Genomic DNA, 109,797 nt, shown 5'->3' with positions numbered 1-109,797 from the left:
TTGGCGCTCGGCGCGGTGTAGCCGCGCCATTGCTTGTGACAGTTGCGTAAGTCCTGTATATTTAACTTTCAAATATTGCTAAATTGTTACTTTTATTCGCTGAATACTAAAAAGTAGAGTAGTTGGGACAGATAACTGATATCCTAACTCCTAGAAAATTATTATTTCAATGCATTACACTATCGCTACTACACGCTATAATCTTTTTAAACTGAATAAAATTAGCTTAGTTAAGTAGTTAAATATTAAAAAAGATAAAATAGAGTCTTTGCGATTACTTCGCTTCACTGCGTTCCGCTCGTAATGACATTTCATGACATTTTACGTTTAATTAGGTTGAGATACTTATCAGAATTAATTCTAATAGCGAAATATATACATACTCGGAATTATTATCTTAAATTTGGAAAATTTTGATATTTGTCGATTGATGAATTCTTTTTTCTGCAAACCAAAAGCATTAGCTACTACCAAGTTAGGAAAACTTTTAATTTGTTAGTTATAAACTTATACTGCTTGGTTGTAGCGGCTGCTCTGTAGAGCTAGGAGATTTTCATTTCCAGTAAGCTCATACTGAAGATTTGCGGCTGCATTAGTGCGGAAGCGGTCAGTGTTTTATTAGTTGCAAGTACCTTGCAATCAAGTCTGGCTTAGTACTTTGCTGCGATCGCGTCTTTAAACCTGCCTCAAACTCAAGAGTCAACCATCTAAGCTTGGTTGACTCTTGACTATTGACTAATTAAACTTCCGCGGGATGTTGTTCTTGTTGCCTTTCCACAAACATTTGCACACGGGTGCGGTAGTTTCTTAAAGTTTCATCTACCCAATCGCGCTCATTGCTATTTGCGAACAGATGTACTACTGGCTCACTAGCATCAGGCAAAACTAACAGCCAGCTGTCATCGTGGGGCTGACCAATTTTTACCCCATCGATTAATTCCAGATTTTGGGCGGGGTGAGTTTCGACCAAATAACGCATTAGTGCGCCTTTAGCACTCCAAGGACAGCGTACTGAATGAGATCTGTGAATTACACGGGGTAATTCCGCGCGAACAGTAGCCAGCGATCGCTCTTGGATAGTTAGCATCTCAATCAGCTTGGCAATACAGAACATCGCATCAAATCCCGGATGCAGATGCGGGAAGATAAAACCAGTATCTCCACTACCAGCCAAAACCACATTGGGATATTTCTGTGAAGCCTCCATTAAAGCTGTCGGGTTGGCTTTGGTGCGGATGACTTTACCATCGTGGCGACGGGCGACTTGTTCGACAGCACTAGAAGCATGAACTGGTACAACTACCGTTCCTCTGGGGTTAGAGGTTAAAATCATGTCCACCATTAGAGAGGTTAACATTTCCCCACGAATTGGGATTCCAGATTCATCTACTAAAATTAGCTGTTCGCCATTCGCTGATACCTGGACACCAAAGTTAGCCTTCAACGCCTCAACCACATGGCCTAGCTGAGTTAACAGTCCTTCACGTTCTGCTGTTGATACAGCGTGTTTATTCAGACTAGCGTTCAAAACTACGGCATCTGCACCAAATTGATCTAACATTTGGGGTAGCACTGCCCCAGTCACAGAATAAACGTAGTCAATCACGACTTTTGCCCGACTATTGCGCAGAGTAGAAACGTGCAACAGTTTTTCAAAGGCAGTGCAGTAAAGGTCATTTACCTGGCTGGGATAGGCAACATCACCAATTTCGTGAACTTGTGCCCGCCGCATATCTTCCTTAAAGTAAGCCCCCTCAATTTTCTTTTCTTGGGCTTTGGTGATATTAATGCCCTTGTTATCCATAAATTCAATCAGGATATAGTCAGGGCGATCGGGGTGTACTCGCACATGAATACCGCCAGCTACGGACATTGTGGGTATAACTGTGCGAGCTATGGGCACGGCTGTGGCATCGAAGTTTTGAATATCAATGCCGACTGACATTAAACCAGCAATGAGCGATCGCGTGATCATTCGCGATACATTGCGCTGATCGCGAGAAACCGTTACCTTAGAACCAGGTTTTAGGGTAGAACCGTAAGCAGCTCCCAACTTCACCGCAAATTCAGGGGTAATATCAATATTGGCTAACCCTTGTACACCACGTTGCCCAAATAAATTTCTTTGAGCGGTATTCCCCCAAATCAAGTTGATGTTTAAAATCGCACCAGATTCAATCTTCTTACTAGGCCATACCCTGACTCCAGGGCTGATTTGAGCTTCTTCTCCCACAGTAGAAAGCGAACCTACTACAGAAGCCTCTAATACATGAGCGCGGCGATCTACACGAGTGCCGCGAGAGATTACACAAGCTGAAAGTTGTGCTTCTTCGCCCAAAATCGCCCCATTCCAGACAATCGGACGCTTGAGATTAGCATCAGCGCCAATGGTAACATTATCGCCAATTACAGTTCCGGCTTCAATTTGTACCCTTGCTCCAATTCGACAATTGTCACCAATAACAACTGGGGTTTCAATAATTGCTGTTTGGTCAATATAAGTATTTTGACCCTTCCAGATACCGGGAGAAGTCTCTGTGTAAGCAAAGTCGAGTTTTACTTTGCTATATAAGGCATCATACTGCGCCTCACGATACGCATCCAAATGACCAACATCGCACCAATAACCTTGAGCAATATAGCCAAACATTGGCTCATTTTTTGCCAGTAATAAAGGAAATAAGTCTTTGGAAAAGTCGCATTCTGTGTTGGCTGGCAGGTATTCTAAAACTTCAGGTTCGAGAATGTAAGTACCTGTATTGACTGTATCGGAGAAAATTTCACTAGTAGAGGGTTTTTCTAAAAATCGATTAATCCGGCCTTCTTCATTAGTAATTACTACCCCAAATTCAATTGGGTTGGGGACGCGGGTCAAAATTAAAGTAGCTTTTGACTGTTTTTGTTTGTGAAATTCAATTGCTGCTGTTAAATCGAAATCTGTTATGCTATCACCGCTAATTACTAAAAAGGTTTCATCTAAGAGTTCCGCAATATTTTTCACACAACCTGCCGTACCCAGAGGTTGGTCTTCCTCCACAGCATAGGTCATCTGCACACCAAAATCACTACCATCTAGAAAATAGTCTCGCAGGACATCAGGTAAATAATGCAGTGTCGCAATTACTTCTGTGATTTGATGGCGTTTGAGAAGATTGATGATATGTTCGGCAATCGGTCGATTTAAGATAGGCACCATCGGTTTGGGCAGATCGCAAGTTAACGGGCGAAGCCGCGTTCCCGAACCGCCTGCCATCAGCACTGCACGCATAAATCCTCCTTAGCTATTTGCAGCATTTGCTGCGTCAAGACCCGCAATATACGTTGTGTTCTTCATACTCTAGTCTCCTATGGATGTTGATATTTGAGGAACTCCCACAAGATGCATCTGAGTAAAATACAAAGCATATACATTTGTAGCTTTATGTACTACAGAGCAGCAAAAGTAGATTAGTCTCTAATTCCAATTCTCTAACAATTTCCACTTAATGAGTTTGTTTGTTCCTTGGTGTTATTGCCGCAGGCTATCGCTAAGGGAAACCTGTATACGCTAGCAAGGTAACTTCCCATAGGCTATTTTGAATTACCGCGATCGCTACTAGCTACGATATAGGAGACTACTTTAAACTGGATATAAGAGAATGTATCGTTAAGTAGCTCGCTTACCTAAAGACTGAATAGTTTAGTCATATTTTTTCGGTTTTAGCGATCGCGTGTCTAATTAGTGTAGAAATACTTAACTCAAATTTTGTCTGTTGCTCTGGGAGTTATAAAAATGACTAATTTAATTATTCTTGGGTTAATCGCAGGTTATTTATATGGGGCTTGGAAGTTTTGGACTGGCTTTGAGAGGACTAACTTTACCCCAAGTTTGCCTAATCGTGTTGGTTTAGCTCTGTTGTGGCCTGCTTTATTTGTTACTAATAAGTCCTATCGTCGCAACTTTAAAAAAGCGCTAAAAGGCCAGTAATACTAAGCAAAATTTTCATACTTTTTTCTCAGCTTTTGAGCTTTGTTATTAAAATTCCCTAGCTTTGCTAGGGAATTTACTTGACGAATTCATCATCCATAATTCGTATTAATCTGTCAGGTACAAATTATGGATCACAAATTATCTATTTCTATGTCCATTGTTAATGGCATTGATAGCTGCACCCGCAGCTGCACCATCAACAGCATGACCTAGGGCATCTCTGCCACCATTAAGGATTACGCCTGTAACCGTGCTGGCTGCTGCACCGACTGCGGCATCTTGAATTATGTTACCGTTTCTGCGATTTTTTGGCTGCTTTCTAGTACCGTGTACAGCATTAACAGCAGCACCAGCAGCGGCACCTTTAATAGCATTGTTCAATACGCGGCCACGTCCTCTAACAGCACCAGATACTACACCGGCACCTGCGCCAACACCGATATCTCGTAACATATCAGCAGAAGCCGGTTGAGCAGGAACTAAGGTACCGCCGGCTAAGCTTGCAGCCATCAAGCCGGGCAGAAGTGTGCGTTTTAAGTTGAGTTTCATAGTGGTACTTTCTCAAAACATCAAACGATGATAGCAAACCGAAACTGTTGTATTTACAGCTGACTTTATCTTTATTGTAGACAACAGCGACAGTTGGCTATGTGAGGAATACCGATCCTCGCATTTACAGCAACGCGATCGCATCTGCTGAAAGCGGGAAGTTACAGGGGAGATGAGGAGGACGCGGGGACACGGGGGATGAGAGAGAAATGCCCAATGCCCTATAACTAATGACAAAGGACAAATGACCAATGACAAATAACCTAAATAGCCTGAATCCACTCTTTAACAAAATATTCAGTCCAAATGGCATTTTGCCAGTAGGGATCGTTTTCAATTAACTCGCGCACAGTGGCTTCATCATCAGCTTCGTAAATTCCAAAAACTTTTGTAACATCTTTGGTGGGGCCAATAGTAATCAGCACGCCAGATTCTTTTTGTTTTGCTAATCCGTCTAAATGGGCTTGACGATAAGGGGTGCGCTTTTCTAGAACGTCTTCGCAGTAAGTTCCCCACATGATGTATTTGGGCATAACAACTTTTAGATCTAGTTACAGAATTGAGCTTGGTTAGAATCAACAAAAATTAAACGGCATTTTTCAAACCTGTAGTATTTTCCAGAATTTATGCCGCATGAATATACTAATATCAATTCGTAATTGATAATTGTTAATTCCTAATTAAACCTAGCCCATTTTGAAAACTGGAGTTTGAGGCTTCAGTTGTGTACATTACTCTAATTACAAAAAACTCCGGTTTTCAAGGTAGACGAGGTTTAAAAAAGTCAGATTTAATCTGTAACCTTTGCTTTTTCTGTATCGCTTCCCTAAAGCCTCATACCCTTACACCTTTGCGCGATCAACCAATGACTTCTGTAGAGAACATCTTCCACAACGCTTGAGAATACGGGATTAAGGTGTGATTTTGCTCAGGTGTTAGGTAAGTTTCTACTTCTTGCTTTAGCAAAAGCAGCATTTGGCGAACTATGTCCCACTGCACGTTTAATGTAGGATAAAGCATCACACACAGGGGAAACAATTCTTGTTGAACAGCAGTGATGTTTCCTTCTAAGGCACACACCCACAAGTATACCTGAAACATTTCTACATCCCGGATGCTAGAGATTTTTACCACTGGGTCACTCAAAACACCAGACATACAGCGGTAGTTTGGATAAAGTTCAATTACCTTTTGGCAAATATTCTTAGCAATTTGTGTACTAACAGGTAAAAGCTTTCGCACTGCGGATATTACTGGTGAATCATAATCATGCTCCGCGGCGGCTTCATAAGCACGTTGGAGTGGCATATATAAGTGATCGTCAATAACTTTAAAGTATGCACCAATTAGCGATCGCTCTATAGGATCAAGCTGTTGCAAAAGCATTTGGCTTGTGTAATGAAACTGCATTGTTACAAAGCCAATAACTCTAGGGTCTTTACTTGTATATTTTTTTCTGATTGCTCCTATATCTGCACCAACTACTGTAGCTAGCTGGTTAGGAGCAACCTGTTCAGTATAAACTTCCAATGCTTGTTCATAAAGCGGATTACCTTCTTGTGCTAGTTGCACTACCAACGCCAAAGGCCGTGGCGTTGCTTTTTGGGTGTAAACTTCCAAAGCTTTTTGATAAATGTTGAATGAATCTGCTGCAATCTCCCAGGGATTAATGGTAGTGGGGTCTATGGAATGTAACTTAACTTGTTCTGATAACAGCGCTTCTGTTTGATTCCAAGCCTTGGCACTAACACTGCGTAAAGATTCTATGATTTTTTGAGTAGTTTTCTCTCGACCAGCTGGTGACACTATTTGAGCTAAATTCAGTGTCTTGTCACTTTCTGTAATGCTTGTATCAGCTTGAAGGTTCTGCACATACTTTTTAGCCCACTGTTGGGCTAAAGACTCCACATTACTCTTATTTTCTATATGAAAAACTATTTCTAAATCAGTATTTGAATTAGTTTGCATAAAATTTTATTTTTATTTAAGTGTGAGGATTCTGTTTGTTAAAGTGGTTTAATTATTTCAGTTTAATATCTTGTAATACTTTATTGTAAGAGTTTCTGATTAACTTTAAGTAAAGTTTATTCAATGAGCTTTTTACTTAAGTAAAATCTACGTTATTTAATAGGATCGAAAAACTTACAAAGCTGGCAATAGCAGCAATGTTAGTGAATTTATTTACCTAAAAACACTAGGGTAATGCTATTTAATTCGTGAACTTACTGTGAAGGTAATCCCAATGAAAAAGGGACAGGGAATTGAGCATTGGGCATTTGTCCTTCTTATCCCTTGTTTCTTATTCGGGTGCATCCACTTTTGGCAAATAGCCCCTCAGACTAGAAGTCTGGGGCTAAACAAAGCCTGCCTCCGCAGGCTCAATCTAATCCACGCAGGTGCATTTGGTTTTTATAGCCGCGATTAGAAATCGCCTGGTATTTTTTCCAAAAGTGGATGCTCCCTTTTATTCCCTGTTCCTATTCCCGATTTTTAACTTCTCAAACTAACACCGAATTTTTCCACCAAAGCTTCGCGGACTTTGTTGTGTACTGGTTCGACTTCGGCATCGGTAAGGGTGCGATCGCTGGCGCGGTAAATTAAGCGAAATGCCAAACTGCGTTGTCCGGCTGGCACATTTTCACCACGATATTCATCAAACAATTCCACGGATTCTAGTAAGTCTTTGCCAGCTTTGTTAATTACTTTTTCGATTTCAACAACTGTAATTTTTACAGGTGCAAAGAATGCGATATCGCGATCGCTTGCTGGATAGGTGGAATAGGGGTGAAATACTGGTGCCAGAGTATCATCTTGATCCAGAGCATCCAACAGTGCATCAGCATCTAACTGGAATAGGTAGACGGAATCTGGTAGACCCTTTTCGCGCCGCAATTGAGGATGGAGTTGTCCAAAAATACCAAGTCTGTTACCTCTAATCCACAGAGAAGCAGTGCGCCCTGGATGCAAACGCTCATCACGGCGATCGGGTTGATATTCTACAGGCAAATCGAGCTGGCGAAATACGCTGTCTAAAATACCTTTGGCTTCATACCAGGTAAGAGGTTGTTCGCGACCACTTGTTGACCACTTGCTAACCGTGCGATCGCCACCCATAATCCCCGCGATCGCTTCGGCTTCTTGCAAACCGTCTTCTTCTCGCGAGAAAATCCGCCCAACTTCAAAACCGTTAAGCGCGCCATTTCCTTGCTCTAAATTGTATTGAAAAGCATCAATCAACCCAGATAATAAATCGGTTCGCAGTGCCGAATACTCTACAAACAAGGGGTTTGACAGTACTATTTGTTTGTCTTGCCCTGGTTTGACTAAAGAGTATTGAATTAATTCTGTCAGTCCTTCTGCCCGGAAGAAAGCTCGTACCTTGCGGATTAGTTCCTGATCTAAAGGCAAATAGCCTGCTTCTGCTTTTTGCGGTAATGTATCACAAAATTTGTCATAGCCATAGAGACGGGCAATTTCTTCAATCAGGTCAATTTCCCGTTCTAAGTCGCGGTAACGATAAGGTGGGACAGAAACTTTCCAGGAACGTTCTCCAGAGGCGGTAAGTTGACAACCCAATGCAGTCAAAATTCGTTCAACGTCCCGTCCTTCCAGTTCTCCTGTATCCTCGCCTAAATCAATTGGCCCCAGCACTTGATTAACTCGGTCTAAACGCAGAGCAATCGAACGCGTCCAAGTGGATGGGTCGGGGCGGGTGTCGGCAATTTCCTGCTGTAAAATTACCCCACTAGCCAATTCACTCAGCAGTGACAAAGCACGACGACAGGCTACTTCCAATTCAGCCCGGTTCACGCCCCGTTCGTATCTGCCAGAGGACTCACTTCTTAAACCGATACTCCGAGAAGAACGGCGAATGGCTACGGAATCAAATAACGCTGCTTCTAAAACTAAACTTTGAGTACCTTCATGAACTTCCGTTTCTTCCCCACCCATAACTCCCGCGATCGCCACAGGTTTATCGTTAGCGGTAATCAATAAATTTTGAGTTGAGAGGTTGCGAGTTTGTCCATCCAGGGTTTTGAGGGATTCTCCAGCATTGGCGAAGCGAACGCCGATAGTTAAATTTCCATTTCCCGCCACAGATTGTAGGCGATCGCGGTCAAAGGCGTGTAAGGGTTGTCCCCATTCCAACAACACATAATTAGTAATGTCTACGACATTATTGATGGGACGCACTCCAGCAGCTTGTAAGCGTTTTTGCAACCACCCCGGAGAAGGAGCAATTTTTACCTGTTCAATGACTGTGCCAATGTAAGCAGGACAAGCTTGGGTTTCTGAAATACTTAACGCTAAATTTCCCCCACTTTGACTAATCGACACCTCACCAGGTTCGGGAATGCTGAGTTTACCTCCTGTTAAAGCGGCTACTTCCCTTGCTATACCTACCATACTTAAGGCATCAGCGCGATTTGCAGTGGCAGTGACATCCAAAATCACATCATCTAGACCCAACAAAGGACGCACATCGCTACCTAATGGAAGATTTTCTTGGGGAAAAATATGAATTCCATCAACATCAGTGGTCAAACCCAGTTCTTTTAAAGAACAGATCATTCCTTGAGAAGGGACACCGCGCAGTTTTGCGGGTTTAATTTTTAAATCAATATTTGGTAAGTAAGTACCTGTAGTAGCTACTGGTACATAAATATCTGCCTGGACGTTAGCAGCACCACAGACAATATTTAAAGTCTCAGCAGCACCAACATCTACTTTACAAACACTCAACTTATCAGCGTTGGGGTGGGGTTGACGCTCAAGCACTCTCCCCACAACAACGCCATTTGCCCAAGTGCGGCGGTCTTCAATATCTTCTACTTCAAACCCAGCCATTGTCAGGGTTTCGGCTAATTCTTCTGGGCTAAGTTTGATTTCTACTAGTTCCCGCAGCCAGTTTAGAGAAATACGCATTGGAGTGTGCTTGTTTTAGGAATCGTCTTTTGCTCTCATTTTAGGGTGCTTGCTGGTGAGCGATCGCGGCTCATCTGGCAAAGTCTACCCATTCACTTGAACGATCCTACTACGTTGATTCGAGCAAATTGCGGAAATCCTCTTGGAGATGTTGGATCTATCAAAGCGATAGAGATTTCCACTTTAAAGAATGAAAGTTAATTACAAGCAACTCCAGAAACGGATTTTACACTCACTTTTGATGAGTTTAGTAGCAGCAGGAGCGATCGCCTGCATATCTGAAGTTAATTCTACATTGACAAAAAGTGCGATTGCCAAAGAAGTTGTTTCCTTAGATGTGCCAAAACCTGTACCTCCCGACCAAGTTGGTTATCGCAGTCGCTTAGGTTTTGGCTTTGGCTATTCCCTCAACTCTTTTGTAGTAGAGGAAAAGATAGTTTCTCGGACAAATAATGTTAATTCTCCATTAGGTACAGTTGATATCTGGACTAAAAAGCACGCCCAAAAGATTCGCGCTGGAGAATATGCAGGAGGTACAGAATACCCAGCCAATGTACGTGTATCTGTGTATCGTAATAGCCGTAAATTACCTTTGCAGAAATGGGTGAAGCAAAGTAATCAATTTGTTGCTACCAGTGAATTTAAAACTGCAAAAATTGCTGGGCAAACTGGAATTAAGTTTAAATCGAGTGGGTTATACGAAAATGAAAACATTGTTTTTGCCAGACCCAAAGATTTACGCATTATTGTTGTGACACTATCTAAAACTGGCTCTGGTAATGATGATGCTAATTACCAGAGAGCATACCAACAACTAGTAGAATCATTCAGGTTTATAAATAAATAGATAGCTTAGAGCTAAAACAATTTTCAGCAATCAAATAACACTAGAAGTAGTATAGCGATCGCCCAAACGCAACTTGAGCCAGATAACTCAGGTTTGCACGCTAAAATCTTCTAGATCTAAGTCCCAATTTATCCAGCAGATTGCCTCTCTTGCCGATAATATATTAGGCGGATATCTCAATACATCGATAAAACCTGTACTCAGGCAAGCCATTTTTAATAAAACAATTCGTTCAATATCAACATCATTAGTCTATAATTTGCGGGTAATTTTTTCATAAGTATTCAAAGCTTTACCAGCCTTAAACTTAATAAGTTTAATAACTGCGTATACAAGCTTTGATACAACAAGCATAATTAAACATAATAGATGGAATGAAATCTAATATTATACTTACTTCAAAACCTACTTACAATAAGATTTACAGGCTTTTAATTGACTTGTTATAACCATATAACACATACTTTCCATAAGAAAAGCTCCTTTGCGAGAGGAGCTTCCAGTTAAATAGTTAAAATTCGATTGACATGAGAAGCAATATTACACCTTTGTGATGTTGTTTCTCATTTTTTGTCTTTGTGGCTGTCATTGTCGTTTTCTTTGTGATTCAGTACTTGTATAATTCCGTTAGCTGAAACAAAGCAAACAGTTTCAAAGTACTGTTGCAACGGTGTTACACCAGCACTGAGAAAAGTAATTAATATGAAAAAACCAATACAAATATTACGCCTTAACATGTAAATTTCCAAGAAAGGATAATTTAAATTTAATACTTATATCTCAATATTTCTAGAGTATAAACTAAGCTTTTTTGAGATACGTTAATTACCTAAATACTGAGAAAATAAATAATAATTAAATGATTTTTGAAATATATATATTTCAAAATTGAACAGATCGATTTAATAGTTTTTCTGTTTGTAGAGTATAAATAAACTAGACTAATTTAAGCTCAATGATCTGCCTGCTCTTTTACCCTGAATCTCTCACAAACTCTGAAAAAAGGAGATTAAAGTAACTGCTCTAATGTATACATACCAAGCATTTTACCAGTATAGAAGAATGACCCAACCAGTAAAGAGATCGATACCAAAACAAGTCATGTAAATTGATTTTTCACAAGCAGTAAAAAATCCGAGTCAAACCACATAATTTTTTGTGGTGGCTTTATTCCGACACATTCATAAGCAAGGCAAATAGCTGCTTCTGCTTTTTGTTTATCTGTAGGTGAAGTATCTAAAGCAATCTTGAGCCACTCATCTCGAATAATGGGCATGAGTACTTCTTGTTCAGGGGTGAGTTTTTTAATGTGAGCCTGTGCCATACAGCTTTAAATTGACTATGAGAAAGTACGGTGACCTAGTGTTTGCTGTTAGGTAGTTTATATACGTGGGAATACTATACAGCAAGTGTTGAGGAACTCAATATGAAACGCCTCCAGTGGATGGCATGGTGCCTTGTAGCCTTTATGCTTGCTCTTTGGTTAGGAAGTTGCTCTCACCCATCAACACAGGTGGTGAGCTTAAATTTTGGCGCGGCGGGTATGGTGCGCGGTGCACTGCAAGAGATCGAAGAACTCTATCAGCAGGAACATCCCAATGTTGTACTTCACTCCATCTTTGCTGGTTCTAGCGTAATCAAAGAGGCAATTGAGCAGGGAGAACCCTTTGATGGGATTTTATTGGCAGATATTCCACCGCTTGATGAATTGCAAACAAAGGGGTTAATTCTGCCCGAAAGCCGCAAGGAACTGCTGAGTACCGACATTGTATTGATTACTGCTGCTAATTCTTCGGTGCAAGTTTCTGATTTTCGACAATTAGCAGACGATCGCATTAAAACTGTAGCCCTTGGCGACCAAAACCTCGCTATTGGCCGATATACCGACAGCCTGCTTACCCAGTTGGGCATTAAGCAGGCAGTGGAATCGAAGGCAGTTGTGTTCAAGGTGGATGTACGGGAAGTCTTACGAGCCGTTGAGCAAGGAGAGGCTGAGGTGGGCATCACTTTCCTCTCAGAAGCCAAAAGTTCTGCCAAGGTGCAGGTATTAACCACTGCATCAAAAGATTTTTACGAACCAATCCGCTCCGGTGCCGCTATTGTTAAAGGTTCTCCCCATTCTAAGGAAATGCAGGCTTATCTAGATTTTTTAAGCAGCGCTAAGGCAATGACAGTATTTCAGAAATTTGGACTACGTCCTCTACGTTCCTAGGCACAAAGAATCACTATGAAACAACAATCCAAATTTCTGAGAACTATTGCTGGGAGCTTAGCAACAACCACCTTCGTGGCATTAACAGTAAGTGGCATAGCATTTTGGAGTGCCAACCGGACATTAGAAATTAACCACCAGATTGCCGAAGATTTGGAAACTCTGAATGCTCTAGAATCTGTGAGCAGCGCCTTGAAGGATACCGAACTACTTCAGAAGCAATACCTGCTGACAGGGAATCAACAGACCTTCAGGGTATTTGGCATTCGGATGATCGATGTTGATCAACAAATGCGGCGATTGCAATCTTTGCTTGAAAAGCATGAACAAGCAGCTGGCGATCGCTTAGAAGCATTTACGATTCAACGCCTACGACAACTGCGTCAAGGCATTGAAATCAAGCAAACCAAAGGGCTAAATGCCGCAATTGACCAATCGCCAACGCAACTACTCGACGAAGCGACGTTGTTGATACAGCAGATACAAACCACAGAAACTGTAGAGTTACGACAAAAACAGCAAGCTGCTACCAACACCGCCATTCAGGCAATGGGGACGTTTTTAGTGGGCATTTTCTTTAATTTGGCAATCATTTTTTGGACTTACCATTTAATTCGCACAGAAACCTGGAAACGGAATCAGGTAGAAATCGACCTCAAGCAAAGCAACGAGAAATTCCAAGAACAAACCATCCTCCTGCAACAAATCCTTAACTGCATGAGCGATGGAGTGATTGTTGCCGATGAAAACGGTCAATTCCTGATTGTTAACCCCGCTGCTGAACAGATGTTTAACGCGAAAGTAACCGACATTCAAAAGGAAGAATTGTCCCAGCAATACGGGCTATTTCAAGCCGATCGGGTGACTTTGATGCCAGAAAAGCAACTTCCCTTAGTGCGAGCTGTTCAGGGAGAGGAGGTAGACAATGTAGAAATGTTTACCCGTCATAGTAAAATCCCTGATGGCATCTGGCTGACAGTTAGTGGCAGACCTCTCAAAGATGAAAATGGTGCATTGAAAGGAGGGGTAATCGTTTGCCGCGATATTAGCAGTCGCAAGTACACAGAATTCGAGCTATTGCGGGCTAAGGAAGCGGCGGAAGTTGCCAACCTTGCCAAGAGCGAATTTCTCGCTAACATGAACCACGAACTGCGAACCCCATTGAATGGTATTTTGGGCTATGCTCAAATCCTCCAGCGTGACCCCACCACCACCCCCAAGCAGCAGAAGGGATTAGGTGTGATTTACCAGTGTGGTTCCCACCTGCTGACCTTGATTAACGACATTCTGGATCTCTCGAAGCTAGAAGTGCAGAAGATGGATCTTTATCCCCAGGATTTCCACTTCGCCAACTTCCTCACTACCACAGTCGAAATCTGCCGCATCAAAGCCGAACAAAAGGGTATTGCTTTCCATTACCACCCCGCTAACCTACCCACCGCCGTTCATGCTGATGACAAACGTCTGCGGCAGGTGTTACTAAACTTACTTAGCAATGCAGTTAAGTTTACTGATTTTGGTAGTGTGAAATTTACAGTTGAAGCATTAGGCAATCAACAAACAGCCGACATTCCATCAACGAGAATTCGCTTCCGAATTGAAGATACGGGCATCGGCATCCCTGCAGAAAAGTTACAATCAATCTTTTTACCTTTTGAGCAGGCTGGAAAACGCGATCGCAATAGTGAAGGTACGGGATTGGGGTTAGCAATTAGTCAGCAAATTGTCCAGATGATGGGCAGTTCGATCCAGGTCAACAGCACTCTGGGTAAGGGCAGCACCTTCTGGTTTGAAGTGGACATACTTGCTGCTGCCGATTGGCTGAATCAGTGTGGATCTAGTAATCAAAAGGTAATTGGCTATCAGGGCGAACGGCGCAAAATCCTGGTGATTGATGATCGCCTAGAAAACCGCGCTGTGGTGATGGGTATGCTGGCACCCTTGGGCTTCAAACTGGCGGAAGCAGATGATGGGCAAGCAGGATTGGATCGCGCACTCCAGATGCGCCCAGATTTGATCATTACTGATGTGATGATGTCAAAGATGAATGGGCTGGAAATGACCCGGCGCTTGCGTCAACTGCCAGATTTTTTAGTCACACCCATTATTGCTTCCCCTGCCAGCTTGTCTCAAGTGGATATGCAGGAGGCAATAGATGCGGGTTGCAGTAGCTTTTTTCCCAAGCCGATAGAGTTTACAGCCTTGCTGGGGGAATTGCAACGTCACCTAGAGTTGCGATGGATTTACGAAACCACACCGGAAGCGGCTGAATCATCTGTTGTCGTTGCCAATCCGGTGGAACTGGTGGTGCCGTCACCAGAAGAACTGACCACCATCTACCAAGCAGCCCAGGATGGCTTTATGAGCGATATCCAGCAGGAAGCCAACCGCCTCAAGCAACTTAATCCCCAGTACGCACCTTTTGCTAATAAGCTGCTGGAACTGAGCCAGAAATTTGACGATGAAGCCATTCTCAATTTATTAGCAGCGCATATTTAAATTTTTTTAGGAGTTCAACCATGCCCGCTGACATTACAGCCCCAAAAGGAACCATTTTGGTAGTGGATGATAACCCTACCAACATTCAAGTGTTGTTCGATGTCTTGAGTGAGATCGGTTACCGGGTGGCGATCGCCAAAAGTGGAGAAGCCGCCCTACAACGCGTACAGTCTTACCATCCCGATATTATTCTGCTGGATGTGATGATGCCTGGAATCGATGGCTTTGAAACCTGTCATCGGCTCAAAGTCGATTCCGCTACCCGTGACATTCCTGTAATTTTTATGACCGCGCTCTCCGACTCAGTCGATAAAGTCAAAGGGCTGAGTCTGGGTGCAGTAGATTACATAACCAAGCCGATCCAACACGAAGAAGCCCTGGCACGTATCCGAGTACACCTGCAACTACGTGAGTCTCAAAAATCTTTACAACAACAGACCACCGAACTCTCTCAGGCACTAGACAACCTCAAGCAGGCACAGGTGCAGTTAGTGCAAAGCGAAAAAATGTCTTCACTTGGTCAAATGATGGCGGGTGTAGCCCATGAAATCAACAATCCTGTAACTTTTATCTACGCCAATCTTGCCCCCGCCAAAGAGTACATCAAAGATTTGCTGAATTTTATCGAGTTATATCGGGAATGCCATCCTCAAACCCATCCCAAAATTCAAGGCTGGATGGAAGAAGTGGATATCGACTATTTACAAGCAGATTTGCCCAAGCTTGTCGATTCTTTGAAACTGGGGAGCGATCGCATCCGGCAACTCGTTATCTCACTACGTAACTTTTCTCGCTTAGATGAATTAGGAACTCAGGTTGTCGATTTGCACGAAGGTATCGAAAGCACCCTGTTACTCTTGCAACATCGTCTTAAACCAAGACCAGAACATCCTGGCATTCAAGTTGTGCGAGACTATGGACAACTGCCCCATGTGGAATGCTATCCCAGTCAACTCAATCAGGTGTTCATGAATATTTTTGGTAATGCCATTGATTCCTTGGAACAGCGAGATCAACAACGCAGCCTTGACCAAATCCGAGCCAATCCCAGCAAAATTGCTATTCGTACTGAACACATACCAAACGAGGCGATCGCCATCTGCATTGCCGATAACGGTTGTGGCATTGAAGAAAATGTCTGTTCCCAAATGTTTGAGCCATTTTTTACTACCAAACCCATTGGCAAAGGTACCGGATTGGGGCTTTCCATCAGCTATCAGATTGTTACCCAAAAACATGGTGGTAAAATTTATTGCCAGTCCACACTGGGTATGGGATCTGAATTTACAATCGAAATTCCGGTTCGGCAAGCTGTTTGTTAGATTTGCCCCTTGTCATTGGTCAATAGTCATTGGTTATTTCTCCCTTGTCCCATTTCTCCCCACCCTCTCCCACACTCCCCACTCTCCCTTGTCTTCTAAGAATTACCCGACAACAGATTCCAGAGCACGTAGTAATTGTTGTTTGGTAAAAGGCTTAGTCAAATAAACATCTGCTCCTTGCTTCATTCCCCAAATCCGATCAATTTCTTTATTTTTAGAACTACAGATAATAATTGGTACTTTCTCTGTTACAGGATTTTTTTTCAGTTGACGACAAAATTCAAATCCACTTAGTCCTGGCATCACTACATCAGTAATAATTACATCAGGATGGTGATTGACTGCCTGATCTAAACCATCTTTAGCATCGTAAGCTTTAAGTACGATGTAGCCACTATCTTTGAGAAAACTATTAATTAATTCCAACTGAGAAGGAGTATCTTCAACCACTAAAACTGTAGCCATATTGATTCCAAATCGCAATTCAAAGTAGTATGATTTTGAGTTAGTCAAGCCAAATGCATGAAAACAAGCTTCAGTAATTCTGCACGACTAAAAGGTTTGGTGAGATAACCAGAAGCCCCTACCAAATTAGCCTTAACTTTATCTACAAGTCCTTTATTAGCTGTGACAAATATGATGGGAGTGTTTTTGAACATTGAATTATTACGTATAATTCGGCACAACTCATAACCATCAATCCCTGCCATATTTAGATCCAGTAAAATTAAGTCTGGTTTGTGCCTAATAATTGACATAACAGCTTTTAATGGATCGTCAATAGTTACTACAGAAAAATTTTCATCTTCTAAGAAACGACTAATTTCTTTGAGAATGGTAGGGCTATCATCTACAGAAATGATTTTGTAGACTTTTTTAGCGATAGCAGTAGCAGTAGTTACTCTTTCAGGAGCAGAATTTGTGTTATTTGGTATTGTTAATTCCTGAAAGTTGTCTTGAGAAGGAGAAGAAGTATATGGTAATTCTTCAATAGGCGCTATATCATCTAAAGGAATGTCTAGGGAGGCTTCAGCATCTGTACTACTTGGTTCTACTACTGTATCAACTAATTCTTGTTTCGCTGATTCTGTAATGTATTGAGGAGAAGTTGATACTTCGCCGCATGTCTTTGGTAATTTATCAAATGGTGGGTCTGCTTCATGTAATATAATCCCGCCATTAACGATGTAATGGTATAAGTTTTGAACCAATTGGATTTCATCTTGGTTCATCATTACCGCAAGATGACGTAGGCTAAAACCTTTCATCCAGTTAGTTAAGTTTGGTTGGAGATCTAAAAAAGTTGGATTCTGGATGTATTTATTAATAAACAGGTAAGGACGCTGATAAGGAGAAGAAATGTGGGGCGCAAAAGCTTGCCAACGTTGTAATCTTGCCTGAGAACGTTCTATAATTTTTTCTACGTCCAGCCTGCTAATTTTTGGCACATTCTCAGATAAATTGCTTAATTCAAAGTTGCCTACTTTGATTAACAACCATGATTCAATCACTTCTTTAACTAATTCTTGAATCAGTACTGCTGCTTGAGTGGAGTGCAAATGTCCTTGTTCAACCAGCCAAGTAATAGCTTGGTATTCAGGAGGCTCAGCAGCCAAATTACTATGCTGTTCTATGAATTGACTTGGGGAGTCAACTTCAAACATCAAACGCAATTGGACACGAATTTGACTGTTTAGCAGGGGAATTTGATGGCTAAGACGACGTAAATGGCGTTCTAATCGATCAAATGGTTCGACTGAGTGAGTAGCATAGGTTATTTTGCCCTGTTCTAGGTAAATAGACCAAGAAACTGAGTTACTAAATGCTCGCAAACAGGTACTGTCAGAACTTTTAGATAACTGACTTAATAAACTCTGGGGACTTAGTTTGGTGAATGTGCCTGAAAGATTCATATTCTCGAGTTTTCCGGAAAATCAACGTGAATCTAGGTAAAGTTGAAATAATGGTCATGAGGCATTTTTTTATTCTCAATTTTTCTCTAAAAACAAATTATTTTTAGGATATGTAGCACTCCAATTTGATTTGTGAACTTACAAAGTAGGGATAGGCAACTCTTAACAGGAAACATGAAAGCTAGAGGAATAAGTCAATTTTTCAAAAATCAAACCAGATTCCTATATGTGCATATCCGACAAACGATAAACACCACAGTATAGCTCGTTTGTTAAATTTTGTACTGCATACTGAAGCTTGGTATTTTTAGCGGGCTTTTGATTTGTAGTTGACATATTTACCTAAGGACAATTCTGATGACTATACTGTTGAGTCCGATCTATTTATTCTTTTCATATAAAATTGGGGGTTTCTACACAAAAGCTTTAAACTTTTTTGCAGGTAGAAGTAGGTATTTATTGTATTGTGGGTTTACGCTAACTATGAAGTTTGGTAGATGCTTTAATGAAGTTAATGTGAACACCAGGTAATTTCCTTTTTACTCAACTATGTCTTAGTTAAGATTCTCTTGAAGATGTAGAGAATTGAGTAAGAATATTATTATTAATAAAGGTTAAGGAATCTACCCAAAAATACATTAAATGTAGTTTTTGCAACCCTGGAAACTATATACTTAGAGTAAAAGGAAAGAAGAGTTTGGATTATAACATAACACGAAAAGTTATGCATGATACCTTAAGACTAGATGAAGTCGTAGAATTTGCTGAAAACCCAGAGCCACGTTGTCCTTGCGTATTATTACTAGATACATCTGGTTCTATGCAAGGAGATCCAATAGAGGCTTTAAATCAGGGCTTGCTGAGTTTAAAGGATGAATTAGTCAAGAATTCCTTAGCAGCTAGGCGAGTAGAGGTAGCGATAGTCACATTTGATAGTAATGTAAATATAGTCCAAGACTTTGTGACTGCCGATCAATTTAACCCACCAATCCTAACAGCGCAAGGATTGACCACAATGGGTTCCGGCATTCATAAGGCATTGGACATGATTCAAGAACGCAAATCTCAATATCGTGCCAATGGTATTGCTTATTATCGTCCTTGGGTATTTATGATTACCGATGGCGAGCCACAAGGCGAGCTAGACCATGTGGTAGAGCAAGCGACTAAACGTTTACAAGGTGATGAAGCTAGCAAACGTGTAGCATTTTTTACAGTAGGTGTGGAAAATGCCAACATGACGCGCCTAAATCAAATAGCTGTACGTACGCCGCTGAAACTGAAGGGACTCAATTTTATTGAAATGTTTGTTTGGTTGTCAGCTAGTATGTCAGCGGTTTCGCACTCTCAGGTAGATGAACAAGTAGCACTACCACCAATTGGCTGGGGTACTGTTTAATAAAAGTTGCAGCTTGATATAACACAGCTAGCTGTTGCAAGAAAATTTATGAATATGTCAAAACAGATACCTCAATGGCAGGTGGTGGCTGCATCTGTATGTGGTACAAGCCATTTAAAAAATAAACAGCTGTGTCAGGATGCTCACCACTGGCAATTATTGTCCGATAATGTGTTAGTGGCAGCAGCAGCAGACGGTGCCGGTTCAGCCAGCCAAGGGAAAGTCGGCGCGATGGTTGCTGTGGAAACAGCAATAGAAAACATATCTCTTAAAGAAGTTACTCGCGACGCTCTAGCTGATGATGAAATTGTGCGATCGCTATTGACAGACGCGATGTTAGCCGCAAAAAAAGCAGTGGAAGATGAAGCTGCTGCTAGTGATAAACAACCTCAGGATTTAGCAACTACCTTAATTGTTATGGTCGCCACACCAGAAGTGGTGGCCGTGTCTCAGATTGGTGATGGACTGGCAGTAGCGAAGGATAGCATGGGTAACCTCCTGGCATTAACCATGCCTGACAGTGGTGAATACATCAACGAAACCACTTTTTTGACTTCGCCTGGAGCTTTAGAAACAGCGCAAATGAGATTATGGCGTGAAACCATAGTCAATGTTGGCGTTCTCACCGATGGACTACAAATGCTGGCTTTAAATATGGTTGTTGGTGAACCGCATAAACCATTCTTTTTTCCTTTATTCGATTTTGTTGCGAATACCCAGGATAAGACAGTGGCCAAAGAACAGTTAGTGAAATTCTTAGGGTCAGAGCGGATCACACAGCGTACCGATGACGATCTAACACTGATCATCGCGGCACTCAGCAAACCATAAGCAACGATTCCGCCAGATTGAGCATTTTTCAGTAACCCCCGTTAACCGTGACTTTATCATGCAGGTACTACGTTGTCTTCCTAAACAAGAAATTCTCAACCTTAACGTCAGTTTAGGGCGTGGTGGTGAGGCTTGTATCTATGCGGTGCCATCTCATAGTAATTTAGTGGCCAAGGTTTATCACAAACCCACAGTCGCCCATGCTTACAAACTCCAAGCAATGCTGACTAATCCGCCGGAAAACCCCACGGCTAGTTTAGGGCATATTTCCATTGCTTGGCCTCAAGATCTATTACGAGCAGTAGATGGTAGCGATCGCATCATTGGCTTTTTAATGCCGCGCATTCGGGGGATGCGTCCAATCATTGACTTTTACAACCCAAGAACCCGTCGTCAACATTGTCCTTTATTTAACTATCAGTACCTGCTGCGCACGGCTCGAAATTTGGCGGCAGCTTTTGCTGCTTTGCATAGTAGCGGATATTGTATTGGCGATGTCAATGAGTCGAATATCCTGGTTAGCGACACAGCCCTGGTAACCTTAGTAGACACAGATTCCTTCCAAGTAATCGATCCAGATAGCAATGTTGTTTACCGTTGCCCTGTAGGAAAACCAGAGTTTACGCCACCAGAACTCCAGAATAAGATTTTTTCCCAGTACGATCGCGAAATTACTCATGACTTATTTGGGTTAGGGGTGCTGATATTTCAACTCTTAATGGAAGGCACCCACCCATTTTCGGGAATTTTTCAAGGTGCTGGTGAGCCACCAGCCTACGAATCACGCATTGCTGCTGGTCATTTCACTTACAGTAGAAGGCGGCAAGTACCCTACCTTGCTACTCCTGTTGCACCCGCTTGGGAAATTCTCCATCCCGCCTTGCAAGAACTATTCTTGCGTTGTTTTGAAGATGGACATCAAGATCCCCATTTGCGTCCTAGCGCCCAAACCTGGCTATCGGCAATAGCTGAAGCCGAAGAAAGCCTTGTTACCTGTAGTGTCAACCCTCAGCATAACTACAACAGCCACCTGAATGTATGTCCTTGGTGCGAACGTACCTCGCGCTTAGGTGGACGCGATCCATTTCCATCTCATCAAGCAATAGCAGCTAGAGAACATCTCAAACCTCGGATTCCAGCAAAAAGGCGCTACAACAATCAACCTACTTACAGACCACAGCAGCCAGTGGCTCCATTGCCAACTTATCATTGGCAGCCAGGAGTTCCTCAACAAAAGACTCCTTTTTATCAACAGCTCAAGCAGCGAAAGTTTTACCCTGTAGTCTTGTGCTTAATGGGTTTTGGGTTATTAGGCTATTTGGATGTCATGGTGAAATTTACTCGCCCCTTTGTTTCTCAAAATGCCTATAGCCAGCAAACTTTAATGTCTCGTCAGACAAACAATAACAAAAATCTCAACTTTGCTGATTACTACAAACAAGGTCATGCTGCTTACAAAGTGCGAGATTATGCGCGAGCGATTGAAAATTTTAACCAAGCTCTAGAAAAAGACCCCAATCACTCTAAAGCTCATGTTAACCGAGGTAATGCTCGTTACAACATGAAAGACTATGAAGGAGCGCTCACAGACTACACCGAAGCTCTGCAACTTAATCCGCGAGAAATCAAAGCTTTTGTAAATCGGGGTAATGTTCGCTACATGCTTGCTGAATACAGCAACGATCCAGATCGGGAGTATACCCTAGCGATCGCCGATTTTAATAATGCACTGCGCCTGAATAATAAAGAAGTTGAAGCTTACATCAGACGGGGTGTTGTCCGCTCCCAAGTTGCTAAATATAGCGGCGACTCTCAACAAGATTATCAGCTAGCACTCAATGATTTTACGCAAGCGATTAATCTCAATGCATCGAAAGCAGAAGCCTACTTCCAACGGGGTATTGTTCACTCTCAAATAGCCCAATATAGCAGTAATTACCTTCAAGAGTACAACAAAGCGATCGCTGACTTTGACCAAGCATTAAGCATCAATTCCAAAATGGGTAAAGGATACCTCAAACGAGGTATGATTCACTACGAACTTGCACAATATGGTGGTCGAGAATCAGAGGCAAATCGTCTGAAAGCAATTGATGATTTACAGACATCCGCCAAAGTCTCTCTGGAGCAAGAAGATATGGAAAATTATCAACAAGCACTCAGTAGCCTCTGTATTGTTGTGGAAAACAAATGTGATGCTTTATTCCAAAGTACAAATATCATGGATTCAGGAGAAACAAAGTAGCTAAAAAAGTAATTTTCATCACTAGTTAATTACTAATAACTTGTTAGTGACAATTGTAGAAAACCATGCATTATTTGGGTTAGCATGAGCTAACCCTATTTTTTTATAGGTATATTTTTATTTAATTAAGTATTAAACTTTCAACTTTCAACATATTCATAAACCTTTTACATATCACAGATTTTTATTTACATTGACTTTACAAATAATAGCGAAAATATCGTTAGATTGTTTACGGAGAAAAATAGATAGAAAATAAATTTTTCTCAATTCCAGGTGCAATCGCTTCATCTTGATAAGAATTCAGAATGGAGAATTTAGAGATTCAGACTTTAGCTAATTGTAAGCAAAGCCTTCCCGAAAGATAGACTACCAAATTAAAACTTTGGTTGGTTTGATAAGTTTGTAGTAAGCAGTTGAGTAGTTAAAAATCCCGGACTAAAGTCCTGGCTACGAACTCACTCTCCCCTCATAATCAATACGATGAACCACTAGTTTCTAATTTCTGAATTCTTTTCTGATAAATAACCAGAAAGCCAATTAACAAGGTGAATAAATATTAACCAACCTGCAAATCTTTGAGGTAATTGCATGAAAGCAGTGATTTTGGCTGGTGGTCTGGGTACACGCCTGAGTGAAGAAACCAGTATCAGACCTAAGCCGATGGTAGAAATTGGTGGTAAGCCAATTTTATGGCACATCATGAAGAGTTATTCTGCTCACGGTATTAACGATTTTATTATCTGTTGCGGTTATAAAGGTTACATCATTAAGGAGTATTTTGCTAACTACTTCTTGCATATGTCAGATGTTACCTTTGATATGCGTTTTAACCAGATGAATGTGCATTCTGGTTATGCCGAACCTTGGCGTGTCACCTTAGTTAATACAGGTGATAAAACTATGACAGGCGGACGCTTAAAACGTGTTAGAGAGCATCTTGGCAATGACACTTTTTGCTTCACCTATGGTGATGGTGTGAGTGATGTAAATATTACAGAACTAATTAAGTTGCATAAAGAACAAAACACCTTAGGCACACTCACCGCCGTGCAACCTGCGGGTCGTTTTGGTGCGATTTCTTTGGCGCAGGAACAAACTAAAATTACTAGTTTTCGAGAAAAGCCCGAAGGTGATGGTGCTTGGATTAATGGTGGTTATTTTGTTTTAGAACCAGAAGTGATCAACTTTATTGCTGATGACACCACTGTTTGGGAGAAAGAACCATTAGAAAAGCTAGCTGATATGGAACAGCTATCGGCTTACAAACATAGTGGCTTTTGGCAGCCAATGGATACATTACGCGATAAAAATTATCTGGAGGAGCTATGGAAAAACGGTCAAGCTCCTTGGAAAGTATGGTAATAAAACAGTTATGAGTTATAAATGTAATTTAGCTCTTAACTACTAACTTATTTCTGGTTGCAGGTGCAATAATAATAATGTACGATTTTGCAATTATCGGTGGGGGAATAGTTGGGCTTTCTACAGGGCTAGCTTTAGGTAAATGCTATCCAAATGCACGGGTTTTAGTATTAGAGAAAGAAAGCAACTGGGCATTTCACCAAACAGGTAATAATAGTGGTGTAATTCACTCAGGAATTTATTACAAACCAGGAAGTTTTAAAGCCAAATTCTGCCGTGATGGTGCTCGCTCAATGGTAGAATTTTGTCAGGAACATGGGATTGATTATGAAGTTTGTGGCAAGGTGATTGTGGCAACTTCAGAAGCAGAACTACCACGCCTCGAAAATCTCTACAAACGCGGCTTAGACAATGGCATAGCAGTCCAGAAAATTAGTCCTGAAGAAGTCAGAGAAATTGAACCCCATGTCAGTTGTGTAGGCGGAGTCAGAGTCTTTTCTACAGGGATCGTTAATTACAAGCAAGTTAGCAATAAATACGCTGAGTTAATTCAAAAGCAGGGTGGAGATTTACGCCTCAATACTAAAGTCGAGAAAATTCACCAAAGTGGTAAGAATCAGGTAATTGAAACAAACAACGGTAGCTTTGAAACTCGCATTGTAATTAATTGTGCTGGATTGCATAGCGATCGCATTGCTAAACTAGGTCAAGTTGAACCACAAGCGAAAATTGTGCCCTTTCGGGGAGAATACTACGAACTCACCCCAGAAAAACGCTATCTTGTCAAAACTCTCATCTATCCAGTTCCGAATCCCGATTTTCCCTTCCTTGGTGTTCACTTTACCCGCATGATTGATGGTAGCGTTCATGCAGGGCCAAATGCAGTTCTCAGTCTCAAGCGCGAAGGTTATCACAAAACCGACTTTGACTGGCGAGATTTTGCTGAGGTAATGACTTACCCCGGTTTCTGGAAATTAGCAGCCAAACATGCTGATGAAGGAATCAAGGAAATTATTCGTTCTTTTAGCAAAGCCGCCTTCGTTAACAGTTTACAAAAACTTATTCCGGAAGTGCAAGCACAAGATTTAGTACCTACCCATGCGGGAGTTCGCGCGCAAGCCTTGAAGAATGATGGTTCTCTTGTAGATGACTTTTTGATTGTCCAAGGTCAAAACTCTATTCATGTTTGCAATGCGCCTTCCCCAGCAGCCACTTCTTCTTTAGAAATTGGCAAAGCAATTGTGGCACAAATACCCGAACAATCACATCTAAACCTCGTCCAAGTTGAGAACTAGAGTTTTTCAAAAGGTAACAGGGAACAGGGAACGGGGAACAGAGAAGAGTATAGGATTTGGGAGCAAAACCCGATCTAGAAAAAACTATGGTTTTCAAAGTAGACGCGGTTTAGCAGTCCCGTCAATTAATTTAACTATGCTGCAAGGATTAAACTCAGCAAAAGTAGCATTGCATTTGCTGTAGTTTAATTACCTAAAAATTGCTGTAATTTGCCAGTCGCTATATTGAACTTGGAAGCACTGGTAATATTTCTCGCTTCACCTGGTAGCTGATAACATCCCAACCGCATAATCCCAACATCAGCCAACTAGTTATTAAGGTGAAAATTATGACAGTTATATCAGATTTACAGCCAATTGTTGTTGTTTGCGCTGCTGATAATAACTATGCAATGCCTCTTGCTGTCACAGTGCGATCGGCATTAGCCAATCTTAGCAGTAATTGCAAGATGTTCTTATTTATTCTTGACGGAGGAATTAGTCAAGCCAACAAACACAAGATTATTAAATCTCTTAAATCAGAACAAATTGAAATTTCTTGGGTGCAGCTAAATGATGCACTATTTGCAAATCTGGCATTAAATAGGCATGTAACAATTCCTACCTATTATCGACTACTCCTACCTCAGGTTTTACCAAAACATTTTGATAAAGCAATTTATCTAGATAGCGACATGGTAGTAACAGGAGATTTAGCAGAGTTATGGAACATCGATATAGGAAATAACTATGTATTAGCAGTTCAGGATGATGTCCAGTTAGATATATCAATGTGTGAAGCTTTACAAAATTATCAAGAATTGGGCATTGCTCCAGATGGTAAATACTTTAATGCTGGATTGTTAGTCATAAATATTGATAAGTGGCGAACTGAGAATATAGGTAGCAGAATCATTGAATACCTTCAACAAAACCAAAAATATCTACCTAACGATCAAGATGGATTAAATGCCATTTTGGCTGGTAAATGGGAAGAACTTCACCCAAAATGGAATCAGATGCCAAGGATATATGATGATTCATTTGGGAAAAATAGTCCGTTTCCAGAAGATATTTATCAAGATGTGCTGCATCATCCTTGCATAATTCACTTTACTAATACTCCCAAACCGTGGTATGCAGGCTTGCGAGTGGAATGTGAACATCCCAAAAAAGATTTATTTTTTCACTATCTTGACATGACAGATTGGTCAGGATGGCGAGATACTTTTTGGAGACGTCTGGGTCGAAAATTTATGAAAATGACCCTCATGAATACCTCAAAGCTCTAAAAATACCCTTGGCAAATCTCCTTTTACTTAGCGCTTCATCTCATAGAAATTAATCAAATAGAAAGGCTTGAACAACAATGAAAATATTGGTAACTGGAACAGAAGGTTATCTCGGTTCATTATTACCTTCTCTGTTAATTGAACGTGGACACGAAGTTCTTGGCGTAGATACTGGCTTCTATAAAGTTGGTTGGCTGTATAACGGTACTGAAGTGACAGCCAAAACTCTCAACAAAGATATCCGCAATCTCATCCTCAAAGATTTGCAAGGGATCGAAGCTATAGTTCACATGGCAGAACTCTCCAACGACCCCACCGGACAATTAGCACCTAATATTACCTACGAAATCAATCATCAAGGTTCAGTTCGCCTAGCTAAGCTAGCTAAAGAAGCAGGTGTACGTCGCTTTATCTATATGTCTTCTTGCAGTGTCTATGGTGTAGCTACCGAGGGTGATGTTACAGAAGAATCACCTGTAAATCCTCAAACAGCCTATGCAGAATGTAAAACCTTGGTAGAACGAGATGTAATGCCATTAGCTGATGATGATTTCTCTCCTACCTTTATGCGAAATGCGACAGCTTTTGGCGCTTCCCCGAGAATGCGATTTGATATTGTTTTAAACAACTTAGCTGGGTTGGCATGGACTAGCAAAGAAATCAAAATGACCAGTGATGGTACTCCTTGGCGTCCATTAGTTCACGCACTAGATATATGCAAGGCAATTGTCTGTGCCATTGAAGCTCCCCGTGACATTGTACACAAACAAATCTTTAACGTTGGGGATACTACAAATAACTATCGAGTCAAAGAAATCGCGGAAATTATTGCAGAGATTTTTACAGGTTGTCAATTGTCCTTTGGAGATAACGGTGCAGACAACCGTAGCTATCGGGTATCTTTCGATAAAATCAACACCATACTACCCGGATTTAAGTGTGATTGGAATGCCCAGCTTGGTGCGCAGCAGTTATTCAATTTGTTTAGTCAAATTGATATGACTGAAGATACTTTCTTGTTTAGAGGATTTACGCGGTTAAAACAGTTAGAGTATCTGATTCGCACACAGCAAATTGACAAAGACTTTTTTTGGAATAAAAGATAGTTACTATTGTGCGGAATGCAAAAGTTAAACGTTAATAGCGTAGCGTCTCCGCAGGAGAAGGGTAGGGCTTTGGGCACTGCCCATCAAAATCCTAAGATGGTGGGCAGTGCCCGCCCTACTTGTTCTCGAAAATTTTAACTAAAAAATCTGTATACCAGGTTTTTGAGTTCCTTGTGAATGTTAATTGTCTTATCGGTTGAAAACAACTGATTTGCTCTAAAAATAGATAAAACTCTCCGGATTAATCTTTTTCCCAGGGAATTATCTCTTACAACAATTTATTTTTTCAATTAATTAGATCGCGACCGATCAAATGAATAAATTGCTCACTATTGCTATCCCTACTTATAATCGGGCTGAGTTGCTTGATAAGCAGTTAGCCTGGTTGTCTCAAGCTATTACTGGTTTTGAGTCTGAATGTGAAATTCTAGTTTCTGATAATTGTTCCACAGATAACACTCAGGATGTTATTAAGAAGTGGCAAGGGATACTCAGTAAAATTACATTTAAATCTAATCGTAATTCTGAAAATTTAGGCGTGATGAAAAATATTCTTTATTGCCTAAATTCTGCTACAACAAAGTATGTTTGGACTATTGGTGACGATGATCCAATTCAACATAGAACCATTGCTTATGTCATCGATAAGCTTAAACAACATGAAGATTTATCATTAATATTTCTCAATTTTTCTGGTCGCAATAAAATTACTGGTGAACCAGTTCACCCACCAACTATTTTTGGTAATCGCTGGTTTGATGCTGATAGTGAAGATGCTTGTGGTGATGGTAAGGCGATATTTGAACATTGTTTTTCTAAAAGTGTTGGTGCAGTCATATTTCTTACGGCTACAGTCTACCGCACTGACCTAATAAAACAGGCTCTCCAATTTTGGACAGATGCTGCAAATAATTGGATATCCTTAGCATATTTCGCGGGATATTGTGCTGCTAATGGCAGTGTAATTGTCACTAAAGAGACTTTTTTAGAATGTATTGTTGGTGTGAGTTATTGGCAGAAAGAACCAAGATCTGCGCTATTAATGCAATACAAACATATACCCGAAGTGATTTTGAAACTGGAGCAGAGCGGATATTCTAAGCAATTTTGTAGAAGAATGCTTTTGCAGAATGGTAAAGACGTTAGCTTTAAAGTGTTTTTAGGTGCTTTAAGAAGATGGCCTGTGTCTGCCATTAAAACAGTAATTCCGTTTTTAGCTTTAATTGGTTTATCTGCTTTTGATGTAATGGCTTGTAAAGATTTTAGCCTTGCAGAAGCAACTGAAGTTACTACTCAACAACTGCAAAAAAAAAGAGAGATAAGCCATTAAATAGCCAGTAGTATTAGCTCAAAATTTAGAAGGTATTTAATTCATGCTCAATAGTATTAAACGCAAAGTATATGCGTTATATTCTGACCTAGCTTGTGTAGTAGAAAGATGGAAGCATAAAAAAAAATTACCCGTTCTAGAAGAGCGCGATCGCATAATTTTAAATGCTCTCAAACGTGATGGTGTTTGTGTTACAACACTTGCAGATTTGGGATTTAATTCTAACGCAGAAATGCTCAAAACTGCTTATCATCAATTATCCCAGATGGAAAAAGCCAACAACGACCATCTAGATGAGAAATGGCCGCAAATTTATACAGTTACAGATTTACCAGAAATTTCTGCATGGGCTACAGAAAAAAGGCTGCTCAACATCATTGAAAATTATATCGGTCTTCCTATTACTTTTCATGGTGTACACTTGCGCAAAGATTTCCCTAGCGAACATCAGTTTGGGACATTGCTATGGCATAGCGACGCTGAAGACCGCCGGATTATCAAAATTTTTCTTTCCTTAAATGATGTAGCAGAAAAAACTGGACCTTTTGAATATATTCCGCGCTCTTTAACTTCTTTATTTAGCTGGCAATATTATTGGCTTTACTACAAACTTTGGCAGTCCAAATATATGGGTATTGATGATGAAATAGTAAAAAAAGTAATCCCTAAATCAGCTTGGAAATCTTGTAAAGGTCCAGTAGGTACCGTAATTTTAGCGGATACAAAAAATGTTTTACATCACGGAACTGTACGCACAGAAGAACGGTCAACGCTATTTTTCTGTTACACAGCTAATCCCCCTGAACGCCCAGAACTTTGTACCCAATATTGGGATGATACTTATCCCAGGCTAGAGTTAAATCCTTCATTAGAACCCGTTCAAATATCCAGCTAATTTTCATTAATTAGTAAATTGCTGCCATCATAAAAATTACTTTTGAGGTTATCTATGAATTTCATCCAAACCGAACTGAAAGACGCATTCATCATTGAATTAGAAAAAAAGCAAGATAGTCGTGGTTTTTTTGCGCGGAGTTTCTGCGCTCAAGAATTTATGACACATGGTTTAAGGCCAAAAGTCGCTCAGTGTAACGTGTCTTTCAATTATAAAAAAGGTACACTGCGGGGGATGCATTATCAACTTTCTCCAGCAGCAGAAACAAAATTAATTCGCTGTACGAAAGGCGCTATCTACGACGTGATTATTGATATGCGTCCTGAGTCTCCCACTTTCTTATCACATATTGGTGTGGAACTAACCGCAGACAATCACCGCGCTTTGTATGTTCCAGAAATGTTTGCTCATGGCTATCAAGCGCTGACAGATGACGCTGAGGTTGTCTATCAAGTTGGTGAATTTTATACACCAGGTTATGAAAGAGGTTTACGCTATGATGACCCATTTTTCAACATTGAATGGCCTTTAGAAGTTACCGAAATTTCTGATAAAGATTTAAATTGGCCATTATTGAGCATGATACCTGTTGGTGGTGCGAGTCTATAGCAATCTGATTAGAGTTGTGAGATTTTTCGTCGAGTCTGTCATTAGTCATTTGCAAAAACAGTAATTTGTCAGTAGCGATCGCTCACAACAAAAAACATAAAATTAATAAAGGAATTAAACTCATGATTATTATTGATCGCGCCTTACAAGCCCGTGCTGCGTTAGGTAGACCTATCAAAGTAGGGATGATTGGTGCAGGCTTTATGGGTCGAGGAATTGCCAATCAAATTATTAACTCAGTCCCCGGAATGGAGTTAGTTGCTATCTCCAACCGCCAAATTGATGCTGCCAAGCAAGCTTATATAGAAGCAGGGATTGAAAATATTCAGATTGTTGCAAATATCACCGAAATAGAAGATGCGATCTCTCAAGGTAAATATGCAGTCACAGAAGATGCGGAATTACTCTGCCGTGCTGAGGGTATCGAGGCTTTGATAGAAGTCACAGGCGCGGTGGAATTTGGCGCGCATATCGTGATGAGTGCGATCGCCCATCACAAGCATGTGATTATGATGAATGCCGAACTCGACGGCACAATTGGCCCCATCCTCAAAGTCTATGCTGACAAAGCAGGCGTGATTCTTAGCGCTTGCGACGGCGATCAGCCTGGGGTAGAAATGAACCTCTACCGTTTTGTCAAAAGTATTGGTCTAACTCCGCTATTGTGCGGTAACATTAAAGGACTTCAAGACCCTTATCGCAATCCCACCACTCAAGAAGCATTTGCCAAGCGTTGGGGTCAAAAAGCCCACATGGTAACCAGCTTTGCCGATGGTAGTAAAATTTCCTTTGAGCAGGCGATCGTTGCTAACGCCACAGGCATGAAAGTAGCCCAGCGGGGAATGCTGGGATATGACTTCAGCGGTCATGTGGATGAGATGACCAATATGTATGACGTTGAACAGCTCAAGCAACTGGGCGGTATCGTTGATTATGTAGTAGGCGCAAAACCAGGGCCAGGGGTGTTTGTCTTGGCAACTCACGAAGACCCCAAACAACGCCACTATCTCAACTTGTACAAACTAGGTGAAGGCCCGCTTTACAGCTTTTATACCCCTTACCACCTCTGTCATTTTGAAGTTCCTCTTTCTGTAGCCCGTGCTGTCCTCTTCCAAGATGCAGTGATGTCTCCCTTAGCAGGCCCGGTAGTAGATGTAGTTACCACTGCCAAAATTGACTTGCAAGCCGGGGAAACATTGGATGGTATTGGCTACTACATGACCTACGGACAATGCGAAAATTCTGCGATCGCTCAACAGCAAAATCTCCTACCGATGGGATTAGCTGAAGGATGTCGCCTCAAACGCGATATTCCTAAAGATCAAGTCCTCACCTACGATGATGTCGAATTGCCGGCAGGTAGACTTTGTGACCAACTACGAGCCGAACAAAACGCTTATTTCGCCACAGAAAAAACCCTCGTTGCTGTGAGTTGAAGAAGGCAGAAGGCAGGTGGCAGAAGGTTATAGGCGTAGACTAGGCAGTGCCTAACACATCAGGGTTTTGGTTGGCGATACCCTGAACCGTATTGTCTTATATCAATTCTCTAAAAAAGTCGCAACAGATAATGACGCAAAGATGCTGAGATTTATGTGTAGCAAGATTTTAGAGAAAGGATATTAATATCTTCCCTTCTGCCATCTGCCCTCTGGCTTATCTTATTAACTGAAATTATGAAAATTGCTCTAGTCCATGATTACTTAACCCAGCGCGGTGGAGCAGAGCGCGTATTTGAGTTGCTTTGTAAGCGCTACCCCGAAGCCGATATTTATACTTCTTTGTACAATCACCAAAAAACAATTGATTTAGGTGAGCGGATAGTTAATACAACTTTCTTACAAAAGATTCCGGGGGCAGTCAGATATTTTCGATTGATAGCTCCCTTATATTTTCCCGCTTTTCGTGCTTTGAATTTACAAGGCTACGATCTCATCATTAGTAGTAGCACTAGTTTTGCTAAAGCAGTCAGAAAACATCCAGATGCACTTCATATTTGCTTTTGTCATAATGTCACCCGTTTCTTGTGGGATACAGAAACTTATTTACGTGAATATGGAGATTATCGATATTTTGCACCATTAATTGAGAAAGTATTCCAATTGATGAGAAAGGTAGACCTGCAATACGCGCAGGAACCAGACCTTTATATTGCTAATTCCAGCATTGTTGCTCGCCGCATTCAAGATATTTACCAAAAGAAAGCGATTGTTGTCAACTATCCTATTGATACCAGTAATTTTGTATTTTCTGATATCAAAGATGAATATTATCTGGCATCAGCTAGGATGATTAGTTATAAGCGTTTGGATATAATAATTGAAGCTTTTAATTGGCTAGGTTGGCGATTATTAATATCAGGCGATGGTCCAGAACAAGAACGCTTAAAATCCAAAGCATTAGATAATATTGAGTTCTTAGGTCATGTCAGCGATCGCCAACGTAAAGACTTGTTTTCTAAAGCTAAATCTGTGATCGTTGCAGCCCTAGAAGATTACGGCTTAGTTCCAGTAGAGGCTAATGCTAGCGGTACTCCAGTTATTGCTTATGGAGCAGGTGGTGTCTTAGATACTCAAGTACCTAGAGAAACAGGGGTATTTTTTAAAAGACAAACACCCGAATCCTTACAAGCTGCATTATTAGAAGCAGGGCAAATAACTTGGGATTATCAAAATATCCGTAATCATGCAATGACAAATTTTTCAGAAAACGCATTCTTTAGTAAAGTCGAACAAATTATTGACCAAGCTTGGAGAATGCATCAATCAATTCAGTAGTGCTGAGTAGAGAGTTATGAGTAACGAGTAAAACCCCATAACTTCGCAATGACATATTAACGGTAATTTACCGGACATCATATTACTCAGCACTCATTACTCGGCACTGTTTCGGTGATTTATTAGGAGAAGGATAATCAACGTGGTTCAAGCTAGTCTAAATCCCAGCCTCAATCCGGCTCCCGAAAATGAAGTGGGTTACGGACAGATGTTTGCCGTACTTGTACGCAGATTTCCTTGGTTTTTACTTATCTTTTTAACTTCCATTACTTTTGCGGGTTTGATCACTACTAGGACACAGCCTACTTACAAAAGCTCAATGCAGTTGTTAGTAGAACCCAACTATCAAGTTAAACCAGGAACAGGCGCAACAGAAAATCAATTTACCGAACCTAGCATTGAAATAGACACAGCGACTCAGCTTAATTTGATGCAGAGTTCTAGACTCCTGCAAAAAGCAGTTAATAAACTTCAACAAGACTATCCAGACATAACTGTAGCTGAGATTAAAAGTTCTTTAGTCTTAAATCAAATCAAGACAAAAGATGATAATGTCTTGACTAAAATTTTCCAAGTTGAATATACCAGTAAAGACCCAGACAAAACGCAAAAAGTTCTGGCTGCCATTCGCCAAGTGTATGTGGAATATAACAAGCAGCAGCAGGATTCACGTTTACAAAAAGGTCTGCAAGTTATTAGAGATCAGTTAAAGAAGGCAAGTGATGAAGTGAATGCTTCTGAAACTAATCTCCAAAGGTTTCGCAGAAATCAGAATTTAATCGATCCTGAGATCCAAGCAAAAGCACTAGAAGACAATTTAAACAAACTTCAGGAAGAACGACGCACCACTCGTTCTCAATACGAAGAAGCTTTAGCTCGTCAAAAATCTTTGCAAGAACAACTTAACCGTTCTCCACAGAATGCCCTTGTTTCTTCTCGCCTGAGCCAATCTACTCGCTATCAAGGTTTACTCAACGAAATTCAAAAAACCGAGCTAGCTCTATCACAGGAACGCTTGCGTTTCACAGATGAAACTCCTAACGTGCAAAAGTTGCAAGAACAACTTCAAGGACAGAAGGAATTATTACAACAAGAAGTCAGCAGAACTTTAGGTGGGCTACCTGCTGGTGCAGTTGCTGGAGAAAATCTCCTAGAACAAGGACAACTCGGCCAAATTGACCTCAACCTTGCTGGTCAGTTAGTAGAAACACAGACAAATATAGTTGCATTAGCTGCTCGCGATCAAACTTTGGCTCAAAAAGAGAACGATTTGCGGTTTGAACTCAAACGCTTCCCGCCATTGCTGGCTTATTACAATCGCATACTACCGCAGTTACAATTTAGCCGTGAAAGGTTGGAACAACTGTTGAGAGCAGAACAGCAGTTACGGCAGGAACTTTCTAAAGGCGGATTTAACTGGGAGGTTGTTGAAGAACCTCAAAAAGGTATGCAAATGGGCCCCAATCTCCAGCAGAACCTTTTGTTGGGTGCAGTGGTTGGGTTAATGTTGGGAGGCATTGCTGCCTTTATGCGGGAAGCATCTGATGATGCTGTTCATACTACTGCGGAATTGGAGAAGCATGTCGCTCTACCATTGTTGGGAATAACTCCCAAGTTACCGCCTGCTAAACCCAGAGAATCAATGATCAAGTTGCCCTTTGGTAAGCCAGAAGTTCTTGCACCTTGGACAGTTGAAGTACTGCAATCTCCTCCACGTTGGGAATCGCTAGATCTGATTTATAAAAATATTGAGCTGCTAAATTCTGTTACTAATTTGAAATCTTTGATGATCACCTCGGCTTTACCCGATGAGGGTAAGTCAGCTTTGGCATTAGGTTTAGCAATGAGTGCAGCCAGGTTACACAAAAAGGTACTACTGATTGATGCCAATTTACGCGATCCTAGTCTGCATAATCAGCTCAATCTGCCTAACGATCAGGGACTTTCAACTCTACTAACAAGTGAAGCCGCTCTCCCGAACCAAATTAGTATTCAATACTCAGGCTCTTCCTACATCGATATTTTGACCGCAGGGCCAATACCTACTGATGCGGCTAATCTCTTGAGTTCCCCCCGGATGATGCAATTGATGGCAACATTTGAGGAAAATTACGATCTGATACTCGTAGATGCTTCTCCAGTTCTTGGCTTAGTGGATGCCATGCTGACAGCCTCATCTTGCCGCAGTGTAGTTATGGTGGCCAGCATTGGTAGGGTAACTCGCAGCCAAATGGCCCAAGCTACAGCCATGCTGAGCAAGTTAAATCTAATTGGGGTTGTAGCAAATGGAGTATCAAACTCTCACAGCACATATGTACCCTATGCAAAGCCACAACGGTTTGCATTACAACAAGCTGTAGAAAAATAGCTGGTTTTTCTTAGCTGGAATGAATGCAAGTAGGTCGTAGGGGCACAACGGCAGTTGTGCCCTAATATCACGTGAAGACACGAAGACAATACCTCAGTTTGAATGGACATTAACGATCAAATTTGTGCTGATATCATGTCCAGTTAAACACTTGTCATTGCGACCGGAGGGAAGCAATCGCAAAGGTGTTGGGATTGCTACTCTGCGAGAACGCCTTCGGCGAACGTTTCACTTCGTTGCACTCGCGGCGGACATATCGCAACTAATTTAGCGGACATGGTATGATATTATGTCCGGTTGAACAATTGTCATTGCGTACCCCTACGAGGAAGCAAGCTACGTGTAGCGTTTCGCAGAGAAGCAATCTCCAAACCCTTGCGATTGCTGCGTTCCACTCGCAATGACATATCACAAGTAATTTGCCGGACATGAAATGAGGACTTGATTCCTCACTACAAAAGCTTTTTATTTAGCTTAATTAACCCTTGAATCATCTAGTTCACGATAACTTAATAATTGTCTAGGGAAACCAAGTACTCTTTAAAGAGTAAATAAAGATTTTCTCTGGTCAAGATTTATTCCTAAAGCGTCTTATATTCTAGATATCAAAGCCCTTCAAACAAGGCCAAAAGATAAGCGTAGACTGATTTTGACAGATTTATCAAAATGTGCATCTGGTGAGTGGAAATAAATATGGAGTGATAGGTATAGATATTTTCTACACCGCGCTAATTACCCTGATCTCCAACCTCCCAGTCAGATCTATTTCTGCGTAGCTACTGAGTATCAGATTTTTTTGTAAATCTAAGATGTGCGATCGCTTCAGTAAGTTTATCAATTCAGATTAGCGCTTTTGGCGGGGATAGCTTTTGATATCAGGTCAAGAATCTACTACTCTACAAATTCTCAAGACCTATGACTACGTCAATAATTCCAACTCTACACAATCACTACACGCTACCTGAGCAACACCAAGATCATCGCTCCCCATACTGCAAACTTTTGTGGCGACGAGATCAGCTGTTGGTGAAATCTCCCGGACAAGTAAAACAGCCATATTTGCCTTCTCTATATAACGAAGAATTGTTAGTAGAGTGCTTAAAACATTCCCCAGTCAAATTGGTGAGCATCGATCCCAAACTGGGTGAAGCTTGGCTGAGATTTTGGGCTGAAGCCTGCGAACAAGCTAATAAGCCAATATTCGTCCGCTTACCCTCTGGCAATCAGCGACTAAAACAAGGTAACTCTTTTAGCAAGCAGTTGCAGCGAGTAATTGATTGGATTGTGGCTTTAGTGTTGCTACTCTTAGTAAGTCCGGTTATGCTGGGACTGGTTTTGCTGATGCAGGTTTATTCGCCAGGGTCATTTATCTCCCATGAGTGGCAGGTTGGAGAACGCGGTAAACTGTTTCGAGCAATCAAGTTTCGCACAACTGAGGGGCACAACATTACACCTCTAGGACGTTGGATGGGTAAATATAATCTACACAATTTCCCACAGTTATTGAATGTAGTCCAAGGTGATAGAAGTTTGATGCGATCGCATTGTTGGGCTTTGGAAGATGTAGTGCGCTTAAGTTCAGAGAATGGCCTCTCAGTACCAGAAATTATCGGTTCATGGCAGGTAGAAGCTACGTTTAAGCCGGCTGAATCTTAGAAAAAAAGGCAGAGAACAGAAGGCTGAGGATAGAAGGAAGGAAAAAGTTTTCATACTTCGTTGCGCTTACCCTGCTCATAAAAGTCTCTTGCTTTTGTTTCGCGCAAAAGTGCAAAAAAGTAATTAATTTAACGATCGCTAGGACTATGAATACGGCTATCTGTACTGTTTTTGAAAAAGACTACCACTATGGTGTGGGAGTTTTGGCAAATTCTCTATATCATCACGGTTTTCGTGGTGTGTTTTGGGCAGGATATCGCGGTGACTTACCGCCTTGGGCTAACTCTCTCAAACAAGGCAAGGGTTATCAAGAGTTTTCTATCGCTGAGGATTGTGCAATTCGGTTTGTGAAACTCAATACCCGAAAGCATCTAGGTTTTTACAAGCCTGATTTTATGTCCTTATTATGGGATAGTTACTGCCCAGATGTGGATGCGCTATTTTACTTTGATCCAGACATCGTTAATAAATGTACCTGGGATTTTTATGAGAAGTGGGTGAGTCGGGGAATTGCGCTGTGTGGGGACTCGTGGTATCAGGTACCGGCTAATCATCCTCGACGCTTGGCTTGGAAAGAATTTGCCGAGAGTAATGGCTTAGTTTGCGATCGCCAATTAGATTATCACTTTAATAGTGGCTTTATTGGTGTGAATAAAAACTGCAAGTCTATTCTTTTACTTTGGCAAAAGCTTATAGAACTAGGTGAGATGGCAGGATACACAGATTTCGACGATCTGTATGCCCAGAACAGTTTTCATCATTACCCCTATCTCTATGGCGATCAGACTTACCTCAACCTAGCGCTTATGGTGTCTACTCATCCCCTGAGTACGGTGGGACCTGATGGTATGGATTTTGTCCCAGGCGGCACGATTATGTCTCATGCAACAGTACCAAGCGTTAAGCCTTGGCGCAAGAACCTAATTATGAGTGCTCTTGAAGGTTGCCGTCCTACCATTACAGATAAATTGTTTTGGCGGCACAGTCAAACACCAATTCAACTGTATTCTTCAGCCAAATTTTTCCAACAACAATTTGCCATCCTTTGTGGATCTGCTATTGGTCGCTTCATTTATCGCCATCCAATTTAAAACACTTTTTCAGTGTAATTTGATTGGACTTTGTTTTATTGAAAGACTCTTGTAACTCATTTTATGTATTTCAAGCTCACTCGAACAACTCGGAGATTTCTAGAAGCTAGTAGTTTTTGGCAAAATAACTACTTAATATTACGAGAGTTTAAAAAGTTTCCTCGGGTTGCAATTTTAGCAATAGTTTTATCACTCTGTGCTGTTACCTTTGAGGGATTTGGACTTGGTTTTTTATTGGCCTTTCTCCAAAGCCTGACTACACCTAATGCTGAACCAGTAAAAACAGGAATTGACTGGTTTGATATCATCATTTTAGGTATTAACCGTTCAGCTAATGAGAGATTATTTCGAGTATCTACATTAATTGTAATTATAACTTGTATACGTGCAGGATTTAACTACTTAGCACAAATCTGTATTCAGTTTAGCGAAATTAGCTTAGTAGATAATCTTCGTAAACAGATATTTGAACAACTCCAGGCTCAAAGTCTAAAATATTTTGCTAAGAAAAGCTCTGGGGAACTAATTAATAGTCTTACCAGTGAAATGGAGCGGATTAGACAGATTTTTGGAGGGATGGCTTTTGTCATCACCAGAACTTTAACGATCGCCGTCTACTCTCTATCCTTATTTGTCCTCTCTTGGCAGCTTTCAATAATTTCGATTTTACTGTTTAGTCTTTTAGCTGTAGGGCTTACAACTCTCAATAAACATATTCGTGAGCGCAGTTTTGCTGTCACCAAAGCGAACGACAATTTTACTTCTAGGTCACTAGAGTTTATTGATGGCATCCGCACAATTCATGCATTTTCTACTATAGATTTTGAACGGCAACGGTATTATCAAGCCAGTCATAATGTAGTTAATGCTTGGAAAAATGTTTATTGGTTGTCTTTAATAGTCAGGCCGATTGCTGAAAGTATCTCTACAGTAATTCTCGTAGCGATGATTATTGTGGCAATAACAACTGGCTTAATGAAGATTGCCTCATTGTTGACATTCTTCTTTGTACTGTTTCGCTTGGTGCCGATGATTCAAGATTTAAATGGAGTTATCGCCTTTTTAAGTACCCAAGCCGGAGCGGTAGAAAATATCAAACAGTTATTAAAAACTGAGGATAAAGATTACTTCCATAATGGCAAAATCCGGTTCCCTGGATTGCGACAAGGAATTGATATAGTATCTGTAGATTTTGGCTATGAAGCTGGCAGTCTAGTGCTACAGAATATTACCCTGAGTATGGAGCAGGGAAAAATGATCGCTCTAGTAGGAGAAACTGGTGGCGGTAAAAGTACACTTGCTGATTTGATTCCTAGATTTCACGATCCTATAGAAGGGCAAATTCTCTTAGATGGAGTTGATTTGTGTCATTTTGACATTGACTCGCTACGTCGCAAAATGGCTGTAGTTAGTCAGAAAACATTTATTTTCAACACCTCTATTCGCAATAATATTGCTTACGGTACTCCTGAAGCCACTGAAGCAGAAATTTACGAAGCAGCCCGCCAGGCGAATGCACTAGAATTTATCGAAAAATTGCCTGGGGGTTTTAACACAATTTTGGGTGCTGATGGAATTCAATTATCTGGTGGACAGCAACAAAGAATTGCGATCGCGCGTGCTTTGGTGCGCAAACCAGAAATTTTGATTTTAGATGAAGCCACTAGTGCTTTAGATGCAATTACACAGCAGTCAATTCAAGAGGTTTTAGAGAATTTTGCTGTAGGACGAACAGTGATTGTCATTGCTCACCGTCTTTCTACGATTGCTCAAGCAGATAAGGTTGTAGTAATTGAAAAGGGGCGGATAGTAGAACAAGGCAAATATCAAGAATTACTCGCTCGCCAAGGCAAGCTGTGGAGATATCACCAGACACAGTACCAAAGAGGTCAAGCAGAGTAGGGACAAGGGAGATATGGGGAGTGTGGGGAGTGTGGGGAGTGTGGGGAGAAATGGGACAAGGGAGAAATGACCAATAACTATTGACTATTGACCAATGACAAATGACAGATATCTTGACAACCCATTCTATTTATAGACATGAAAATTTAATGTCTTAAACTTATGTCTAGCACCTCTGAAGTAGTACAACCTCTGGTCAGTGTGATTATTCCTACCTATAATCGACCAGAGTATCTTAAACAAGCGATCGCCAGCGCAGTTAAACAGACTTATCAAAATATTGAAATTATTGTTTCTGATAATTGTAGTCCCGAAAATCCCCTACCGATTGTCGAATCTTTTGGAGATTCACGTATTCAATTTTGGCGACATCCACAAAATATAGGGATGATTGCTAATCAGATGCATGGCTTTAAGATGGCACGAGGTAAATATGTTGCCAGCTTGCATGATGATGATGTGTGGAACGAAGATTTTTTAGCTAAACTTGTACCTCCATTAGAAGTAAATTCCAAACTGATTATCGCTTTTTGTGACCAATATATAATAGACTTTCAAGGCAATATTAATTATTCTGGTACAGAAGAGAATACAAGAGGTTTCAAGCGTCACAAACTGGTACAAGGTGTTTATAAATCTTTCGCTAAGATTGGGTTAGTAGATAAAAGTATACCCACTGCCGCAGCTTGTGTAATTCGTAATAATCTTGTGGATTGGGATAATATTCCTTCAGAAGCTGGTGGAATGTGGGATTTATATTTAACCTATCTTTGCTGTATATCTGGTTATGCAGCTTACTATTCTCCAGAAAGATTGACGCGATATCGTGCCCATGAGCAAACTGATACCATGCTTAGTGGTTCTCAAGATATTCAAGCGAAAATTCGTAAAGCTAAAAGCGAATTATTTTGTTATCAAATCTTCATGGAAGATCCTAAACTTCAAGAATTTAAGCCATACTTTCAAAAGAAATGGTTAGAAGCTAATACAACTTTAGGGATTGGCTTAATCCGAAATCAACAGACAGATGCAGCACGTCCTTATCTTTGGCAAGCACTCAGCAAACAGAAGTTTAATTTGCGAACTCTAGCTGCGCTGACTCTCAGTTTTATCATTTAAGCCTTAGCCAAGCAATGATCGGGATGAGTAGTTTAGCCCACAAAAATACGGATATCGTGGGCATTGCCCACCCTACTTTTATTTCTCCTCACAGAAGCCAATTTTATGAAAAAAAAATCATAGCAACACAAAAATTCTTACCAATAAATTATCTGTGTTTATCTATGTTTATCTGTGGTGCCAAATATCTTTATCTTGGATATTTATTAGAAGTTTAATAATTAACTAATTATCAAGGAGTTGGTGTGTGAAAATTTGCATTGTTACCCATACAGTTAAAAAAGGTGATGGTCAAGGAAGAGTCAATTATGAGGTTGCCAAGGAAATAATTCGTCGTGGTCATCACCTCATATTATTGGCAAGTGAAGTAGCACCTAAATTAAAAGAGAATAGCCAAGTTAATTGGATTGAGATTCCAGTCCAACGCTTCCCTACAGAATTTATTCGTAATTTCGTATTTGCGAAAAAAAGTGCAGATTGGTTGCAAAAATATCGCGCTGATATTGATTTAGTAAAAGTCAATGGAGCGATTACCAAGAACTCAGCAGATGTGAATGCTGTACATTTTGTCCACAGTTCTTGGCTGCAATGTCTAGCGACAAGCCCTCCGGGTTCGGGGGTTCGCAATCGACGGGAATCGCCAAGACTGCGGCCCCCTCACCGCTTTGCGTCTACGCCTGTGCATATTTCCCGTACCCGTCGCGGTGCTTATGGTTTGTACCAGTGGCTTTACACTGCGTTGAATGCCCATTGGGAGAAGCAGGCTTTTCAACAAGCGAAAGTAGTCATCGCCGTATCTGAGAAAGTAGCGCAAGAATTAGTAAATATTGGCGTACCCCGTTCTCGAATTCAGGTAATTGTCAACGGCGTAGATTTAGAAGAGTTTACTCCTGGTGTAGGCGCTCGCCAAACATGGAATCTACCAGAAAACGTCCCTCTAGCCCTGTTTGCTGGCGATATTCGCACCTCCAGAAAGAACTTAGATACAGTTTTATATGCCTTAGCAAAAGTTCCCAATTTACATTTAGCGGTGGTTGGTAGCACTGAAGGTAGCCCCTTCCCTCAACTAGCAGCCTCTTTAGGGTTAAGTGAGCGAGTACATTTTTTAGGCTATCGACGTGATATCGCCGCAATTATGCGGGTTGCAGATTTATTTGTATTTCCTTCCCGTTATGAAGCTTGCACCCTCGTATTATTAGAAGCCCTCGCCTCTGGTTTACCTGTCATTACCGCCACTGCTACCGGGGGTGCAGAATTGGTGACACCAGAATGCGGGGTAGTTTTGTCCGATTCAGATGATATTGATGCTTTAGTAGCAGCGTTGTTGTCTGTAGTAAACGATGGCGCTTTGATGCAGCAAATGGGTAAAGCAGCTCGTTCTGTCGCTGAACAACATAGCTGGAATACGATGGCACAAACTTATGTGGATCTATTTGAGGAGTTAATCAAGAATGAAGAACACTGTTCTCATCCCCACCTATCGCCGTCCTCTAGATCTCTCACGCTGCCTTTTAGCACTACAGGCGCAAACTAAACCAGTCGATCGAGTAATAGTAGTTGTTCGCGATATAGATGCCCAAACTTGGGAATTTCTCGCCCAATTCTCACCGCACAACCTGCCACTGCATATCGTCAAAGTCACCGTACCTGGGGTAGTAGCAGCTCTTAACGCCGGACTAGCCGCAGTAGAAGGAGACATTGTTTCCATTACAGATGATGATGCAGTGCCTCACCCTGATTGGTTAGAGAAAATCAACGCTCATTTTATCTGCGATCGCCGCATTGGTGGTGTTGGTGGGCGTGATTGGGTACATCAAGGAAACAAGGTAATAGATGACTCCCGGCAGATAGTTGGTAAATTGCAATGGTTTGGACGGGTGATAGGTAACCATCATCTAGGAGTGGGAGAACCTCGTGAAGTCGATGTTCTCAAAGGCGTGAACATGAGTTTTCGCCAAGAAGCAATCGCACAATTGCGTTTTGATGAACGGATGCGCGGTACAGGGGCACAAGTACATTTTGAAATGGCATTTACCCTAGCGTTAAAGCAGGCTGGTTGGAAGCTAATTTACGATCCTCAAGTAGCAGTAGATCACTACCCAGCACAACGTTTTGATGAAGACCAGCGAAATAATTTTAATGAAATTGCCTTTATTAACTTAGTCCATAATGAAACTTTAGTTTTATTAGAATATTTGCCGCTTTTTCGCCGTGCGGTCTTTTTATTATGGGCAATATTAGTAGGCACAAGGGATAGCTTAGGCTTAGTGCAATGGCTGAGACTTTTGCCTAGTCAAGGTCAATTGGCAGGTAAAAAATGCTGGGCATCTTTGCGCGGTCGTTGGCACGGATGGCAAACACATCGGCAATTCAAAAGTCAAAATTAAAAATTCACTACAATTCATCTGTGTTCATCTGTGTACCCTGCGGGAAGCCACTTCGTGTCTACATCTGTGGTTCCATAATTCTTTCGTGTACTCAACAAGCTTAAAAGAATCTCACGCAGAGGCGCAAAGAATAATTTCTATAATCAAAAATCCAAAATCTAAAATTGAATGACTTCTAAGCAGATACTCTTCAATAGTGTTTTACAACAAAACTTTTCTCCCCAGGATCAAGCAGCACAGGCTTGGATGGTAATCTTGGGTTTCATACTACTAACAATAGTTTGCTATTTTGCTGGTGCAGCTGCGATGTTGCGTTTAGTTTTTCCCGCAACAGCTTTACTAGTAGGTTTATTTCTATATTTACGCCATCCGATTCTCTACATCGGCTTTACCTGGTGGATTTGGTTTCTCACACCCTTAGTTTCCCGCTTGATAGACTACCGGGTTGGTTGGGACGCTACTCGTCAGATACTGATCGCACCCTATTTAGTAGTTTTTGTGACTATAGGAACCTTCTTACGCTACCTCCCTAGTACCCTACGCCAAGGAGGTTTACCTTTTCTTTTAGCTTTTATTGGAGTGTTCTATGGTTTTCTAGTTGGTCTAATTTATAATGCACCTGTTCCTGTAGCACGTGGTCTTTTAGATTGGCTCAGTCCGATTATTTTTGCTTTTCATTTATTCACGAATTGGCGAGATTATCCTAGCTATCGCGATCATATTCAGCGCACATTTCTTTGGTGCGTGTTAATTCTTGGAGCTTATGGTGTATATCAATTTGTGGTTGCTCCAGAGTGGGATAGATACTGGCTTATAGAGTCAAAAATGTTTAGCAGTTCTGGAGATCCTGTACCTTTTGGGATGCGTGTATGGAGTACGCTGCACTCAGTTGGGCCTTTTGGCTCTGTGATGCAAGCTGGTTTATTGTTGTTATTTACGAGAACTGGATTTTTAATTTTTCCTGCTTCAGCTGTTGGTTATTTATCATTCTTATTAGCACAAGCCCGGACTAATTGGGGTGGTTGGCTGTTAGGAGTAATTATCATTTTAGGTTCAGTTAAAGCCAAAATTCAAATGCGCTTAATTACTATTATTTTGGTGATGGCGCTTTGTGTTGTACCACTAATTACTATTGAGCCAATTTCTAAAGTTGTGGCTACTCGTTTTGAAACTTTTTCTAATCTGGAAAAAGATAGCAGCTTTAAAGATAGATCGGGAAGCTATGATCGAAACCTGAGTATTGCGCTTTCCAATGGGCTAGGTAACGGTTTAGGAAATATTTGGAAGGTTAATGAAAAAACAGGGCAAATTGAAGTATTCGTCATTGATAGTGGCGTTTTAGATATGTTTTTCACCTTGGGCTGGTTTGGCGCTATCCCTTATTTAGGCGGTTTGATTTTATTGATTGTTAATGTTAGTAAGTATAGTGAAGGTCGTTTTGATAGTTTTGTCAGTGCTTCCCGTGCGATTGGGATAAGTGCTTGTTCTCAATTAATTATTGGTAGCGGGATGCTGAGTGTGGCGGGTATGATCCTTTGGGGATTTTTTGCTATGGCTATGGCAGCACATAAATATTATCAGCATCAAGGAATTAAATAGCCAAATAATTTTGGATTTTGGATTGGAGAATATAATCGAAAATCAAATATTCGCTGAGGTTTGATTTTTGATTAATTCTACAAATAAATTTGCTGCTTGTAGACCTCTTGTAATTTTGAAGGTTCAATCCGAAATTTAAAATCTAAAATCTAAAACTCGTTTATCGTGAGCTTTTTAGGAGCGAGTTTGCCTCGCCCTTTATGACAATCTATTTCATTTAAATTAAGGTCAACATTATGAAAGTTATTGCAATTATGCCGCTGGCTGAACAAAGAGGTGGCGGTGAAATGATGTTTTGGGATTTAATGCAACAAGGGCGACAAGCGGGTATTGAATGGTTGGCGATATTTTTAGAAGACGGCCCAATGGTAGAACAAGTAAGGTCGCTCGGTATTGATACAAGAGTGATTGCAAGTGGTCGCCTGCGCCAAGTTCACCGTTTGATTAGTACGGTTTTTCAGATAGCTTTGATCGCTAGGCGCGAACATGTAGATGCGATCGCCAACTGGATGTGGATTACTCATATCTATGGAGGAATGGCCGCGATCGCAGCTGGATTACCTGCTGTGTGGTATCAACTAGAAGTACCGGATGGTAAGTCTTGGTTGGTGAGGCTGGCGACGTTATTACCTGCTCGTGCGATCGTAACTCTCTCTCAAGATGGTCAGGAAGCGCAGGCAAAGATTTGGCCTCATAGACCAACGCCTCTGGTATATCCAGGTGTAGCTTTAGACCGCTTCGAGCCTAATGTTCTTCCTTCGCCAATGGAAGCGCGGATGAAGTTGGGCCTACCGATCCACGGGCCTTTGATTGGGATTGTGGGGCGATTGCAAACATGGAAGGGAATGCATGTTTTAGTAGATGCAATGCCGCAAATTTTGCAGAAATATCCTGATGCTCACTGTGTAGTCGTTGGCGGTAAGCACGATTTAGAACCTGATTATGAAGGCTTCTTAAAAACGCAAATAGCAGCTTTGGGCTTGAGCGATCGCGTTTTTATGGTTGGGTTACAGCGCAATGTTCCTGAGTGGACGCAGGCGATGGATATCTTTGTACACGCTTCCGACAAAGAGCCATTTGGTATTGTAATTATTGAGGCGATGGCACTTGGTAAACCTGTGATTGCTGGTAATGCTGGCGGTCCCACAGAAATTATTACAGATGGTGTCAATGGACTACTAACACCTTACGGTGATGCGGATGCATTAGCGATCGCCATTCTCCGCTATCTGGAAGATCCAGAATTAACCCATACTATCGGAGTAGCAGCACGACAACGCGCTCTCGATTTTTCAACGCAACGTTACGCCCAAAACTTTATTAATGTAGTTCGTTCTGCTGTGTCCGATGTGCCTAAAAGGTTAGCAGTTGATACTACCACTCAATCAACTTTTAATTGAGAAGTCGTAACGTATACTATTCCTTTAACTTGAGAAAAAAGCTAATTTTCGGATGATGCCACAGCTTTTTCTCTGATTCTTTAAATATGTTGTGTTTCCTAAATGGGATAACAACAAATAATTAAAGAGCGCAGACAAGGAAACTTGCATTCAGTAGTGTTGAGTACATAGTCTAGAGCCAGCGGACTCAGCAATAAGTGATATCGGCAGGTTTCGCCGATATTACATTCGCTTACTCAGCACTGCTTCATCAATATGAAGTTTTCAATAAGAACAGATTTTTCTCTTCCCAAAGTAATATAAAGAGCTAGTTACTCAACAAAATTAATTTTTCTCTTTATCCATACTGCATAAGCCTTAGAGGTGATTTCAATAGATAAATAATTTGGTATACATACTTGTGTTGCCAAAACTAACTACTTAACATTTTTTTTATATAACATCCTGTTAAACAGTCTCTTTAAAGATATTATCTAAATTTTTAGAATTACATTACATTGTGCTTTAATAACTAAAAAGAGTATTTTTTGTGTGCCTATTATGAATGCACCACTTCATATAAAGCCTTGTACATATCCAATTTTTTTAGTATTTTTATGTTAAAAAATACTAATTTTGTGTATTTTGTTTCCCAAGATTTCTAGGGAGATCTCACAAGACTTTTTAGAGGATGTCTGAGGAGTACGAGGATATTTATAAAATTTTGTTATTAACATCCAAGTAAGCGGATATTTGCAAACTAAGGAGTAAATATAATTTGCTCTCGATCAAACTCTTTTCGCTTACACGGACTAACAAAAAATTGAGGGTTTCAAATCCACGTACTGCAAAGCAAAACCTACCTCAAAGGTTAGGTAGGTTTTGCTTGGGTAACCGAGATTTCTAAGGATACTTTTAGTTAATTAGTGAAGGGTGAAGGGTATCACTCTTGACTTTTTCTTTTACCCATGCTTCATGCTGGGAAATATTGGCGCTGACTCACTCAATAGTTCTTATGACTAATCAAAGTTCTAAATTCTCTGATTCATCTCATCGTTCCCAAAAGTTTGATTTTTCATCAAAAGGTAGAGATAAAGGTAAGTGTAAACCTTTACTAGCTGATTTATCACTTAGCCAAAAGATATCTGATACTTCCTTATTAGTAGGCAATCAAGCTATTTTTACCCTGACATTGAAGAATAGCGGTTCAGCCAATGCAACAGGGGTGAAAATAAAAGATTTACTACCTTCTGGTTTTAGCTTTGTCAGTGCTCAACCTAATGTTGGAAGTTATGACAGCAAAACTGGTATATGGAATGTTGGTTGTCTCGCATCAGGATGTAATGCAACCTTGACTCTGACGGGTACAGTTCTGAAAGCAGCTAGCGCTTCTGCTTACACCAATGTTGCAGAAATTATTGCGGCTAATCAGAAAGACCCAGATTCAGTTGTCAATAATCACAAACCGACTGAAGATGACTATACAAGTGTGCTTGCACCTGTCGTCAAGCTGGCTTTAGACACAAAATTTACCCTTGTTAATCAACAATCATTTACCAATCTTAAACAAGCCATTGATAACAACGGAGATGGCATAGCAGATCAGTTTATTGCACTTCCTGGCGATAATGTTAGCTTTACGATTACTGTAAGTAATAATGGTTTTGCTAATGCCAAAGAAGTAAAAATTGTTGACGATCTCAGGCAAAAGCTGCCTATTGGACTAGATTTCGTCAGTTTTTCTAATCTTGATGGTGGCACAAGTATTGACACGGATAATAATGCGCAAACAGTCGAGGTTTTATTTAACAATATTGCCTCAGGTAAATCAAAAACCATTACCGTCAATGCTAAAGTCAGTAATGATTACATTACTCCTATTAATTTGTCAGGCAGATTAGGAACGATTAATCCTGACACAAGTGATATAAATACAGATCTGCCTGAATACTATGAAACCCCTTTTAATGGGACATTCTTTCTTAATTACAATGTTCAAAAAGACGTAAGTCAAGATAGAGTAAATTTCGGCTTTTTAAATGTTACTAATAATGCCGAAATTGTTGCCGTCAACGGAAAAAATCTGAATTCCGGCACAATTGCAGCAAATAGTAGGTTAGATGTCTCTACTTATAAACTTCAGGGGACATTAAATAACGGACAGCCATTTCAAGTTTATTCTGTTGAAAATCTCAATAATCCCAACAATTCTAATGGCTCTTTTTTCCTTAATCCCGACCCAGATTTTGGTTCTATAAGCCTCGGTTATCCTTACTATAATCAATCAGAATTTTTACCAAATGGTAATACAGGTATTGCAGGATTTACAGCAACGTGGGTTAAAAGTACCGATCCCAACTATTTAGCTGATTTAGCGGCTTGGAATAATTTAGGATCTGATGGAAATTTAGCCAACACTCAAGATGAACAAGCAGTCATCAACGCACTTGCTGCTTTTGTTCAAGATGGTGTTTATAGTCGTGACCATTATGCTAACGGTTTATTTACTTTCAATAATGGCATTCAAACAGAAGGCCTAACCTTTGATGCGGGTCAACTTACTCCAGGAATCAACAATTTTGTCAATCTCTTAGTGACGGATAAAGGTGTAGTTCTTACTGATAGTAACAGCAAGTCCAAGGGTTCATTCTTTACTGACTTACAAGCTGCCTTCAATTCTTTTAATTTTACCATTCCTACTGGAGTCAACATTAAAATATTAGATTCTAATGGAGATGGTAAAATTCACACCCGATTGCAAGAATTAGGCGGTTATAAAAATAACTGGTTAGTTTCCAGCATTACGATTGATAGTAATGTGAATCAAGTGACTTTCGCATCCAAAAAAAGTGGGGCGAACCTGGATTTTTCCTTCCAAAATCTGATTGTTTCCAATCCAATTCCGGTTTTTACTTTGCGAGGTAATGAAAATGCCAGCAATACGATTATTGGCACTCGTTTTGATGATGTAATTAAAGGCGGAAATTGTGGTGATACTTTATCTGGTTTCGATGGCAATGATACGATTTGTGGCGGTTGTGGCAATGATTTGATTACTGGTGGTAGAGGTGATGATTGGTTAACTGGTGATGGAGGAAAGGATCGGTTCATCTTTGGTGCTAAGTTTGGTAACGATACCATTAGCGACTTTTGTAAATATCAAGACAAAATTGACCTCAGCCAACTGATTCTAACTAAAGGCACTTTGGACAGTAATAGTGATGGTGTTATCAATGCCAAGGATAAACTCGCTTCGCTGAACAATTGTAATCTAAATTTAGATCTCACCTCTTTAAATGGTGGTAGCATCACTCTCACAGGAGTCACTGCGGTTAATATAGCTGATTTTATTTTTTAACTCGATTTTCCACAGTGAAGCAACTAACAGATGGTGCACTACAAGCTGATCGAAATTTTGGTAAGCAGTGGAGCGATCGCCTGTACGCTAGGCTTAACTACAGGTGTATTTGCACAGATTATCCCTGACAATAGTTTAGGAACTGAAAGCTCGATTGTTACCCCGAATATTCCAAAGCAAGGCGATCTGATAGACCGCATTGATGGTGGGGCAATTCGGGGTAGTAATCTGTTTCACAGTTTCCAAGATTTCAACATTGGTAATCTGCAACGAGTTTATTTTGCGAATCCTTCTGGAATTGAAAATATCCTGGGAAGAGTCACAGGAAATCAAGCCTCTAAGATTTTCGGTACGTTAGGGGTTTTAGGTAGTGCTAACCTATATTTGATTAATCCTAATGGCATTATTTTCGGACAAAATGCACGCCTAAATATCTCCGGTTCGTTTTTCGCTAGCACCAGCAACAGCCTGCGATTAGAGAACGGTGAAAAATTTAGTACCCAAAACCCACAAACGCCTTCCCTACTAACTATCAACCAGCCTTTGGGGTTAGATAGTTGGTTACCTCCTCAAAGTGCGTTCGCTGGAGGTGATGGCAAAGCCATCGCTAACTCTGGTAACTTATCTGTAGGGAAAGACTTGACTTTAGTTGGTCAAAATCTTGACTTACAAGGAAAGTTGCAAGCAGGTAATAATTTAACTCTGCAAGCTAGCGACACTGTAAAAGTGCGCGATAGCTTCAATAACCCGTTTATCGCCTCGGCTGGACAACAACTATTAGTCCAAGGCAATAAAATCGACATCTTTGCCTTAAATCATCCCGCTAGTGGCTTCTTTGCTGGTGAAAATATGCTGTTGCGTTCAGCTAATTCTATTGGTGGGAACGCGCAATTTTTTAGTAATGGTAATTTTCGCCTCGAACAAATGAATGGTAATGGCGGAGATTTAGCTAGCACCGATGACCCGATTATTCGGGCAAGTGGAGATGTGAGTTTTAATAGTTATACAGGGGCTTCTATCCATATTTTTGCAGGTGGCAGCGTTACAATTGACAGTTTAACTATTACCAGTCCCGACACCACAAACTTTATTAACGAAACAGTCACGCTTGCTGATGGCGTAACGGAAGTTCCTATTAATGGTAGTGTAAAACCTACTGTTGATATCAGAGCCGGAACAACCGTTTTCAACCCACCAGGAATTACAGGAAATTCATTTGTTTTTTCTTCTACTCCTAACATAAATGGCAATCCTAGCAGTGCTAATATCACCATCAATCAAATTATTAATCAGGGAGGGTTGGTTTTTTTAACCAATCAATATCAACCTAATCCTATTTTATCGGGTGATATTACTGTTAAATCTCTTTTGGGGACATTTGCTGGGGTTTCCGGCGGTGGTGACATTGTAATTGACTCAAGAGGAAAAATTATCACCCCCAACTTTATTGATGCTTCTGGTGTCGATTTTTCTACTTTCTCGTTTTCCAATCCCGGTGGAAATATCACACTGTTAGCTAAAGATGATATTTTCATGCCATCTGGATCTCAAATTTTCTCCTACGGTTCATCTGGGGGAAGCATTACCTTCAAGAGTCAAACAGCGATTATTCAAGAACCAGCGCCTCTAGGAGATTCATATATCGAAAGTGCCGCCTACGGTTCTAGTCAAGGTGGTGATGTGACACTTAATGCACCGTTGATTTCTCTAAGTAATTATGTACAAAGTAATTTGCGTCAAGGTGCAACAGGCCCAGGTGGGAAGTTAATCATTACCGCTAATACCTTAGAAGCAAACCAAGCAGAATTATCAAATATTACTCGTGGTGGTAATGCTGGTAATGTCATCGTTAATGCTGATGCAATTTATTTAAATAACTTTAGATTAGGAAGTCAAACCTTAAGCGCAGATGGTGGAAATGCTGGCGATGTCGAGATTAATACGAAGAACTTTTTAGCAACCAATGGTGGTCAGGTATTTTCGCAAACAGAAGGTTTAGGCAACGCTGGTAATATTACAGTTAATGCTGCGGATGCGATCGCCCTCACCGGAACCTCTGATATTGGGGCTTTTAGTGGTTTTAGTAGCATTGTCTTTCCTACCGCTCAAGGCAATGGTGGCATCATTAAAATTAAAACTGGCTCTCTATTGCTGCAACAGGGAGGGCAAATTCGAGCTACTACTGTAGGGCGTGGCAATGCAGGCAGAATTGAGGTAAATGCAGCAAAATCCATTGTGATGGATGGGGGAATTTTACTCTCAAACTCAAATCTTCCTCAACCAGTGGTGATTCCTAGCGGCATTATTAGTGAAGTTTTACCTGGTTCCCAGGGTCAAGGTAATGTAATTGACATCAAAACAAGGCAGCTTTCTGTCAAAAATGGTGCTGGTATCAGTGCTAGCACTATTGCTTCAGGTAATGCAGGTAATATTTTTATCAATGCTAGTGAATCAGTTGCCTTCGATGGTAATCCTGGTCAACCTTTTAAGCCTAGCGGTGCTTTTGTCAGCACTTTAGAGGGTGCAACAGGAAAAGGCGGAACGCTGCAAATTACGACACCCTTTTTATCTATTACCAATGGCGCAGAATTAGAAGCTTTGACTGAAGGTGGAGGAGATGCAGGCAATATAGTAGTCAAAGTGAAGGATAGAGTCTTCCTTTCAGGTACAAATACAGGTCTGTTGTCCAATACCACTCCAGGTTCTACTGGTAATGGTGGCAATATATTCATCGATCCTGAACTTGTTGAGATCAAGGATGGTGCAACCATTTCCGTTAATAGCCAAGGTGGTGGGATTGGTGGCAATATCGAGATTCAGGCAAACAAACTCACCCTAGACAACCAGTCTCTAATTTCTGCGGAAACAGCCAGCACTAATGGCGGTAATATTGCTCTAAATTTAAAAGATTTTTTATTGTTACGCCGTGGAAGTCGCATTTCTACAACGGCAGGGAATGCTGGCGCAGGTGGTGATGGCGGCAACATTAAAATAGACACAAATTTTATTGTTGCTGTGCCGACAGAAAATAGTGATATTACAGCCAACGCTTTCTTCGGTCGTGGTGGCAATGTCAATATTACAGCCATAGGTCTTTTTGGTACTCAGTTTCAACAGCAACTTACCTCTGGGAGCGATATTACAGCCAGTTCTCAGTTCGGCGTTTCGGGAACTGTATCGATTAATAATCCAGAAGTGAATCGCAGTGCGGGATTGCTAACATTACCAGAAAAACCGAACGATCCGCGCAATCGGGTAATTGCTAGTTGTGCCGCAACTGAAGGTAACTCGTTCACCATCACGGGAAGAGGTGGCTTACCAGCAGATCCGACCGCAACTATTCGCAGTCAAACTCTGTTGTCTGATATGCGAGATTTTACAACTACACAAAGTCGCAATCAAGCAAGTAATTTTTTGCCTCAACCAAGACAGTTAATTGTGGCAGCAACAGATTGGATAATTAATGCAAAAGGAGAAGTTGAATTAGTGGCATCTTTACCTCAAGAAAGCTCACCTCAGAAAAGTTTTAATTGTAAGCATTCATGAGCTTTTAATGTAGTTCATCTAGATTTTTTTGTTTCGCGCATACAGATAAAAGCTCACAGGAAAAGAAATATAAAGGCAATGCTTACCAAAACCCGGATATGGTGGGCAATGCCCACCCTACAGTACTAAATAATTTTCACAAATTATTTAGGATAGACATGGAAAAAAGAACTATGAATAACCATTATAAAATTATATATAAAGAAATATTGCTCCAACGTTTTGGTTTTCTCTTAAAAAGAAAATTACAGGTTTTATGGCTTTTTTTAATAAGCTTGATTTTGACTATACTATTAGTCAACAAAAGTATTCCTGCTGTTGCCAATCAATCCAGTTTACCAGAGTCGAATCGCATAGTTCAACAATTATCTGAGACTTCAGATTTATTACAACAAGGAAAAAATTACTATCAGAATGGGCAATATGCAGAAGCCGCTAAGGTATGGGAAAATACTTTAAATTATTATCAAGAGAAAAAAGAAGTTGTTAGCCAAGTTCAAGTGCTAAATTATTTAGCTACCGTATATAAAGATTTAGGTAAAACGCAACAATCTCAAACTACAATTGCAGAAAGTCTGAATTTATTAAAAACCTTTAAAAAACAGGATAATCAGAGTAACTTACTATTAGCTCAAGCATTAAATACCCAAGGAACAATCCAAATACTGCAAGGACAAACGGAAACTGCTATAGATACCTGGAAGCAAGCAGCAGCAATCTACGATCGCATTGGAGATAAAACAGGCAAACTCATCAGTCAAATTAATCAGGCACAAGGTTTGGAAACGTTAGGGCAATATCGCCGCGCCAAAACTCTGTTAGAAGAACTGGTTGCAGAACTGCAAAATCAACCTGATAGCTTACTGAAAGCTCAAGGATTAAGAAGTTTAGGGGTGGCGCTGCAAACTGTTGGTGATTTGCAGGAATCATATACAGCTCTAGAGAAAAGTTTGGTAATTAGTCAACAATTTAATTCTCGATCTGATGTGAGTGCAGTTTTGTTCAGTCTTGGTAATATCGCCAAGGATTTACAGAAATATGACGTTGCTTTGACAGATTACCAAAAAGCAGTTAGTTTATCTCCAGAACCACAAGCTAAATTAGAAGCCCAATTAAATCAGTTCAGCTTGTTAGTGAAACTGCAAAGATGGGAACCAGCACAGGCGCTAATTCCAGCAATTGAAACTAACTTCGCCCTACTTTCTCCCAGCCGTCCTGCTATTTATGCCAAGATAAATTTTGCAGAAAGTTTGATAGTAATAGAGCGTGCAAGAGATAACTTAAATGCTGCCAAAGCTGCCCAATTGTTAGCACAAGCCATCCAACAAGCTAGAGAAATCAAAGATCCCAGAGCCGAGGCTTACTCTCTCCAACAATTAGGTAAACTGTATCAACAAAATGGCCAGTTAACAGATGCCAAAAAACTGACACAGCAAGCACAAAAAATAGCTCAAGAAATGGATGCGGCTGATTTAGTGGCTCGGACTGCTGCACAGGCAGGCACAATTGCTCAAGAACAAGGAGATATTAAGAATGCGATCGCAGCTTATGAAATTGCCTTTAATTACTTACAATCCCTCCGCAGTGATTTAGTAGCCATTAATGCCGATGTTCAGTTTGATTTTAGAGAAAGTATCGAACCCATCTATCGAGATTATGTCAGCCTGTTGTTAGAAAAAGGTGACGATCAAAACAACCTCAAACAAGCACGTCAGGTAATAGAAGCTCTACAACTGGCTGAATTGGATAACTATTTTAAGGATGCTTGTGTAGATACCCATCCTGTAGCTATCGATCAAATCGACGTGCAAGCTGCTGTTATCTATCCGATTATTCTAAGCGATCGCCTGGAAGTCATCCTTTCAATTCCCAATCAACCCCTGCATCACTACAGTACCCAACTGTCAAAAAAGCAAGTTGAAGCTACCCTCAAACGCCTTTATTCTTATGTGTCCCGTGGTTATATCCGCGAAGAAAGTTTTCGACTGTCTCAAAAAGTTTATCAATGGCTGATTGCACCAGCGGAAGCGAAGCTCAACAGCAGTAAGGTGACAACTTTAGTATTTGTCTTAGATGGTTTCTTGCGCAACGTGCCAATGGCAGCACTTCACGATGGCGATCGCTACTTGCTAGAAAAATATAGTGTTGCTCTCAGTCCAGGTTTACGGCTATTTCCCCAAGGACTGGAACGCAAAAAACTAGGCGTGTTAGCGGCTGGATTAGCAGAAGCACGCCAAGGTTTCAGTTCCCTACCTGCGGTTACAGGAGAAATTAAAGAGGTAACGGCAAAAGTTGAAGCGAAAGTATTACTCAATCAAAAGTTTACTCGCGATAGCTTGAAAATAGCGCTTGATAATCAACCATTCCCCATAGTTCACCTTGCTACTCACGGTCAATTTAGTTCTAACCCTAAGGAAACTTTTTTGCTGACATGGAGCGATCGCATTTCCATTCTAGATTTTGATCGTTTATTCCAAAAAAGAAGGCTGGGAATTTTAGAACCAATTGAACTATTAGTAATGAGTGCCTGCCAAACAGCAGCAGGTGATAACCGCGCTACTTTAGGATTAGCTGGGTTTGCTTTGCGTTCTGGAGCCAAAAGTACTATTGCTAGCTTGTGGTCTGTGAACGACGAATCAACATCTAACTTAATGAAGGAATTTTATCAACAACTAAGTAACCCTAAACTCAGTAAAGCTGAGGCATTACGGCAGGCGCAACTAAAAATTAAGGCAAATCCTGCATACGAACATCCCTATTTTTGGGCTGCGTTCGTTCTGGTAGGCAATTGGTTATAGCAAAATTTGATGTTGCAGAGGCCTTATCGCCTACAGTCGTCATGAACTGCATACACTAGCACGCATGAAAATTTGCATTAGGCATTAGTAATTGCAATTCTTCCCTTATCCCCAGTTCCTAATTCTCTATTCCCTATTCCTTATTTTCCTAATCGCTTGCTATTTTTGTTATACCTCAGACTGCCGATGTAACCTTGGTAATTTTTTCTACGCTTTTGGGAAGATGAAGCTGTCTTTTAAGCTGAGTAGAAATTAATTAGAAACCTAAAAGAAGGAAAATTTATGGTTAGTACAGGAAACGGACAGTCTCAACAACCTATTAGCAACCTAGAGTACGATTTTGTCACTGTGTTGCATAATAAAGCAGAAGCAGTTAAAGCCTATGACATTTACATCCAAGATGCACAGGAAGCTAACTCCCAGCCCTGTGTAGAATTATTCCAAAAATTGCGGCAGTCTGATATTGAACAAGCACAAGAAATCCGTCACCATCTTCAACAAGTCTTGCAGCACGGTAAAATGTAACGCTATTGATTGAGACATAGCAAGCAGCAGGGAATCAGTTAGACTGATTCCCTGCTGCTTGCTGTAAGTAACCACGCAAAATTAATTACAGTCATTGCGAGCGAAGCGAAGCAATCCCAGCTCTTGCGATTGCTACCCTGCGGGAAGCCACTTCGTGTCTACATTTCGCTTCCCTTCGGGACGCTTCTCTACGAGAGGCTACGCCAACGCGAACGCTGCATACCCTTCGGGAACGTCTTCGACGAACGCAATGACTTTGTGTAATTAATTATGTTTAACTACTTACTTGTTCCACACTCAACCCCCAATCTAAAAACCGGGGTACAGCTTCTAAGTTAAATCGATGTTGACTTTCTTCCACGCCGTTGTGGTTGTTTTGGATCAAAAAATCTTTTAACTACTTTAAAAGTGGATAAAAATAGATTCCTCAGGGTCCCAATCAGCACCTTGACAAAACTCATCGACCCAAGAAGCTAGACTACGAGCATTAGTGTTAGGTGAGAGCTTAACCTTATGAGGAATATCAGGTAATTGTATTTTCAATGGTTTACTATTGCCGGGAACCTTGATAGCCACAGCAAGTGATTTTAAATTTGTTTCATATTGGGGAACCTCAGTAGCCATTGTAGTAGATGGCATAGTTGTGTTTTTACTAGGAATCTCAGGAGTAATTTCTGAAAGTGGTAAACTTGTGGGTTCGCTGGAAATTTCAGTAGTTATTGCTAGCGATCGCCCAGGTTGATGTTGAAGGATCATCTCGGAAGCAGGCTTTTCGACAAGTAGCGTTTTGGCTGAAGATTCGTAATTAACTTGGGTAGCTACTGCAACTGATGATACGGGTTGGCGATCGCGAACTACTCCATTAGTTACTGTAATCGATGGCACAGCTAGTTTTGAATATGCAAGCTCGGTAGCCGATTTTGCTGAATGCGGCGTCTCGAAAGCAATTTCGTTAGAATTAGTAGCTAATGACACAGCCTGAAATTGCTCATGAATTACTTCTGAAGATTGGCTATAAAAATCATTTGCAGCTATAACATGCTCTGTGGTAAATGAATCTAACTCTTCTTCAGGATTGAAGTTAAGACCCAAGGCGGCAACTATTTGGTCAGGATTATTATTTAGTTCGCTCAGAAAAGAAAGTATCTGATCAAACTGCGGTTCTAAAACAGACAGAGTAGCTAAGATAAAACCAGATGAAGGACGTCGCAGACCATCATAAGTACCCCAGACTCGTATTTTTACTAACCAGGGGCGATTTTGTTCGTAGTAACTCAGCCACTTCATTTTCACTGATTGACGTAGCTGCTGAATGTTCATTGGATGCCTCACTTCAGTCAACAAAGAGCGTAGACTTTATATATTTTGAAACAGCTTTATCCCTGGGGATGAAACCGATAATAAAGCATCTGCCTGACTCTTTGAGCACCTAATAAGTGTTGTTCTACCAGTAGAGGTACTTCGCTTGGTTGAACGCCGCTATACCAGACCATCTCTGGTAATACTAATACCATCGGTCCGTTGCCACATTGTCCCAAACAGCCACTAGCTGTAACCATCACACCAGGAACTGGTAAAGCAACAAAGGCTGCTAAAACACCTGCTGCACCTAGTTTTTTACAACTGCGGTTTTGACAGACTCGCACGCATCTAGGAGAAGTATTTGGGTCTGTGGTTGGTGAGTGTGATGGTTGAGTGGTGTTTGACATTTTTTTACGAACCGCAGAGGCGCTGAGGACACAAAGAAGAGGACAGGGAAGTAGGAGGAGCAGAGGAGATAACTATTGACTATTGACCCTTGCCTTTTAACAAATGACAAAGGACCAATGACTAATGACAATTGACTAATCTACTGAAAGTCCTTTGGAAGTTAACCATTCTTGGTTGAATATCCGCGACTGATACCGGGAACCACTATCACATAAAATGGTAGCGATAGTATGTCCTGGGCCTAACTGCTTCGCTAGGGCAACAGCTGCACCAACATTAATGCCTGTTGAACCGCCCATTAACAATCCGTCTTTTCTCAGCAGTTGATAAACTACTCGCAAAGCTTCTTTGTCATCTATTTGGATAGCATCATCAGCTGGTGCGCCTTCCATATTCGCTGTGATGCGACTATTACCAATACCTTCGGTGATGGAATTGCCTTCTATCTTGATTTCCCCAGTTTTGATGTAGCTGTAAAGTCCACTACCAAGGGGGTCCGCAACAACACATTTAATCGCTGGATTCTTTTCTTTTAAGTAGAGTGCTACACCAGCAAATGTACCACCAGTCCCAGTTGCAGCTACCCAACCATCGACTTTACCATTGGTTTGCGTCCAAATTTCTGGACCTGTAGTTTCGTAATGAGCGTGGCGGTTAGCTAAATTATCAAACTGATTCGCCCAAATAGCGTTATCTAATTCAGCAGCTATTCTGCCAGATAGCCTGACGTAGTTGTTGGGGTCTTTGTAGGGTACAGCGGGAACAGGACGAACTTCTGCGCCCAAAGTTGTTAGGGCGTCTATTTTTTCTTGGGACTGAGTATCAGGAATGATAATTAGGCATTTGTAGCCTTTGGCATTACAAATATGCGCCAAGCCAATGCCAGTATTACCAGCTGTGCCTTCAACTACTGTACCACCTGGTTTGAGTAAGCCCTTTTTCTCTGCATCTTCAATAATGTAAAGTGCAGCGCGGTCTTTGACGGAACCACCGGGATTGAGAAATTCTGCTTTACCTAAAATTTCGCACCCCGTTTCTTCACTAAAGCTGTTTAAGCGAATTAGAGGTGTATTGCCAACGGTGCCGAGGAAGCCATTTTTGATATCCATTTTACCTGTACCTAAGTTCTTCTCTATAAAAATTTTGGCTTATAGTGGTGGCAATATTGATGGATTTTGTTAAGTGCGATCGCATTAATATAGTGATGACTCCGATATTCTAGATCGCGCCCTGATTACCAAACTTTACTCATATTCAGAACGAATCCAGGCATAACTGGATCACCGCTGACAGTCGCGGGATTTTCCAAACATACTTCTGGCATACCAAGACGATAAATATAGACTTTTCGCTCTTTACGGTCAATCAGCCAACCTAACTGTACTCCTGATTCCCTCATGTATTCTGCCATTTTTTCTTGCAAAGGTTTGAGGTTCACAGAAGGCGACTATAGTTCCAACACAAAATCTGGATGGATACCCCCAGGCTTCTAACCTGAGGGGGTTTTTTAAAGACTACTTTCAATCAACTGGCGGTACTCACTCTTTTGCTTCACACCTTTGAGTTCCTTCAACAGTTCCTGATTTTTGAACAATTGAATTGTTGGTGTTCCTGTCACACCAGCATTTTCAGCTATCTCTCTGTCTTTGTCGATGTCAATTTCTACAAAGTGAATTTTGCCATCAAATTCATCGACTACTTTATTTAGTATTGGCTTGAGGGTATGACAAGGACCACAGCCAGGAGAAACGTATTTCACCAGAAGTACGCGATCGCTTTCGTGGAATAGTTTCCGCAAAGCATAACCACCTTCATGGCGCGTGGCATTCAAATTAAATTCGGCTTCTTGCTCAGCTTCGGTTTTCTTCGTTGCTGGCTGATGTTCTAATTCATTAACTGCTGTTTCTGGCTGTTGATGGAATTCCTGAATCAAACCATTAGACGACAACCAGCGTTCTGCCAACATCGCCGCCATACAACCAGTACCCGCAGCCGTAATTGCCTGCCGAAATTCATGATCTTGCACATCGCCTGCGGCAAAAACTCCTTCGACACTGGTTTCTACAGAACCATGCTTAGTAGCAACGTAACCCACCTCATCGAGTTCCAGTTGTCCTTTGAACAGAGAAGTATTAGGAGTGTGACCAACGGCGTAGAACAGTCCTCTAGCATGTAATTTGCTTTCTTCACCAGTTTTAGTATTACGGATTTTCACCCCATCCATGTGGCCGTTACCAAAGATATCTACGGCTTCTGTGTTCCAATGTACTTGGATTTTGGGGTTGCTCAAAACCCTGTCTTGCATGGCTTTAGAAGCCCGCATTTTATCAGAGCGTACCAGCAGATTCACTTTAGAACCGTATTTAGTTAGATATATTGACTCTTCTGCTGCTGAGTCACCAGCACCAATTACAGCCAGTTCCGCACCGTGGAAAATTGGTGTCGCACCATCGCAAATCGCACAAGCAGAAATTCCGCGACTCCAAAATTCATGCTCGCTGGGTAAACCCAAACGCTTTGCTGTTGCACCTGTGGCAATAATAATGCTGTTAGCTTTAACTTCTCTTTCTTCTGAGCGAACAGTAAAAGGACGTTGACTCAAATCAACTGATATCACATCCTCTGTATATAATTCAGCCCCCCAGCGCTCTGCCTGTGCCTTCATCCTATCCATCAGTTCCGGCCCAGTAATGCCTTGGGGAAACCCTGGAAAGTTTTCTACTTCCGTCGTTGTCATTAGTTGTCCGCCAGGTAATCCCCCAGCTTGGAAGCCTTCAAATACAACGGGCTTCAAGTTAGCTCGCCCTGCATATATGGCCGCTGTGTATCCTGCTGGCCCAGAACCGATGATTACCAAGTTTTCTACTGTCGGGTTGGTCATAACAGTTATACAAACTCATAACGACTACGTTTAATATAGTATAACAAACTGCGATTGGCTATGCCATGCCTTAGGCGATCGCAATTGGGGAAAAATGGGGACATTGTTGGCGATGTCTACGACAAGCCGCTCCGCGTCTACGCAGCTAGCCATCTGTTGTGCGAACAGTACCTATGATATATACAAGAGTATTTTCTGTAATCTTATGTCTTTCACCATTACAGATTTAGAGCAATTACAAACCGAGCATCCAGAATGGCAGATGGAGCTGGTAGAAGGAAATATTATACTTATGGGGCCATCAGATTACGAGTCAGAGGAAATCGCTACTCGCTTGAGTACCTTCTTAAATATCTGGGTGATGTCGCGCAAGTTAGGGCGTGTGACTGGTTCTAGCGCCGGGTTTATTTTGCCTCAGATAGAAGAAGACTCTGAAAAAAGAGACCTGCGTGCGCCTGACGTTTCTTTTGTCAGAGCTGACCGGCTCAAGAAGACCAAGCGCGACTTTGTAGAGTTAGTTCCAGACTTGATGGTTGAGGTCAAATCAAAAACAGACAAAATTCAACCACTGGAAGAGAAAATTCAGCTATTCCTTAAACTTGGGTCTACAGTCGGGATATTGATTGACCCTGACAAATTGACAGTAACAGTTTACCGACTTAACCAAGCTCCAGTGGTATTGCAGAATGGAGACACACTCACGTTACTAGATTTGCTGCCAGGCTGGGAGTTGGCTGTATCAGAACTTTGGCCACCTGAGTTTGATTGATACTCCCACATCGTAATTGAGAATTTAGCCCTTGGCCAACACCAGGGGTTTATTTATGTGCGTCTTGGATGCGAGCATTGTAGATTGTGCAAACCGATCGCTCTACTTTCCTATAACCGCCGTTTGAGGATGAAAACCTAGCGAAAAAAATTTTTGCCACTAGTGATATGAAACTGAACGGAGGTGGGTAAGTTCTTTTTAGAACAAACAACCCACCCCACCCCAGGGAAAACACTTATGAAAACCGAACTAAAAGCTAAGTTTATCCAACACATTCTCGGCAAAAAGCAAGAAAACGAAGGTTTCACACTGATTGAATTGTTGGTAGTAATTATCATCATCGGTATTTTGTCAGCTATTGCACTACCTTCTTTCTTGAACCAAGCAAACAAAGCGAAGCAGTCGGAAGCTAAAACCTACGTAGGTTCCATGAACCGCGCTCAGCAAGCTTATTACTTAGAACAGAACCAATTTGCAGCTCAAGCTGATTTTGGTAAATTAGGTCTTGGTATTGCCACACAAACCACAAATTACAAGTATGCAATTTCTGGTGGTGGTGCTAGTAACGCCAGCCAAGTGACCAACCAAGCAGCAACAGTACTTGCCAATGCTCCTCTCAAATCTTATATAGGTAATGTGGGTGTAACAACGCAAGCTTCTACCAGTGAAGCCACCACCATCGCTACTTTATGTGAAGCTACTCAAGCTAGAGTTAACGGCGGTTCAGATGTAGTTGCCTATAATGCTAGTGGCAATTTCGACAGCACCACTAATTCACCCTCTTGCGCTAGTAACTTCGTCTCTTTGAAATAAGTTAAGCAGTGACTTACTACGTGAAAATATTGTTTGTCTAAGCAACTTCATAGCCAAGTTAATTTCTCATGTAGTTTGTCTTGAACTAAATTAGGTATTTTTTAAAGTGGGTAGATGCTTCTATCCACTTTATTTCCATTATGTGAGTAGTTCACAATTATATTTCCCATACAATCTTCTTAGAGCATTACCATGATTACTGATATATATAATTGGCAAAATCAAGCTGAAAAATACTTCATTCAAGAAAAATATCTGCAAGCAGCACAGTTATATGAACAAGCAATAGCAATAGAACCAAATACTATTACTTACTATTGGCATTTAGGATTACTACTGCTATTACAAGGGCAAGAATCAGAAGCTCAAATGACGTGGATGCTGCCAATGACGGAGGCAGATGAAGAGCAGTTAGAAATTTGGACAAATGAACTATTTCAATTTTTGCAAATAGAAGCTGAAAGACGCGAAAAATTGGGAGAATATTCCATAGCTTGGTTAATTCGCCAGCATATGCGGGAAGTTAATCCTGTTGATCTCAATAATTTACTCCACATTTTGCAACTTTGCCTCAAACTCGAAAAATTTGAAGAGATTAAGGACTTGCATGAGTGGGGAATAATCGAAATTTTAAATGAGCCAGAAAGTGCAAATATTAATGCCGAATTATTAATCCAAGTTTTAAAAAAACTTTTAGATATTGCTCCTTTACATCCAATCAATTTGAATTTAGTAGAAGCTTGTTTACCTTACTTCTCTGATACTTATCAATGCTTTTGCTTAATCCTGACTACGGCCATGACAATCGGTCATACTTTGCGGCAGCCTCTACTAGCAGCAGAGCTTCTTAAATTGCATTTACAAATAGAACCAGAGAATGTAGAGATTTTACGACATTTAGCAGTTTTTTATCAAGACGCTCGTAATTATTCTCAGGGTATAGAAACAGCTAAGTTATGTTATTCATTATCAGAAGGTTTAGCCGATAAAATTTTTGCCCTACATTTGCTGTTAAGAGGGCTAATGTCAGCAGGTGGATATTGGCAAGAGATATGTGAAACTTGCCAAGAATTGGAAGCTGTATTTCAACAGTTTATCCAAGCCCAACCAATTCATTTAGAAGAGGGCAGAATACTACGGTTGCTGACGCCATCCTTCGCGATACCTCACATTAAAGATAATCCTGCTAGTTTCCGGAAAATTCAGAATCAAATTGCTAAAATTTTTAACAATGATGTTCAAGATTATGCTAAATCACAAGGGAAAAAATCTTATTGTAAAAATGTACATAGTCGAGATTTAAACCATTCCACTAAAAAATTAAAAATTGGTTATGTATCCTACGCTTTAAGAAATCATTCAGTTGGTTGGCTAGCCCGCTGGTTATTTCAGCATCATGATAGAGATAAATTTGATATTCATACTTATTTTGTTAACTATCAATTAGTCAATGATTTTCTTCAAGATTGGTATGTACAGCAGGGAGGAAATGCCCATAAATTAGGCATGAATGGCTTGGAAATTGCTGAACAAATATATCAAGATGAAATCGATATTTTAATTGATCTTGATAGCATTACTCTAGATATTACTAGTGAAGTGATGGCACTCAAGCCTGCACCTATCCAAGTGACTTGGTTAGGTTGGGATGCATCAGGCATACCTGCAATTGATTACTTTATTGCAGACCCCTATGTATTACCAGATGATGCACAAGATTACTACACAGAGAAAATCTGGCGCTTACCTGAAACTTACATAGCAGTAGATGGCTTTGAAGTGGGTGTACCAACTCTTCGTCGAGAAGACTTAAATATCCCTGGAGATGCTGTTGTGTATCTAAGCGCACAGAGAGGATATAAACGCCATCCAGAAACAACTAGATGGCAAATGCAAATTATCAAACAAGTACCTAATAGCTACTTTTTGATTAAGGGGCTTTCTGAAGAAGGAACAATTAAACGCTTCTTTTATCAAATCGCTGAAGAGGAAGGTGTGGATATCTCTCAGTTACGATTTTTACCGCAAGTCTCTCTAGAGTCAGTTCACCGTGCCAACTTGGGTATTGCTGATATTGTATTAGATACATTTCCTTACAACGGAGCAACAACAACGTTAGAAACATTGTGGATGGGTATCCCTTTAGTGACGAGAGTGGGTGAACAATTTGCCGCGCGTAATAGCTACACCATGATGATCAATGCTGGTATCACCGAAGGTATAGCTTGGACAGATGAAGAGTATATAGAATGGGGTGTACGCTTGGGTACAGACGCTTCTTTAAGACAGCAGATTTCTTGGCAATTACGTCAGTCTAGGCACACTGCACCGCTATGGAATGGTAAGCAGTTTACTCTTGAGATGGAGAAGGCTTACGAACAGATGTGGCAAAAGTATCTGGAAGAAAAATAAGTAAAAATATCCTTAGCCTTGGCGAATGGAGTTCGCAGCTATACAGACAAAATCCGCCTACGCGGGTTTAAAATTCCTCAAGTCCGCGCAGGCGGACTTCGTTTGTGTAGCCGCGATTTCTAATCGTCAGGTATATTTGCTAATCCTACACAGGTATAACCTCTGATTGGAAGATGCTCAAGCTATCTAATTCACAGACTGGTAGCTTTTCTGCTTTCACTTGTGCGATCGCCTGTTTATTATCTATTGCCAAAGCAATTCGAGTTTGAATTTTAGGCAAAAGAGTTTGCCATTGAATATCACTTATATGACCCAACAGAGAAATTTCTGGCCCCTCAGTTATATCTACATCCTCTTCCATGAGCAAATTCATGGTCAAAGACGATAAAAGCATATCCGCTTCCTCTTCAGAAATATTGTGAGTATCTATTAAGAGAGTTATCTGACTTTTATCTGGGTGCGTAGTGAGAGCAGAAATTACACTGGCTAAATCTTGATATAGTAGGTCTTCTGGTTGTGACCAGTCAGGAAAAATAATCAGGTTAGTCTCATTTAAGGGCAAATTTTGACTTAGATTATCTGCAAGATAATTGCTGAATAGCTCTTGGAATAGGCTTCCTATTTTAGCTGAGTAGGAGCGACTATCAAGAAAACTAGGATTACCCTGCATTTTTTCTTTGATTTGAGCGCTCTTTTGCTGGCATAATTCAGGGTTAGTGCCAAGTGTGATCGCTAACTTAATATAATCCATCTCGTTGTTTGTTATTAAGTCAAACATTTGGATTTCTCGTAAGTAAGCAGCCCCATGCCTTGCTCGAAGAGCATCACCTTCTAAAACTACCGTTGTTAATCCTACCTCTAAAGCATCTACAAGAGAATGACCACCTGAATGTCGGTAGGAATCTAAATACACATCAGCTAGCTTTAAAACTTCTTTAACATCAGCGCGACTAGGTAGTGCATCTAGAACAATGAGACGGCTTTTGTCAACATCGTACTTAGCCAAAATCGCATACATGTGGTTGAGGAAAGAGTTAGCCGGATACGAATTGCTCCAGCTAGGAGCAAATGGATATAAAACAAGAATTGAATCAGGTACAGCAGCAAGAATTTTTACCCAGGTTTCTCTCAGTTCTGGAATTATTTTGTAGAAATTAGCACCCGAAATGAATACAATAGTTTTTTCAGTTGCACCCCAACTTTCTCGATGGGGTTTAATTGTGGGAGTTTCTAGTTCAGAAGGGTAATCAAAACAGTAACCTACTCCATCAAGAGTTACTAACTTTTCTCTATAATGCTTTTGTCCACCTGATACAGGTTCTGACAAACTACCAGAGATAAAATAGTCAATGTTTCGTATGCCTGTTGTTGCGGGGCAAGAGCCAAAGGTCAACTGTAGCCTTGCTAGTCGATGCAAGGCAAGTAATGTAATCTGATTTGTGACTAATGTAACGTTTGTTGCAATTAAGAGAAGATCGAGATCTCCATTACGAATCGTTTGTACCTGACTTTGTAGGTCTGAAGGTAGGATAACTAAAGCATCTACATGGCCTGCACAATAGCGTTCTAAACGACTATTATTGGCACTTACGGTGTAGAGAATAATTTCAAACCTATTCCAATCTAGATGTTTGTACGCTGGCAGTGTGTGAAAGGTTTCTGTACCCAGTTGAAAATGAGCAGCAAGAACTCCTAGACGCATTTTTTTCCGTTCTGGCGATCTTTCTGGAAAGTCGTAGTCAATTTCATAGCCTTGAGTTTTCAAGGCATATTCCATAATCTCAGCGCGTTTGATATAAATCTCTTTTAAATTTTCTGTAGTGAAATATAGAGGGCTAAAGTTGGCAGCTTGAAGGAAAAATTTCGCTACATACTGCCATAATACTGATTCTGGATTACTAAATATATTTTCTTGTAAGTAATCTAGCCATTGTTGTAAATAGCGATAGTAATTATTTACTTCGCCCTTTTCTTGAAATAGGCGCGGAAATTCAAAGATAAATTTCAGATAATCAGCTAGCAACCATTGAGGAATATAAGTTAGGTCATATTGCAGTGGTAGTTGGTCAGCACGGCAGTACAACATTCCTACTAACAGGTATTGGATAGCTTTTGGTGAACCAAAACCGTTAGCAATATGAGCTGATAGTGTATTAACATAATTCTGCTCGTCCTCGGTCAGAGCCTCATGTTTAATACCGCTATTTACCAATGTTTGATGTGCATTACCTAAATATGAAGAGTAATCAACAATCAATTGTTCAGCAGGTATAGTGAGTAATTTTTCTGCAAGTCTCTGGCGAGCTTGGCAGAGGTTAGCTATTGCTGAGTGGCTGCTTAGTTTTTGCTGATACTGATTAACGCAGCTATTTATTTGAAATAAAAGCTCTTCTAATTCATTGCTGAATTCATTTGACTTTTTAATCAACCCAAATGAAAGCAACAGATTTTCTGATTCTTTAATTATTGTTGGGTTAAAAATCTCAGAATTGTAGGCAACGATTAAGGCAAACTTATTATGATGTTGGTTAAAAGCTCGATTTCCCGTCGAATCAATACTTCTGCGGTAATATATTACTATTTCTTTTGTAGCATAGAAGTTGATTTTATGTTTTAAGCAATTCAGCCAAAATTCCCAATCCTCATAACCAATTAAAGCAACATCCTCTTTGTAACCATTAACTAAATCCCACACTTTTTTTGAATAAAGTGAAGAGTTATGAAGCATATTAAATCGCTTCATATTTTCTTTAGAGAACAAGTCAGCGCTGATAATAAGTTTATTTTCTACACCAAACATTTGGTAGGAACCAAATGCCACACAAGGAGAATCTTGATTTAATGCCACACTTAGCAGATTCTCAATCCCTGTTGAGCTTAACTTATCATCAGCATCCAATGAAAGTATATATTCACCATTAGATACTCTGATACCAGCATTTCTAGCACTAGCAGGCCCACCGTTTGCTTTCTCTACAAGTCGTATCTTTTTATTAAAATAAGTTGATATCAACTGTCGCGCGACTTCGCTAGTATTATCTTTACTCCCATCATTGACAATAATTATTTCCCAGTTATCGTATGTCTGAGCAATGACACTTGCTACTGTTTCTGGTAAAAACTGAGCTAGGTTGTAACAGGCAATAATCACAGATACCAGTGGCATATTTGACAAAGCAGGTAGAACTTCATTTCTTAGCGGCAAGAGTGCGCGTTCTACTACTTCTACTGTGTTTGCCAGCATCAGTTCTTCTCTAAACATTGCTTCTGCACGTTGCTTGCCAGCTTGACCTCGTTTGTCACGATATTCTGGGTTGATAGTCCAAGCTTGAATTGTATTCACTAATTCTTGAACAGTAGCTTGGCGATCAATTTTAGGATCGGGTAACAATTTACCTGTATCACCCAACTCTTCGGGAATACCACTTACTGCGGTTGCAATGATCGGTAATCCTTTTGCCATTGCTTCCATAATGGATAATGGCATTCCTTCTAATTCTGAAGGCAAAACAAAAATATCAACAGCATCAAGCCAATCTGTAATATCAGAACGTTCTCCAATTAACTTGACTTGTTTAGTTACTCCAAGCTGCTCTAGTTCAACTTTTAATTGGGTTTCCAAAGTCCCAGTACCAGCCCAAATAAAGTAAAGTTGAGACCAAATTGCACTTTGCTTGAGTTGTTGAATTGCTTCTAGTTGATACTGAAAACCTTTGACAGGCTCCAAACGAGCAGCTGTAAAGCAAACTATAGCATCGGCAGGTATTTCTAAATCTTGACGCAGGCGATCGCGAACAGATGGTCTAGGAGGAATAAAGTAATGTTTTGGTCGCCCGTTATAAATCACTTGTCCTTTGTCTTTTGGAAGTCTGAAGAGCTGGTGTAATAAATTCAAATTCTCGGTTGACACAGCAATAACTGCTCCCGCTTGAGCATAAATTTGCTCTAATTCTTCCAAGTATGAGTCAAATCGCTCTGCTAAATAGGTGGCAACAAATCCCTCGACCATAATGTATGGTATCCCCATCTCATTAGCAACTTTTTTAGCAGCTAGATTTGAGAAGGGACAGCAATCACTAAAAATTACAAGGTCAGGCTTAACACTAGCTAAAATCTTTTGAGCATCCGATACACTCGTTAACGTTCGTGCAAATTCTTGAAGAGTATTGTAGTCAAGCCACAAATGTTGAATGCCCAATTGCTGCCGCTGTTTAATAAACTGATTAGATACTTGGCTCTGTACACAAGTTACCTTATAGCCTAATCTCGCTAATTCACAAAGAACTATGTGGTTGTATTGCCCAACCCCATAAATGCTTGGATCGTCTGTATATAGTAGGATATGTTGATTTTGATTCATTGAACCATCAGTATCTAATTGTTCTGATGGTAAATAATTAGATTTATGAGATTGATTTTCTGGCTGAACATCTTGATTCAACTCAGTATCTAACTGGTGAACAATTAATATTGGCAGTTCTACCCTGTGGATAGCTGGCTGCTTGAGAAGACTAAACATAGTTGCAGCAGCTTCACTCAAAGTAGATACAGACTTAACAGATTTCAAAAGCTGTAACAAGAAATCCTTGCGAATTAATCCAAAACAAAGCAGGTTTTGAGGGAATGTTAATAATGGTAAAATCTGAATAGCTTCTGAATAAGTTTTTGCGGGTACACGTTCAGTAAAAATTTGTTGAGTGATTCTCTTAGAAGATGCAATCCAAGCTCCACATATAACTCCAGAAATTTGTTGATTTTCCTCAGCCAACAGTATATCTAAAGCCGATGAGAGGAAAGACTCATCATACTGAATATAATCATTCGTAATTAGAACATATTCTTCTTCCACAAAGGAAATAACATTAATAATTGAGTCTATGATACTTTGGTAGTCATGCTCATCTAAATTATTACAATCATAAACAATCAGATTTTGATGCCGAGATTGATTTTTCCATGCTTGTAAAAGCTGGTTGTCAGTCTTTTGAATGTTTGTATAATTGAGATGAATGATAGCTACTGAGGGTTGGGCAGAGCAATCGTCACTTTCTAAAGTTTGAGACTTAATTTTTTGACGATATTCTTCTATCTCTTGCAACTCGCTGTTAAAGAAATTCAACTCCTCAAAATTTGAGTTATTTTTACGCTCAGCGGTTGGTAAATCGTAGATAGAACTGTTATGTATGATTCTATTGCAAATTCTATCTAAAGCTGGATCAATACCAGGCTTCAATTCATCTAACGTTTTAATCCTTATATCAGGATAATGATAGTCTTTTATACCAATTGAGTGAAACTTAGTAGAAAACTTAAAGAAATAAGCATTGGTGAAGCGATACAACCTGATCAAGTCCTTGACAGTTGGCTGAGAAGGTACAGAAAGTAGCCTATCAACTAATTCTTCCAAAGATTTTTTACTGGTGTCTTGAAAAGCATGTCGTACTGCTCCCCGATATGGAGATAGTTCAAATGTTGCTGTTGGTACACCTCTAGCTACTGCCTCAAGTGCTACAGTGCTAAAGAAAGCGATCGCTGCATCGGAATGCCATAAAATTGCATATGAAGTTAACTGTTCATAGGGCATGACAATCCGCACATTTTTAGGAGCAGAAAGTACTTGCTGATAAGCTCTTGACAAAAATTCATATGCTACAGCATGTGGGAATGTCTTACTTCCTATACCTGCAATAAAGGGATGATGACGAATTACTAAATATTCATCTCTATCTCTAAATATTTCCATCAAGCTTTCAATCATATCTAGTTGGCTTGTAATGGACTTATAATCATCAGACATTGCAAGCTCATCTTCGCTTGAGGTGAAAACAGTAATTATTTTTGCGTTTAATGGTATTCTTAATTGCTGACGAATTTTCGTATGATTTGAATTGAAATCATAAAAAGATGGCCAACTAAGATTCTGACCATTTTCCCGCTCAATGAAATAATTTTTTAATTGGAAAATTTCTTGCTTATTTAGAGTAATATCTTCCCAGCTTCTCACACAATCAAGTGGGGTCTTAGGGCTTAAACAATTAGAATTATCAAAGAAACAAAAACTATCAGCAATAAATCCCCTTTCATGGGTGATAACATCAATTTGTCGCCGCCTCGCTACCTCAAATGCTACGCTGTAAGGTGCAAAGCGAGCATTGAATAAAAATAAATTTGTTGGATTATAAGTATCTAGTAATCTGGAAATAGCCTTATAAGTTATTAATCCATCAATTAAATATTGTTTGTGAACTTTTCTAACCTCAGGTCTAGAAAGTTCTCTATCAGAAGATATTCTGAAATACGTATAAATAGATGAGGTCACCCATTTACCAATTGGTAAGTCAAAATAGACAGCATTTTTATAATCTTGTTGTTCAAGATTTTCTACCCATTGATTAGCAATCTTGTAGTCATTTTCAGTGATAGAATCACGCAACTGTAGATAAGGTAAATTAAAAGATGAACCCAAAAACTGTTTACTAGTTTGTGAACAAGCTTGACAAGCATCAGCGTATTGATAACCAACCTGAGTTGCGAGATGTGCAAGATTGCAATTTTTATACACTCCATCACAACCAACTACAAAAATCTCACAATTCCGCAACCTCAATGCTGAAGCAACCACTGCATCGACTTGACTATGAACTGACCACCATGCATAGGGCGCAAAAAACATAATTTTTTTGAGTTCAGTCATTGCTCTAATCCTTTGTTTACAATTTTCAATAATGGACGCTAAATATTGACTCTGTTAGCAGGGTAAGTAAAGGAATTATACTTAATAAATAGCTTATTCCTTGTGTTAATTTCTTGGTCTGATTTACTGATACGCTAAAAATAATTCTAAATAATTAAAATTATTAAACCTTACTTCTTCATTGAGAATTAATGGAATTACAGTCATAATGTCACCCGCTATAATTTACGTAGATTTTTTAAGTAAAAGCGCAAGGAATTTTTACTCAAGGAGAAGTTCCCACTCTAAAGGAGTGCCTTTTTTTAAGTTTTTGGTTACTTTTTTGCCTAATAAAACTTCATAATATTTAGGTGGTAAGCCAAATCCTGGACGTATCGCTCTCAAATTTTCCGGTGTCAAAACACCCCCAGCTTTTATATCTTGTGAAATGTAGAGCGATCGCTTAAATTTTAATGATGCTTTCTCAGCTTCTGTCGGGCCGTAATTTATATTACCCAGTGCTTGCCAAGCTCTTTCAGTTTCCACAACCAGCTGCTGCATTTCTTCTGGTTCCATTGAAAAAGCGGAATCAACGCCACCATCAGCCCGACGGAGGGTAAAGTGTTTCTCAATAAATGTCGCCCCTAAAGCAACACTCGCAACAGCAACACCAATCCCCATCGAGTGATCTGATAACCCCACCTGTACATTGAACAAATCGCGCAGATGAGGAATAGTCAACAAGTTGCTATCTTTTGGTGTCGCTGGATAAGTACTTGTGCATTTGAGTAGTATTAAATCCTGACAACCCCATTCGCGCGCCGTTCGCACTGTTTCGTCTAACTCTGAAATTGTCGCCATACCAGTAGAGATAATCATCGGTTTACCAGTACTGGCAACTTTCCGAATTAGAGGTAAATCAGTATTTTCAAAAGAAGCAATTTTATAACAAGGCACATTTAGGGATTCAAGAAAATCTACAGCGCTAGCATCAAAGGGAGTACTAAACCCGATGATTCCCCATTCCTTGCAGCGGTCAAAAATCGGTTTATGCCATTCCCAAGGAGTATAAGCCTGTTGGTAAAGCTGATACAGGGATTGACCATGCCAAAGACTATTGAGAGCATCAATATAAAAATCACCCTCATTGATATCCAAGGTCATAGTATCTGCTGTATAAGTCTGAAGTTTAAGGGCATGTGCCCCAGTTTTAGCAACTGCGTCAACTATTCGTAAAGCTACTTCTAATGATTGATTATGATTGCCAGACATTTCAGCAACCACAAATGGCAGATGGTTAGCACCTATTTTTTTACCTGCAATATTAATTTCTCTCATTTGATTTTTTCATAGGAGTTTTATTTATTTTTAATTAAATGAATAGCTTCATATTTTCCTAATTTAGTTTTTCCCATGTTTTGAAAGCTAGCTTGTTCAAAAGTTTTAATTGATATTTCATTGTAGGGTTTGACATAGGCATAAATTATCTTAACGTTAGATTCAGAAAATATTTTTTTGCATCCTAAATCAATTAGGTTACAGCCATAACCCTGATAACGAAAATTTCTATCAATGCTGATAGAAATAATGGCTTTATCGCCTTCTATTTCATAACGAATTTGGCCGATAGGTACATCATTTATATCAACGGCAATGTATAAAATAAAATTGGGAGAGTGCAGTCGAGATTGGAACCATTTAATATGCTCTTCCCAAAGTATATGTTTTGTGGAAAAGGAAACAGCCCTGACCTCTGGGTCATTTGACCATTCCCACAACAACCGACAATCTTCTTGGCAAGCACAGCGTAATTTCAACAACTTGGTTGCTAAATGTCTCAATACGCGCTTAGTTCCTTCACCATCTACTAACTTTTGGCTGCGTCTAGTCATTTCTATTCGTGTATGCGCAACTCTTAGTAAATCAGCAACCGCTGACCCTATTTCAACAGCAGGAACATCCTCATGCCAACCAAGATAGATAGATACTCCCATCTCATCTAATTTTTGTGCGATCGCTCGTTGATTGTCAGCTAAAACTAACACGATACTTGGTAAACTCATAAAAGCCAATTCCCAGCTAGTAAAGCCACCAGCTGCGATCGCCACATCAGCCCAAGCCATTAGTTCGGGCATATTAGTTACATTCTTCTTCAAGTGGATGGGAAATCTTGAATCTAAGGAAGCTGATTGCAATTGTTCATAATGAGGATTACTTCCCCCTACAACAACAACAGTTTCCAAGGTATCCAATTCCACTAATTGCAGGGCTTTTATAACTTTAAGAGTTACATTATCTGGATCGCTACCGCCCAATGTTACCAAAACCTTACGAGCGATCGTCGGAGTCTCTCTCTTCCACCCACGCCACTGCCAAAACTCCTGGCGTAATAGGGCGTATTTCACACCTAGTAGAAGCTGAGTATAAGGTTCTCGCTTCGCGTATAGCCCCTCATGAGCATAAATATTCTGATTCAAGACCACATCTGCATAGTAGTGGTCTGCGTGTGCATAATCATCAATAAATAGCAGACTTAAGCCAGCATCTTTGATTACTCGTTGATACTCAGCGCCAAAGTGGTATCCATCGGCTACTAACCAATTTGCATCTAGTTGGCGAGCAAAACTAGCAGTTTCCCTTGCATCCTCAATACTTCCCCAAGAAACTGACAGGTGAACTACTTTTATTCCCTCTGATAGTAGCCTCTGTTCTAACGTAGGAACTGAGTTAGAAATTAAAAAAACTGCCTGTTTTTCAGTGTTCTGCCAAGCTTGAGCTAATGCCAAACAACGCATTAAGTGACCAGTGCCAATTTGGGTAGATGCATCTACACGAAAAACTAAATTCATCTGATTTTAAATAACGGTTCCAATGGTTGGCACTTGAGATATTTCTCTAAGGATTGATTATCAACTACCTCTTTTAAAATCTGAAAAACTTGAGTGTAAGCTGTTAGTAGGGTTTCTACATCAGAATCACTATGGGAATAACTCATATTGTGAGTTCCAAGGGTCAGAATTCCTCTAACAAACATTTCTTGGAGAAAAAGGGTTTTAATCTGCCATTGGCTATATGGATTTACTTCTTTAAAAAGTAAAAACGACCAACTAGAGTGGCCAGATATAGATAAAATATGAGAGATTTGATAATGCTCAATAAGCTGCTGCACACCTGATATGATTTTTTGTCCCTGCTTTTTCAGTGTTTCAATCACTGGTAGCTGCTGCAACTTATTCATTGTTGCTTTGGATGCTGCTAAAGAAAGTGTTTCACCTCCAAATGTAAAAGAGAAAAAGATTTCTTCCATTAACTGCATAATCTCCGCTTTACCTGTTACAGCAGATAAAGGATAACCATTGGCTAATCCTTTACCAAAAGTTGCTAGGTCTGGTATGACACCGAAATATTCTTGTGCGCCCCCATTTGCAAAACGAAATCCTGTAATCGTTTCATCAAAAATTAGCAGTGTGCCATTTTGATGAGCTAACTGTCTGACACCTTCTAAAAAGCCTTCTTTAGGTTCAACTACATTCATCGGCTCCATTATTACCGCAGCAACTTCATTGGGGTACTGCGTAAATATCTGATGCAATGAATCTAAGTCATTGTAATTAAAAGAGTGAGTCAAAGCTTGAACACACTTTGGTACTCCTCGATTGCGAGTAGTAGAGGAAATATACCAATCGTGCCAACCATGATAGCCGCAGACAGCAACATGATCTCGTCCTGTGTAAGCCCTAGCTAAGCGAATTGCTCCTGATGTTGCATCTGAACCATTCTTGCCAAAGCGTACCATTTCGGCACAAGGCACTATCTCAACCAGTTTTTCAGCCACCTGCATCTCAATAGGGTGAGGTAAGGAAAAAAGCACTCCTTCTTCCATTTGTTGAAGCACCGCCGCATTTACATCTGGGTCACTGTACCCAAGTGTTATGGCTGCTAAACCATTGATGAAGTCAATATACTCATTCCCATCAACATCCCAAACATGACTACCAAAGCCTTTATGTATGAAATAAGGAGAAACACCAAAGGGATATTGAGTTTTACTCTTACTAAAGGTTTGCGTTCCCAATGGTATAGTTTGAAGTGCCCTTGCCAAAAATATTTCAGAATTATGATAACGTTCTGACACAGTTAATCTTCCCCAATCTTGTTTAGAAACAATTCATCAACCAGTAATGATTTTTGTAAACCTTCGTTACGCTGATAGCAAGTATTGAAATCTTTTAAATAGGAATTTACTTCTAAGAAATCTAAAATATCTTGTGTCGTAAACTTAGGGTTATTTCGATATAAAGCTTCGTAAATATTTGCAATTAAATTAAAGTCTAATTGTTCATCAACAGTCCAGCGTAAATGGGACAAATTAGTATTATTTTTGTAAACTCCTATATGGAAAAGATGCGGCTGTTGATTAATAAAAGGAGTTACATGCTCCCTTTGTGAAGGAAGCTTGGCTTCTTTCCAAGCTTGCTCTAAGCATTTGAAACGGCATATTTCTACATCTAAGCCATCTGGATAGGTGGGTTCAAGCGCATTACTAGCATAATCAAAATCTCCAGTTAAATAAAACTTAATAACTTCATCAATTAATTCTGGATCGGCTAGCGGGCAATCACCTGTTAACCTGACTATATGCTCTGGAGAATACAATTTAGCTGCTTGGTAAAACCGATCTAGGACATCCTCTAAATTTCCGCGATAACATCCTACATTAATGTTGATACACAAATTTTCAATAGCATCGTCTGTAACATCTTTGCTTGTAGCAACCAGAAGATAATCAATCAGCTTTGCACGCTTTATTCGTTCAATTTGTAGTGCTAACATCGGTACGCCAAGAATAGGCTTGAGCACCTTTCCCCTAAAACGGGATGAAGAAAAGCGTGCTTGCAGAATTGCTAAAATCATGTGACCTCCTGATAAAAACCTTGTAAAGACTTTTGTAGAAGGGTACAAACCCATCTTGAGGAGGAATCACAAACTTGTATACCTAATTCTCGCTGATCGTGATTGGATGTGATTTTAGCAATTTCTTTATAAGTTACTAATGCCTCAAATATTTTGGCGTAGTCTTGTTTATAGGTATAAATTTGTTCATTTGGTAAGTGGTGATAGTGGCGACGTTGAGGATAATCTGGTAAAAAATCACCTAAAAGTAAAATACCACCATCTGCGGTCAATCTATCTATTTCAGCTATAGTTTTAACTAAATTTTCCCGGTCTATCCAGTGCATTACAGCACCAATTATTACTAAATCGAACTGATAGTTAATAGGGATATTTTTTAGTAATCCTTGATATAAATTTAAATGTGGGTAACGCTGTTTACCATCTTGGATTGCTTCCAAACTTGCATCAATACCAACTAAATTTATATCTCCAAATTTTTCACTTAGCTGATTAAGACGCCAACCATTAGCGCAACCCAAATCAACAATGTTTTTAATTTCTCTTTTTGGCTTTAACAAATCGATAAGATGCAAAGCCCAATCAATCTCAGTATGATCAACCAATACTTTCTTATTGCGTTTAAACCACTGATTACCTTCACGTTCTAAAAAAATCTGATCTTGGTTCATATTAAACTTTCCAATTTGTAGGATTTAATATAGGATTATCTGTTAAAGCAAATTGTAAAAATACATTTGCATCTAAAAAAAAGTTAGTTTTAAAGGCTAATAAAATGTCTGATAAATGTTGAAGATTATTAACACCAATAATTATCGAGTCAATTTCTTTAATGTTTTTAATGAAACTTATAGATGCTTGCAATGCTGAGATATTGTTCTGCGATAGCATTTCATGATATTTTTTTAAATGATTTTTAACGGAATCAAAATAAGATGGTAGGCATTCTGGCTCCATTAATAATAAACCTTGAAAAAATATTGAACGCGCATGAATTTCTATACCATTTTTTTTAAGAGAACTTAAATTTCCACTGAGTAAGAGCCGTTGATCCAAGACGTTAATAGGTAACTGAATTAAATCTATTGCATACTTTTCTAGAACATTTTCAATTTCTTCTTGAGAATAAACAGACACTCCTATTTTTTTTATCAATTTTTTTTCTTTAAGATGGAGCATTTTCTCCATCAGAGATTGTCCATTATTTGCTAGTAAATCTTTAGCTTGATGTATCAATAAACCATAAATAGAGGATTGATTTAATGTAGATAAAGATTGATAGAAAGTATTCTCTAAAAGTTTAACATCATCAGATTTAATACAATTTGGAGAAAATTTAGGAGTTTTTGTCACAATTTCAAAGTTATGATTATCAGGAATTAACTTTCCCAATATTTCTTCACTAGTTCCATAAGCAGGGGCTGTATCTAAAACCTGGATTCCATTTTGACCTGCTAGCGCTAATATTTTTACTACTTCCTCTGTTGGGGTTTTTCCTTCTTTATTAGATATTCCATAATCTAAACCAAATTGTGCAGTACCAATACCTAATTTCATGACATATTCTTCTCTGATAGTAAAGTTTGTTTTATAGCCATTACTACTTGATCTTGCTCATTGTGAGTTAATGCGTAATAAATAGGAATACTAATAGCTTCCTGGTAATATGTCTCAGTGTTTGGAAAATCTCCTAACTTAAAACCCAGTTTTTGATAATATGGCTGAGTGTGAATCGGAATATAGTGCAAATTAACACCAATTCCATCTCGACGCATTTCTTCAAACACCTGTTGGTGAGTTTTATTAATCTTGTCTAATTTCAAACGCATCACATACAAATGCCAGCTAGACATTGTATCTGGATGTTGCCAAGGTAAGACTAGTGGTAAATCTTGTAGCATCTGATTGTAGCGTTCAGCTAAAAAGCGACGGCGTTCTACAAACTTATCTATCCTTTGCATTTGGCTAATACCCAAGCTTGCTTGGATATCTGTCATCCGATAGTTAAAGCCTAAATCTAACTGCTGATAATACCAAGAACCATGAGGTTCACCTTCCATTAACTCTGGATTGCGAGTGATACCATGACTTCGCAATCTAATTAATTTTTGATACAACTTCTCCTGATTTGTTAACAACATGCCGCCTTCACCAGACGTAATAATCTTGACTGGATGAAAGCTAAATACTGTTATATCCGAAAATTTACAGTTGCCAATAGGTTCTCCTTGATGTTTTCCTCCAATGGCATGAGAAGCGTCTTCAATAACTTTAAAACCATAATGCTGAGATAATGCCGCAATTTTCTCCATCTCAGAACATTGCCCAGCAAAATGCACGGGTATTAAAACTTTAGGTAAACAACCTTGCTGTTCTGCCCAAGCTAATTTATGCTCTAATTCCTCAATACTTAAGTTATAAGTGTGGTGATCAATATCGACAAAATTAACCTTGGCTCCGCAGTATAAACCACAATTAGCTGATGCTACAAACGAATTTGGTGATGTCCACAGATGATCTCCTTCTCCTAGACCGACTGCTAGACAAGCAATATGCAATGCTGCTGTTGCGCTGGAAACTGCTATAGCATATTTTGCCCCGCAATAGTTAGCAACAGCTTGCTCAAACCTTTCTATAGCAGGGCCTTGAGTTATCCAGTCTGAACGCAAAACTTCTACTACAGCATTTATATCTTCTTGGCTAATATGTTGCCGCCCATAGGGAATATAGTCACTCATTGCTTTAACATATCTAGTAATTGGAAACCTTTAAGCCAGTCTATGTTTTTGTGAGAACTATACTCAAATTCATCTGGAACAGGGACTCCTTTTTCTCCTAAAAGATTGCAACTGTAATCAACAGCTTGAGCATATTCAATTGTTGGTTTAATGACATAGTGATCGGCAAATTCTAATGTCAAATGTGAAGATTCACCAGGACACATGACTTCATGTAGCTTCTCTCCTGGTCTAATACCCACAATCTTAATGGGTACTCCTGGTGCAACTGCTTCAGCTAAGTCAGTAATTTTCATTGAAGGGATTTTAGGCACAAATATTTCTCCACCTTGCATCCGTTCAAAACCTTTCAAAACTAAATCCACACCTCCCTGGAGTGTCAACCAAAAGCGGGTCATGCGTGGATCGGTAATCGGAATCTCTGGGGATTTTTCAGAAATTAGCTTTTGGAAGAAGGGTACAACTGAGCCTCTTGAACCAACAACATTACCGTAGCGAACTACAGCAAATCGTGTTTTCATTGTTCCCACAATATTGTTAGCTGCGACAAAAAGTTTATCCGCAGCTAGCTTGGTTGCACCGTAGAGATTAATTGGATTTACTGCTTTATCTGTTGAAAGAGCAATTACTTTTTCTACTTCTTGTTCAATGGCGACATCAATAACATTATTTGCTCCATGAATATTAGTTTTAATACATTCCATCGGATTGTATTCAGCCGCAGGAATATGCTTGAGAGCCGCAGCGTGAACTACATAATCAACATTCCGCATAGCCATACTCAAGCGATCGCGATCGCGCACATCTCCAATGAAATAACGCATCACTGGTGCGTTAAACTCTTGCGCCATCTCATACTGCTTGAGTTCATCCCGGGAATAAACTATAACTTTCTGAGGCTGATATCGGCTGAGAATCGTTTTTACAAATTGCTTGCCGAATGAGCCTGTACCACCAGTGATTAAAATAGTTTTACTGTTAAACATTGTGTATTACTTAGTAATCTAAAAATTAAATCTTTGCCAAAAGTGTTTGAAGAAAATTGTTCATACAATGCTTGAGCAAAGACTATTAATTAGGCTTGGGCTGATTATTTGTCTGGGAATTGCTCTTGCTTTGTTCTTTTTTCAAACGCTCTAACAGAGCTTTGTACTCTTGGCGTTCAGGGCGTAACTTCACTAACTTTTCTAAAGGTTGAATCGCACCCTGAGTATCTTTCAACTGTAGCTGCACGTTTACCAACCCCTCCAAGGCTACTTGGTTCTCTGGTTCTCGTTGTAAAACCATCTCCAAACCTTTTGCCTGTTTTTCTAATGAATTCTCTGGAGATGCAACTACTGCCTTAGGTGGCTGAATAGCCTGTTGTATCACCGGAATCGCTGAAAAGGCCATGGAACCGAAGAATGATACAATTGACACTATTGTTAAAATCTTTTGTCGCCGCGCAATCTGCTTGCGGCGGATATCGAAGTATTCTTCACTTGAACCCATACTTTATGTAGATGCTGTGGTAAATACTGAGGTACTAGCTATCCTCCTAACAGGAGGATACCCACTCCTTCACAGGAACTATCATTTTATGGAGAAATATTTTACACAAAATTCAAAAGCTGGCTCTGAAGGCTGGGTGAGGTTTCATGGGATGCGAGTACAGCACCCATGATTGTAAGCGGCGATCGCCTGAGGTAATCTCGGTTCACTTTCAGGTTGATCCATATAGCCAAGCAGAGCAGGGAGTAAGCTGCGAAGTTGGCTACGCTGCTCTGGCAGTTTTTACCCGTCATAAACTTAACTGCTAAAGTCAAAAATATTAAAGAAAACTAATTCGCGAACAAAGTAATTTAATTGAGTAACGAAGTGATATTTTGTATATCTTCATCTACCTAAAGCACTATTTTTATTTCAGAGCTAGACGTAAAATTAAACACCATAGAAAATAACTCTTAAATGTTAATATGAAATTTATATAAAGATTTGCAAGCAGATTGTTTAGTTTCAGATGTTTGCGATATTCTATATAAGATTCAATACGGTAAATAATTAAACCGTTAACTTACAAAACTTCCCAAATGCCCTTATTATAAAGGGTTTTCGCAATCTGCACATATTCCGTTGACTAAAACAAATACAAGTTTAATAGTCGTGCCTACCCTGGCTATAGATGCATCTATAGGGGACGGCTAACTTTGATTTTGGTGTCTATGATCAGTGTTCGATGGAATTAGTGTTTTGTGGTGGTAATTACCGTACAAAACCGAATTACCAACAACTTAGTAGAGTTAGTTATGGTATAGTTAAAAAGTTAAGACTAGCTTTGCCAAAATTACAACGCTCTACGCATCGGTAACATTTGCAAAACGGAAAGCAGTTTTGATTAAGTATTTACTAAACAAAATCTGAATTGAATCGAGTTTATGACTCAGCAAGTAATTCACCCAATGGTGAAATTGCAGCGTAACGTGCAATCACTCGTAGAATCCAATATTATCAAGCCTAGCGATAGCATTTGGAAAATTGCTTTGCTCTATGGTAATGAATGGCAGCACTGGAAACAAGAACTGTTAGATTTTGGCTTTACTATGCAAGATCCAATCAGTGAATTGTTAGCAGTGGAAGCTTGGGACGAAGAGTAAACTGTGAAGTATGTAGACACGGAGCGGTGAAGCAGCGCGGTTTTGGGGTTTCTACGCCGCTTGCTTCAACGCGGGCAACCCGCGCAACGCAGTGGCTCCCCATGAGCGACTGCACCAAGCCAAAGGGCTTGCCGCAGGCTGGGATAAAATTTTTCAGCCTTCACACTTGCCTTGTTCCTTCATTAGCAAGTAGCTAGTGCCGTAGCTAGTTCTTTAGCAGTCTGATAGCGATCGCGTGGCAATGGCTCTGTAACGCGGTCAATAATCTCTCTTAATTTGGGAGTAATTGTTGGGATGCTAGCTACATCAAACCGAAAATGCCGCCCTCGTTGATGGTAAAACTTGAAAGGGTTTTCACCTGTCAGTAAAAAAATTAAGGTTGGGCCAATGGCATATAAATCAGATTGGGTGAGGGGTTGTCCTCGTTCTTGTTCAGGAGCGCAGTAACCCTCAGCGCCAATGCGAGTGCCAGGTGCCGTACCAATTTCCTTAACTGCACCAAAATCGAGTACCACTATCTGATTATTAGAATTTCGCACCATCAGGTTAGCGGGTTTAATATCCCGATGAATCAATGGTGGTTGCTGGCTGTGGAGATAATCTAAAATATCGCAGGTTTGGATCATCCAGGCGATCGCCTGGCTTGGTATTACTGGACCTGTAGTATATATACGTTTTTCTAAATCTTGACCGTGGACTAATTCCATAGCCAAGTATTTTTTGCCACCTTCAACAAAAAAGTCGTAATATTTAGGAATTCCAAGATGGTTAAGGGATTTGAGAGTGTGCGCCTCCCGTTCAAATAATTCCTGCGCCTTGGCAATTTTCGCCATATCGGCATTCATCTGTTTTAACACCAGCAGTTGTGGGTGCCCCGCAATCACACCTGCTGCATCCCAAGCAAGATAGGTAGTACCCATGCCTCCTTGCCCCAAAGTTCGCAAAACTTGATACTGGTGAATCGTCTTTTGCACTGACAGAGGTTGGCCACAATGGATGCAAAACAGATTTTTGGGAGAGTTCCCTTCATGAGTACAGGTAGAAGATACAGGCGCAGAGGTTTTTTCCATTGAGCCTGGAATGTCTTTTTGCCGCAACCAAGACTCTGGTGCTGTTACCTCTTGAATTTGAAATTTTATGATTGGGCCTCCCTGTGCTAGTTGCAGCAGGGAATTATCTGGCAGTTGGCTCTGAGTTACAAGGACGCCGTTGAGGAAAGTGCCATTTGTACCATGACTAATTACCTGCCACAAACTGCCATTTTTGGCAGAATTGACTTGTTTAAGTTCTAAATGATAGCGAGAAACCAAACTATCATTTAACACAACATGATTATCCACCGCTCGTCCAATCTTAATCGCGGTGGAGTTTTCAAAATACCATTGCTTGAGTGGTGTTTTTTGTTGCGGTTCTAGCAGAGTCAGAGTAACCACAATACAAACTAATAATGTGAAAGGATTAAGAAATTGAGATAGGGTATTGGGTATTAGAAAACTATTCTCTAGCCCCTAATCCTTAGTCCCCATTTATCTTTGACTGTCCAGATTTGGACGCACTTTTGCTCGAATCAAGATAGCAGTAATATTGTCATGACCATTGTATTGGTTTGCCAAATCAATTAAGTCTGTGACTCCGGCTTCTAGGTTAGTACCAGAGCCAAGCAAAGGCAGTAAGTGAGTCTGCCAATGGCTTTCTAGTAAATCATTATCCGATAAACCGTCCGAGACCAGTACAAAAAGAGTATCTTCATTAATCTCGAAAAACTCTACATCAGGATTAATTGAGTTTTCGTCACGTGGTCCTAAAGCTTGGGTAAGTTGGTAAGCATCAGGACGAGCATAAGCGATGCTGGCTTCTACTCCTCTAGTAATTTCTCGTTGACCGACTTCGTGATCGACTGTGATTTGTTCCAATCCTCGCTTATGAGTTAAACAATAGAGGCGGCTATCTCCCACATGAGCAACTGCGGCGTGGCTGTCCTGAATTAAGAGCATAACTAGGGTAGTACCCATGCGCCCGACACCAGAACGCGCATCTTTTTGATTGAGATCGTAAATTGCCTGATTTGCTAGATATACTGCTTCACGGATGCTGTCTTCTGTTGGCAGTTGGTTGCCAAGCCAATTTTCTTGAAAGTATTGCCGCAGAGTGTTGACTGCTAACTCGCTAGCTACTTCGCCGCCAGCATGTCCCCCCATACCGTCGCAGAGAATATATAAACCACGCGCTTGTAGAACTCTAGTTTTAGGTAACTCTAGTTTGTTAATGTTGGTTTCAATGCCAAAGTAGTCTTCATTATGATGACGTTGACGACCCACATCAGTATGTCCTGTCTCTTGCAGGCTACTGAGCTGCATTGGCAGGACCACCGTTGGCATATCATCATTTTTGAAGTTGAAATCTTCTGGCTCATCGAATTGCAGCATAGTTGGTGCAGTGGTGTACTGCTCCTCTGTTGGAGAAAAAGCTTCTATTGTGGGTGCTACTATTTCGCTAGACATTTCTTCCAAACGCGATCGCAATTGTGCGATCGTTTCAATCTTACCTAGTTCCAAATCTCCTAACATCTGGACTATAGAACCAAATTGAGTGCGTTGAGACTGTCTAAATAGGGACTGCCAAACCCGCCCTAAGGCTTTAATTGTTAAAGACTGCTTTTGTTCAGCAGATGTTTGATCTGCCAAATCTGCTGGTAAATCGGCAACAGACTGTTTATTAAATGGTTCTGAATATAAGCGTCCTAAGGTCAGTGTTTGATCTTCATCCAATAGCAAATTCGACAAATCCAAAAGACTTTGACAACAATTTACTGGTTCTAGAACTCCCCACAACTGGGTCATCTGATAGCACCAGTGTAAAATTTTCAATGAACTTGTTGCGTTTTGCTGCCACAGATCAAGTAAACGCGGCCAATTCGAGCGGTCTTGAATGAGTACGACCTGTAGATCGCCTTGTTGCCATGCATCATGGATTGGCGGTATCCCTGGATGTCCCTGTGGTTGTAAGGCAATATAAGGTTTAGCAAGTTGGGGAATTCTACTTGCTTCCACTGATGTTGTTACTAGCCCCTTTTGGCAATTTTCTAATATTGCCTCCAGAGGTGAGATTTGATATGGTTGGCAGTCTAAAACTTTAATACAAACCTCAGTATTAGCGGCAAGTTCTTCTAAGCTTGGTAGCGGCTCTAATAATTGATAGCGTTGCTCTTGGTCTAAATAAGAGCCTACTATCAGCTGGGAGCTAATAGGCATAGGAGATAGAGAAGGTATTGCTTCCTCATCTTTTCCTGCTTCCTCATTTTCCCCATCGCCTCCAGTTCCTATTTCCCGGCTTCCAGTAGCTTGTTTGCCAATAATTGCCCACCACACTGTTCCGCAGTCTGTGCCACAGTTAGGACAACTTTGTGCGTTTAGAGGTACGGAGGTACTGCATTCAGGACAGACCTTCTGGGTCAGGGATGCACCACAGTTTTGGCAGAATTTATTAGTATTAGAGTTTTCAAATTTACACTGAGGGCAAATCAGCATAGTGGAAGTTCCTCATTCCCGTTCCAAGGTGCTTCTAGCCATCAAAGATCCAAAGTGCCACAACTGTCTACCCCTGCCTACAGTAGACTTAATAAAAAATTGTGGTTTCATTGGTGAATTTTGGTGGCAGTATTAATTGTGACGCATATTAGCTAAATATTTCAGATATCGGCAAGCCAATTTTTCCAAAAGGAAAGGAGTGGCAGAGTAAAAGTATATCGTGTTTAGTTAAGGACTTATGATTAAGACCTTAGGCAGCAGAGAAGCATAGGGGTTAAAGGAGACAAATAATTCAAAATTCAAAATTAACTCATCTAATTAACTTTTGACCCTTGACTCTTGTTGAATTTCGTTCACACCTCACTACTCAGTGGGAGTTGGATAGCAAAACAGGTAAGGTTTGACCCACTTTCAACCTCGATTGTTCCTCCTAAATGCTTGGTGAGTTTCTTTACTAATGCTAAACCTAATCCTGTACCACCTTGTTTCCAGGGGTCGTTACTAGGAATGCGATAAAATTTATCGAAAATACGCAGTAATTCAGAGCTAGAAATTTCTACACCAGAATTGATCACTTGAAATTGGATATTGTGAGATTTTAATTGAGCAGAAATAGTGATTTCTGCATCTGGGGGGCTGAACTTACAAGCATTGGTAAGCAGTTCTATTAAAATGCGCTCAAGGCTGAATGGATCGCACGCTAGTAAGGGAAGATTAGCTGCTACACTGAGGCGCAACTTCTGCTGACAAGAGTTACGATTGCGTGCCTTAAAGAGTTCTACTACTCGCCACAGCCATTGCTGTACTTGAATAGATTCTAGTACTAAAGGCTTCGCACCTGTATCCAACCTTTGCAAATCTAAGAAGTTACTAATTAAATTAATTTCGCGATCGCACTCATTATCTAAAATTTCATAATAGCGAGATGCTTTCGAGCGTTCTGCTTGTGGCTTTGTCATTTCTAACAAAAAGTTTTGTTCTTGATTTAGTGCGATTCCCAGCATTTGAATCGCCATTTTCATATTAGTTAGGGGCGTGCGTAGTTCGTGGGAAACTGTACTAAGAAATTCATCTTTGAGGCGATTTAAGCTTTCCATCTCCTCTAATTGCGCCTGCACAGCTTCTTGGCTATGTTTTAAGCCAACTTCTGCTAATTTACGCTCTGTAATATCTATGCAGCATCCAATGTAACCAACAAATTTGCCATTGGGCGTAAATCTAGGAACACCAGTATCTAAAATCCAACGATATTCGCCATCATGACGCTTAAGCCGATATTCCATCTCAAATTTGCCTCTAGCATGAAAGGCAGAATCATAGATTTCTTGGCAAAATTCTTGGTCTTGTGGATGTACGCCTTCCAGCCAGCCTAACCCTTGCTGCTGCTCCATACTACGTCCAGTAAACTTTATCCAAGATTGATTAAAAAACGTAAACAGTCCATCACATTCTGCCATCCATAACATTACTGGTGCGGTATTAGCCATAGACTGAAAGCGTTGTTCGCTTTCTCGTAAAACATCTTCCGCCTGTTTGTGAGCAGTAATGTCTTCTAAAACCATGAGAATCTGTGGATTCTTTTGAGGACATTTATCAATTAAGTTAGCATCGGCAAGATAGTTTTCACCGCCGTCAGGTAAGAACCGTGCCACAACTTTTACCCATAAAATCTTACTGGCGGGACAACCTAAACGAAATTCCCAATTGGCAATTTCACTATTAGATGAACTCTTTAATAATTCTCTAAATACATCAACTAATCTTTGTTTGTCTGAGTGTTCAAATAAGTTAAAAACCGACTTATCGATCAACTCTTCTACGGTGTAGCCAAGACAGCTTGCACCAAACTGATTAACAGACAAAATTATTCCTGTTGTATCCAAACTGAAATATACAGAAGGAATATTTTCATATAGCCTACGATAGAACTTAAGTTCCTCTTGGGTACGATGTAGAGTTTCTGCTGTGCAAAGTTCTAAATCGCAGACTCGTTCAGGCACAAGTTCCAAGCGTGCAGGCGTTGCAGACAAGATATCTTGTTTTTGGCGAGTTTTATGCCAGATCGATTGCTGATTGCGGCTCATAAGAGTTAATAACTTGCACCCAAGGGCTGATATAGACAAGGGCAGGAATAAAAAAAAATTATTATACTGCTTCTAAATTGATTTTTGTCAAAGGTGCAAATAAAAACTTATGTAACAAAGATAATAGCTGTTTTGCTATTTGTGAATTTTTAGTTCAAATTAGTGGAACAATCTGTTTAGCAAAATACATTATTACGGTTTTTAATTTAAGAGTAAAAACTAATCTGTTATTTGCATGATGCAATTAATTGAAATCAGCAAAATCTTGCTAAGTAATCTCTTAAAAAAGAATAAGCAATTTTACTTATTTAATAAGTAATTGAGCGAGTATATATAACGAGATTTTTGGTTAATTCACTAAGGTTTTAGCACCTTAGCCTAAAAACATTTCTAGTTCAGCGGAAGTGAGGTCACGCCACTCACCAGGTTGTAGACCGTGTAATTGTAAGTGGGCGATACTTACCCTGATCAATCGTAGAGTCGGAAATCCTACAGCCGCCGTCATCCGTCGCACCTGGCGATTTTTTCCTTCGGTTAAAGTAATTTCTAACCAAGCAGTAGGCACATTTTTCCGAAATCTAATAGGTGGATTGCGATCGCCTACAGGTGCTTCTTCTGGTAATAGGCGGACCTTTGCTGGACGAGTACGGTAATCTTGAATTCTTACACCTGTTTGCAACTTACTTATAGCATCTGCATCGGGAATTCGTTCTACCTGCACCCAATAAGTACGTTCATGCCCAAATCGAGGATTGGCAAGACGATGTTGCAGTTGTCCATTGTTCGTCAACAGTAGTAACCCTTCACTATCCCAATCTAAACGACCTACAGGATAGACTTCAGTCACCGGAATATAGTCCTTCAGGGTGCGGTGTTTGGGTGTTTCCTGCGTAAACTGGCTGAGAACCCCATAAGGTTTGTAAAAAATAATATATCTATACTTGGAAGTCATTGGTCAAGGTCAAGGGTTAAAAGGTAATAGGCAATAGACAAGGGTCAAGATTCATTAGTTATTTTCCCTTTATCCTCCTTGCCTGCTCTACTCCCTTACCTTATACAGATACCCGTGCTGGCTTACTAATGTAATTTTAGTCTACGATGCTAAGAACCTTGAGCCAACAAATTTACAACAGGCATGGGTCAGGTTTCAAAAAGGCGATCGCCCTCTACTACCTAGTGGTTAGCAGCTTTTATTTGAGGAGTGGAACGAGTGCGATCGCATCTCTTACCAATTAGAAAAAACCCCGACGCCATAGTCGGGGCATATTGTGTAGGTTCAATGTATACCTGTATTTTTCTAGCAATTAAAAATGAGGAAAAGCTGAGGATCGGCGAGCGGTCGAATATTTCCACCAAAATAAAAACTAAATTGGGTGCTTAAGGTAGTTTTCTAATGTTATTTTTGTCACTGATTACCCTTTAGTGATAACTAATACGAAATTCTCCCGACTTCAGTCGATGGATGAGTTACAAGATTCCGAAAAAACGGCTGTTACCGACAACTCCGCTCACCTCAGGATTTGTTAACCCCCTTGCTCCCAGCCACAAGCAAGGTGGTACAATCTACATCCATGCTAGGGGTGCCTGAATAACTAGGCTGAGATCACACCCTTAACACCTGAGTCTGGGTAATACCAGCGGAGGGAAGCTGTTTATCGAGGAATTCAATATGCGGACAGAATGGGTTGCCAAGCGGCGTGGGCAGAGCAATGTAACTCAAATGCACTACGCGCGTCAGGGTGTCATCACTGAAGAAATGCACTACGTCGCCCAGCGGGAAAATCTCCCTGCTGATCTCATTCGTGAGGAAGTGGCGCGGGGACGGATGATTATCCCTGCTAACATTAATCACACCAACTTAGAGCCAATGGCCATTGGCATTGCCTCTAAATGCAAGGTAAATGCCAATATTGGTGCTTCACCCAACTCTTCTAATCTCCAAGAAGAAGTGGATAAGCTGAAACTAGCGGTGAAGTATGGTGCTGATACTGTGATGGACTTGTCCACAGGCGGCGGTAATTTAGATGAAATTCGTACTGCTATTATCAACGCCTCGCCTGTTCCCATTGGTACAGTGCCAGTTTACCAGGCTTTAGAAAGTGTTCACGGCACGATTGAAAAACTTACCCCTGAAGACTTTCTTCATGTCATCGAAAAACACGCCCAGCAAGGGGTAGACTATCAAACTATCCATGCGGGGATTTTACTAGAGCATTTGCCCTTGGTTAGAAGCCGTATCACTGGAATTGTCTCTCGTGGTGGTGGTATTCTAGCGCGCTGGATGTTACATCACCATAAGCAAAATCCTCTATACACCCATTTCCGGGACATCATTGAAATTTTCAAAAAGTACGATGTCTCCTTCAGTTTAGGAGATTCCCTGCGTCCTGGCTGTACCCATGATGCCTCAGATGCAGCACAATTAGCGGAATTGAAAACTCTCGGACAGCTAACTCGTAGAGCCTGGGAAGATAACGTACAGGTGATGGTAGAAGGTCCTGGACACGTGCCAATGGATCAAATTGAGTTTAACGTCCGCAAGCAGATGGAAGAGTGTTCGGAAGCACCTTTCTACGTGCTTGGACCATTGGTTACCGATATTGCTCCTGGTTATGACCACATTACCTCAGCTATTGGCGCGGCAATGGCTGGTTGGTATGGTACAGCAATGTTGTGCTATGTAACACCCAAAGAACACTTAGGTTTACCCAATGCCGAAGATGTACGCAATGGGTTAATAGCTTACAAAATAGCAGCTCATGCGGCGGATATCGCTAGACATCGGCATGGTGCAAGAGATAGAGATGATGAACTGTCCAAAGCTCGTTATAACTTTGATTGGAACCGTCAGTTTGAATTATCACTCGATCCGGAGAGGGCGAAGGAATACCACGATGAAACTTTGCCAGCAGATATCTACAAAACTGCTGAGTTTTGTTCAATGTGTGGGCCGAAGTTCTGTCCCATGCAAACCAAAGTTGATGCTGATGCGCTGACAGAACTAGAGAAGTTCCTTGAGAAAGAAAAGGTTAGGCAAAGCTAATTACCTGACCTGCCTTTTAAACCTAGAAGAATACAGAGGTAACCAAAGGCATTCTCTGCGCTTACCTCTGTGTTTCCTAAAATACTTCACTTAATTTCCCGATACCGCTTTTGAATCTCCTCAATCGAAAACAACGCTTCAAACTTTAATCCAGCAGACTGATATAACTCTGCGCCTCCTTGCAGGCGGTCTACTAGTGCAATTACTTGATCTACGGTATAACCTGCCTCTTGTAGACGGTTAACTGCTTTGAGAGCAGATTGCCCGGTAGTGACTACATCTTCTAAAACTACAATTTTTGCTCCTTCGGGCAAGCTAGGACCTTCAATATAAGCCCTCGTTCCATAACCTTTGGCTTCTTTGCGAATAATTAGGGCTGGAATCGGTCGGTTTTCATAAACAGAAACCACACTTACTGCGGTCACAATTGGGTCAGCACCTAGGGTTAAACCAGCTACCGCCTGGATATCAGCAGTCAATAAGGGAAACAATAAACGTCCTACAGCTAAAGCGCCTTGGGGATGTAGTGTTACCTGTGTCTTGTTAACGTAATAAGAGCTACGTAACCCGGAGGAAAGGACAAAATCACCCTCTTGATAAGCGAGTTGACAAAATAAATCTAGTAACTTGTAGCGCAGGGTGGCCAAATCAGCAGTAGCTGCCCAAATATTTGATAGGTTGTGGGTTTCAGTAGAATAAGTCATTACAAGACGTTAAAAATTGTGCTACACCAAAGGTTGAACTCATCAGAGTTCTGAATTTAAGCATAAATTAAGATTCGCCCAAAAGTTGAGGAGTACTGAATATGGGTATAAACCTTAAACCCCTGAATGTTTTCTGGGTACTGCTAGCTACTAGTGCTGCTTTTCCGTCTGTTGGTAATGCCCAAACGGCAACACCCAATTATGAAGCACCGAATGATGCCATTGAGCGAGCTTATTTCCGACACGATCGCAATTTCTATGAAAATCGCAGTTTGAAACGTCAGCTTGACTCTTTTCTCGGTGCTGGCTCGTTCTCAAATTCTTTCCCTGAAAATGAAATTGCCCGCGATGGTGAGTTGGTCAATGGTGTTTATCGGGATATGCTGACTCAGCAAGCTACTAACGATCCATATCTTCGCACCCCTGATTTACCTAACCCTTATGGCACATCGATACTGATGTCTCCCCGCGTCAATGCCGAGCAGATGAAAGTGGGCACTGAGTTCCGCTTTTAAAATTCACCTCCACGGTAAGAGTGCTGAGTATTGAGTGAAAATCTCACTCATTGATCCTATTTCGGTGAGAAGGCTGGTAAAACTTAGGCATGAAATCATAGCAGTTTTTATCTAAATTGAATAAACTACTCTTGTTTCTATTACTCAGTCCCTAGACCCTTTTCCTGAATTGTCTATAACCAAGATTAGAATTGTTAGTAACTCATGACTCAGCACTCACAACTCAATTCTTGTTAAATCCAGGGTGCAGGAGTTGAACCTGCCTTGGGCGAATTATGAGTTCGCTGCCTCAACCGCTCGGCCAACCCTGGTCGAATTTTAATTGTAGCTTGATTTTACTATCTCATGTACCCTCGAAGATAGTTTACCAGATTTTTTTACTAGATAATTTGATTATGAAATAGTCCAAACTAATATTGATTAAGTTCTTATAAGCATTGAGGTTAACTGCCTTAATACATTTAAATAAACCAGCCTTATTCTGCAATAGCTGAAGAGCGATGAAATTAAATTCCACTGTACTTCTTACGTTAATTTTGTTAACCCTGATGTTGGGAGCAGGGTCTGTCAGCGCATTTTGGGGGTTCACTTTAGGGAGTTCAGCACTCAAAGGCGTAACAACACCAGATGGTCGTCCCACAAGCAAATTTACCAGTAGTAAGTCCTCTAACTCGCAACAAGGAAACTTAGCGCTATTAAGAGAAGAAGAAATCCTCAAAATTGTCAAGGCACGAATTGAGGGTAAGACCAAGGTCGCTAAATCCGAAAAGCTAGAGGAAGATGATGAGGATACCAACAGTAATAAGCAGAAGCCTGAGGAAAAGCCTACAGAAGTAGCTGAGGAAAAACCCCAAAAAGGATTTCCCGTTACCGCTGAGAATAAGGGAGTGACTTTTGCTGTGCAATCTGCTCGCTATTCAGGTGGAGATTTACTACTGAAAGTGAAAATGCAGAATAAAGGCGCTGATTCTGTGCGCTTCCTTTATAGTTTTTTGGATGTCACCGATGACAAAGGACGAACTCTCAGTGCTAGCACAGAGGGGTTACCAGCAGAATTACCAGCAAATGGCCCAACTTTTTCTGGTACAGTGAGTATTCCCACGGCTCTACTTGATGATGTCAAAAAGGTTTCTCTGGCGCTGACAGATTATCCTGCTCAACAACTGAAGTTGGAAGTGTCGAATATTCCTGTAGAAAAATAGGCGAGGCAATTGTCAAATGTGGGATTTGAGATTTTAGATTAGAACTGGAGATGGAAAAGCCAGTAGTTTGAGCAGCTTCCCCTGTGAAGCAGAACTCGCAGCAGAGTGCATCTTGTCGTTAGACATCAGCACTGCGAAGCCTCTCGCAGACAGTTTGCTCTCGTTAACAAACCCAGCTACGCAAATGCTTGGCGTGGTTGGGAACTGGGGACTGGGGAAAAATTGCAACCACCATTCCTAATTCCCGAATCCAAAATTGCAAATCCAAGAGTGGGTGCATAAGTCGTACACGAGCTTTAGCGGTGAGTGGTTTACCTAGCTTAATTTGGACAGATGTGGGGCTGCGATTGTTATCAGTGCTGCTACTGATTGCCATCAATGCTTTTTTTGTCACAGCTGAGTTCTCAATGGTGACAGTGCGGAGATCGCGTATCCATCAGTTAGTCCAAGCTGGTGACATTCCCGCGATCGCCGTGGAAATGTTGCAACGTAGTATTGACCGACTGCTATCTACCACCCAGTTAGGCATTACGCTCTCTAGTTTGGCACTGGGATGGATCGGTGAAAGCTCGATTGTCATGCTGGTGAATGCATGGTTAAAATCCTGGCCTTTACCTAGAGAGATGAGTCTTTTTATCGCTCATTCTCTATCGATTCCCATCGCCTTTTTTTTGGTTGCTTATTTGCAAATCGTGTTAGGAGAACTCTGTCCCAAATCAGTAGCAATGCTGTACTCAGAACAGCTAGCAAGGTTTTTGGGACCTTCAGTAAAAGCGATCGTACGTTTTTTCAGCCCCTTCATCTGGATTCTTAACCAATCAAATCGCTGGCTGTTGAGACTGTTCGGCATCGAATACACAGGTCAAGGCTGGAGACCACCTGTTACACCGGAAGAATTGCAGTTGATTATCTCTACAGAACGAGAATCAACTGGTTTACAGCTTTCAGAGCGAGAACTGCTAAATAACATCTTTGAATTCGGGGATGTGATGGCACAAGAAGTGATGATTCCCCGCACCAGCATTGTAGCCTTGCCTAAAGATGCTACCTTTCAGAGATTCCTGAAGGAAATGGCTGCTACTGGTCACTCCCGCTATCCCATTGTTGGAGAATCTTTAGACGACATTCGCGGCATAGTTTACTTTAAAGATTTGGCACAACCTTTGGCTATAGGGAAGCTGACTTTAGAATCGCTGATTCAACCTTGGATGCGTCCGGCGCGCTTTGTCCCGGAACATACGCCTTTGAGTGAACTATTACCGATGATGCAGCAGGAAAAACCAGCGATGGTGATGGTTGTGAATGAATTTGGCGGTATTGTAGGATTAGTGACGCTCCAAGATGTGATTGCCGAGATTATTGGTGACGCAGGTGTACTTGATAGCGCTGAAGACTTGCTGATCCAAATGTTAGACGAGCAGACATTTCTAGTACAAGCGCAAATCAATGTAGAAGACCTCAACGAAGTTTTGGATTTGAATTTGCCTTTGACGAAGGAATATCAGACATTAGGAGGCTTTCTGCTTTACCATCTCCAAAAACTTCCCGTCAAAGGTGAAACCTTCTTTTTTCAAAATCTGGAATTTACTGTCATTTCAGTAATCGGACCGCGGTTGCACCAAGTGCAACTACGACGCCTGCAAGCGGACACGGAAACGCAGTGAGTGGGGGGCTATGTCTTAATTTTGAATTGTTTGTCCTCCTGCACCCCGACGCTACTGGGCATAAGAAACAGGGTCGTTTAATCCTAATTCTGCAAAAGCTGCTAGTCTTAGGCGGCAAGAATCACAGACACCACAGGCAACATCAGCACCAGCATAACAAGACCAAGTAAGTTCCCAAGGAACACCTAGTTGATTACCCAGCTGGATAATTTCGGTTTTTTTCAGGTTAATTAAGGGCGCAACAATAGTAATGGGTTCCCCCTCTCGTCCTTGCTTGGTTCCTAACCGGAAAACTTCCTGCATCGCCTGAATATAGTCTGGGCGACAATCAGGATAACCTGAATAATCCAAAGCATTAACGCCGATGTAGACACGTTCGGCTGGTATTGTTTCTGAGTAAGCGAGGGCAAAACTTAAGAAGATAGTATTTCGAGCAGGTACATAGGTTACAGGAATGTTTTGAGACATTTCATCCAGAGAACGCTCCTCCGGTAAATCAATTCCATCATCTGTCAGTGCCGAACCCCCCCATTGTCGTAAATCGAAATTCACTACTTGGTGTTGTACCACCCCAGCTTTTTGCGCCACCAACAGGGCAGACTCTAACTCTCGCCGATGTCTTTGTTGGTAATCAAAAGAAAGGGCGTGACACTCATAGCCATCAGCTTTGGCTTGGTAGAGGATTGTGGAAGAGTCTAATCCTCCAGACAACAGAATTACAGCTTTCATCGCGGTTTTAAATTTTGGATTTCTAATCGCTAAATCTTATTGCTAGAGCCTTTTTACCCCTGTTGGCGATCGCAGTTCTGATTACGCTCTAAACAGCTAAAGGTTAACATCTACACTAGTGTGTCCTAAAAATTGCATGGCACAATCTGCAAGTGTTGCGGATAATTATGTAAAAATTATTAAAGTGTATCAGTGAGCATCATTATTAATAAATTCTTGAACTCTTTATTCAGACAAAGTCTCAGTATGGCATTTTTAATTTTTTGTATTTTTACTAACAAAAAAATTATTAACTTCTAATTGTATCAATTTAGATATTGATCTAGATAATTAATTACCTAATTGCCACTCGGTAATTTATTCTTAGGTATTACTTAGATTTTTAAGTTAATAAAAAGACATATTAGATTTTGGATAAAGTGTAAAAAATTAATCAATGGCGAACTGACTATACAAAAGATACTCAGATTGCGGGAACCCATAACAAACTTTGAAATTCTTCATAAATAGAACCTCTATGTTACCATCTGGATGGTTTTAGACGGATCGTAACTGGCAGTTAAGTATAAAGGCCAACGACCGTAGCGTCTTCTAAATTTGGTGGTTGAGGAGAGAATAATAGTGCAAGATAGCATGTCAGTGGCAGAACCAAATCTATATACACAGCGCAACCAACCACGACCAATTCGCATAGGCGTAATTGGAGTGGGTAACATGGGACAACATCACACCCGAGTCTTGAGTTCAATGAAAGATGTTGAACTAGTCGGTGTTTCCGATATTAACGTCGAGCGAGGATTAGAAACCGCTAGCAAATACAAGGTCAAATTTTTTGAAGACTATTGTGATTTGCTACCTCATGTGGAAGCAGTTTGCATTGCTGTTCCGACTCGCCTGCATTACGCCGTGGGCATCAACTGTCTGTTGGCGGGAATTCACGTTTTAATTGAAAAGCCAATTGCCGCCAGTATTTCTGAGGCAGAATCTTTAGTCAATGCCGCAGCTGAATCTCAGTGTATTCTCCAAGTAGGTCACATTGAGCGCTTCAATCCTGCATTTCGAGAACTGAGCAAAGTACTGAAAACTGAGGAATTGCTTGCGATAGAAGCTCATCGAATGAGCCCTTATTCAGACAGAGCAAACGATGTTTCTGTTGTGCTGGATTTAATGATCCACGACATTGACCTACTTTTGGAATTAGCTGCCTCCCCAGTAATAAAGTTGACTGCTAGCGGCAGTAGGGCACTAGACTCTGGTTATTTAGATTACGTAACTGCCACCTTAGGATTTGCTAATGGGATTGTAGCTACTTTAACTGCCAGCAAAGTCACCCATAGAAAAATCCGTCGCATTGTTGCTCATTGTAAAAATTCATTTACTGAGGCAGATTTTCTCAAAAATGAGATTTTGATTCACCGACAAACTAATGCCAACTCTCTCAACGATCATCGGCAAATACTTTATCGGCAGGACGGTGTGATTGAGAAAGTCTATACCACTAATATTCAACCTCTGAGCGCAGAGTTAGAACATTTTGTCAACTGTGTTCACGGTGGCAATCAACCCTCAGTTGGTGGTGAACAAGCGCTGAAAGCTTTAAGATTGGCAAGTTTAATTGAGCAGATGGCTCTAGAAGATCGGGTTTGGAACCCATTAGACTGGCAATCAGAATCAAGAGTGCAATCATTAACCCCGACAGTCTAGACAAGCAGGGGGCACAAAGAAGACAAAAGTCAAAAGTGTAAAATACTTTTGACTTTTGTTTTATGTACCTGCCTGTAATTTGTCAATTCGTCTTCTTCCATTTCTCAGTAAAATTGCCAATTTGAGTCTAACCAAGTTATCTTAACTCAAACAAACACAGAGATAATTAACTTTTGGCAAAGCTAAGGCTGAATTTGGCAACCAGACTGGTGTAGCAATTTTAGGAATTGACTCAATGCTCGAATGGATAACTCATACCATTACAAAGTTTGACTACTGGGGAATTGCTCTACTAATGTTCCTAGAGAATCTCTTCCCTCCGATTCCTTCAGAATTGATCATGCCACTGGCAGGATTTACAGCAAGTCCATATCAGCCAGGAGGAGCAAAGCTCAATATTTTTGGCGTATTTTTCGCCGGACTTTTGGGTTCTGTATTAGGCGCACTCATCTGGTATTATCCAGGTAAGTTTTTAGGCGAAGAGCGCTTAAGAGCTTTGGCTGATAAATACGGCAAATGGATAGCTATATCTAGCAAAGATATAACCAAAGCCACACGCTGGTTTGGTTCTAAAGGTAGGAAGGCAGTTCTTATTGGTCGCCTTGTTCCAGGAATCCGGACTTTGATTTCCGTACCTGCGGGCATCAGCAATATGCCTTTGATACCATTTCTATTTTATACAACTTTGGGTAGCGCTGCTTGGGTATGTTTGCTAACATACTCAGGATATTTGTTGGGTAGTCAGTATGAACTTGTGGACAAGTACCTTGCTCCTGTATCAAAAATCGTTCTTGGGAGCCTGGTTCTGGCATTTGCTGTTTGGGTGTTCAAACGCAAGCGTAAAAGCACTAGAAAATGACATACACAGGCTTCTGGCGTCAAAATAGGTGTTAAATATACCTCTTATTGGCCTACACTATCCCAAATAATGCTAGATTCGCGATCGCCTGACTTAATTTTTTGCGTATTTCTAGCTACACTTGACGCAGCCTGAAATTTCTGGTAATTCCCATTTTTGTAAGATTGAGCAGGATAACTTTTTACAGTTAAGTTAGGACTAGGAGCTTTTATGACAGACCAACCATCCGCCGCTACCCCGATAAATGCCGCTGCTATACCCATGAATAGGGTGTCAGCGTCCACCCCAATCAATGCTACTACTACTCCCAAGCCAAGTACCTTTTCCGGTAAGGCTATTCTCAGCGTTGATTTAGGCAGAACTTCTACTAAGACTTGTGTCAGCCGCGAACCAAACAATGTGGTGTTTGTACCTGCAAACGTAAAGCAAATGTCAATAGAACAGGTACGTGGGGGTGTTTTTGAGGCACGCGCTACCGATCCTTTAATGGATTTATGGCTGGAGTATCAAGGTAGTGGCTACGCTGTCGGTCAACTGGCAGCAGATTTTGGAGCTAATTTGGGAGTAGGTCAATCTAAGGTAGAGGATGCACTAGTAAAAGTGTTAGCAAGCGCTGGCTATTTTAAGCTCAAAGACGATATCTCGGTCGTACTGGGTCTGCCTTTCCTTTCTTTAGAGCAATTTGAAAAGGAAAAAGCGCAGTTGATCAGCCTGGTAAGTGGTCCTCATGTTTTAAACTTCCGTGGCGAATCCGTAACACTAAATGTGAGTAAAGTTTGGGTAATGCCAGAAGGCTACGGTAGCCTGCTCTGGTCAGAAGCTCAACCTCAAAAAGGTGCAACTGTTCCCGATTTTACAAAAATATCAGTTGCTATCGTTGATATTGGGCATCAAACTATCGATCTTTTAATGGTAGATAACTTCCGCTTCGCCCGAGGCGCTTCTAAGAGTGAAGATTTCGGGATGAATAAGTTTTATGAATTAGTAGCCGCTGAAATCGAGGGAGCTGATAGCCAATCTCTGGCATTGATTTCCGCTGTCAACAAACCTAAGGGAGAAAGATTTTACCGTCCCAAAGGTGCAAGTAAGCCTACTAACCTAGATGATTTTCTCCCTAATCTCACAGAGATGTTTTCTCGAGAAATTTGTAGTCGCGTACTAGCGTGGTTACCAGAGCGTGTTACTGATGTGATTATTACCGGAGGAGGTGGTCAATTCTTTTGGGAAGATGTACAACGTCTGCTGAAAGAGGCTAAAATTAACGCTTATTTAGCTGCACCTTCCCGACAAGCTAATGCCTTGGGGCAGTATATTTATGGAGAGGCACAATTATCAGCCGTTCGCTCTTCTAGGGCTTAAAACTGATGTTCCAATGGTCAAAAAAAGTAGTGAAATCGGTCACGTTCAATCCAGGGGTTGCTGATGAAAGCTTGTTGGCTCTTGTAGAAAGCTATTTGGAGAAACAAGTCGATAAAACTTTCAGCGACCTCTGCAAAGAAGCTCTATGGCAGTCTTTATGTGTACCGGAATCAGTGAAACCTGGTCCGCAAACAGCATCAACAGAAGCGGTTGAACAACAAATCGGTAAACTGCAAAATCAACTGGCTGACCTTGAGGAACGGTTTTTTGCCAAAGAATCTCATCGTTTGGAGTCAATGGAACACCAGATTCTACAACTGACTCAACAGGTTGCTCATTTGGCTATCATGGTCGCTGAGCGACCAGTAGTGATTCAGTCTCCAACCCCAGCAACATCAGTAGTAGAAGTAGTCAATACCACGACTTATTCTGCACCTCCCCCTCCTCAAGAGGTTGACCCTGTGATTAGTCGACTTAGTCAGTTTCTCGATGATTTTTAAGGAACAGTCAGGGTGTTGAGCATCTTGTGTTCTTATATACAATCCTTAATAGTACTTGCTATTAAGGATTATTAATATTTGTATATGTCACAAGTTACGTTATTTGATTTTGATAAATTCGATCTCAGATCAGATATTTTAGACACTTTAAATAAAGCTGTGTTTTCAAGAAAAATGCGAATTAAGACAAAGTAGTACTTGTATCTGACTGAGCTAAAAAATCAATTCATTTACGTTTATTTTAAAACTGCTGAGTGGCAATTGTACTTACTTTAACAATATTTTTTTTACACACCATACTGCATAAATGGTAGAATCCTCAGGTATAAATTTTAGGATACCTCCATGCCAGTTGTAGCGAACTCCATCAAATTTGGTACAGACGGCTGGCGAGGTGTTATTGGTGATGAGTTCACCTTTGAACGCCTAGCCTTGGTTGCCGCAGTCGCCGCAAAAGTATTATATAATACTTATTTTTCTATTGTAGGTAGTCGGAAGATCGTTGTCGGTTACGATCGCCGATTTATGGCGGAAGACTTTGCCCGTGTTGTGGCCGATGCTGTCACTGCTGTTGGATTTGATGTGCTACTCAGTGAAAGCTATGCACCAACCCCAGCTTTTAGCTGGGCGGCGAAACAACTTAATGCTTTGGGGGCACTAGTAGTTACCGCTAGCCATAATCCTGGTTCATATTTAGGATTAAAAGTCAAGGGATATTTTGGTGGGTCAGTATCGCCAGAATTTACTAAAGAAATAGAAGCGCTGTTAGCTGAGGGAGTATCAGAGGCAACCACACCAGGCAAGTTGGAAAAGTTTGACCCTTGGCCCAGTTATACAGCAGGCTTAGAAGGTAAAGTTGATATTGTTAAAATTCGAGATGCCATAGCTGCTGGCAAACTTACTGTATTTGCTGATGTCATGCATGGGGCGGCGGCTGGCGGATTGGCAAGACTACTAGGCGATCGCGTCCGGGAAATTAACAGCGATCGCGACCCTTTATTTGGTGGCGGTGCGCCGGAACCTTTGCCTAAATACCTTTCGCAACTATTTAAAGTAATAAAAACTCACCGAGAAACGCATACGAACGATTTAACGGTTGGGTTAGTTTTTGATGGAGATTGCGATCGCATTGCAGCCGTAGACGGAAAAGCCAACTTTTTGAGTTCGCAAGTATTAATTCCGATATTAATTGACCATTTAACCTTAAGGCGCGGTTTTAGTGGTGAAATCGTCAAAACAGTCAGTGGTTCTGACTTAATTCCTCTTGTAGCAGCACTACATCACCTGTCAATATTTGAAACACCTGTTGGTTACAAATATATTGCTGACAGAATGTTAGCAGCAGAGGTTTTGTTAGGAGGCGAAGAGTCAGGAGGAATTGGCTATGGTAGCCATATTCCCGAACGGGACGCACTGCTATCGGCATTGTACGTGCTAGAAGCTATTGTGGAATCTGGAAGAGATTTAGGTGAATATTACCAGTACTTACAGCAACAAACAGGTTTCAATTCAGCATACGATCGCATCGATCTGCCGCTAGCAAGTATGGAAGTGAGAGCGCGTCTTTTACAACAACTGCAAACCCAACCTTTAACGGAAATTGCTGGACAAGCTGTCATCGATTGCCAAACTATTGACGGCTACAAATTTCGCCTAGCTGACAAAAGCTGGTTAATGATTCGTTTTAGCGGTACTGAACCTGTTTTACGCCTTTACTGCGAAGCCGCTACACTCGAGCGAGTACATCAAACTCTTGCGTGGGCGAAACATTGGGCAGAGTAAAATTAATCATAGTCGAAAGTCAAGAGTCCATAGTCCAAAAACTATTGACCATTGACTCTTGACTCGTGACCAATGACCAATGACAAATGACCAATGACTAAACTACTTGTAGTAGCCACAGGAAATCCAGGCAAGTTGCGAGAAATGCAAGCTTATCTGGCTAATTCTGGCTGGGAATTAACACTAAAACCTGAAGAATTAGAAATTGAAGAGACAGGCGACACCTTTGCTGCCAACGCTTGTCTTAAAGCCTCTCAAATCGCTCAAGCAACAGGAAATTGGGCAATTGCGGATGATTCTGGCTTACAAGTAGATGGTTTGAATGGGGCACCAGGGGTGTATTCAGCACGTTACGGCAAAACCGACTCAGAACGCATCGCTAGGGTATTGAACGAATTAGGCTCTGATGTAAATCGACAAGCCCAATTTGTTTGTGTCGTAGCGATCGCTAGTCCTGATGGTGCGATTGTCCTTCAATCCGAAGGTATTTGTCGGGGCACTATTCTTCATGCACCTCGTGGTCATGGTGGTTTTGGCTACGACCCGATTTTTTACATTCCCGAGAAACAATTGACCTTTGCTGAGATGACACCACAGATGAAGAGGTCAATTAGCCATCGAGGTAAGGCTTTTACAGCTTTACTCCCGCAATTGGCAGTGCTGAGTCCTGAGTACTAAATTTTGAGTCAGGAGTAAGTTTTGAGTTAATCAGGGTGAAGAAATTACATGTCACCGTTTCTTCAAAACTCTCTATAGAGGCATTTAGCGTCTGTTAGACACCCAAAACTTTACTCTATAAACTCTTTTCTCTTACCACTCAGTACTCACAACTCAGCCCTTAGGTTTTAAACTGCTTCTGTATTCTTTTCTCCCGTGCGAATCCGAACAACTTGCTCAACAGGCGAGATGAAGATTTTACCATCACCAATTTCACCAGTGCGGGCAGCAGCAATAATTTTGTCTACCACCATATCAACTTGGTTGTCGTCAACAACAATTTCTACTTTGAGTTTTTGCAGAAACTCGACGGTGTACTCAGAACCACGATAGCGTTCTGTTTGACCTTTTTGTCTGCCAAAGCCTCTAACTTCAGAAACTGTCATGCCGACAATACCAGCATTGACCAAGGCAATTTTCACTTCATCAAGCTTAAATGGGCGGATAATTGCTTCTACTTTTTTCATTTATTGGACTCCTTGCTTCTACTAGCTTCGTTTATCTATCTAACCAGATCCCTTGTCTGACGCTTTAACTAGTAGAAGTATTTTAAAAACATATGTAATCATTTACGACTTTGGATGACCTGTTGGAACAGTGGTGAAATTAGCAGCGGCAAGTGTTACTAATTTAATAGTCTTTGAGGTTATGACAGCAAAAAACCGTCACCAATTGGGTATGGTATAATGTATGTTTTGTAAATAAAAAATAGGTAAATTCCCTGATACAGTACTTTGGTATTTTGAGAGAGAAATTGTCCGAGAATCTTCAAATTACAGCCGCAACACAAAGAGTTTGAACTAGCGACTCTGATGTTCAAACAGAGGACGCACAACTAAATACCCAGCACTGAAAGCAGCCAACATAATTAACAAAATGGTAATCACTAACCACCAGCCACTTACTTCTTTAGGCTCTGGTTCAGTAGGACCATAATATCTTACTTCCTGCTCTTCTATGAAGACTGGTTGCGGTATTGGGGACATCATTTCCATTGCAGGTACAGAGACTGGAGAACGGCGGCTTTGACTGCTTGGAACCTCAGAGACAGCAGGTGGACGCGGACGAGAAACTTGCTGACGTGGACGTGCTGTTGCGGCGGTCGGTTGAGCAGCACTTTTCTTCTCAGTAGATGCACGGGGCGCTGGGTCGCTAGGCATAGTAGGCGGCTGTGCTGAAAAATCCACTAACTTTTGCAACTTTAAACAAGACTGAATGAGTTTAGTCATTTCTTGGCGTAGCAGTTGATTTTCTTGAGTTAGTTGCTGATTTTTAGCTGTGAGCGCATCTAACTTTGCCTGTGCTGTTTTTAACTCAGCTGCTAATTCCCGATACACAGACAGTGGTACAGATGGGGGATAGGCTGGAGCCGTTGGTGTGGGCGGATGGTTGTAAATGGGATTTGTGCTTGCTTGCATAGGTGGCTTGGTATGAAAAATTAAAGTAATTTATTGTTTTAGAGATAGTAACAGAGATAATCAATCTTGAAACTATGCCCAAGAATAATAGAAAAATGCTGACAGAGCAAAGACTTTTTATTTACATTATGGAATAAGTACATATAACCAACCTCAAACTGCATTGCCATTTGAATATAGCTTCAGCGATTGAGCGATTGGATGAAGGCGAGTTCCAACCTAGGTTAATTTCGCAGCAGAGGGAAGAAGTGTCCCACAGGACCTTGCCCTTTACCAATATCGAGGGCGTAAGTAAGTGCTGTTGTAACATAGTCCTTGGCCTGCTGCACTGCTGTTAATAGGTCTTTTTTCTGAGCCAGATTAGCTGCGATCGCAGCTGATAAAGTACAACCAGTACCGTGGGTATTTTTTGTATCTACTAGCTTGGTTGTCAAAGTTTGCAATTTTTGCCCATCAAACCAAACATCAACACCACGCAAACTTCCCTGCATACCTCCTCCCTTAACCAAAACGGCTTTCGCCCCTAAATTCTGGTGAATGATTTGGGCTGCTGCTTGCATATCATCAAGGGAATTAATAGATAATCCACTCATAATTTGAGCTTCATAGCGGTTTGGCGTCACAATAGTTGCCAAGGGGATTAAAGCATGGCACAGAGTCTGCACTGCGTCATCATCAATCAATTGTGCTCCTGTCCGTGACACCATGACTGGATCGACTACTAAGTTAGCGATTTTCCAAGCCTCTACTTGCTGAGCAACAGCCAAAATAATTTCTTGGTTGAGCAACATTCCTGTTTTCGCACCTTGTACTCCAATATCCTCAACTACTGCCTGAATTTGCGCCACCACAGCCTCAGTTGGTATCGCATCTACTCGCGTTACTCCCAAAGTATTTTGCGCCGTGATGCAGGTGATAGCACTAGTTCCATGAACACAGTGAAAAGCAAAGGTACGTAAATCAGTTTGAATGCCCGCACCACCACCACTATCCGAGCCAGCAATGGTTAATGCAACAGGTGGCCTTGAGTTTGTAACAGCGTTCATCTAATTAATCTTTTGGCTAAGCTGACTGTTAACACTTATCACAATCACCAGCCATCTTGAGATATTTAAAATATCTTGGCAACCCCGAGTACCTTAATTCCTGTTTTTCAGAGAGCAACTAGGAATCATGACTCTTTGAGTGCAAATTTTGTAATGCTTCCTGTAAATACTTACCCCATTCAACTGCTAAAGGAATCTCTGTAAAAGGAACACGGACTGAGTTAGCAGATTCGGGGAAGATAAATTGTAATTCAATCTTACGCCCTTTCTCTGGTGCTTTACTTAATTCTACTAATCCGTCATCCACTAAAAGATTTATTTTTTGAACATCAAGTAAAGAAAAGGTTTCAAGTTTGATCGGTCCTTTTGGCGTGGGTTTTCCCCAAGTTATATTGTTGCCTTTTTGACCTAACACTGCATAAATATCATATTTAGCGCGTTCAAATTGCTCTGCCCAAGCGCGGTAAGCCTCAACTTTTTGATACTCCTTTGAGCCTTGCCAAGCCAACCAGAAAAACATGACTAACAGAGGCAACCATAAAAGACCATGTTCCATAGTTTCAACAGTCCTGAGTGCTGATACAAAGTTTTAACTAAAGTGCAAAATACACCAACAAGGGACAGAGATAAGTTATGGTAGTGAGCAACTGGCAAAAAGCGGTGATGAGTTTATATGAGAAGGCTTATATTATTTTGCTTGTTTGTCATTGGGTTAGGGGCTGCTGTGTTTGGTTTCGTAAATTTTCAGGGACTGGCAGCCAAAGGTGAGTTTGAGACGATTTTGCTTGATTTTCGCGAAGATATACCCAAAGAGGTAGTAGAAAAAAATTTGCAAGCGATCGCTCAACAATACCAGGTTACACCCCAATTGGATAATAAATTTTCGGCGAAAGATAATGTGTATATTATCAAAGGCGATCGCCAACGGCTGAAAGAATTGCAAAAATCACAATTCAAGTCAGCTACAGAATTTATTGAGCCAAATTATATTTATAAAAAGATTCCCCAACCAGGTGAAGTTGCTTTTTTGGGAGAATTTTTAAAACCCAACGAAGATGAGGAGGAAGTAACTCCCTCATTAACTGGGCCCAATGACCAGTATTACAGTAAGCAATGGAACTTGCATAATATTGGCATTGAAGGCGCGTGGAGTCAAACCAAGGGCAGCGGCATTACAGTTGCTGTAATTGACACTGGTATCACTCGCGTGCGGGACTTACATGAAACGAAATTTGTCAAAGGCTATGATTTCGTTAACGACCGAGAAGAAGCCAAGGATGATAACGGACATGGCACCCATGTAGCAGGTACGATCGCTCAAGCTACCAATAACAAATATGGCGTAGCTGGCATTGCGTACGAAGCCAATCTCATGCCTTTAAAGGTATTGAATGACTATGGTGGAGGTACTGTTGCCGATATTGCTGAAGCCATTAAATTTGCTGCTGATAAAGGCGCAGATGTGATTAATATGAGCTTGGGTGGTGGCGGTGAAAGTCAGTTAATGAAGCAAGCCATTGACTATGCCCATAACAAAGGCGTTGTCATTGTTGCGGCGGCTGGCAACGAAAATGCTAATGGGGCCAGCTATCCAGCCCGTTATCCCCATGTCATCGGCGTTTCAGCATTCGGCCCGGATGGAGAAAAAGCTCCTTACTCTAACTTTGGTGCTGGGGTAGATATCTCCGCCCCTGGCGGTAGTGATGCTGGCAAGATTTTGCAAGAGACAATCAACGAAAAGGGTGAAGGGGTATTTCTTGGCTTTCAAGGTACAAGTATGGCATCCCCTCACGTTGCTGGTGTCGCTGCACTAATCAAAGCTAAAGGCGTTACAGAGCCGGATGAAGTTTTGAAAGTTCTAAAACAGTCTTCACGAGTTATCCAAGACGATGGTTTGAACTACTATGGCGCTGGGCTGCTAAATGCCGAAGCAGCAGTTAAACTTGCCACTGAAGGTCAAATTAGTTTTTCTGACTTCTTCCGCTGGTTAAGGGATAATGGCTATCTCAACCCTGGCTTTTGGATTGATGGCGGTGCTGTAGCACTACTGCCCAAAATTTTGATGGTAGTAGGTTCCTACCTGCTAGCTTGGTTTTTACGGGTTTACTTTCCCTTCTCTTGGAGTTGGTCTTTATCCAGTGGTTTAGTAGCTGGCAGTTCTGGACTATTCTTCCTCAAAGGATTCTATATTTTTGACCTTCCTCAATGGCCTTTCCGGCTTTTGGGAAGTTCCATTCCCGAATTAGGTAACACTCTCCAAGGAACCAATGCTTTAAATCCTTTATTTGCCAGCGTGCTCATTCCTATTGTTCTCGTTGCATTGCTGCTGGGACATCCTAGCGGCAAATGGTTTGCAATTGGTTCAACCCTTGGTGTGGCAGCGTGTTTAACGGTGAGTGCAGTTTATGATCCTACAGTTTGGGGATTGGGCAGTAGTTATTTGGCACGTGTCTTCCTGATAGCTAATGCCCTACTCTGTTATGGATTAGCTCGTTTAGCGTTGAAAAATGAAAGGCAAGTAGCTTAAGTTAAGAGGGGAAGCAGGGAGATACAGGTGAACAATTATTACTGTTCTTCATCTCCCTTATTCCTTCAAAACTCAGCACTTAACACTCAGAAATAATATGAGCACTACAGTTACAGGCACTATCCAACACCGTGATATTGGTACTGGTGCATGGGCATTAGTTACCGATGATGGTGTTACTTATGAAATACCTAGAAGTGTAGACAAAAAACTACTCAAAGAAGGGCAAAAAGCAAAAGTTACAGGACAGGTGCGTGAAGATGTCATGACTACTGCCATGATTGGCCCTGTTCTGGAAGTAAAATCTTTTGAGGTAGTCAGTTCTGACTAGCTGTGGAATTTAAAACTTCTTGTAAACGACTTCTAAACTCTCCTTTGGGATGACCTCCTTTGACCTCACCGATAATCTGAAAGTCTCCTTCGGGAGAATCACAGATAATGTAAGTAGGCCATCCCATTTCTGATTTATCGGGATATTGAGTTAACAAGATTTTGCGATACTTGCGGTAAGTAGCTGTATCCTGCATTTTGACATCAATAAATTGCAAACTCAGTTCGTCAGCCACTTTTTTGTCATAAAAAGACATTTTATGGCAAATGCCGCATTCTTCTGAGGAGAACTTAATTACCGCTAAATTCATCTGATCTGCGACTCTCTGGATATAGGCAACCTATTATAGTATAAAACATTCAAGATCAGTATATTGCTGAAGCACATAACAAACTAGCAACATAAAAGTTGCCAGACTCGAGAAGTTGTGTAAAACTGAAAAAACATTTATCCACAGATGTTGAAGAAAGAACATGCTTAACAAAACAACGTCTTATGAGAGTTAAAGCTCCTTCCAACTGTAGATAAAGCTATGTCTTGGTAATTCACACAGAAAAATTATAGAAAAATAATTAAAATTTTTGGCAAATATACAATGGAATAACTATCGCATGAGCCTTCTAGCCTATGAAAGGGTAAAAGTTAGTCAGGGAAAGGCTATCGAGAGCTAAGAAAAATAATGATAAGATAGAGTTAATTAAAATTGACTTTGGTTAAGCGAGCGCTTAACTGGAATATCAACAAATAATCTTATTGGACAATTGCATTAATGTTAATAGCACATTTGTTGTGTTATAATAATTCCCTCAGCGTCTAATCAGTGGGTAGTTAAAGGCAAAGTATCTCCTCAAGAAAATCTCCAATAAGTACTGGACTACTAGACTAGCGGAGTTAGTTATCAGGGTGCATCTACCAATTTATTGTTTTCATGTTTAGTGTAATCTTTAGGATAAATTTATCTAAAGGGATATTGTTTTCTTTTAAGAATTAAAAAACCCCAGTAGGTACTAGCCAACTAGGGGAGTTAGTTATCAGGGTGTATCTACTAATTTCTGTATTCTCAACGCTTATACTGCAATCCGTATACAAATTTATCACATAGATTTAGCTAGTGGTTAACCAAAAAAAACCTAGTGGTATCAGCCAACTAGGGGAGTTAGTTATCAGGGTACACTTATTACTTAACTATTCTCAGAGTGACTACTAGAATCTGGATAAAATTATGACGTAGGGAGTGGCTAGTGATTAACTAGAAAAAACCCCTAGTGGTGGCAGCCAACTAGGAGAGTTAGTTATCAGGGTGCATCTACTACTTAACTATTCTCAGTGCAGCTACTATAATCCGGATAAAATTCTCATAGAGGTGTGTTAGTGGTAACAATAAAAAAATCCCCTAATGGGTTTGAGCCAACTAGGGGAGTTAGTTATCAGGGTGCATCTACCATTTAATTGTTCTC

The 109,797-nt window shown here is 40.7% G+C and carries 82 protein-coding genes, 1 tRNA gene, 1 pseudogene and 1 riboswitch; of the genes and pseudogenes, 48 read left to right on the top strand and 36 right to left on the bottom strand.

The genetic code is table 11. From position 1 onward, the window contains the following. Nucleotides 1-739 precede the first annotated feature (739 nt). The gene (locus tag BV372_RS13165) at nucleotides 740-3,268 is read right to left on the bottom strand and encodes a mannose-1-phosphate guanyltransferase (protein ID WP_086686954.1); all 2,529 of its coding nucleotides are present in this window, start codon (nucleotides 3,266-3,268) and stop codon (nucleotides 740-742) included. Nucleotides 3,269-3,772: 504 nt separating this feature from the next. Here BV372_RS13165 and BV372_RS13160 point away from each other — a divergent pair. Continuing rightward, nucleotides 3,773-3,967 (top strand): hypothetical protein, encoded by a 195-nt coding sequence (locus BV372_RS13160; protein WP_086686953.1) that lies wholly within the window; start codon nucleotides 3,773-3,775, stop codon nucleotides 3,965-3,967. Nucleotides 3,968-4,108: 141 nt separating this feature from the next. Here the strand turns inward: BV372_RS13160 and BV372_RS13155 are convergent, their stop codons facing one another. From BV372_RS13155 to pheT, 4 genes are all read right to left on the bottom strand, one after another. Beyond that, nucleotides 4,109-4,519, bottom strand: a complete 411-nt coding sequence (locus BV372_RS13155; RefSeq protein ID WP_086686952.1) for a hypothetical protein — start codon at nucleotides 4,517-4,519, stop codon at nucleotides 4,109-4,111. Nucleotides 4,520-4,782: 263 nt separating this feature from the next. Continuing rightward, nucleotides 4,783-5,052: a YciI family protein gene (locus tag BV372_RS13150; RefSeq protein WP_086686951.1), complete on the bottom strand. Its 270-nt coding sequence runs from the start codon at nucleotides 5,050-5,052 to the stop codon at nucleotides 4,783-4,785. Nucleotides 5,053-5,377: 325 nt separating this feature from the next. Beyond that, nucleotides 5,378-6,487 carry a hypothetical protein gene (locus tag BV372_RS13145; RefSeq protein ID WP_086686950.1) on the bottom strand — a complete coding sequence of 370 codons (1,110 nt, stop codon included), beginning with the start codon at nucleotides 6,485-6,487 and terminating at the stop codon, nucleotides 5,378-5,380. Nucleotides 6,488-7,009: 522 nt separating this feature from the next. Beyond that, complete coding sequence (gene pheT / locus BV372_RS13140) at nucleotides 7,010-9,445, bottom strand: phenylalanine--tRNA ligase subunit beta (protein ID WP_086686949.1); 2,436 nt, start codon at nucleotides 9,443-9,445, stop codon at nucleotides 7,010-7,012. Between the two features lie 190 nt (nucleotides 9,446-9,635). Here pheT and BV372_RS13135 point away from each other — a divergent pair, with 190 nt between their 5' ends. Continuing rightward, nucleotides 9,636-10,292, top strand: coding sequence for a hypothetical protein (locus BV372_RS13135; protein WP_086686948.1), 657 nt, complete (start codon nucleotides 9,636-9,638; stop codon nucleotides 10,290-10,292). A 1,099-nt stretch (nucleotides 10,293-11,391) separates the two neighbouring features. Here BV372_RS13135 and BV372_RS13130 read toward each other — a convergent pair. Beyond that, entirely contained in the window at nucleotides 11,392-11,616 is a 225-nt protein-coding gene (locus BV372_RS13130; protein ID WP_086686947.1) for a hypothetical protein, read from the bottom strand. Between the two features lie 102 nt (nucleotides 11,617-11,718). Between BV372_RS13130 and modA the strand changes: the two genes are divergently transcribed. From modA to BV372_RS13115, 3 genes are read left to right on the top strand one after another with little or no spacing between them, the layout of a single operon-like run. After that, a complete protein-coding gene (modA, locus tag BV372_RS13125) occupies nucleotides 11,719-12,504 on the top strand; it encodes a molybdate ABC transporter substrate-binding protein (RefSeq protein ID WP_086686946.1) in 786 nt (261 codons plus the stop codon). Nucleotides 12,505-12,519: 15 nt separating this feature from the next. Next, complete coding sequence (locus BV372_RS13120; protein WP_086686945.1) at nucleotides 12,520-15,003, top strand: ATP-binding protein; 2,484 nt, start codon at nucleotides 12,520-12,522, stop codon at nucleotides 15,001-15,003. 20 nt (nucleotides 15,004-15,023) lie between these two features. Continuing rightward, complete coding sequence (locus tag BV372_RS13115; RefSeq protein WP_086686944.1) at nucleotides 15,024-16,325, top strand: sensor histidine kinase; 1,302 nt, start codon at nucleotides 15,024-15,026, stop codon at nucleotides 16,323-16,325. 102 nt (nucleotides 16,326-16,427) lie between these two features. Here the strand turns inward: BV372_RS13115 and BV372_RS13110 are convergent, their stop codons facing one another. Both BV372_RS13110 and BV372_RS13105 read right to left on the bottom strand, forming a co-directional pair. After that, nucleotides 16,428-16,790 carry a response regulator transcription factor gene (locus BV372_RS13110; protein WP_086686943.1) on the bottom strand — a complete coding sequence of 121 codons (363 nt, stop codon included), beginning with the start codon at nucleotides 16,788-16,790 and terminating at the stop codon, nucleotides 16,428-16,430. A 44-nt stretch (nucleotides 16,791-16,834) separates the two neighbouring features. After that, on the bottom strand, nucleotides 16,835-18,238 hold the full coding sequence (locus BV372_RS13105) for a response regulator (protein WP_086686942.1): 1,404 nt from the start codon (nucleotides 18,236-18,238) through the stop codon (nucleotides 16,835-16,837). A 724-nt stretch (nucleotides 18,239-18,962) separates the two neighbouring features. Between BV372_RS13105 and BV372_RS13100 the strand changes: the two genes are divergently transcribed. The 25 genes from BV372_RS13100 (at nucleotide 18,963) to BV372_RS12980 (ending at nucleotide 57,086) form a co-directional block, all read left to right on the top strand. Continuing rightward, nucleotides 18,963-19,637, top strand: a complete 675-nt coding sequence (locus BV372_RS13100; protein WP_086686941.1) for a VWA domain-containing protein — start codon at nucleotides 18,963-18,965, stop codon at nucleotides 19,635-19,637. A gap of 48 nt (nucleotides 19,638-19,685) precedes the next feature. Beyond that, entirely contained in the window at nucleotides 19,686-20,468 is a 783-nt protein-coding gene (locus BV372_RS13095) for a PP2C family serine/threonine-protein phosphatase (protein ID WP_086686940.1), read from the top strand. A 58-nt stretch (nucleotides 20,469-20,526) separates the two neighbouring features. Then, nucleotides 20,527-22,713, top strand: a complete 2,187-nt coding sequence (locus BV372_RS13090) for a tetratricopeptide repeat protein (RefSeq protein ID WP_086686939.1) — start codon at nucleotides 20,527-20,529, stop codon at nucleotides 22,711-22,713. A gap of 591 nt (nucleotides 22,714-23,304) precedes the next feature. Continuing rightward, nucleotides 23,305-24,078 (top strand): glucose-1-phosphate cytidylyltransferase, encoded by a 774-nt coding sequence (gene rfbF / locus BV372_RS13085; protein ID WP_086686938.1) that lies wholly within the window; start codon nucleotides 23,305-23,307, stop codon nucleotides 24,076-24,078. A gap of 77 nt (nucleotides 24,079-24,155) precedes the next feature. Next, nucleotides 24,156-25,373, top strand: a complete 1,218-nt coding sequence (lhgO, locus tag BV372_RS13080) for an L-2-hydroxyglutarate oxidase (RefSeq protein WP_086686937.1) — start codon at nucleotides 24,156-24,158, stop codon at nucleotides 25,371-25,373. A gap of 329 nt (nucleotides 25,374-25,702) precedes the next feature. After that, entirely contained in the window at nucleotides 25,703-26,644 is a 942-nt protein-coding gene (locus BV372_RS13075; RefSeq protein WP_086686936.1) for a glycosyltransferase family 8 protein, read from the top strand. Nucleotides 26,645-26,721: 77 nt separating this feature from the next. Continuing rightward, nucleotides 26,722-27,750 (top strand): NAD(P)-dependent oxidoreductase, encoded by a 1,029-nt coding sequence (locus BV372_RS13070; protein WP_086686935.1) that lies wholly within the window; start codon nucleotides 26,722-26,724, stop codon nucleotides 27,748-27,750. 313 nt (nucleotides 27,751-28,063) lie between these two features. Then, nucleotides 28,064-29,080, top strand: a complete 1,017-nt coding sequence (locus tag BV372_RS13065; protein ID WP_086686934.1) for a glycosyltransferase family 2 protein — start codon at nucleotides 28,064-28,066, stop codon at nucleotides 29,078-29,080. 43 nt (nucleotides 29,081-29,123) lie between these two features. After that, nucleotides 29,124-29,975, top strand: a complete 852-nt coding sequence (locus tag BV372_RS13060) for a phytanoyl-CoA dioxygenase (RefSeq protein WP_086686933.1) — start codon at nucleotides 29,124-29,126, stop codon at nucleotides 29,973-29,975. Nucleotides 29,976-30,029: 54 nt separating this feature from the next. Beyond that, complete coding sequence (gene rfbC, locus BV372_RS13055) at nucleotides 30,030-30,584, top strand: dTDP-4-dehydrorhamnose 3,5-epimerase (protein ID WP_086686932.1); 555 nt, start codon at nucleotides 30,030-30,032, stop codon at nucleotides 30,582-30,584. A gap of 122 nt (nucleotides 30,585-30,706) precedes the next feature. Then, nucleotides 30,707-32,020, top strand: a complete 1,314-nt coding sequence (locus BV372_RS13050; protein ID WP_086686957.1) for an NAD(P)H-dependent oxidoreductase — start codon at nucleotides 30,707-30,709, stop codon at nucleotides 32,018-32,020. Nucleotides 32,021-32,257: 237 nt separating this feature from the next. Further along, complete coding sequence (locus tag BV372_RS13045; protein WP_086686931.1) at nucleotides 32,258-33,358, top strand: glycosyltransferase; 1,101 nt, start codon at nucleotides 32,258-32,260, stop codon at nucleotides 33,356-33,358. 142 nt (nucleotides 33,359-33,500) lie between these two features. Continuing rightward, nucleotides 33,501-35,726 carry a polysaccharide biosynthesis tyrosine autokinase gene (locus tag BV372_RS13040; protein ID WP_086686930.1) on the top strand — a complete coding sequence of 742 codons (2,226 nt, stop codon included), beginning with the start codon at nucleotides 33,501-33,503 and terminating at the stop codon, nucleotides 35,724-35,726. 915 nt (nucleotides 35,727-36,641) lie between these two features. Continuing rightward, the gene (gene hepC / locus BV372_RS13035) at nucleotides 36,642-37,382 is read left to right on the top strand and encodes a heterocyst development glycosyltransferase HepC (RefSeq protein WP_086686929.1); all 741 of its coding nucleotides are present in this window, start codon (nucleotides 36,642-36,644) and stop codon (nucleotides 37,380-37,382) included. Nucleotides 37,383-37,528: 146 nt separating this feature from the next. Then, nucleotides 37,529-38,473, top strand: coding sequence for a hypothetical protein (locus BV372_RS13030; RefSeq protein WP_086686928.1), 945 nt, complete (start codon nucleotides 37,529-37,531; stop codon nucleotides 38,471-38,473). A gap of 63 nt (nucleotides 38,474-38,536) precedes the next feature. Next, on the top strand, nucleotides 38,537-40,375 hold the full coding sequence (gene hepA / locus BV372_RS13025; RefSeq protein WP_086686927.1) for a heterocyst formation ABC transporter subunit HepA: 1,839 nt from the start codon (nucleotides 38,537-38,539) through the stop codon (nucleotides 40,373-40,375). Between the two features lie 162 nt (nucleotides 40,376-40,537). Further along, on the top strand, nucleotides 40,538-41,494 hold the full coding sequence (locus BV372_RS13020) for a glycosyltransferase family 2 protein (protein WP_086686926.1): 957 nt from the start codon (nucleotides 40,538-40,540) through the stop codon (nucleotides 41,492-41,494). 247 nt (nucleotides 41,495-41,741) lie between these two features. Continuing rightward, on the top strand, nucleotides 41,742-43,028 hold the full coding sequence (locus BV372_RS13015) for a glycosyltransferase family 4 protein (protein ID WP_086686925.1): 1,287 nt from the start codon (nucleotides 41,742-41,744) through the stop codon (nucleotides 43,026-43,028). Further along, on the top strand, nucleotides 42,946-43,881 hold the full coding sequence (locus BV372_RS13010; protein WP_086686924.1) for a glycosyltransferase family 2 protein: 936 nt from the start codon (nucleotides 42,946-42,948) through the stop codon (nucleotides 43,879-43,881). Before BV372_RS13015 ends, BV372_RS13010 begins: the two co-directional genes overlap by 83 nt. Before the next feature lie 168 nt (nucleotides 43,882-44,049). After that, nucleotides 44,050-45,480, top strand: a complete 1,431-nt coding sequence (locus tag BV372_RS13005; protein ID WP_086686923.1) for a glucose-6-phosphate isomerase — start codon at nucleotides 44,050-44,052, stop codon at nucleotides 45,478-45,480. A 236-nt stretch (nucleotides 45,481-45,716) separates the two neighbouring features. Beyond that, nucleotides 45,717-46,880, top strand: a complete 1,164-nt coding sequence (locus BV372_RS13000; RefSeq protein ID WP_086686922.1) for a glycosyltransferase family 4 protein — start codon at nucleotides 45,717-45,719, stop codon at nucleotides 46,878-46,880. 928 nt (nucleotides 46,881-47,808) lie between these two features. After that, complete coding sequence (locus BV372_RS12995; protein WP_143845093.1) at nucleotides 47,809-50,217, top strand: DUF11 domain-containing protein; 2,409 nt, start codon at nucleotides 47,809-47,811, stop codon at nucleotides 50,215-50,217. A gap of 30 nt (nucleotides 50,218-50,247) precedes the next feature. Next, complete coding sequence (locus BV372_RS12990; RefSeq protein WP_086686920.1) at nucleotides 50,248-53,763, top strand: filamentous hemagglutinin N-terminal domain-containing protein; 3,516 nt, start codon at nucleotides 50,248-50,250, stop codon at nucleotides 53,761-53,763. Nucleotides 53,764-54,044: 281 nt separating this feature from the next. Beyond that, a complete protein-coding gene (locus BV372_RS12985) occupies nucleotides 54,045-56,561 on the top strand; it encodes a CHAT domain-containing protein (RefSeq protein WP_218776712.1) in 2,517 nt (838 codons plus the stop codon). Between the two features lie 282 nt (nucleotides 56,562-56,843). Further along, on the top strand, nucleotides 56,844-57,086 hold the full coding sequence (locus BV372_RS12980; RefSeq protein ID WP_086686918.1) for a hypothetical protein: 243 nt from the start codon (nucleotides 56,844-56,846) through the stop codon (nucleotides 57,084-57,086). A gap of 402 nt (nucleotides 57,087-57,488) precedes the next feature. On the opposite strand, the gene BV372_RS12975 is transcribed toward BV372_RS12980, so the two are convergent. The 5 genes and pseudogenes from BV372_RS12975 to trxB form a co-directional block, all read right to left on the bottom strand. Further along, nucleotides 57,489-58,406, bottom strand: a complete 918-nt coding sequence (locus tag BV372_RS12975; protein ID WP_086686917.1) for a DUF5331 domain-containing protein — start codon at nucleotides 58,404-58,406, stop codon at nucleotides 57,489-57,491. A gap of 56 nt (nucleotides 58,407-58,462) precedes the next feature. Beyond that, a complete protein-coding gene (locus tag BV372_RS12970) occupies nucleotides 58,463-58,795 on the bottom strand; it encodes a ferredoxin (protein ID WP_086686916.1) in 333 nt (110 codons plus the stop codon). Nucleotides 58,796-58,930: 135 nt separating this feature from the next. After that, entirely contained in the window at nucleotides 58,931-59,905 is a 975-nt protein-coding gene (locus BV372_RS12965; RefSeq protein ID WP_086686915.1) for a cysteine synthase A, read from the bottom strand. A 125-nt stretch (nucleotides 59,906-60,030) separates the two neighbouring features. After that, nucleotides 60,031-60,273: pseudogene (locus BV372_RS12960) on the bottom strand (Uma2 family endonuclease); the annotation flags it as partial. Nucleotides 60,274-60,303: 30 nt separating this feature from the next. Then, on the bottom strand, nucleotides 60,304-61,677 hold the full coding sequence (trxB, locus tag BV372_RS12955; protein WP_086686914.1) for a thioredoxin-disulfide reductase: 1,374 nt from the start codon (nucleotides 61,675-61,677) through the stop codon (nucleotides 60,304-60,306). A 205-nt stretch (nucleotides 61,678-61,882) separates the two neighbouring features. On the opposite strand from trxB, the gene BV372_RS12950 reads away from it, so the two are divergent. From BV372_RS12950 to BV372_RS12940, 3 genes are all read left to right on the top strand, one after another. After that, nucleotides 61,883-62,446, top strand: a complete 564-nt coding sequence (locus tag BV372_RS12950) for a Uma2 family endonuclease (RefSeq protein ID WP_086686913.1) — start codon at nucleotides 61,883-61,885, stop codon at nucleotides 62,444-62,446. 237 nt (nucleotides 62,447-62,683) lie between these two features. Continuing rightward, nucleotides 62,684-63,259 carry a type IV pilin-like G/H family protein gene (locus BV372_RS12945; protein WP_086686912.1) on the top strand — a complete coding sequence of 192 codons (576 nt, stop codon included), beginning with the start codon at nucleotides 62,684-62,686 and terminating at the stop codon, nucleotides 63,257-63,259. Nucleotides 63,260-63,451: 192 nt separating this feature from the next. Beyond that, nucleotides 63,452-65,671, top strand: a complete 2,220-nt coding sequence (locus BV372_RS12940) for a tetratricopeptide repeat protein (protein WP_086686911.1) — start codon at nucleotides 63,452-63,454, stop codon at nucleotides 65,669-65,671. 145 nt (nucleotides 65,672-65,816) lie between these two features. Here BV372_RS12940 and BV372_RS12935 read toward each other — a convergent pair whose 3' ends face one another. The 10 genes from BV372_RS12935 to BV372_RS12890 all read right to left on the bottom strand — a co-directional run bounded on the left by BV372_RS12935 (nucleotide 65,817) and on the right by BV372_RS12890 (nucleotide 81,487). Then, entirely contained in the window at nucleotides 65,817-72,365 is a 6,549-nt protein-coding gene (locus BV372_RS12935) for a glycosyltransferase (protein ID WP_086686910.1), read from the bottom strand. A gap of 261 nt (nucleotides 72,366-72,626) precedes the next feature. Further along, nucleotides 72,627-73,682 (bottom strand): pseudaminic acid synthase, encoded by a 1,056-nt coding sequence (gene pseI / locus BV372_RS12930; RefSeq protein ID WP_086686909.1) that lies wholly within the window; start codon nucleotides 73,680-73,682, stop codon nucleotides 72,627-72,629. 20 nt (nucleotides 73,683-73,702) lie between these two features. After that, complete coding sequence (gene pseG, locus BV372_RS12925; RefSeq protein WP_179198071.1) at nucleotides 73,703-75,193, bottom strand: UDP-2,4-diacetamido-2,4,6-trideoxy-beta-L-altropyranose hydrolase; 1,491 nt, start codon at nucleotides 75,191-75,193, stop codon at nucleotides 73,703-73,705. After that, nucleotides 75,190-76,479 (bottom strand): aminotransferase class III-fold pyridoxal phosphate-dependent enzyme, encoded by a 1,290-nt coding sequence (locus BV372_RS12920; RefSeq protein ID WP_086686908.1) that lies wholly within the window; start codon nucleotides 76,477-76,479, stop codon nucleotides 75,190-75,192. Before BV372_RS12920 ends, pseG begins: the two co-directional genes overlap by 4 nt. 2 nt (nucleotides 76,480-76,481) lie before the next feature. Next, on the bottom strand, nucleotides 76,482-77,258 hold the full coding sequence (locus BV372_RS12915) for a cytidylyltransferase domain-containing protein (protein ID WP_086686907.1): 777 nt from the start codon (nucleotides 77,256-77,258) through the stop codon (nucleotides 76,482-76,484). Continuing rightward, nucleotides 77,255-77,929, bottom strand: coding sequence for a trans-aconitate 2-methyltransferase (locus BV372_RS12910; RefSeq protein WP_086686906.1), 675 nt, complete (start codon nucleotides 77,927-77,929; stop codon nucleotides 77,255-77,257). The genes BV372_RS12915 and BV372_RS12910 overlap by 4 nt, the downstream gene beginning before the upstream one ends. Before the next feature lies 1 nt (nucleotide 77,930). Further along, complete coding sequence (locus BV372_RS12905) at nucleotides 77,931-78,815, bottom strand: aldo/keto reductase (RefSeq protein ID WP_086686905.1); 885 nt, start codon at nucleotides 78,813-78,815, stop codon at nucleotides 77,931-77,933. Then, nucleotides 78,812-79,996: a UDP-4-amino-4,6-dideoxy-N-acetyl-beta-L-altrosamine transaminase gene (gene pseC / locus BV372_RS12900; protein ID WP_086686904.1), complete on the bottom strand. Its 1,185-nt coding sequence runs from the start codon at nucleotides 79,994-79,996 to the stop codon at nucleotides 78,812-78,814. The genes BV372_RS12905 and pseC overlap by 4 nt, the downstream gene beginning before the upstream one ends. Continuing rightward, nucleotides 79,993-80,982 (bottom strand): UDP-N-acetylglucosamine 4,6-dehydratase (inverting), encoded by a 990-nt coding sequence (gene pseB / locus BV372_RS12895; RefSeq protein ID WP_086686903.1) that lies wholly within the window; start codon nucleotides 80,980-80,982, stop codon nucleotides 79,993-79,995. Before pseB ends, pseC begins: the two co-directional genes overlap by 4 nt. Before the next feature lie 85 nt (nucleotides 80,983-81,067). Continuing rightward, the gene (locus BV372_RS12890; protein ID WP_086686902.1) at nucleotides 81,068-81,487 is read right to left on the bottom strand and encodes a tetratricopeptide repeat protein; all 420 of its coding nucleotides are present in this window, start codon (nucleotides 81,485-81,487) and stop codon (nucleotides 81,068-81,070) included. A gap of 146 nt (nucleotides 81,488-81,633) precedes the next feature. Here BV372_RS12890 and BV372_RS36255 point away from each other — a divergent pair, with 146 nt between their 5' ends. Both BV372_RS36255 and BV372_RS12885 read left to right on the top strand, forming a co-directional pair. Beyond that, a complete protein-coding gene (locus BV372_RS36255; protein ID WP_179198070.1) occupies nucleotides 81,634-81,795 on the top strand; it encodes a hypothetical protein in 162 nt (53 codons plus the stop codon). A 615-nt stretch (nucleotides 81,796-82,410) separates the two neighbouring features. Further along, a complete protein-coding gene (locus BV372_RS12885; RefSeq protein WP_086686901.1) occupies nucleotides 82,411-82,629 on the top strand; it encodes a DUF4327 family protein in 219 nt (72 codons plus the stop codon). 182 nt (nucleotides 82,630-82,811) lie between these two features. Here BV372_RS12885 and BV372_RS12880 read toward each other — a convergent pair whose 3' ends face one another. The 4 genes from BV372_RS12880 to BV372_RS12865 all read right to left on the bottom strand — a co-directional run bounded on the left by BV372_RS12880 (nucleotide 82,812) and on the right by BV372_RS12865 (nucleotide 89,192). After that, on the bottom strand, nucleotides 82,812-84,062 hold the full coding sequence (locus BV372_RS12880; RefSeq protein WP_086686900.1) for an FHA domain-containing serine/threonine-protein kinase: 1,251 nt from the start codon (nucleotides 84,060-84,062) through the stop codon (nucleotides 82,812-82,814). Between the two features lie 93 nt (nucleotides 84,063-84,155). After that, nucleotides 84,156-86,156, bottom strand: a complete 2,001-nt coding sequence (locus BV372_RS12875) for a serine/threonine phosphatase (protein WP_086686899.1) — start codon at nucleotides 86,154-86,156, stop codon at nucleotides 84,156-84,158. A 353-nt stretch (nucleotides 86,157-86,509) separates the two neighbouring features. Next, a complete protein-coding gene (locus tag BV372_RS12870; protein WP_086686898.1) occupies nucleotides 86,510-88,240 on the bottom strand; it encodes a PAS domain-containing sensor histidine kinase in 1,731 nt (576 codons plus the stop codon). Nucleotides 88,241-88,613: 373 nt separating this feature from the next. Continuing rightward, nucleotides 88,614-89,192: an rRNA large subunit pseudouridine synthase E gene (locus tag BV372_RS12865; protein ID WP_086686897.1), complete on the bottom strand. Its 579-nt coding sequence runs from the start codon at nucleotides 89,190-89,192 to the stop codon at nucleotides 88,614-88,616. 158 nt (nucleotides 89,193-89,350) lie between these two features. Between BV372_RS12865 and BV372_RS37560 the strand changes: the two genes are divergently transcribed. Beyond that, complete coding sequence (locus BV372_RS37560; protein ID WP_256973188.1) at nucleotides 89,351-89,476, top strand: hypothetical protein; 126 nt, start codon at nucleotides 89,351-89,353, stop codon at nucleotides 89,474-89,476. A 330-nt stretch (nucleotides 89,477-89,806) separates the two neighbouring features. Then, nucleotides 89,807-89,903: riboswitch (TPP riboswitch) on the top strand. 6 nt (nucleotides 89,904-89,909) lie between these two features. Further along, on the top strand, nucleotides 89,910-91,283 hold the full coding sequence (thiC, locus tag BV372_RS12860) for a phosphomethylpyrimidine synthase (protein WP_086686956.1): 1,374 nt from the start codon (nucleotides 89,910-89,912) through the stop codon (nucleotides 91,281-91,283). 86 nt (nucleotides 91,284-91,369) lie between these two features. Here thiC and pyrE read toward each other — a convergent pair whose 3' ends face one another. Then, entirely contained in the window at nucleotides 91,370-91,987 is a 618-nt protein-coding gene (pyrE, locus tag BV372_RS12855) for an orotate phosphoribosyltransferase (RefSeq protein ID WP_086686896.1), read from the bottom strand. Between the two features lie 101 nt (nucleotides 91,988-92,088). Here pyrE and BV372_RS12850 point away from each other — a divergent pair, with 101 nt between their 5' ends. After that, a complete protein-coding gene (locus tag BV372_RS12850; RefSeq protein WP_086686895.1) occupies nucleotides 92,089-92,502 on the top strand; it encodes a hypothetical protein in 414 nt (137 codons plus the stop codon). A 238-nt stretch (nucleotides 92,503-92,740) separates the two neighbouring features. On the opposite strand, the gene BV372_RS12845 is transcribed toward BV372_RS12850, so the two are convergent. After that, nucleotides 92,741-92,813: transfer RNA gene (locus BV372_RS12845), tRNA-Ile, on the bottom strand. 189 nt (nucleotides 92,814-93,002) lie between these two features. Here BV372_RS12845 and BV372_RS12840 point away from each other — a divergent pair. Continuing rightward, entirely contained in the window at nucleotides 93,003-93,704 is a 702-nt protein-coding gene (locus BV372_RS12840; RefSeq protein ID WP_086686894.1) for a hypothetical protein, read from the top strand. Nucleotides 93,705-93,867: 163 nt separating this feature from the next. Here the strand turns inward: BV372_RS12840 and BV372_RS36250 are convergent, their stop codons facing one another. Continuing rightward, nucleotides 93,868-94,098, bottom strand: coding sequence for a hypothetical protein (locus BV372_RS36250; RefSeq protein WP_179198067.1), 231 nt, complete (start codon nucleotides 94,096-94,098; stop codon nucleotides 93,868-93,870). On the opposite strand from BV372_RS36250, the gene BV372_RS12835 reads away from it, so the two are divergent. Beyond that, complete coding sequence (locus tag BV372_RS12835; protein WP_179198069.1) at nucleotides 94,007-95,368, top strand: hemolysin family protein; 1,362 nt, start codon at nucleotides 94,007-94,009, stop codon at nucleotides 95,366-95,368. The two genes, BV372_RS36250 and BV372_RS12835, sit on opposite strands and share 92 nt — an antisense overlap. 51 nt (nucleotides 95,369-95,419) lie before the next feature. On the opposite strand, the gene queC is transcribed toward BV372_RS12835, so the two are convergent. Beyond that, on the bottom strand, nucleotides 95,420-96,097 hold the full coding sequence (gene queC, locus BV372_RS12830; RefSeq protein WP_179198068.1) for a 7-cyano-7-deazaguanine synthase QueC: 678 nt from the start codon (nucleotides 96,095-96,097) through the stop codon (nucleotides 95,420-95,422). A gap of 621 nt (nucleotides 96,098-96,718) precedes the next feature. On the opposite strand from queC, the gene BV372_RS12825 reads away from it, so the two are divergent. The 6 genes from BV372_RS12825 (at nucleotide 96,719) to rdgB (ending at nucleotide 102,979) form a co-directional block, all read left to right on the top strand. After that, entirely contained in the window at nucleotides 96,719-97,801 is a 1,083-nt protein-coding gene (locus tag BV372_RS12825; RefSeq protein WP_086686892.1) for a Gfo/Idh/MocA family protein, read from the top strand. 235 nt (nucleotides 97,802-98,036) lie between these two features. Continuing rightward, nucleotides 98,037-98,660: a DedA family protein gene (locus tag BV372_RS12820; protein ID WP_086686891.1), complete on the top strand. Its 624-nt coding sequence runs from the start codon at nucleotides 98,037-98,039 to the stop codon at nucleotides 98,658-98,660. 210 nt (nucleotides 98,661-98,870) lie between these two features. Then, nucleotides 98,871-100,019 carry a ParM/StbA family protein gene (locus tag BV372_RS12815; RefSeq protein WP_086686890.1) on the top strand — a complete coding sequence of 383 codons (1,149 nt, stop codon included), beginning with the start codon at nucleotides 98,871-98,873 and terminating at the stop codon, nucleotides 100,017-100,019. Between the two features lie 5 nt (nucleotides 100,020-100,024). Further along, complete coding sequence (locus BV372_RS12810; RefSeq protein ID WP_086686889.1) at nucleotides 100,025-100,519, top strand: plasmid segregation centromere-binding protein ParR; 495 nt, start codon at nucleotides 100,025-100,027, stop codon at nucleotides 100,517-100,519. A 345-nt stretch (nucleotides 100,520-100,864) separates the two neighbouring features. Then, nucleotides 100,865-102,301: a phosphoglucomutase/phosphomannomutase family protein gene (locus tag BV372_RS12805; protein WP_086686888.1), complete on the top strand. Its 1,437-nt coding sequence runs from the start codon at nucleotides 100,865-100,867 to the stop codon at nucleotides 102,299-102,301. 93 nt (nucleotides 102,302-102,394) lie between these two features. Then, nucleotides 102,395-102,979 (top strand): RdgB/HAM1 family non-canonical purine NTP pyrophosphatase, encoded by a 585-nt coding sequence (gene rdgB / locus BV372_RS12800; RefSeq protein WP_086686887.1) that lies wholly within the window; start codon nucleotides 102,395-102,397, stop codon nucleotides 102,977-102,979. Between the two features lie 167 nt (nucleotides 102,980-103,146). Here the strand turns inward: rdgB and BV372_RS12795 are convergent, their stop codons facing one another. From BV372_RS12795 to BV372_RS12780, 4 genes are all read right to left on the bottom strand, one after another. Continuing rightward, complete coding sequence (locus tag BV372_RS12795) at nucleotides 103,147-103,485, bottom strand: P-II family nitrogen regulator (RefSeq protein ID WP_086686886.1); 339 nt, start codon at nucleotides 103,483-103,485, stop codon at nucleotides 103,147-103,149. A gap of 333 nt (nucleotides 103,486-103,818) precedes the next feature. Next, nucleotides 103,819-104,436 (bottom strand): hypothetical protein, encoded by a 618-nt coding sequence (locus BV372_RS12790; protein WP_086686885.1) that lies wholly within the window; start codon nucleotides 104,434-104,436, stop codon nucleotides 103,819-103,821. A gap of 224 nt (nucleotides 104,437-104,660) precedes the next feature. Beyond that, the gene (gene thiD, locus BV372_RS12785; protein ID WP_086686884.1) at nucleotides 104,661-105,482 is read right to left on the bottom strand and encodes a bifunctional hydroxymethylpyrimidine kinase/phosphomethylpyrimidine kinase; all 822 of its coding nucleotides are present in this window, start codon (nucleotides 105,480-105,482) and stop codon (nucleotides 104,661-104,663) included. Nucleotides 105,483-105,600: 118 nt separating this feature from the next. After that, nucleotides 105,601-106,038, bottom strand: coding sequence for a hypothetical protein (locus BV372_RS12780; protein ID WP_086686883.1), 438 nt, complete (start codon nucleotides 106,036-106,038; stop codon nucleotides 105,601-105,603). 117 nt (nucleotides 106,039-106,155) lie between these two features. On the opposite strand from BV372_RS12780, the gene BV372_RS12775 reads away from it, so the two are divergent. Continuing rightward, complete coding sequence (locus tag BV372_RS12775) at nucleotides 106,156-108,009, top strand: S8 family peptidase (RefSeq protein WP_086686882.1); 1,854 nt, start codon at nucleotides 106,156-106,158, stop codon at nucleotides 108,007-108,009. Between the two features lie 97 nt (nucleotides 108,010-108,106). Then, nucleotides 108,107-108,340, top strand: a complete 234-nt coding sequence (locus BV372_RS12770) for a hypothetical protein (RefSeq protein WP_086686881.1) — start codon at nucleotides 108,107-108,109, stop codon at nucleotides 108,338-108,340. Here the strand turns inward: BV372_RS12770 and BV372_RS12765 are convergent. Beyond that, complete coding sequence (locus BV372_RS12765) at nucleotides 108,327-108,650, bottom strand: thioredoxin family protein (protein WP_086686880.1); 324 nt, start codon at nucleotides 108,648-108,650, stop codon at nucleotides 108,327-108,329. The two genes, BV372_RS12770 and BV372_RS12765, sit on opposite strands and share 14 nt — an antisense overlap. Nucleotides 108,651-109,797: the final 1,147 nt, after the last annotated feature.

The sequence above is a fragment of the Nostoc sp. T09 genome (assembly GCF_002154695.1).
In the GTDB taxonomy this organism is placed as follows: domain Bacteria; phylum Cyanobacteriota; class Cyanobacteriia; order Cyanobacteriales; family Nostocaceae; genus Aulosira.
This window is presented reverse-complemented; position numbering and strand designations above follow the sequence as displayed.

What these genes read in the sequence shown, in the direction of transcription:
- BV372_RS13165 (WP_086686954.1), bottom strand. Translation starts at nt 3,268, where the DNA reads ATGCGTGCAGTGCTGATGGCAGGCGGTTCGGGAACGCGGCTTCGCCCG.
- BV372_RS13160 (WP_086686953.1), top strand. Translation starts at nt 3,773, where the DNA reads ATGACTAATTTAATTATTCTTGGGTTAATCGCAGGTTATTTATATGGG.
- BV372_RS13155 (WP_086686952.1), bottom strand. Translation starts at nt 4,519, where the DNA reads ATGAAACTCAACTTAAAACGCACACTTCTGCCCGGCTTGATGGCTGCA.
- BV372_RS13150 (WP_086686951.1), bottom strand. Translation starts at nt 5,052, where the DNA reads ATGCCCAAATACATCATGTGGGGAACTTACTGCGAAGACGTTCTAGAA.
- BV372_RS13145 (WP_086686950.1), bottom strand. Translation starts at nt 6,487, where the DNA reads ATGCAAACTAATTCAAATACTGATTTAGAAATAGTTTTTCATATAGAA.
- pheT (WP_086686949.1), bottom strand. Translation starts at nt 9,445, where the DNA reads ATGCGTATTTCTCTAAACTGGCTGCGGGAACTAGTAGAAATCAAACTT.
- BV372_RS13135 (WP_086686948.1), top strand. Translation starts at nt 9,636, where the DNA reads ATGAAAGTTAATTACAAGCAACTCCAGAAACGGATTTTACACTCACTT.
- BV372_RS13130 (WP_086686947.1), bottom strand. Translation starts at nt 11,616, where the DNA reads ATGGCACAGGCTCACATTAAAAAACTCACCCCTGAACAAGAAGTACTC.
- modA (WP_086686946.1), top strand. Translation starts at nt 11,719, where the DNA reads ATGAAACGCCTCCAGTGGATGGCATGGTGCCTTGTAGCCTTTATGCTT.
- BV372_RS13120 (WP_086686945.1), top strand. Translation starts at nt 12,520, where the DNA reads ATGAAACAACAATCCAAATTTCTGAGAACTATTGCTGGGAGCTTAGCA.
- BV372_RS13115 (WP_086686944.1), top strand. Translation starts at nt 15,024, where the DNA reads ATGCCCGCTGACATTACAGCCCCAAAAGGAACCATTTTGGTAGTGGAT.
- BV372_RS13110 (WP_086686943.1), bottom strand. Translation starts at nt 16,790, where the DNA reads ATGGCTACAGTTTTAGTGGTTGAAGATACTCCTTCTCAGTTGGAATTA.
- BV372_RS13105 (WP_086686942.1), bottom strand. Translation starts at nt 18,238, where the DNA reads ATGAATCTTTCAGGCACATTCACCAAACTAAGTCCCCAGAGTTTATTA.
- BV372_RS13100 (WP_086686941.1), top strand. Translation starts at nt 18,963, where the DNA reads ATGCATGATACCTTAAGACTAGATGAAGTCGTAGAATTTGCTGAAAAC.
- BV372_RS13095 (WP_086686940.1), top strand. Translation starts at nt 19,686, where the DNA reads ATGAATATGTCAAAACAGATACCTCAATGGCAGGTGGTGGCTGCATCT.
- BV372_RS13090 (WP_086686939.1), top strand. Translation starts at nt 20,527, where the DNA reads ATGCAGGTACTACGTTGTCTTCCTAAACAAGAAATTCTCAACCTTAAC.
- rfbF (WP_086686938.1), top strand. Translation starts at nt 23,305, where the DNA reads ATGAAAGCAGTGATTTTGGCTGGTGGTCTGGGTACACGCCTGAGTGAA.
- lhgO (WP_086686937.1), top strand. Translation starts at nt 24,156, where the DNA reads ATGTACGATTTTGCAATTATCGGTGGGGGAATAGTTGGGCTTTCTACA.
- BV372_RS13075 (WP_086686936.1), top strand. Translation starts at nt 25,703, where the DNA reads ATGACAGTTATATCAGATTTACAGCCAATTGTTGTTGTTTGCGCTGCT.
- BV372_RS13070 (WP_086686935.1), top strand. Translation starts at nt 26,722, where the DNA reads ATGAAAATATTGGTAACTGGAACAGAAGGTTATCTCGGTTCATTATTA.
- BV372_RS13065 (WP_086686934.1), top strand. Translation starts at nt 28,064, where the DNA reads ATGAATAAATTGCTCACTATTGCTATCCCTACTTATAATCGGGCTGAG.
- BV372_RS13060 (WP_086686933.1), top strand. Translation starts at nt 29,124, where the DNA reads ATGCTCAATAGTATTAAACGCAAAGTATATGCGTTATATTCTGACCTA.
- rfbC (WP_086686932.1), top strand. Translation starts at nt 30,030, where the DNA reads ATGAATTTCATCCAAACCGAACTGAAAGACGCATTCATCATTGAATTA.
- BV372_RS13050 (WP_086686957.1), top strand. Translation starts at nt 30,707, where the DNA reads ATGATTATTATTGATCGCGCCTTACAAGCCCGTGCTGCGTTAGGTAGA.
- BV372_RS13045 (WP_086686931.1), top strand. Translation starts at nt 32,258, where the DNA reads ATGAAAATTGCTCTAGTCCATGATTACTTAACCCAGCGCGGTGGAGCA.
- hepC (WP_086686929.1), top strand. Translation starts at nt 36,642, where the DNA reads ATGACTACGTCAATAATTCCAACTCTACACAATCACTACACGCTACCT.
- BV372_RS13030 (WP_086686928.1), top strand. Translation starts at nt 37,529, where the DNA reads ATGAATACGGCTATCTGTACTGTTTTTGAAAAAGACTACCACTATGGT.
- hepA (WP_086686927.1), top strand. Translation starts at nt 38,537, where the DNA reads ATGTATTTCAAGCTCACTCGAACAACTCGGAGATTTCTAGAAGCTAGT.
- BV372_RS13020 (WP_086686926.1), top strand. Translation starts at nt 40,538, where the DNA reads ATGTCTAGCACCTCTGAAGTAGTACAACCTCTGGTCAGTGTGATTATT.
- BV372_RS13010 (WP_086686924.1), top strand. Translation starts at nt 42,946, where the DNA reads ATGAAGAACACTGTTCTCATCCCCACCTATCGCCGTCCTCTAGATCTC.
- BV372_RS13005 (WP_086686923.1), top strand. Translation starts at nt 44,050, where the DNA reads ATGACTTCTAAGCAGATACTCTTCAATAGTGTTTTACAACAAAACTTT.
- BV372_RS13000 (WP_086686922.1), top strand. Translation starts at nt 45,717, where the DNA reads ATGAAAGTTATTGCAATTATGCCGCTGGCTGAACAAAGAGGTGGCGGT.
- BV372_RS12990 (WP_086686920.1), top strand. Translation starts at nt 50,248, where the DNA reads ATGGTGCACTACAAGCTGATCGAAATTTTGGTAAGCAGTGGAGCGATC.
- BV372_RS12980 (WP_086686918.1), top strand. Translation starts at nt 56,844, where the DNA reads ATGGTTAGTACAGGAAACGGACAGTCTCAACAACCTATTAGCAACCTA.
- BV372_RS12975 (WP_086686917.1), bottom strand. Translation starts at nt 58,406, where the DNA reads ATGAACATTCAGCAGCTACGTCAATCAGTGAAAATGAAGTGGCTGAGT.
- BV372_RS12970 (WP_086686916.1), bottom strand. Translation starts at nt 58,795, where the DNA reads ATGTCAAACACCACTCAACCATCACACTCACCAACCACAGACCCAAAT.
- BV372_RS12965 (WP_086686915.1), bottom strand. Translation starts at nt 59,905, where the DNA reads ATGGATATCAAAAATGGCTTCCTCGGCACCGTTGGCAATACACCTCTA.
- trxB (WP_086686914.1), bottom strand. Translation starts at nt 61,677, where the DNA reads ATGACCAACCCGACAGTAGAAAACTTGGTAATCATCGGTTCTGGGCCA.
- BV372_RS12950 (WP_086686913.1), top strand. Translation starts at nt 61,883, where the DNA reads ATGTCTTTCACCATTACAGATTTAGAGCAATTACAAACCGAGCATCCA.
- BV372_RS12945 (WP_086686912.1), top strand. Translation starts at nt 62,684, where the DNA reads ATGAAAACCGAACTAAAAGCTAAGTTTATCCAACACATTCTCGGCAAA.
- BV372_RS12940 (WP_086686911.1), top strand. Translation starts at nt 63,452, where the DNA reads ATGATTACTGATATATATAATTGGCAAAATCAAGCTGAAAAATACTTC.
- BV372_RS12935 (WP_086686910.1), bottom strand. Translation starts at nt 72,365, where the DNA reads ATGACTGAACTCAAAAAAATTATGTTTTTTGCGCCCTATGCATGGTGG.
- pseI (WP_086686909.1), bottom strand. Translation starts at nt 73,682, where the DNA reads ATGAGAGAAATTAATATTGCAGGTAAAAAAATAGGTGCTAACCATCTG.
- pseG (WP_179198071.1), bottom strand. Translation starts at nt 75,193, where the DNA reads ATGAATTTAGTTTTTCGTGTAGATGCATCTACCCAAATTGGCACTGGT.
- BV372_RS12915 (WP_086686907.1), bottom strand. Translation starts at nt 77,258, where the DNA reads ATGATTTTAGCAATTCTGCAAGCACGCTTTTCTTCATCCCGTTTTAGG.
- BV372_RS12910 (WP_086686906.1), bottom strand. Translation starts at nt 77,929, where the DNA reads ATGAACCAAGATCAGATTTTTTTAGAACGTGAAGGTAATCAGTGGTTT.
- BV372_RS12905 (WP_086686905.1), bottom strand. Translation starts at nt 78,815, where the DNA reads ATGAAATTAGGTATTGGTACTGCACAATTTGGTTTAGATTATGGAATA.
- pseC (WP_086686904.1), bottom strand. Translation starts at nt 79,996, where the DNA reads ATGAGTGACTATATTCCCTATGGGCGGCAACATATTAGCCAAGAAGAT.
- pseB (WP_086686903.1), bottom strand. Translation starts at nt 80,982, where the DNA reads ATGTTTAACAGTAAAACTATTTTAATCACTGGTGGTACAGGCTCATTC.
- BV372_RS12890 (WP_086686902.1), bottom strand. Translation starts at nt 81,487, where the DNA reads ATGGGTTCAAGTGAAGAATACTTCGATATCCGCCGCAAGCAGATTGCG.
- BV372_RS36255 (WP_179198070.1), top strand. Translation starts at nt 81,634, where the DNA reads ATGGGATGCGAGTACAGCACCCATGATTGTAAGCGGCGATCGCCTGAG.
- BV372_RS12885 (WP_086686901.1), top strand. Translation starts at nt 82,411, where the DNA reads ATGACTCAGCAAGTAATTCACCCAATGGTGAAATTGCAGCGTAACGTG.
- BV372_RS12875 (WP_086686899.1), bottom strand. Translation starts at nt 86,156, where the DNA reads ATGCTGATTTGCCCTCAGTGTAAATTTGAAAACTCTAATACTAATAAA.
- BV372_RS12870 (WP_086686898.1), bottom strand. Translation starts at nt 88,240, where the DNA reads ATGAGCCGCAATCAGCAATCGATCTGGCATAAAACTCGCCAAAAACAA.
- BV372_RS12865 (WP_086686897.1), bottom strand. Translation starts at nt 89,192, where the DNA reads ATGACTTCCAAGTATAGATATATTATTTTTTACAAACCTTATGGGGTT.
- thiC (WP_086686956.1), top strand. Translation starts at nt 89,910, where the DNA reads ATGCGGACAGAATGGGTTGCCAAGCGGCGTGGGCAGAGCAATGTAACT.
- pyrE (WP_086686896.1), bottom strand. Translation starts at nt 91,987, where the DNA reads ATGACTTATTCTACTGAAACCCACAACCTATCAAATATTTGGGCAGCT.
- BV372_RS12850 (WP_086686895.1), top strand. Translation starts at nt 92,089, where the DNA reads ATGGGTATAAACCTTAAACCCCTGAATGTTTTCTGGGTACTGCTAGCT.
- BV372_RS12840 (WP_086686894.1), top strand. Translation starts at nt 93,003, where the DNA reads ATGAAATTAAATTCCACTGTACTTCTTACGTTAATTTTGTTAACCCTG.
- queC (WP_179198068.1), bottom strand. Translation starts at nt 96,097, where the DNA reads ATGAAAGCTGTAATTCTGTTGTCTGGAGGATTAGACTCTTCCACAATC.
- BV372_RS12820 (WP_086686891.1), top strand. Translation starts at nt 98,037, where the DNA reads ATGCTCGAATGGATAACTCATACCATTACAAAGTTTGACTACTGGGGA.
- BV372_RS12815 (WP_086686890.1), top strand. Translation starts at nt 98,871, where the DNA reads ATGACAGACCAACCATCCGCCGCTACCCCGATAAATGCCGCTGCTATA.
- BV372_RS12810 (WP_086686889.1), top strand. Translation starts at nt 100,025, where the DNA reads ATGTTCCAATGGTCAAAAAAAGTAGTGAAATCGGTCACGTTCAATCCA.
- BV372_RS12805 (WP_086686888.1), top strand. Translation starts at nt 100,865, where the DNA reads ATGCCAGTTGTAGCGAACTCCATCAAATTTGGTACAGACGGCTGGCGA.
- rdgB (WP_086686887.1), top strand. Translation starts at nt 102,395, where the DNA reads ATGACTAAACTACTTGTAGTAGCCACAGGAAATCCAGGCAAGTTGCGA.
- BV372_RS12795 (WP_086686886.1), bottom strand. Translation starts at nt 103,485, where the DNA reads ATGAAAAAAGTAGAAGCAATTATCCGCCCATTTAAGCTTGATGAAGTG.
- BV372_RS12790 (WP_086686885.1), bottom strand. Translation starts at nt 104,436, where the DNA reads ATGCAAGCAAGCACAAATCCCATTTACAACCATCCGCCCACACCAACG.
- thiD (WP_086686884.1), bottom strand. Translation starts at nt 105,482, where the DNA reads ATGAACGCTGTTACAAACTCAAGGCCACCTGTTGCATTAACCATTGCT.
- BV372_RS12780 (WP_086686883.1), bottom strand. Translation starts at nt 106,038, where the DNA reads ATGGAACATGGTCTTTTATGGTTGCCTCTGTTAGTCATGTTTTTCTGG.
- BV372_RS12775 (WP_086686882.1), top strand. Translation starts at nt 106,156, where the DNA reads ATGAGAAGGCTTATATTATTTTGCTTGTTTGTCATTGGGTTAGGGGCT.
- BV372_RS12770 (WP_086686881.1), top strand. Translation starts at nt 108,107, where the DNA reads ATGAGCACTACAGTTACAGGCACTATCCAACACCGTGATATTGGTACT.
- BV372_RS12765 (WP_086686880.1), bottom strand. Translation starts at nt 108,650, where the DNA reads ATGAATTTAGCGGTAATTAAGTTCTCCTCAGAAGAATGCGGCATTTGC.